Raw genomic sequence first — 111,621 nt, 5'->3', positions numbered from 1 at the left:
GTAGTCGCCGATCCTGCCGTCGGTCCAGCGGTACCTGCGACGGCTCGCCAGGCCCATCGGGCTGGCGTGGGTGGCCCCGAAGAACGGCTCGGCGGCCGGGGAGCGCCAGTCGAGCAGCAGCCGCCGACCGGCGCTGTCGGTGAGGCCGAGCCGTCCGACGTACACCGGATCGTCGTGCGCGTCGCCGACCATCCGCCCGAGGCAGAGGTCGAGGCCGAAGCGGCGCAGGGTACGCAGGCGGGCGGTGAGGCGGCGGATCTCGGTGTCCCGGTCCATCGCCTGCCGGCCCGCACCACCGGGCGCCCTGCGGGCGGCGTCGAGCTGAGCGGTCAGCTCGGCGACCGACTCCTCCAGGGCCCGCGCGACGGCGGCGAAGTGCTCCTCGTCGCGGGCGACCAGCCGGGGGTCGGCCTTCGCGGCGAGCCGGTCGGGGAGCGCGAACGCGGTGGTGGCCGGGGATGTGTGCAGGGGTGTGCTCAGGGGGGCCGGGGTGGGCTGGGAGGGCATGCGGGCGGCTCCGAGTGGGGGCACGACGCACGGAGTTCCGAGGTCGGCCGCCGATTGTGCGCCACCGAGGGGGCCTTGCCGCAAGGCCCCCCTTGCGCTATACGTTGAGAGTGGAAAGAGGTGGGTACACCCTCTTCCTCGTCCCTCCCTGTCTCCACCGGCCGCCCCGGGCCTCGTCCTGTCTCCACCGGCCGCCCCGGGCCTCGTCGTCGCCCGGCCGCCGCCCGCGGCCTTGAGCCTCAGCCCCGTTACGCGTCCTGTTCCCGGCCCTGTTCCTCGTCCGCGCCGCCGAGCCCGGCGAACATGTCCAGCAGCGACTGCGGGGCGTTCGGCGCGAAGATGGCCGCCAGCCCCTCGGCGGACTCCAGCGCCGTCCGCTCGGCACGCGGGAAGAGGAGCTCCTCGTACGCCGAGAGCGCCGCCTCCGTGTCCCCCGGGTGCGCGGCCAGGCAACGGCCGAGGTCCGCCCCGTCGATCAGCGCGAGGTTCGCGCCCTCCCCGGCGAACGGCGACATCAGGTGCGCCGCGTCCCCGAGAAGCGTGACGCCCGGAACCCGGGACCAGCGGTGGCCGACGGGCAGTTCGTGGATGTGCCGGGGCACCAGCGTCCCGTCCGCCTCGGCGATGAGCCCGCGCAGGCTGGGCGCCCAGTCCGCGAAGTGCTCCAGCACGGCCGCCTTCGCCGCCCCGGCGTCGGTGAAGTCGACCGTGCCCAGCCAGCTTTCGTCGGTGCGCAGCGCCACGTAGACGTGCAGGCTGCCGTCCGTCTCGCGGTGGCCCAGCAGCGCCTTCCCGTCACCGAGCCCGAAGAACATCCCGCCGCCGAGCAGCGTCGCGGCCTCGGGGTGCCGGTTGTCCGCGTCGAACAGGTCGACCTCCACGAAGGAGATCCCGGTGTACGCGGGCACCGCGTCGGACACCAGCGTCCGCACCCGCGACCAGGCGCCGTCGGCCCCGACGAGCAGATCGGTGGTGAACACCGACCCGTCGGCGAGCGTCACCTCGTACCGGCCGCCCCGGCTCCCGCCGCCGTCCGCCGCCCGGCACGCCACCACCTTGGAGTTCCAGCGGACGGCGCCCTCCGGAAGGGAGGTGAGCAGCAGGTCGCGCAGGTCGCCCCGATCGATCTCCGGGCGCTCGCCGGAGCCGTCGTCCTCTTCCTCCCGGTGTACGAAGCCGTTCTTGTCGAGCAGCCGCATCGCCTGACCGCCCGGGTGCACCTTGGCCAGGAACGCCTCGTGCAACCGCGCCTCGCGCAGCGCCGCCTGCCCGGTCTCCTCGTGGATGTCGAGCATCCCGCCCTGCTTACGGGCGTCCGGCGAGGCGTCCAGGTCGAAGACCGGGACGTCGATGCCGTGCACGTGCAGGACCCGGGCGAGCATCAGGCCGCCGAGGCCGCCGCCGACGACGGCCATGGGGTGGTGGGGGGTGGGGGTGGATGACGTGGATGAAGGGGTGGTCGTCATGGCGTGGCTCCTTCTCGGCGTACTTCGTACCGGCAGCGGCGCCGGGATTCGTCCGGCAACGGCGCCGGGACCGGACCAGACAGGTCAGACAGGTCAGATCCGGATCAGGTCAGGTCAGGTCGCGCGGAGTGGCCAGCGCGCCGTTGACGACCACCCGGAACATCCACCCGAGGCGCTGCGGCGGGGCCCCGGAGAACAGGTCGTCGCCGAGCGCGGCGATACGCGGATACGTGTCGGCGGACGCCGCGCGCAGCGCTCCGACCAGTGCGTCGTGCTCCTCCTCGGCGGAATCGGTCTCCGAGCGGGTGCCCTGCTCGGCAGCGGCGGCGGTCGCCAGCTGGAGCAGGACGTCCACGCCCCAGGCGGCCTGCCCCGGAGGCACCCCGCCCTCGTCCAGCAGGGCGAGGATCGCCTCCACCAGCGCCAGGTAGTTCGCCCCGGTGGGCCGCGCCACGAGCGCGGAACGCGCGAGGCTCGGGTGGTCGAAGAGCACCCCCGTGTACGACCCGAGCACCTGGACGAGTCGCTCCCGCCAGTCCCCCCGGGCCTCGGCCGGGCACTCCGGGGCCTTCGCGGGGCTCAGGTCGACCGCGCCGAGGTACTCCTCCAGGATCGCGGCGTGCAGCTCGGCCGTGTTCCCGAAGTAGACGTAGAGCGAGGCCGGCCCGGTGTCCAGCTCCGTCGCCAGCCGCCGCATGGTCACGCGCTGGAGCCCTTCGGCCCGCATGATCCGCACGGCGGCCTCGACGATGCCCGCATGACTGAGCGCGGGCTTGGCGGGCCGCTCACGGCGACTGCGGGGGGCGGGGGGTGGGGTGGCTGGTGTCATACGACGAGCGTAGCGAACATGTTCGTAGCGAACAAGTACGCCACGAACATGTTCGTCACTGCTGTCGATGACCGACCCGGCGCGATGCTCGGACAGACCACCCCCGCACGCGCGGGGAGCACACCGCGATCAGCGTGTCCGGGCTGCCCTGGTCGGGACCATCCCTGCACGCGCGGGGAGCACGGGGGCGCCCGCCGCGGTGAACCGGAGCGCTGGGGACCATCCCCGCACGCGCGGGGAGCACATGAGTCCGTACGCGCGGGTGATGGTGTTGACGGGACCGTCCCCGCACGCGCGGGGAGCACCTTCTCGGCCTGGCCGGTGAGCTGTGCGGCCTGGGACCATCCCCGCACGCGCGGGGAGCACGTCGTCGTCAGCAACGCCCCCCGCGAGTGCCCGGGACCATCCCCGCACGCGCGGGGAGCACCGCAGCGGGAAGACGATCGCGAGCCTGCTCGCGGGACCATCCCCGCACGCGCGGGGAGCACGGACGATCTGCTCGCCGGTCGACCGGAGTTCGGGGACCACCCCCGCACGCGCGGGGAGCACTTGATCATGTCGCCCAACACGCTGTCCCAGACGGGACCATCCCCGCACGCGCGGGGAGCACCGCGCCGCCGCCTGGTGTTGGCTGCCGGTCTGGGGACCATCCCCGCACGCGCGGGGAGCACATCTGCTCCCTGCGGAGCTTCATGAGCTGAACGGGACCATCCCCGCACGCGCGGGGAGCACGCAGCAATGCAGAGGCCCCGACACCCGGGGGGGGACCATCCCCGCACGCGCGGGGAGCACGTGATCCCGAAGTGGACGCAGGTGGCGGCACTGGGACCATCCCCGCACGCGCGGGGAGCACACGCTCGGCGAAGCCCTCGCCATCGTGGCCCAGGGACCATCCCCGCACGCGCGGGGAGCACCACTCGACGGTGGTTTCTGCGGCGGTGCGCTCGGGACCATCCCCGCACGCGCGGGGAGCACAACGGCGTGTGGCTCGAAGATTTCACGCACGAGGGACCATCCCCGCACGCGCGGGGAGCACTGCAGAATCTCCGCCCTGTAGCCACGACGGTGGGGACCATCCCCGCACGCGCGGGGAGCACATCGGCAATGCGGACGCGGTACAGGCCCAGATGGGACCATCCCCGCACGCGCGGGGAGCACGACCCGCCCCCGGCGGAGGACGCTCGCCCGTACGGACCATCCCCGCACGCGCGGGGAGCACAGGAACTCCTTGAACGGGGCGAGCGCCCCGTAGGGACCATCCCCGCACGCGCGGGGAGCACGCCGGCGTCCGGGCACCGGAAACACCGGCCCAGGGGACCATCCCCGCACGCGCGGGGAGCACCTTCGGCATGAGCAAGCTGATCGATGCCTCCCTGGACCATCCCCGCACGCGCGGGGAGCACACACAGACGGCCCGGCGGTCACCCGCCGGGCCGGGACCATCCCCGCACGCGCGGGGAGCACGGAAGGCGCGGTTGTTGCGAAGTACAGCCGTGGGGACCATCCCCGCACGCGCGGGGAGCACGACCGGCACGGAGATGGGCTACTACGAGCTCCCGGGACCATCCCCGCACGCGCGGGGAGCACGGCCACCCGCTTGGCCCCGGTCAGCGAATCGAGGGACCATCCCCGCACGCGCGGGGAGCACCCGGCCACCATGAGCGCCTGGTCCCGCAGCGCGGGACCATCCCCGCACGCGCGGGGAGCACCTCCTTGCCCGTACGCTCGCGGGTCACGATGAGGGACCATCCCCGCACGCGCGGGGAGCACCGCTGGCAGCATCTGGCAGCGCAAAGACGGCCGGGACCATCCCCGCACGCGCGGGGAGCACTACCGCCACGCCTGCTTCGTGAAGTTCAGCTTGGGACCATCCCCGCACGCGCGGGGAGCACCCAGACGGCAGGTGAGCGGTGACCACCGCACCGGGACCATCCCCGCACGCGCGGGGAGCACCCGTGCCGGCGGCGGCCAGACCGGAGAGCACCGGGACCATCCCCGCACGCGCGGGGAGCACGCAGTGGGTGGCGGCGTCCGCGGCTGCGCGGAGGGACCATCCCCGCACGCGCGGGGAGCACCCTTCCCGACCTGCGGGTTCATCTCGCCGAAGGGCCTGATTCGACCAACTTCACCGACTCGGACATTTCACCCACTCCCGCCGACACGTACCGCTCATCCACTCACCCCACCCGCCAAGTCAACAGCACCCGCCCCGCAGCCCGCCGGAAAACAGGGCCGCAGCCATCCAGCCCCCTCAACTTCCCATCCCCCTCCCTGCTGTCAGTCCCTCATGCTTGGCTCTCCCCATGGACGACGCACCCGGCACGGGCACCCAACCGCAACGCGGCGAACCGGACACCCCCACGCCCACCGCACACCCTCGCCAGGGCACACCGACTCCTCCCCCCGAGACCGAAATCGCCGCCCTCCTCTCCTCCCTGCGCGCCCAGCGTCGGCACGTGATCGGGATACTCGACGGGCTCGACGCCGACGCCCTGCGCAGGCCGGTCCTTCCCTCGGGGTGGAGTTGTCTGGGGCTGGTGCAGCATCTGGCGCTCGATGTCGAACGGTTCTGGTTCCGGGCCGTGTTTCTCGGCGACACCGACGTCATCCGGTCACTGGACGGCATCGAGGACGCCTGGCAGGTTCCGGCCGGCGCCTCGCCTTCCGACATCCTCGGCACGTATCTCCGCGAGACCGAACGCGCGGACTCCGTCATCGCCGCCGCTCCTTCCGCGGACGCGCCCCTCGCGTGGTGGCCGCGTCACCTCTTCGGAGAGCCGCATCTCCACACCCTGCGGGATCTCCTGCTGCACGTCATCACCGAGACCGCCTGTCATGCCGGACATCTCGACGCAGCCCGTGAACTCACCGACGGCAGGCGATGGTTGACCCTCACCTGACCGGTCCGTTGTCGTCCACTTCCGGCAAGCTCCTCCGCGCCTCGGACGGAATGCCACACTGACCGGATGATCGACGACCTTCCTGCCGGCCTCACTGCCCGGCACCTCGCCGAGGAAGACCATCTCCGCGTGCTCGCCGTACTGGACACGTGGTGGGGCGACCTCAAAGGAGATGCGGGGGCGACGGAACGGGCGCTGCTTCTTCCCCGGCTGTACTTCCAGCATTTCGCCACCACCAGTTTTCTGGTCGAACGCGACAGCGGAGAGGTAGCGGCCTTCCTGGTCGGCTTCATGTCGCCGACAGTGCCCGCTACCGCCTATGTGCACTTCGCCGGCGTCGACCCGGCAGTGCACGGCCAAGGGGTCGGGAGCACCCTCTACCGGGCCTTCTTCGCGCTCGCCCGGTCCCGTGGGCGCCACCACGTGCACTGCGTCACCAGCCCGGAGAACGTCGCGTCCCAGGCATTTCACACGCGGCTCGGTTTTACGGCCTCAGCCGTGAAGCCGGACTACGACGGCCCCGGTCTCGATCGGGTGACGTTCGCCATCGACCTCTCCGCAGGGCCAACGGTCACCCCCTGACAGGGCGCACAGCATTCGTCTTCACGACGCGGGGCTGCCTGATCGGTCCACCGGTCCCTCACCTCAAATCAGGACCCCGCGCAGGAGGTTACGGATCAACGCGTCCGCGAAAGCCACGTCGAGCGTCTCGTCGGGCAGCAGCAGCCGGTGGTAACAAGCGCCCCACAGCTGGTCCACGACGACCTGCGGGTCGACGTCGGCGTGGATCTGGCCGACGGCCTGCGCTCGGGCGAGCCGTTCGACCGCGAGGAGTCGGCGCGGGTGGGTGTAGCGCTCCGCGAGGGCGGCGGCCAGGGCGGCGTCGGACTGGGCGGCGCCCACGAGTTGGGCGATGACGTGCCCCGTACGCGGGTCGGTGAGCAGGCCGACGAAGGCGTGGAGCTGGGCGGTGAGATCGCGCTCGATGTCCCCGGTGTCCGCGAACGCGAGGGTGCTCTCGACCGCGCTGAAGTACGCCTCGAAGGCCAGGGCCCCGGGCGAGGGCCACCACTTGTAGAGCGTCATCTTGCTGGCGCCCGCGCGAGCCGCCACCTTCTCGAAGGTGATCCCGGGCAGCCCGGCCTCGAAGAGCATCGCACCGGCCGCCTCCAGTACCGCTTCACGCACCTCCGTCGCGGGGCGGCGGCCTCGGCCGCGCCTGACGGAATCCTTCGGCTCTTCGGCCAACGCCGCGCCCCTTCCCGCTCACCGTGCTCACCGTCGTGCACCAGAAGGCCCCGCGCGCCGCGTCGGCGGTGCACCTGCCCCCTGCTTGCAGTATATGGACAATCAGTCTACATTTTTTAATGGACAGGCAGTCCATAAATGAGCAGGCGAGCGGGAGGCTGATCCCCATGACCGACACCACCCAGCCCCGGACCGACAGCGGCAGCGGCAGCGGCAGCGGCAGCAACAGTGACGGCACCCCCGGCGCCCCCACCCGCGTGGCCGTCGTCACCGGCGCTTCCGGCGGCATCGGCCGGGCCGTCGCGGAGCGGCTGGCCGCCGACGGCATGGCCGTGGTCGTGCACTACGGACGGGACGAGGCGCGGGCCCAGGAGGTCGTGGCGGCCGTGGAGAAGCTGGGCGGGCAGGCCACCGCGATCAGCGGCGACGTGGCGGACGAGCACGCGATGGCCGCGCTCTTCGCGGCGGCCGAGCAGGCGTACGGCGGCGTGGACGTGGTGGTGAACACGGCCGGGATCATGCTCCTCGCCCCGGTCGCCGAATTCGACCTCGACGCCTTCGACCGTATGCACCGCACCAATGTGCGCGGCACGTTCGTGGTGTCCCAACTGGCCGCCCGTACGCTCCGCTCCGGCGGTGCGCTGATCAACTTCTCCACCTCCGTGACCCGGCTCCAGCAGCCCACGTACGCCGCCTACGCGGCCACCAAGGGTGCCGTCGAGGCGATGACGCTGGTCCTCGCCCGTGAGCTGCGCGGCCGGAACGTGACGGTGAACGCGGTCGCGCCCGGCCCGACCGCCACCCCGCTCTTCCTGGAGGGCAAGCCGCAGCAGGTGGTGGACACCATCGCGGGCCTCTCGCCGATGGAGCGCCTCGGCACCCCCGAGGACATCGCCGAGGCCGTCGCGTTCCTGGCCGGTCCGGGCCGCTGGATCAACGGCCAGGTGCTGTACGCCAACGGCGGCGTCGCCTGACGCCCAGAACCGCCGACGAGTTTGTCCCCATCGATCGAAGCAGAATCGACTCGGCGGGAACCTTCGGCCGGGTGCCGGACACGTACAGGGCATGGAACTGAACGACGCCGGCCCCGCCATACCCGCCGGAGGGGCATCCCCACCGGTCGGCGGCACGGCCCTACCGCTCGGAGGCCCTTCCGACCGGGAGCTCTGGGCGAGGGCCGTCGGCGGCGACCGGGAAGCCTTCGGCCGGATCTTCGACCGGCACGCGAAGACCGTCTACAACTACCTCTTCCGGCGCACGGCCGACTGGTCCGAGGCCGAGGACCTCACCTCGACCGTCTTCCTGCACGCCTGGCGACGGCGTACGGAGACGGTGCTCGACCGCGACTCGGCCCTGCCGTGGCTGCTGGGCATCGCCGACCGCCTGCTGTCGAACACCAGGCGGCGGCTGAGGCGGGCGGAGGCGTTGCTGCACCGGCTCGTCTCGCACGACGAGCCGGTGGGCGACCACGCGGAACGTATCGCCGTCCTGGTCGACGACGAGCGCCGCATGTCGGAGATCCACCGGGCGCTGGCCCGGTTGCCCCGCCACGAACGCGAGGTCGTCGAGCTCTGCGTCTGGTCGGGCCTGGATCAGCAGGCGGCCGCGACGGCGCTGGGGGTGGCCGTCGGGACCGTGAAGTCCCGGCTGCACCGGGCCCGGCGCAGGCTGGGGGCGCTCCTCGTCGACGGAGCCACGGTTCCGGCGTCGTCCAGTTCGAAGAATCCCGTCAACGCGAAGGAGTTCGCGCGGTGAACGACATGCCAGGTATTCCTGCGGCTCCTTCCGAACGTGATCTGCCGAACCACCGGCGGACCCGAGAGGAACTCCTGATGAAGATCGATTCTGAGGACAACCGCGCTTCGACGCGACGCCGGTGGGGGGTGCCGCTGGCGGTCGCCGCAGGCGTCGCCACGATGAGCGTCACGGCCGTGGTCGTCTTCGGCGGTACCGGGGAAGCCAAGCCCACGCTCGCCTCCCCCGGGTCGAGCGCCGGAAACCCGACGGGCCCGGCCGCCTCGCCGCGTACGAGCACGGCGCCCGGCACCTCGTCGGGCGGCACCTCGTCGGGCAGCGCCACATCGGGCGGGACCGCCTCGGGCGTAACCGCTTCGGGCACGTCGCCGGCCACCCCGGCGACGGCCACCGTCACCAGCGCCACCACGACCCCGATCGACGCCGGGACCGTGGCGAAGATCCTGGCCTCCTGCCTGGGGTCGGACGCATCGCAGTACGAAGCGGTGCTCGCGGTCCGCACCCCCCTCGCCACCGAGGACACGGACGGTGTGGTCGTCGCGGTCAACTCCGCCGACCAGTACGTGCAGTGCCAGTCGGACGGCGACAAGGGCATCAGCGTGGACTCCCCGCCCACGTTCATCAACAACCGCCTGTGGGGCACCGGCCGTCTGATCGAGTACTTCGACTCGTTCGGCCAGAGCGCCGGCAAGCAGTCCGGCGAGTACCGGTACACCGTGCTCGGCGCCGGCCACTATGCCGCCGACGTCGCCAAGGTCACCATCAGCTACGACGACGACCCGAAGGAGTACCCGGCGGCCATGGCGGGCGGCGCGTTCGTCTACGCGGCGGCGTTCTCCACCGGTACGTCCAAGCCCGACCGGCACTTCGCGGGCCCGGACGCCACCGTCCACGCGTACGACGCGTCCGGCAAGGAGATCTACGACCAGGCGAAGGACCCGCAGTTCTCCGACCAGCAGTAGGGCGGCTCACGGATCAGCAGCGGGGCGGCGTTCCCGACCGCCCTCAGCGCGGCCTCGTCGCCCCTCCCGCCACCCCTCCCCGCTGCCCCGGCCGCCCGCCGGGGCAGCGGTGTGCGCGGCCCCGTACCGAAAGAAGCGGGCCGCTGACCGGTTTGTATCCTCGGCAGGGTGCCGTCCGGCACCGAGCGGGACCCGCGAGAGGACACACCGTGACCACCGAGCTGAGCTCCGATGCCCTGGGCGCCCCCGGCGCCCCGAGCGACCTGAGCGCCCTTGTCGACCGCGCAAGGCAGGACTACGAGGAGCTGGCCGGTCGCGGCCTCTCCCTCGACCTGACCCGGGGGAAGCCGGCGCCGACGCAGCTCGATCTCTCCGAGGACCTGCTGAGCCTGCCGGGTGGCCGGTACACCGCCGCCGACGGTACCGACGTGCGCAACTACGGCGGCCTCCAGGGGCTGACCGAGCTGCGGGAGATCTTCGCCGAGCAGCTCCAGGTGCCGGTGGCACAGCTGCTCGCGGCCGGCAACTCCAGCCTGGAGCTGATGCACGACTCCCTGGTGCACGCGATGCTCAGCGTGCTGCCGGGCGCCGAGTCACGCTGGGTGGACCAGGGCCGGATCGCGTTCCTCTGTCCCGTACCCGGGTACGACCGGCACTTCGCCCTGTGCGAGCGGTTCGGCATCGACATGATCCCCGTGCCGATGACCGAGTCGGGCCCCGACATGGACGCGGTCGAGCGCCTCGTCGCGGAGAACCCGGCCGTCAAGGGCATCTGGTGCGTCCCGAAGTACAGCAACCCGGACGGCGCGGTCTACAGCGACGAGACGGTGGCCCGGCTGGCCGCGATGGAGACCGCGGCACCCGACTTCCGCATCTTCTGGGACAACGCCTACGCGGTGCACCACCTCACCGAGGAGCGGGTGGAGATCGCCGACCTGCTCGCCGCGTGCGACGCGGCCGGGAACGCGGACCGGGTGTTCGTGTTCGGCTCCACCTCCAAGATCACTCTGGCGGGCGCGGGCGTCGCGTTCTTCGGCTCGTCCCCGGCCAACGTGAAGTGGCTGCTCGCCAACAACTCGAAGCGCTCCATCGGCCCGGACAAGGTCAACCAGCTGCGGCACGCGATGTACCTGCGCGACGCGGACGGCGTGCGCGACCTGATGGACCGTCAGCGTCACGTGCTGCAGCCCAAGTTCGAGGCCGTCCAGCGCATCCTCGAAACCGAGCTGGGCGGTACGGGCCTCGCCTCCTGGACGAAGCCCAAGGGCGGCTACTTCGTGAACCTGGAGGTCGAGGAGGGCTGCGCGAAGGAGGTCGTACGGCGCGCCGGAGCGGCCGGTATCGTCCTCACCCCGGCCGGTGCCACCCACCCGTACGGCGACGACCCGAGCGACTCCGTCATCCGCATCGCGCCCAGCTACCCGACGCAGGAGGAGCTGGAAGAGGCCATCCTCGGCCTGACCGCGTGCGTGCGGGTCGTCGGTTACGAGAAGCGGCTCGCCGCGAAGTAACGCCGTACCGCAACACGGCAGCACGGCAACACGGCAACACGGCAGCACGGCAGTTACGTGGTACAGCAGTTGCGCGTACCGCAGCCCGGCCGTACGGCCTCCGGGGCGTACGGCCTCCGGGGCGTACGGGCCCCGGCGGGCCACCGGCGGGCCACCGGGGCCCTCTGCCGGACCGCCGGCGGGCCACCGGCGCGCCCCCACCCGAGCAGGCCCAGGGAGAAGGACCCCGCGCATGACCCGCGCCACGCACGTCAACGGCTCCAGGAAATGGCTGTTCCTCGTCGGTGCGATCGCCTCCGAGGTCGCGGCGACGCTCGCCCTGCGGGCCGCGCTCGACGCCCGACCGTGGTTCGTGCTGGTGGTCGCCGGTTACGTCGCCGCCTTCACGATGCTGGCGCTGGTGCTGCGCGAGGGCATGCCGATCGGTGTCGCGTACGGCATCTGGGGAGCCAGCGGCGTCGCCGTCACCGCCGTCCTGGCCGCGCTCCTCTTCGGGGACCCGCTGACCTGGCTGATGGGCCTCGGCGTGGTGGCGGTCGCCGGCGGGGTCATGACCGTGGAGCTCGGCGCGCAACGCGCCGCTGCCGCCCGGGAGCAGGCCGAAGCCGCCTCCGTCTCCCGCCCCGACGCCCCCGAGGAGACCACCCCGTGAGCTGGCTCTTCCTGATGGGCGCGATCCTCTGCGAGGTCAGCGGCACCCTCGCCCTGCGCGCCTCCGAGGGCTTCCGCAAGAAGGCGTGGCTGGCACCGGTCCTGTTCGCGTACGTCGTCTCCTTCGGCTGCCTCGCGCTGGCGCTCTCCCACGGCATGGCGATCGGCGTCGCGTACGGCATCTGGTCCGCCTGCGGGGTCGCCCTGACCGCCGTCCTCGCCCGCCGCCTCTTCGGCGAACCGCTCACCCGGCTGATGGGCCTGGGCATCGCCCTGATCGCCGTCGGCGTCCTGCTGATCGAAGCGGGCGCCCACCCGTAGAGGCTGCCCCGCTACTCCGCCCCCCCCCGCCCCGCCCCGCCCCGCCCAGAATGCGGCCGATCCCGTCCTCGAAGCGGTCCGGGAAGGCGTCCGGCGAGAGTGCGGCCAGCGCCTGCTCCTCCTGCGTGAGGCCGGGGGTGAAGTACGTCAAGGCGTAGAGCGTCCAGGCCGCCGCCTCGTCCGTCGCTCACCGCCCGCCCTCGCCCGTATCAATCCAGTTGACGCGAGAGCTCGCGGTGGCACGACCGCCGACGCTCGCCCTCCGGGGTGTACGTGAACGAGTCACGGAAGGTACCGGCACCACCGACGCGTACGGCGAGCACCACCGGCTCCGCGTGCTCGGCGGTCCAACCGCACAGCGAGTCGAGCCGATTGCCGTTCCAGAGGTGGAAGCAGACCATCGGGTCGGCCGGGTCCGCGCTGACGTAACCGAGGGTCTTCCCGAACCGGGGGCTCGACCCACCGAACCTCACCGACGGCGGCCCGAACTCCGCCGCCACGTCAGACCACCCACGGTCCTCCCGCCCCACCCACTCCGACGCCGTCGCCCGCAGCCGGGCGTACTCCCCCTCGTCCAGCACCCGCACCGCCCGGAGCCAGCCGGCCCGGTGCGCGAACTCCCCGTAGAGCGAAACCACCGCGTCCGCCGGGCCGTCACCGTGCAGATGCCGCGCGAAGGCCCCCTTCGCCCCGTTCGCCGACCAAGCGCCCGACACCTCCCAGGCCGTCTGCTGCTGATGCCACAACCCCGGGCGGCCCTCCACGTAAAGGAGGTCCTGACACATCACCCGAAGGATCATCTCGTCCCCCCACATCCCCGGTCGTCGCAGAACCGAGTTGAGCCGGTCGACGAAGTGGGCACGGATGTCCGGGGAGGGCACGAGGGCATCGGAAGAGATCACCCGGCCAGTGTTTCGTGTCAACGTTCGACGCGCATGCGTACGAAGAATTTCTTGGGAGATTGCCCAGCCCAAGAGGCCCGTTGGTCACCGGGGGAACATCCGGCCACTACGAGCAGCTACCGCGGGGCCCTCCAACTGCTCTGTCCCGGGAGCGAGCCGTCGGATGAGCTGTGCTGCGGTTGCGACTCCCACCGCTTGTTGGTGGGGCCGTCCCCGCACGCGCGGGGAGCACCGTGCCCGCTTGTTGGACCGTATCTAGGTATGGGGACCATCCCCGCACGCGCGGGGAGCACGCGGCGGGCCGTCGCCTCGGGATCGGCCAGGCGGGACCATCCCCGCACGCGCGGGGAGCACGCCCACTCGATGCTGAACGCAGTGGGCTCCGGGGGACCATCCCCGCACGCGCGGGGAGCACAAGTCCGGATCTCCTTCTCTACATCGCTATTCGGGACCATCCCCGCACGCGCGGGGAGCACCAGAGCGGTGGCCCGGCTGGTGACCGGATCGGGGGACCATCCCCGCACGCGCGGGGAGCACGCTACGGTCCGTGTCACCCCGGACCTCGGCCGGGGACCATCCCCGCACGCGCGGGGAGCACTGAGGGTGTCGCGCTCGGGGCCGACAAACACGGGGACCATCCCCGCACGCGCGGGGAGCACCTTGGTGGCTTTGCTGATCGCGTCATAGGCCGGGGACCATCCCCGCACGCGCGGGGAGCACCTCGGAATGTTCGTTCTTCCGCGCATCGTCTCGGGACCATCCCCGCACGCGCGGGGAGCACAGTGGTCGTCGCGGATGCTCGGCCCGCACCAAGGGACCATCCCCGCACGCGCGGGGAGCACGTCGACGAAATGGTGTGGGCCGCCCCGATCCCGGGACCATCCCCGCACGCGCGGGGAGCACGCCGAGCTGTACCAGGCGCAGGACGCCCTCGCGGGACCATCCCCGCACGCGCGGGGAGCACCCGATGGTGCGCTGGCAGGAGAGGTCGTCGTAGGGACCATCCCCGCACGCGCGGGGAGCACCTCGGCCAGCAGTAGCCGTACGGGTCGGTCCAGGGACCATCCCCGCACGCGCGGGGAGCACTCTTCCTGACCTGCGGGTTCTTCCGGAGAAAGTGGCCTCCTGAGCCAACTTCGCCGACTCGGACCTTTCCGACAAAACACCTGCCACTTCTATCGCCTTCTGCTCGAACCCAGTTCATCACGCCCGAAGACGCCCCGTCAGCCGACTCCGGGCCCTCGACTCCAGCACCGGCCCACGCGCCCGAACGTCACCCACGACAGCTTCCACCTCACCCACCCAGCCACCCGCGTACACCGAACCCACCCCCGCCCGCTTGCCCGTGAGCGCGCAGTTCCGTTCGTCTCGTGCACGGTCCTGGCTGAGCCCGCGTCCCCGCGACGCATCCCGGTACCTCCGAGCGAGGATGAACCACGGCAAAGCACGGCAGCATCACCCCGCACCACAGCCACGCACCACGTACACGTACGTACGTACGTACGTACGTACGGCACGCGCACTCCCCCACACCCACCACCCACACAACCGACGACAGGAGCAACGGCCATGGTGGAACGCACAGTCCCCCTGCTGCGGACGATGCGGGCACGGGACCCCGACGAGGAGCACCGGGCGTCGACTCCCCTGGAGCTGCTCTTCGACCTGACGTTCGTGGTCGCGGTCTCGCAGGCCGCCGCGCAGCTCCACCACGCGCTGGCCGAGGATCACGTGGGCTCGGGGCTCGCCGGGTACGCGGCGGTGTTCTTCGCCATCTGGTGGGCCTGGATGAACTTCACCTGGTTCGCCTCCGCGTACGACACCGACGACGTGCCGTACCGGCTGGTGACGCTGTTGCAGATGGCGGGCGTTCTGGTGCTCGCCGCCGGGGTGCCCGCCGCGTTCCAGGACGGGGACTTCACGGTCGTCGTCATCGGGTACGTCATCATGCGCAGCGCGATGATCGCGCAGTGGCTGCGGGCCGCCACGCAGCATCCGGAGGGCCGCCGTTGCGCCCTGCGGTACGCGTCGGGCATCGCCGTGGCGCAGCTCGGCTGGGTGGCCCGGCTCTGGGCGCCGGACGCGTGGCAGGCGGCTACCTTCGTAACGCTCGTGCTGGTCGAACTGGCCGTACCCGCGTGGGCCGAGTCCCGTGGCAACAACACCAGTTGGCACCCGGAGCACATCGCCGAGCGGTACGGCCTCTTCACCATCATCGTGCTCGGCGAGGTCATTCTCGCCTCGCTCGCGGCGGTCCAGTCCGCCGTCTCGGACCACGGCCTGTCCGCCGCCGTCCTGCTGATCGCGATCGGCGGGCTGCTGCTGGTCTTCGGCCTGTGGTGGATGTACTTCACCGGCGGTGAGATCGGCCTGCCCACCCTGCGTTCCGCCCTGACCTGGGGGTACGCCCATTACGGCGTCTTCGCCTCACTGGCCGCACTCGGCGCCGGGCTGGAGGCGGCCGTGGACGCCACCGAGCACCACGCGCACCTTCCCGAGCGCACCGCCTCGCTGGCCGTCGCCGTACCGGTGGCTATCGTTCTGGTCCTGCTCGGCGCCCTGCACCGGATGACCGGAACCGGGGGCGTGGAGCACACCGTGGTGGTGGCGACGGGCGCTCTCGTGGTCCTCGCGCTCGGTTTCGCCGGCCCCGCCCTGGGACTGGGCCTGGGTGGCGCGGTGTTCGGCATGGGCCTGGCCGTCGCCGCGACCGTCGCCTCCGACGCGGCGGTCCTACGACGACGAGCGGCAACCTCGTAGCGGGGGCCCTCGCCGAGCTGGGGCCGTGGCTTCAGGAGGACTGCGGGTGTTGCGGGGCCGGGTCGTGGTCGCGCGAGAGCAGCGGTGGCGGTGACGCGGGCTCCGTAACGGGGGACGCGGGGCGGCGGGAGAGGACTCCGGCGGTGGCACCGGCCAGGACCAGGGTGGCCCCCAGGATCTGCAGCCACGTCAGCCCGCTGCTCAGCAGCACCGCGCTGGCGACGATGCCCACCACGGGCTCCAGCATGCTGCCGATGGAGGCGCGCGTCGGACCGATCAGGGCCATCCCGAGGAAGAAGCAGAGAATCGCCACGACCGTGGAGACCAGGGCCAGGGCGAGCACCCAGAGCCAGCCCCGGAACGTGAAGTCGAACCTCAGTTCCCCCGTGGCCACCCCGTACAGCAGGAAGGAGCCCGCCGCGGCCGCCGAGACGCAGCCCGTCATCACCACGGGGTGCACGCTGCCGCTCACCCGGTCGCCGTACATGATGTAGGCGGTGTAGACCCCGGCCGCACCGAGCACCTGCAGAACGCCGACGGCGTTCAGCTCCGACCCGATGCGGCCCAGTACGAGTGACACCCCCGCGAAGGACGCCAGAATCGAGCCGACGATGGCCGGCGAGGGCTTGTCCCGGCCCACGGCGGCGGATACGACGGCCACCAGAGCCGGGTACACGTACAGCAACAGGGCGGCCAGCGCGGGCGAGATGTGCTTGACGGACGAGAAGTAGAGCGCCGACTGGGCCGTGTACATCACCCCGCCCAGCACGACCAGCCGCAGCAGGTCCGCCCGCTTCGGAAGGCCGCTGCCGCGCGCGTGGCGGACCACGTACGGGAGGAAGACCGCAGCCGCGAGGGCGAAACGGAGGAAGAGCAGCGTGACGACGGTCAGCCCGTCACGGTAGGCGAACGTGGCGAAGACGGTCATGAACCCGAAGCAGGACGCGGACAGCCCGATGAGCAAGTAGCCCTTCAACATCCGTGAGCTTCCTTCCTGAAGGGCGAGCGTCCGCCGGCAGGCCGCGTCGGGCAACGCCGTCGGCGACAAGGGCTCGTGGGGAGGGAGTGGGACGCACCAGATTCAACGATGTCCCGCACGACGGCCACAAGCGTCCCCGCACATGTGGCGGTATTCACCACCTCCCGCCCCGACGCGCGCCCCTCGCCGGCTCCCTCACTCCGCAGGTGGGACGCGGAAGGGGGACGTCAGGTACTCATCCGTAAGGGGCGCCGGTTCCCGCCACCCCCGACACGGGAACCTCGTCCCCCGGAACGGCCTGGCCTACGGGGAGGGGCGCTCCAGCTCCGCGAGCGCCCGCTCGAAGCAGTCGTACGCGTCCTCGTCGAAGAGGACGAAGCGCACCTCGGCGACCGGGACCCGGGCCTCCTCGCGGACCGTACGCAGGGCGATACGTGCGCCGTCGTCCATCGGCCAACCGTAGATGCCGGTCGAGACCGCCGGGAACACCACGGAGCGCGCGCCCAGTTCGGCGGCCACCCGGAGGGACTCGCGGTAGCAGGACACCAGCAGCTCGGAACGGTCCTCCTCCCGTGACCAGACCGGGCCCACGGTGTGGATCACGTGGTCCGCGTGCAACCGCCCGGCAGTCGTCGCCACCGCCTGCCCGGTCGGCAGCCCCTTGCCGTACCGGGAAGCGCGCAGGTCACGGCAGGCATCCAGAATCGCGGGGCCGCCCTTGCGGTGGATGGCCCCGTCCACCCCGCCACCGCCGAGCAGCGAGGAGTTGGCGGCGTTCACGAGGGCGTCGGCGTGCTGCTCGGTGATGTCGCCGTGTACGAGCTCGATGGTCGGCTGCGTCGTCATGGGGCCATCCTGGGGCGGCGGGCCGGAGCGGGCAACGCGGATGCGCGGTCACGAACGGCGGGCGGCAAGCCGGGGGCCATCCCCGCGCGCGGGGAGCACGATCGGCCGGAGCTTCCCGCACCTCGACGTGGTGGCGACCCTGCGCCGCGCCCTCACCCACAGCTGATGCAGCTGACGCAGCTGACGTAGGCCTCTCAGTCCCCCAACTCCCGCTGGAGGAGGACCGACCGGTGCGTCGGTACGTACCCGAGCGCGTCGTTCACCGCGCGCATCGGGGCGTTGCCGTCGGCCGTGTCGGTCACCAGGCCGGTGAGGGCGGGGTGAGCAGTCAGGGCGGTACGAATCGACTCGGCCTTCATCCAGCGGGCCAGGCCGCGTCCCCGGTGGGCGGGCAGGACGCCGGTTCCATAGTGCAGGCCCTCGCCCGTACCGCCGCCGGGGACGACCAGTTCGGTGAATCCGACGATCGTGCCGTCCGCCTCGCTGACGGCGGCGACCGTGTGCAGGAGTTCGCCGCGCTGTTCGACGGCGCGGGCGACGGCTCGTACCCGGTCCACGTCCCAGGTCTCCGTACCGTGGTCCATCTCGTCCATCGGCATGTCGTCCATCGCCCGGCGCGACCCGGCGAACGTCTCGGCCAGCTCGTCGGGGACGGTTCCGCTCCAGGAGGTCAGGCGGTACTCCGGGTGGGGCTCGGCGGCCAGGGCGGCGAGGGCGACCGGGTCGGCGTCGGCCGTCGCGAGACGGGCGAAGGTCAGGGTGAGGACCACCCGGAAGCCGCGGCCCGTCAGGAAGTCCACCGCCACGCCGCCGCCCTCCTGCCCCGCCTCGGCCCCGCCCGCCACCGCCACCTGGGCCGTCACCGTGCGTCGGCCCTCGGCCCGGGCGCCCGCGAGGGCCGCGTCGAGCAGGCGGGTTCCGATGCCGGTGCGGCGGACTGCCGGGTGCACGGCGAGGTCCAGTTCGGCGAGGTGGTCCCGGCCCGGTGCGGTGGAGAGCCGCAGGTACGCCGATCCCACCGGGTACCCGGGAGGATCGACGGCCGCCGGGCCGCCACCACCGCCCGGCACTTCCTCCGCGAGCCAGACGAGGCGGTACGAGGACGATCCGGAGGGCGATCCGATGGGCGGGCCAGACGACGATCCCGAGGACCGACCGTGGTCCGGCTCGGCGAGCGGTGTGATGCGCAGGGGCAAGGGAGCCTCCGTCGAGTACGTCCCCCGTGGCATGAGCGGGCCGGGGAAACGTACCCGGGCAAGCCGACACCCGCAACGGCATGACCGGCTTACCGCAGCAGGAATCCCGTCAGGTACCCCAGCGCGTTGGTCGCCCAGTGAAGCCCCATCGGCGGAAGCAGGCTGCCGCTGCGTCGGCGGAGCTCGCAGAAGAGGACTCCGGAGGCGGCGGTGAAGAGCACCGCGCCGATGTCGGCGACGACCGCCGCGATCACGGTTCCGGCGGAGGAGGTGCCGAAGATGCCGGCGAGCGCGGGTTTGTCGGTGGCCAGGTGCAGCGACGGGAGGATGTGCCACATCCCGAAGAGGGCGGAGGAGACGACGGTGGCGGTGACCGTGCCCCGGGCGCGTACGAGGAGCCCGTACAGCACGCCGCGGAACGCGACCTCCTCCAGCAGCACGGTGCCGACGGGGACCTGGATCAGCATGCGCCAGGCGACCTCGGCGCCGGAGAGGCCGCTGTTGCGCTGGTCCTCGAAGAGGTCGCGAGTAGCGGGGAGCAGCGCGCCGACCACGTAAACGAGTCCGACCAGACCGATGAGTACGGCGGCCCAGCGGGCGCCCCGCGCCCAGGTGCCCCACCCGAGGCCTGCCTCGGGCCAGGTGCCGCCGGACCACTTCCACACACCGAGCAGGACCGCGGTGACGGCCAGGGAGACGACCAGGCCCCAGCCGTGCAGGAAGACGTGGTTGACGAGGTTGGTGGCGACCAGGACGGCGATGGTCAGCGCGATCGCCCCGTTCACGGGAAGCCTCGGGGCAAGCCGCCGCCCCTCGGTCATGCCGCCTCCCGCGCCCTCGCCCACTCCCGCTCCCTGTTCCTCTCCGTACGCGTCCGTACGTGCGTCCACTCTCGGCGCCGCCCCCTGCCCGGGCAACTCGTGCACGAGCAGCAGGGGCAGCAGGGGCAGCAGGAGCAGCAGGAGCACCCCACCACCGCCGCCCATGGATAGCCACCGTCACAGGGTGTCGTCGACCGGTGGCCCAACGTTCCGCCTAGCGTGCCTCTGGAGCGGCCGGGTGACTGCGGCCGAAGCGACCCGGGAGGCCCCATGACCGACAGTGGCGGATCGACCGGACCGCACGATCCGACCGGATCAACAGGACCGACAGGACCGACAGGACCGACAGGGCCGACAGGGCCGACAGGGCCCACAGGATCGACCAGGTCGCCCCGCGCAGGAGACCGGCTCCGCCCGGCCGCGCGTCTCGTGCGGCGCCCGGTGGTGCGGCGGCGGCCGGGTTGGACGGGGGTCCTGGTGGCGGTGCTCTTCTACGCCGCCTCGTTCACGCCCTCGCTCATCCCCCGCTCGTGGCTGGTCCAGTCGTTGGCGGCCGGGGTCACCGCGGCGGCCGGTTACGGCGTGGGGGCGATCCTCGGGTGGTTCGCGCGGCGCTGCGGGGTGCGGCCGGGCGGGGCTACGCGCCGGTGGGCGTGGCTGATGCTCGTGTCTCTGGGGGGCGCGGCGGTCGTCGCGGTGACCGCACGGAGCGTGCACTGGCAGGGCGACGCGCGGCGGGCGGTCGACATGGAGCCGGGGGTGGTGTGGTGGCAGTGGGCGCTGGTGCCCTTCGTGGCGCTGTTGCTCTGCGGGCTGCTGGTGGCGCTGGCCCGGTCCGTACGGCTGGGTACGCGGACCCTGGCGCGTCCGCTGGAGCGGCTGGTGCCCCGGCCGTGGGCGCTGATGGTGGCGGCCGCGGTGGCGGTGGTCGTGGTGGTGGGGGTGGTCCAGGGTTTCCTGCTGCGCGGGCTGGTGGACCTGGTCGAGAGCAGCGCGTCTCTGACGAACGGCTCGACCAGCAAGGGCATCGCCCGCCCGCTGCTGCCGACGCTCTCGGGCAGTCCGTCGTCGCTGGAGAGCTGGTCCTCGCTGGGCAAGAACGGCCGGGACTTCGTCGGTCAGGCGTCCACCCGGGCGGAGGTCTCCGCGTTCACCGGCGCCCCGGCGACGGACCCGGTCCGGGTGTACGTCGGGCTGGAGTCCTCTCCGACCCTGCGGGGCCGCGCGGACCTCGCCGTACGGGAACTGGAGCGGACCGGCGCCTTTCGTCGGAAGGTGCTGGTGGTGTTCGGCACGACGGGGAGCGGCTGGGTCAACGAGAGCCTCGCCAAGCCGCTGGAGTACATGTACGGCGGGGACAGCGCGGAGGTGGCCCTCCAGTACTCGTATCTGCCGAGCTGGCTCTCGTTCCTCACCGAGAGCGAGGCCGCCGTGGCCGGTTCCGCGCTCTTCGACGCCGTGTACGACCACTGGTCGGCGCTGCCTCCGGACGGACGCCCCCGGCTGCTGGTGTCCGGCGAGTCCCTCGGTTCGTACGCCACCGAGGGGGCGTTCGACGGCGGGCTCGCGCGGATGACCGCCCGCAGCGACGGCGCTCTGCTGGTCGGGCCGACGCTGCGGAACCCGATGTGGGAGAAGCTCGGCACGGCCCGCGACCGGGGAAGTCCGCTCTGGCTGCCGGTCTACCGGGACGGGCGCACCGTGCGGTACGCCCGCCGCGAGCCCGATTTCGACCGGCCGGCCGGCGCCGCCTGGGACGCGCCCCGGATCGTGTACCTCCAGAACGGTTCCGACCCGGTGACGTGGTGGTCCCCCGATCTGCTGACGTCTCGGCCGCAGTGGCTCGTGGGGCCGAAGGCGCCGGACGTCTCGCCCGGGATGCGGTGGTACCCGCTCGTCACCTTCTGGCAGGTGACCTGCGATCTCGCGGTGTCCGACTCCGTCCCGGTGGGGTACGGGCACCGGTTCGGCACCCTCCCGGTCGCGGCCTGGGCCGCTGTGACCCGGCCGCCCGGGTGGACCGGGGACGACACCGCCCGCCTCGAAGAGACGCTGGAACGGAAACAGGAGGAGCAGGAGGAGCGGAAGGAGCAGGAGGAGCCGAAGGAGCAGGAGAAGCGGGGAGAAGGAGAACAAGGAGGGGTGAGGGCCGACGAGTCGATGCCCCCACCACCCACCGAAGCGTGACAGAACCGCAAGTCGGTGCGCACGATCACGCGCTGACGGACCGTCTACCCTGTTGCTTCCATGTAGTGCACAGGGGGTCGCATGCACAGCGAGGGAACGGCCGACGAGCCGGAAGGGGGCTTCGACGGCGATCCCGCAAACGCCCGTCCCGCAAACGCCCGTCCCGCAGACGCGCATCCCGCAGACCCGCACCCGGCGGACGGGCACCCCGCGGGCGCGCCCGAGCCTCTCGGGGACGCCACCGAACCGGAGCCCGAGCTCCGGCCGCACATGGTGATCGCCGACCGCTACGAGCTCCAACGCCAGTTGGGCCGGGGCGGGATGGGCGTCGTCTGGGAGGCGCTGGACCGACGCCTGGGGCGGCGGGTCGCGGTCAAGGGGCTGCTCTACCGGGGTGCCGTGGAGCCCGAGACGCAGGCGCAGTGGGTCGAGCGGGCGCGGCGCGAGGCGCAGGCCATCGCCCGGATCGGGCACCAGAACGTGGTGGCCGTGCACGACGTGATCGAGGCCGGTAACCAGGTTTGGATCGTGATGGAGCTGCTCAACGCCCGGTCCCTGGCGGACCTGTTGCGCGAGCAGCGCCGGCTTCCGGTGGCCCAGGCGGCCCGGATCGCCCTCCAGGTGCTGCGCGGACTGCGCGCGGTGCACGAGGCGGGGGTGCTGCACCGGGACGTCAAGCCGCACAACATCCTCTTCCGGCCCAACGGCCGCGCTCTGCTGATGGACTTCGGGATCGCCACGTTCGAGGGCGCCGTCCAGCTGACCAAGTCGCAGGAGATCATCGGCACGCCGAAGTACCTGGCGCCCGAGCTGGTCCACCGGGGCGGCGAGGCGCTGCCGAAGCCGGGCACCTCGGCGTCCGACCTGTGGTCGCTGGGGGTGACGCTCTTCGAGATGGTCGAGGGCCACGCCCCCTTCAACGGCCTCAGCTCGTACGAGGTCTTCATCGCCGTGTACGAGCAGCCGCTGCCCGCGATGGAGCACGCCGGCCCGCTCGCCCCCGTGATCCGGGCGCTGCTGCGGAAGGACCCGGAGGAACGGCCGTCCGCCCGGGAGACCGAGGCGATGCTGATGGCCGTCACCAGCGACCCCCCGGCGCTCGACCCGCCGACCCACCGCCAGAACCAGCCCCTCCGGCTCCCCCCGCACGACGACGACAGCGCCGGAGACTCCGAGGAGGGTGCCGGCCGGGCGCCGAAGCCCCGCCGTCGGCGCACCGTGCTGGGTGCGGCGGCGGTCGGCTGTGCGGCGCTGCTGGCCGGTGGCGGCTGGCTGACCTGGCAGCAGGAAGCCGCGCACGCGCCCACGTACAAGCAGGGGCACGCCGAGCTGAAGATCGGCGTCAAGGACGACCAGCCCGGACTGAGCCAGCGGCAGCCGGACGGTTCCTACGCCGGGTACGACATAGACCTCGCCTCCCGGATCGCGCGGCGTATGGGCTACGCGCCGAAGGACATCCGCTTCGTGCCGGTGAACAGCGAGAACCGGGCGTCGATGCTCTCCGCGGGACGTGTCGATCTGGTGATAGCGAGCTACAGCATCACCCCGGAACGCAAGCAGCAGGGGATCGTCTTCGCGGGGCCGTACTACACGGCGCTGCGCAGCTTCCTCGTACGCAAGGACAAGAAGCCGGCGTACACCGATGCCGCCGACCTGATCAACGACAAGGCCCAGGTCTGTACGGTGCGGGGCTCGACGTACGAGGGGTGGCTGGCGGAGGCCGGGTACAACCTCACGAAGCGGCAGAGTTCGTACCAGCTGTGCGTGGACTACCTGTTGGACGACAGGAGCGGGATCTCCGCCGTGTCCACCGACGACATCATCCTCGCCGGCTATGTCGGACAGGACCCGGACAAGCTCCAGCAGATCAGCAACGCGGGCGGCGCCGAGGGGTACGGCGTGGCGATGGTGCCGGGCGAGCCCGAGCTGAAGAAGGAGGTGTGCGAGGCGCTGCGGGAGATCGTGAACAGCCCTGAGTGGGAGGACCTGTACACCGATCACCTGGCGAAGCTGATGGCCAACGAGTCCGCGCCGAACCGGCCGAAGCTGACCGAGTGCGGGGACGCCTGAAGCACCCGCCGGCACTAGCGGAGTCCCCGCTCACCGCCCGCCCAGCCGCTCCCCGCACTCGGCGCAGAACTTCGGCGCCCGCCCCTCCGCGAGACGCCCGCACCCCGGGCAGACCCGGTCCAGCGCGCACGGGGCCTCGCCGCCTTCGGGCTCGCCGCCTTCGGGTTCCCGGGCGACGGTCCCGGGCGGTGCGGGCGCGACCGTCAGGCCGGGGCGGCGGCGGTGGACGGTGAGGTACGCCAGGCCCTCGGGTCCGGCCTGGACGGCCCGGCGGGAGGTGCGGGGCAGCCAGGTGACCGTGGTCGGCGTGAGCGGCAGCGCGGTGTCCCCGGTGACGATCACACCGCTGCCCGCGAGCACGACGAGGAGCACGTCGAGGGTGTTCTCCTGGTGCCCGCCGACCTCCGCGTCCGGCGGCAGCCGTACCAGATTGGCGTCCAGCTCCCGCCCCTGCTCGGCGAGTCGCCAGAGCGCGCCCCGGCCGTCCGGGCCCGCCTGGGCGAGGGCGTCGGCGAGTACGGCGAGGTTACGGGGCACGGCGGTCACGCATCCGAGCGTACGCGGAACGGGTCGCCCGGCTGCCCTCTCCCACTCCTAGGCTGCCCTTTCCCGTCACGACAAGGAGTCCCATGCACCGCGAACCCGGCGCGAGTTACCCGCCCGTCGAGCCGTACGACCAGGGCCTGCTCGACGTCGGCGACGGCAACCTCGTCCACTGGGAGGTCTGCGGCAACCCCGGCCCGGAGGGAAGCCCGCGCTGGACCGGTTCGCGGGCAAGCCCGAGTGACCGGCCAGGGCCTTCCTCGGGACCAGGCTGGATCGGGGAGCGGGGCGAGCCCGGAATGATCCGGCCGAAAGGCCACCGAGTCCCCTTGCTTCGAGCGCACTCGAAGGCGTTGGGTGGGGAGTCATGAAGTACACGCAGCTCGGACGCACGGGCCTCAAGGTCAGCCGCCTCGTTCTCGGGACGATGAACTTCGGCCCGCAGACCAACGAACCCGACAGTCACTCGCTCATGGACGCCGCGCTCGACGCGGGCGTCAACTTCTTCGACACCGCCAACGTCTACGGCTGGGGCGAGAACAAGGGCCGCACCGAGGAGATCCTCGGCACCTGGTTCGCCCAGGGCGGCGACCGCCGCGACAAGGTCGTCCTCGCCACCAAGGTCTACGGGAACATGGGCCCGGACGGCGAGGCGTGGCCCAATCACGACAAGCTCTCCGCGCTCAACATCCGCCGGGCCGTCGACGCCAGCCTCAAGCGGCTCCAGACGGACCACATCGACCTGTACCAGTTCCACCACGTCGACCGGTCCACCCCGGCCGAGGAGATCTGGCAGGCCATCGACGTACTGATCCAGCAGGGCAAGATCCTGTACGCGGGCTCGTCCAACTTCGCCGGCTACAAGATCGCCCAGGCGAACGAGACGGCCAAGCGCCTCGGCTCGTTCGGCCTGGTCAGTGAGCAGTGCCTGTACAACCTGATGGCCCGCGACGCCGAGATGGAGGTCATCCCGGCCGCCCAGGAGTACGGCCTCGGCGTCATCCCCTGGTCCCCCCTGCAGGGCGGGCTGCTGAGCGGCGCGCTGCGCAAGGAGCGCGAGGGCGGCGGCGCCCGGTCCACCACCGGCCGCTCCGCCGACGGCCTCGCGGACCCGAAGGTGCGCGCCCGGATCCAGGCGTACGAGGACCTGCTCGACAAGCACGGTCTTGAGCCCGGCGAGGTCGGCCTGGCGTGGCTGCTGACCCGCCCGGGTATCACCGGCCCGATCTCGGGCCCGCGTACCCGCGAGCAGCTCGACTCCGCGCTGCGCGCGGTGGAGCTGGAGCTGTCCGAGGAGGTGCTGGCCTCGCTGGAGGAGATCTTCCCCGGCCCGGGCCCGTCCCCGGAGAGCTTCGCCTGGTAGTCCGGCAGGCCCGGTGCGTCTCCCCGGCCGGCGGTCAGCCGTCGGGGAGACGGGGAGCCCGGCAGGCGCTCGCGGAAGGGCGCCCCGGTGTCGTCAGTTGCCCACGGCCGCCGCCACGGCGACGACGACGAACATCAGCACGAGAACGGTGGCCATGATGCGGTTTCTGGTCTTCGGATCCACCCGACGAGGTTAACCGCCCCACCGGCCTCCCCCGTCACCCGCCCCGGTCACCCGCCGGCCGACCCGCCCCGCTCACCGCCCCAGCGGCCAGGCCCGCACCACCTCGTACCGCGGCTGCTCCCCGGGCACCCCGGAGACCGGCAGACGGCTGCGGACCAGGCTCAGCGTGTCCGCCTCCCAGGCCGCCCCCTCGAACCCCTCCAGCGCGCTGGTGAACGGGTGCAGGTCCACGTCCGTGCGGCTGCGCGCGAGCGTGAGGTGGGGCGCGTAGCGGTGGTGCTCCTCCATCGGGACACCCGCCCGGCGGGCGGCGGCGTGGGCGCGTTCCGCGAGCAGCCGCAGCGCGTCCAGCCCGCCCGCCGCCCCGGCCCACAGCACCCGCCCGCCGAACCGGCCGCCGCCGTGCACCCGCAGCGGGAACGGCTCGCTCCGGTGGGCGGCGCGCTCCAGCCGCTCGTACAGCTCCGGCAGCAGCGCCTCGTCCACCTCCCCGTAGAAGGCGAGCGTGAAGTGCCACCCCTCCGTCCCGCTCCACCGCAGGCTCCCCGCCCCCGGCAGCGCGTGCAGCGGGGCGACGGTGGTCCGCAGTTCCTCGACGGCGGGAGGGGGCGGCAGGACGGCGGCGAAGAGGCGTTGGTGTCGGCTGCCGGTGGCGGCTCGCTGGCTGCTCATGCGGGCGAGTCTCGCAGTTGCCCGCGTACCCGGGAGGCCGTACGCGGCGTCGTACGGCGTGGCTGCCCCGACGCAGGAGGCTGCCGGGGAGGAGTGCCACGATGACCGTGCTGGGGACGGAGGTTTTCCCCCGCGGCTGGACGGCGGAACGACGACCCGCGGAGAACCGGGCGCGAACGCAGGGAACCAGGCGCGAAAAACCGTTCCGCCCTCCTTCCCCCGCGCGCGGGAAGGAGGGCGGAACGGTGTCAGCGATCGCTCGATCTACGCCGCCGTCGCCAGCTGTTCGCGCGGGACGAAGCGGACGTGAGGGCGCCCCGGGCGGAGGTCCACCTTCACCCTCAGGCCGCCGAGGCGGGCCAGGACGAAGCCGATGGCCAGGGCGGCGAGCAGCGATATGCCGCCGCCGAACGCGAAGCCCGTGCGGGGGCCGTACGTGTCGCTGATCCAGCCCACGATCGGGGCCCCGACGGGCGTACCGCCGGCGAAGACCATCATGTAGAGGCTCATCACCCGGCCGCGCATGGCCGGGTCGGCGGCCATCTGGACGCTGGTGTTGGCGCTGATGTTGGTCGTCATGCCGAGCATCCCGATCGGCACCAGCAGCACCGCGAAGATCCAGACGGCCGGCGAGAGCGAGGCGGCGACCTCCAGCAGCCCGAAGAGGGTGCCCGCCGCGACGACCATCCGCAGCCGCGAGGAGCGGCGTCGGGCGGCCAGCAGGGCTCCTATGAGGGAGCCGCAGGCCATCAGGATGTTGAAGAAGGAGTACATGCCGGCGCCGCCGTGGAAGATCTCGTCGGCGTAGGCGGTGAGCCAGATCGGGAAGTTGAATCCGAAGGTTCCGACGAAGCCGACCAGCGCGATGGGCCAGATCAGCTCCGGCCGCCCCTTCACGTACCGCAGCCCCTCGCGGAGCTGGCCCTTGGCGCGGGGGACGATCACCGTCTGGTGGAGCTCGCTCGTCCGCATCATCAGCAGGCCGACGAGGGGAGCGATGAAGGACAGGCCGTTGAACATGAAGGCCCAGCCGCTGCCGACCGTGGTGATCAGGACACCCGCGATGGCGGGGCCGATGAGGCGGGCGGACTGGAAGTTCGCGGAGTTCAGGCTGACGGCGTTGCGGAGCTGCTTCGGGCCGACCATCTCGGAGACGAAGGACTGGCGGGCCGGGTTGTCCACGACCGTGACCATGCCGAGCAGGAACGCGATCAGGTAGACGTGCCAGACCTGTACGAGGCCCGCGAGGGTCAGGGTGGCCAGGAGCACGCCGCAGAGGCCGAGCAGCGTCTGGCTGACGAGCAGGAGCTTGCGCTTCGGGAAGCGGTCGGCGACCACGCCGCCGTACAGGCCGAAGAGCAGCATCGGGAGGAACTGGAGGGCCGTGGTGATACCGACGGCCGCGGCGGACCCGGTGAGGCTGAGGACCAGCCAGTCCTGCGTGATGCGGGACATCCAGGTACCGGTGTTGGAGATCACGGCGCCCGTGGCGAACAGGCGGTAGTTGCGGATCTTCAGCGACGAGAAGGTCCCGCCGGTCGAGCTGTCGTGGGTGGCGGTCGGTGCGGGGGCGGAGTCTGCTCCGGATCCCGTACTCAAAAGGGTTCGCCTCCTCGGCGTGGGTGAATGCTGGCAGGTGACGGGAACGGTGGCGTCGGGCGCGGCGGCCGTGGTCCGGCCGGCCCGGGGTGTCACAGGTGGGCGAGCTTCTCGAGCACGGGTGCGGCGACCCTGAGCTTCTCCCACTCGTCCTCGTCCAGGCCCTCGGCGAGTCCGGCCAGCCAGGCGTTCCGCTTGGTGCGGCTCTCACTGAGCATGGCCTCGGCCTGCTCGGTCTGGCTGACCCTCTTCTGGCGACGGTCATCGGGGTGCGGTTCGAGACTGACCAGTCCCTTGGCCTCCAGCAGCGCGACGATGCGAGTCATCGAGGGAGGCTGGACGTGCTCCTTGCGGGCCAGCTCACCGGGGGTGGCCGAGCCGCAGCGGGCGAGGGTGCCGAGCACCGACATCTCGGTGGGGCTCAGCGACTCGTCGACGCGCTGGTGTTTCAGGCGTCGGCCGAGCAGCATCACGGCGGAGCGGAGGGAGCTCACGGCGGCGGCACTGTCGCCGTCGTGGATCAGGTCAGGCATGGTCCTTAGAGTAACTCATTACTTTAACTAAAGACCAATCGGTGGTACGCGCGAGAATCTCCTCACCCGAACGAGTGAGTCAGGCGCGGAAAGTCACACCAAAAGCGCGCCGGGGCGGCGACCCTGCTTGGCATGGGATCGACAGTGCTCAGCCTGCGGATCGACGGTGAGCTGCTCGACCGGCTCCGGCAGCACGCCGCAAAACGCGGAATGAGCGTCCAGGACTATGTGGTCCGGACGCTCATTCGCGACGACTTCGACGAACGCTTCAAGTCGGCGGTCGACGAGACGGAGAAGTTCTACGGGCCCCAGGGCCGGCAGGACCCGGTGGACCGGATCACGTGACCGGGCGCCCGGAGGAAGGGGGGCGGGGCCGGTGATCCGGTCGGCCGGGCGGGATCAGGTGAGGCCGAGGGCCGGCATCGCGTAGTAGAAGACGAAGACGGCCGACACCACGTACATGGCCACCGGCACCTCCCGGCCCCGGCCCGCCGCCAGCCGCATCGCGCTGAAGGCGATGAAGCCGATGCCGATGCCGTTGGTGATCGAGTAGGTGAACGGCATCATCACCATGGCGAGGAACGCCGGGATGGCGAGGGTGAAGTCGCTCCAGTCGACGCCCCGGACCGAGCTCGCGACGATCAGGAACCCGACCGCGACCAGCGCCGGGGTGGCGGCCTGCGAGGGGACCATGGTCGCCAGGGGGGTCAGGAACAGCGCCACCGTGAAGAGCAGGCCGCTGACCACGCTCGCGAGACCGGTACGCGCCCCTTCACCGACACCCGCGGTGGACTCCACGAAGCAGGTGGAGGCCGAGGAGGAGGTCGCGCCGCCCGCGGCGACGGCGATGCCGTCGACGAACAGCACCTTGTTGATGCCGGGGAAGTTGCCGTTCGCGTCGGTCAGCTTCGCCTCGTCGCCGACGCCGAGGATGGTGCCCATCGCGTCGAAGAAGCAGGACAGCAGCACGGTGAAGACGAACAGGATGCCGGTCAGCACGCCGACCTTGGAGAAGCCGCCGAAGAGGCTGAAGTCGCCGAGCAGCCCGAAGTCGGGCGAGGCGACCGGGTTGCCCGGCCACTCCGGGACGGTGAGGCCCCAGGCGCCGGCCGGCAGGTCCACGGCCGCGTTGATGATCAGCGCGAGGATCGTCATGGCGACGATCGAGATCAGGATGGCGCCCGGCACCTTGCGGACGATGAGCCCGAGGGTGAGCAGCACGCCCAGCACGAAGATGAGGACCGGCCAGCCGTGCAGGTGACCGCCGCTGCCGAGCTGGAGCGGGACGGTGGTCTGGGCGAGGTCGGGGATGCGCGAGACGAACCCGGAGTCCACCAGGCCGACGAGCAGGACGAAGAGTCCGATACCCATCGAGATGCCCTTGCGGAGCGAGGTGGGCACGGCGTTCATCACGCGCTCCCGGAGCCCGGTGGCGACGAGGAGCATCACGACGATGCCCGCGAGGACGACCATGCCCATCGCGTCCGCCCAGCTCATACGCGGGGCGAGCTGGAGGGCGACGACGGTGTTGACGCCGAGACCGGCGGCGAGCGCGATCGGCACGTTGCCGATGACACCCATCAGGAGCGTGGTGAACGCGGCGGTGAGCACGGTGGCGGTGACCAGCTGGCCGCCGTCGAGCTGGTGCCCGTACATGTCCTTGGCGCTGCCGAGGATGATCGGGTTGAGCACGATGATGTACGCCATCGCGAAGAACGTGGCGAATCCGCCGCGGATCTCACGGGCGACCGTGGAACCCCGCTCGGAGATCTTGAAAAAACGGTCGAGCCCGCCCTGGGGCGGGCTGGGGTCGACCTCTGCGGTGGCCGTGCCGGACATGTATGACCTCAGACGTACGTAGGAGCCATGAACAAGGTGGGGAAAGTAGGCCGTCTTTGGACTTTTACACGAACAAATCACGCCATTCCCGAACGGATTAAGTATGAATACATAAGGCGAAGATCGCTATCTCCGCGCGTAGACCCATGCGGCATCAGGGCCCGGCGCACTTATGTACCCGGCCCCTACAAGCGTCCGGCCTGCGTCACGGCACCCGACCGGGTGGCCCATAGACTGAGGCCATGGAGAAGTGGACACCGAAGCACGAGGCGCCCGAGCCCCTGGAGGGCCCCGTCGTCGCCACCATCACCGGCGGCACGATCCTCTGGTTCGTCCTCTTCCTCGTGCAGCTCCCCTTCTACGGCTGGTTCGACGACCACGGCCACCTCTGGTGGGTGTGGACCTGCCTCGCCGGGGCCGGACTCGGACTGATCGGCATCTGGTACGTACGCGGCCGGGACGCCGCCATCAAGCGCCACGCCGCCGCCCGCGAGGCCGACGCCGCCGCGGCGGCGCGCGACGCCGGTCCGGACGCGCCGGGCACCACCGGCTGACCGCTCCCCCTGCCGGACACGGCCCAGGGCCCCCTGTCCAGCCCCGTTCCACCGGGCTGGCCCGGCGTTCCGCCCGTACCGTCTGAACCATGACGCAGCGGGCCATCGACACCTCCGGGGGGCAGCCCCCCGATCGCTCCCCCTCCGACGAGGCCGCGCCCCCGCCGTACGACCCCCGGGGGCTCTCCACCGCCGAGGTGGCGGAGCGGGTCGCGCGCGGCGAGGTCAACGACGTGCCCGTCCGCTCCTCGCGCTCGGTCACCGAGATCGTCCGCGCCAACGTCTTCACCCGGTTCAACCTGATCATCGGCGTGCTCTGGGTGATCATGCTGGCGGTCGCGCCGATCCAGGACAGTCTCTTCGGCTTCGTGATCATCGCCAACACCGGCATCGGCATCGTCCAGGAGTGGCGGGCCAAGAAGACCCTGGACGGCCTCGCCGTCATCGGCGAGGCGAAACCCACCGTGCGGCGCGACGGGACCGCCGCCGCGATCTCCACCTCCGCGATCGTCCTCGGCGACCTGATCGAGCTGGGTCCGGGCGACAAGGTCGTGGTGGACGGCACGGTCGGCGAGGCCGACAACCTGGAGATCGACGAGTCCCTCCTCACCGGCGAGGCCGACCCCGTGCTCAAGCGCGCGGGCGACCCGGTGATGTCGGGCAGCTTCGTCGTCGCGGGCGGTGGCGCGTTCACCGCGACGAAGGTCGGGCGCGAGGCGTACGCGGCCCAGCTCGCGGAGGAGGCGTCCCGGTTCACCCTCGTCCAGTCCGAGCTGCGCAGCGGCATCTCCACGATCCTGAAGTACGTGACCTGGATGATGATCCCGACCGCGATCGGGCTCGTCGTCAGCCAGCTGGTCGTCAAGGAGAACGACTTCAAGGAGTCGGTGGCCCGGAGCGCCGGCGGCATCGTGCCGATGATCCCCGAGGGGCTGGTGCTGCTGACCTCGGTCGCCTTCGCGATCGGCGTCATCCGGCTCGGCCGCAAGCAGTGCCTCGTCCAGGAGCTGCCCGCCATCGAGGGGCTGGCCCGGGTCGACGTCGTCTGCCTCGACAAGACCGGCACCCTCACCGAGGGCGGCATGGACGTGACCGAGGTCCGGCCGCTGGGCTCCGCCGACGGGGCCTACGTGTCCCGGGTGCTCGGCGCCCTCGGCGGCTCGGACCCCCGGCCGAACGCCAGCCTCCAGGCGATCGTGGACGCCCACCCCGACCCGGGAGGCTGGCGGGTGACCGACACCCTGCCGTTCTCCTCGGCCCGCAAGTACAGCGGCGCCGCCTTCCGCGAGGACGGTTCCACCGACGACACCGACGGCGGGTCCGCCGGCTCCTCCGACTCCGCCTGGCTGCTGGGCGCGCCCGACGTGCTGCTCCCCGACGGCGCCCCCGAGCTGGCCTCGATCGAGGAGCTGAACCGGCAGGGGCTGCGGGTGCTGCTGCTCTCCCGGGCGCGGGGCGGCCTGGACGGGCCGGACGCCGCCGCCGGGTCCGTACCCACCGCGCTCGTCGTGCTGGAGCAGCGGCTGCGGCCGGACGCCGGTGACACGCTGCGCTACTTCGCGGACCAGCGGGTCGCCGCGAAGGTGATCTCCGGGGACAACGCCGTCTCGGTGGGAGCGGTGGCCGGGAAGCTCGGGCTGCCGGGCGCCGAGCACACGCTGGACGCCCGGCGGATGCCGGAGGACCGGGACGCGATGGCGACCGCGATGGAGGAGAACACGGTCTTCGGCCGGGTCACCCCGCAGCAGAAGCGGAACATGGTCGCGGCGCTCCAGTCGCGCGGCCACACGGTCGCGATGACCGGCGACGGCGTCAACGACGTGCTGGCTCTGAAGGACGCCGACATCGGGGTCTCGATGGGCTCGGGGTCGGAGGCGACCCGGGCGGTGGCGCAGATCGTGCTGCTGGACAACAGCTTCGCGACCCTGCCCTCGGTGGTCGCCGAGGGCCGCCGGGTGATCGGGAACATCACCCGGGTCGCCACCCTGTTCCTGACGAAGACGGTCTACTCGGTGCTGCTTGCGATCCTGGTGGTCTGCTTCCAGGTGGAGTACCCGTTCCTCCCCCGGCACCTGACGCTGCTCTCGACGCTGACGATCGGCGTCCCCGCGTTCTTCCTGGCGCTCGCGCCGAACAAGGAGCGGGCCCAGCCGTACTTCGTCCGCCGGGTGATGCGGTACGCGATCCCGTCCGGGGTCATCGCGGGGGCGGCGACCTTCCTCACGTACATGCTGGCGGGGAGCCATTACTCCGGGCCCGGGGCCCTCGACGCGGAGACCAGCGCGGCGACGCTGACGTTGTTCCTGGTGTCGATGTGGGTGCTCGCGATCATCGCCCGCCCGTACACCTGGTGGCGAATCCTGCTGGTGGCCTCGATGGGGGCGGCGTTCCTGATCGTCCTCGCGGTGCCGTGGCTCCAGCACTTCTTCGCGCTGAAGCTGGTGGGCACCACCATGCCGTGGGCGGCGGTGGCCGTCGCGGCGGCGGCCTCGGTGCTGCTGGAGTACGTCTGGCGCCTGGTGGGCCGCCGTTTCGGGGCGTGAGCCCCGCGACCGCGGGCCCACCAGGCACCGGGGGGGGGTCAGTCGAACCAGCGGTCCCGGGCCAGCTCCTCCGTACGGGACGGGTCCTCCAGGAGGGCCGCGACCTCGAATCGGCGGGGCCACTGGCCCGCCGCCCAGGCGAGTCCGGCCGCCACGCCTTCCAGGGTCGAGGCGTGCACGGTGCCGTCGGGGGTGCGGCGCCAGTCCAGTTCGACGCCGCCCGCGCGGAGTTCCTCGTGCTCGACGTAGGTCTCGGGGGTGCGGTCGCCGAGCAGGACGCGGACGGATTCGGGCACCTCGTGCTCCTCGCCCTCGGTCTCCACCTCCGCCTCGATCGTCTCGCCGAGCCGGCGGACCTGGAAGAGCTCCGCGAGTTCGGCGGCGCGTGCCGGGGCGACCGGCAGCAGCGCCAGCCCTTCGGCGAGCGGAGTCACGTCGGGGGCGTCGGCCACGACGGCGTCCGCCGCGTCGACCACCTCCACCTCGCCGTCCACGACGGCCCGCAACGCGTCCGGCAGAGTGACCTGTTCGGGGTCGAGGTCGGCCAGCGCGGTATAGAGCGCGTGCAGTTGTACGGCGGTCACCGGCCGGTCCTCGTCGGCGAGGCGGCCCAGCAGTTCGGCGGCCCCGCCCGGCTCGTCGAGGAGGGCGTCGACCGTGGTGCGCACCCCGAGGGCGCGGAGCACCTGCGCGTCGTCGAAGCCGGTGGCGTCCACCGCGTCGTAGAGGCCGGCCAGCAGCGGGTCGCCGCCCGCGGCGCGGACACCGGCCGGGCGGCGGCCGTCCAGCACCGGGTGGTCGCGCAGCCACCAGGCGGTGTACGGGCGCACCGAGCGGGTCGTACCGTCCGGGAGCAGCACCCGGACGGGCTGGGTCAGGGCGTCGCGGAGCGGCGGCCGGGAGAGCATGGCGAGCGCCTGCGGCCAGGCGTCGTCGGCGACGAGGTCGAGGTCGCGTACGGCGACGATCTCGGTGGCCACCGGCGGTACCGGGGTGTCGGGGAGCTGGTCGAGCAGGTCCTCGCACCAGACGTCGACGGCGTCCAGCAGCCCGGCGTCGTCGGGTTCGGCGAAGTCGCCGTCCCGGGGCTCCAGTTCGTCCGGGTCGAGCACCACGTCGGTGGTGCGCACGAGCGCGAAGCCGGCGAGGACCCCGCAGGCGGTGAGGGGTTGCTCGCCCCAGCGCTCGGCCAGTTCCTGGTCGCAGTGGGCGAGTTCGCCCTCGCGCATGATCTCGGCGAATTCGCTGCCGGGCAGCACGAGTTCACCGGCGGGCGCGGTCTCGCCGTCCTCGTCGAGCAGCGCGAGGGCGCCGAGCCAGGGTTCGTCGCCGGGGTTCAGTTCGGCTTCGCGTACGAGGGTGAGCACGGTCTCGACGAGCTCGTCGCCGTCCAGCGCGTCCTCGTCCCAGATCTCGCCCGCCTCCAGCGATCCCGCGACGGCCGCGCGCACCTGAGGGGTGGTGAGCACGGCACGCGGCGTGGCGGGCAGTGCGCCGAGCTTCTCGAGGAGCGGGTGTGCGGCGTCCGGGTGGGCGACCTTGAGGCCGAGCCGGGCGAGGCGGGCGAGCACCGGGCCGGTCAGCGCGTCGGGCAGCGGGAGCAGCACCTGGCGGGGGCCGATGGTGGTACGGGGCGGCTGCCCCTCGGGGGCGTCGGACGCCCCGGCCAGCGGGACGGGCAGCCCGGAGAGGCGGTCCGGGTCGACCCCGGCGAGGCTGTCGTAGAACCGCCGCCACCAGTGGGGCTCGCGCTCCAGACCGGCGAGCCGGTCGATCGCCTCGGTCAGCGGGACCCGGCCCACGCCCAGGGTGCGCAGTTCGGCGCGGCGCTCCAGCCCGGCGGGGAGCAGGCACGGCAGGACCTCGGCGAGCACCCGTACGGTCTCGGCCCCGGCGCCCTCCACGATCTCGGCCTCCACGGGTCGCAGCGCGGCGGAGTCCCGGTGGCGTACGGCGTCCGGGGCCTCCGGCTCCGCCCAGTCCTCGGCGGCCCAGCGCTCGGTGACCGCGGCGGCCGGGTCGGCGGGCGCGGCCGGGGCCAGGAACGCGACCCGGGGCAGCCGCTGGAGGATCGCACCGCGCAGCGCCCCGTCCAGCGCGCCCCGGCCGAGCGGTCCGGGCACCAGGTCGAGGGTGCCGGTGGAGACGGGGTGCCAGTCGGCGAGGAGTTCGGCGTAGGCGTCGGCGGCGCGTTCCACCAGGAAGTCGGTGAGCGGGCCGGGCGCGGGGTGCCGGCGGGTGGGGTCCAGCGGCAGCGAAGCGATGAGCAGGGCGGGCACGCCGAGCGGTTCGTCGGTGGGCGTCGGGGCGTGCACCACGGGGGCGGTGGCGGGGCGGCGGGGCGAGCCGTCCTCGTTCACCGGGACCGCCCAGGTGACCGACCAGTGCGGGCGCAGCCGCTCCTCGACCGGCCGGTCGGCAAGCAGCGCGGGCTCGACGGGCCCGTGGTGGAAGACGGTGCGCCAGCGGTTGACGCCGTGCGCCGAGTCCTCGACGTGGATGTACGGGCCGTGCGCGGATCGCCTCAACGTCCGTACACCGGACGGGGTTTCGATGACGATCTCGTCGAGTCCGGCCAGGGTGAGGAGGAGCGCGTCGTCGACGGAGCCGAGCAGCCGCTCCACCAGGTCTTCGGCTGTGCCGTCGCGCAACGGCAGCACCACCACGGTGTCGTACCCCTCGGGCGCGGCACCCTCGGCGGGCAGCGGGAGGCGCAGCAGCGGTACGTGGCCGTCCCGGCGGCGGAGTTCGTCGCCGAGTCCGGGGCTGCCGACGGCCGCGCCCTCCGCGAGGAGGCGGGCCTCGGCGAGGGACCAGCGGACTCCGCCGTGGCGGCCGAGGACGGCGGGCTCGTCGCTCACCGCGAGGACGGCGGCGAAGCCGACGCCGAAGCGGCCCACGGACGTCTCGTGGCCCTCGCGCTTGGCGGAGGCCCGCAGGGTGGAGAGGGATTCGACGCCGGTGGCGTCGAGCGGGGCGCCGGTGTTGGCGGCGGCCAGCACGGTGGGCGTGCCGTCCCCGCCGGGGTGCAGGGTGAGGCGGAGCCTGCCGGGCACCCCCGCGCGGGCGGCGGCGTCGGCCGCGTTCTGCGCGAGCTCCACGACGAGGCGGTCGCGGTACCCGCCGAGCGCGAGGTCCTCCTCGGCGTTGGCGTCCTCGCGGAACCGGGCGGGCCCGGCCCCCCAGGCGTCGAGCACGCCGCGCCGCAGCCGTGCCGTCCCGAACGGATCGGCCCCCTCGGTCGCCTTCATGCTCACGCTTCGACTCCGCTCTGTTCCGCTGCCCCGTCGGCCGTTGCCGCCCAGTGTGCGCCCGAACGTACCGCGCGCGGACGACAGCGCGGTCCACGGGAGCGGGAACGGCCGGTGCAGCGGGGCCGGAGCAGGCGGAACAGGCCGCAGCGAGGCGGAACGGGCCGGAGCAGGCGAACCAGGCCGCAGCGGGGCGGAACGGGCCGCAGCGGGGCGGAACGGGCCGCAGCGGGCGTGCGGCACCGCGTGGCGGTCCCGGTCCGGCCGGGGTCCGCCGCGCGGTGCCGTCGCGTCAGGAGTGGCCGAGATCGTCCGCGTGCGCGTCGGCCTCGTCGGGAACGGAGCCGCCGTCCCGCTCGGGGTGCAGCTGGTACGTGTCCACCCGCATGGTGTCGAGCGCGTGCGGGGCGGGCGTCGGCGGCTTCGGCATCACGGCCGCCTCGGAGTGGCCGCCGCAGCCGTACGCCAGCGAGACGACATGGCCGTCGGCGGGGCCGAACTCGTTGGCGCAGACACCGAAGGCCTGCCGCAGCGATCCGGTCAGCGGGACCAGGAACGCGCAGCTCACACAGGTCGCGGGGGCGGCCTGGGCCATCGGCGTCTTGGGGCCGAACTCCTCGTCCCAGCGGTCGGCCGCCGCGTGCAGGCCGTACCGGGACAGCACCCGCGCACGCCGCATGCCCAGCTCTTCGGCGACCGAGGCGATGGAGCCCCGGCCGATCGGAGACGGCCGCCGGCCCGTCAGCTCGGCGTCCTCGGTGTCCGCGAGAGCGGCCAGCTCGTCGGAGACCGCCGGCGGCTCCGTCTCGTCGACGGTCTCGCCGGTCCAGCCGGGCTCCAGGCGGAGGTCCTCGGCCTCGGTGGGCAGCAGGTCGCCGGGGCCCATGTCGCCGGGGCGCAGCCGCTCGCTCCAGGGCACCCACTCCGGGGCGAGCAGGGCGTCCGAGCCGGGCAGCAGCACCGTTTCGTCGAGCGTGACGTTCTTGGCGCGGGAGGCCCGGGCGACGGTCACCGCCCAGCGCCACCCCCGGTACCCGAACATCTCGCACTCGAAGTAGTGCGTGACGACCCGGTCCCCTTCGGCCACCACGGCCACGTGTTCGCCGACCTCGCCGGGTGCGGCGGCCTCCTCGGCCGCGGCGCGCGCGAGATCTACCGCCTCGGCACAGAGCCGGTCGGGGACAGGGGTACGGGCCGTACGGCTTCGCGTCGTCGTCGCAGCACTCACAGGTCTCGCTTCTCTCCTACGCAGTCTCACGAGCGCGCCGATGGCTCCATCGATGTCCGATTTCAGCCATGACGGCTGTGGGCGGAGCGGACCTGGGGACCGCGTCGACGTCCACACCCGTTGTTGCCTGCCTCGGGCGTGCTTCTCGTAACCCATTCTGCGGGATCGCGGAGAGGCGCGCGGCCAAGAACAACCGCCGGTGGCGCGTAACGCACGCTACCCTCTCCGTCGCCCCGCGCCCACCTGCCCGTCCCAAACGCGACCTTTCCGATGCGTGACGCGATGGATTCTCCGGGTCTCAGGGCCGGGAAATTCCCGGTTCCCGTCCGGCTCACCCGCCCCGGAAGACCGTTCCGTACCGCCGTCCGCGCCCCGGTCCGCGGACACCCCGTGCCGTCATCGGTTCGCCGGAGAAAGGTTGGGGCAGGATGACGAAGTGGCTTCCGTCCGGTCGCACGACGTCTCCGGCCCCCTCCGCAGGGCGGGCCGGTCGATGCGTCGCGCGCTGCACTCGGGCTTCTCCGGCACCGGCCGGTCCATCCGCAAGGTGACGCACGCCCACGGTGCCGGTGAGTCCGGGCTCGGCAAGCTGATCGAACTGCACGCCGTCAACGGCGCGGGCGATGTGATGATCACGGTGGCACTGGCCTCCACGGTGTTCTTCTCCGTCCCGACCGACGAGGCCCGGGGCCGCGTCGCGCTCTACCTGGCGATCACCATGGCGCCGTTCACCCTGCTCGCGCCGGTGATCGGTCCGCTGCTGGACCGGCTGCCGCACGGCCGCCGGGCGGCGATGGCGGGCGCGATGCTGGTCCGCGCGGTGCTCGCGATCGCCATGTCGAGCGCGGTCGCCACCGGCGGCCTGGAGCTGTATCCGGCGGCGCTGGGGGTGCTCGTCTGCTCGAAGGCGTACGGAGTGGTGCGCAGCGCTGTCGTACCGCGCCTGCTGCCGCCGCGGTTCTCGCTGGTGAAGGCGAATTCGCGGGTCACCCTGGCCGGGCTGCTGGCGACCGGGATCGCGGCCCCGATCGGCGCCGCGCTCCAGATGGCCGGTTCGGCGTGGCCACTCGTCGGCGCCTGTGTGATCTTCCTCGGCGGCACCGTCCTCGCCTTCACGCTGCCGCCCAAGGTGGACTCCGCGAAGGGCGAGCGCCGGGCCCGCCTCGCCGAGGAGCACCGCACGGCCGGTGGGGCCGGCGGGGCTGCCCCCGCCTCCCGCAACCGGGGCTCCGGGACCGGCTCGACCCTGCTCCGTGCCGGGCGTACGCGCATCGGACGCCGGGGAGCCGACGGGACACGCCGGCTCCGGGAGAAGCGGGAGAGGCGTGAGCGGCGGCCGGGGCTGCGGTCGGTGGGCGGTTCCGTGCTGCACGGCCTCCAGGCGAACGCGGCGCACCGCGCGCTCTCCGGCTTCCTCATCTTCTTCCTCGCGTTCCTGCTGCGGGACGAGCCGCTGTCGGGGCAGAGCGCCGCCGTCTCGCTCGGCATCGTCGGCGTCGCGGCGGGCGCGGGGAACGCCTGCGGTACGGCGGTGGGCTCGCTGCTCCGGGCGCGCGGCCCGGAGGTGATCGTCGCGACGGTGCTGGGGATCGCGCTGGGAGCGGCGGTGCTGGCCGCGCTGTTCTTCTCGACGGTGTTCGTCGCGGTGCTCGGTGCGGTCGCCGGCTTCACCCAGGCACTGTCGAAGCTGTCGCTGGACGCGATGATCCAGCGCGACGTGCCCGAGGAGGTGCGGACCTCCGCCTTCGCACGGTCGGAGACGATCCTTCAGATGGCGTGGGTGGTCGGCGGCGGCATCGGGATCGCGCTGCCGCTCAATGGAGTACTGGGCATGTCGGTCGCCGCCGGAATCCTCGCGCTGGGTGCCGCGACGTCCGTACGGGGTCTCCTGGCCTCCGCGCGGCGCGGCTCACCGCACCCCCGCGTGGCGTGAAGCGGAGCGACCGATAGCCTTCGGCCCATGACCGTTGCGTTCTTCTCAGGTAAGAGCCGTCGAATCGGCGTCGCTCTTGGTGCCGTGTCCGCGGGACTCCTCGTCCTGTCCGCCTGCGACAAGCCGACGCCGCTCGCCACCGTGACGGTCGGCACGACCTCGGTGTCGACCGAGGCCGCCTGCTACAACGACGGCGATCCCATCAAGGAATCGCTGATCCAGGGCTGCCTGAACAAGAAGGCCGACAAGTCGATCGACGTCGCGATGGACGACCGGGTCCGCTTCGGCGTCGACCCGGAGGTCGCGGACCACGGCTGGACGCTCTTCATCGAGGGCCAGCAGGCCGAGCAGGAGCCGTACAAGAAGACCTACCGGTCCATCACCGGCAGCGCCTTCTTCTCCAGCCAGACCGGCGAGACGAGCAACGAGACCCAGGTCAGCGTCGTCGAGACCGACGGTTCGAAGCTCGTCGGCATCTGGCACTTCAAGCTGAAGAAGACCGACTAGTCCGCGTTCCGGTCCCTGTTCCGCCCTCTCACCCCGGACGTCCTCTCGTGCGTGTGCTCGTCGTGACCGCTGTTCCCGCCGAACGGGACGCGGTCACACGTGCGTCCGGGGAGGTTCCGGAGGTGCGCCGGGCGCCCGGTGCCGAACTGCACCGCACCGGCCCGCTGGACGTGCTGGCGGGCGGGGTCGGCCCGGCCGCCTCCGCCGCGGCCACCGCGTTCGCCCTGGCCTCCGGCCCGTACGACCTCGTCGTGTCGGCCGGGATCGGCGGCGGGTTCGCGCCCGCCGCACCCGTCGGCTCCCTCGTCGTGGCGCGCGGCATCGTCGCCGCCGACCTGGGCGCCGAGACCCCCGAGGGTTTCGTCCCCGTCACCGGCCTCGGCTTCGGCCGGGTGCTCCACGTGCCGCCGCGCTCGTTGGTACGCGAGGTGGCCGCCGCCACCGGCGCGGCGGCCGGCACCGTGCTGACGGTGTCCACCGTGACCGGCAGCGCCGAGCGCGCCGCCGCCCTGACGGCCGCCCACCCCGGGGCCCTCGCCGAGGCGATGGAGGGGTTCGGGGTCGCCGAGGCGGCCACCGCGCTCGGGCTGCCGGTGCTGGAGATCCGGGCCGTGTCGAACCCGGTCGGCCCCCGCGACCGGGACGCCTGGCGCATCGGCGACGCCCTGGCCGCGCTCACCGGAGCCTTCGGGAAGCTCATCCCCGTACTGGAAGGTTGGACCCACCATGACCGCAACGACTGACGGCGCCGCCACCACCGGCACGGACGCCGCGCTGAAGATCTCCTTCTCCCCCTGCCCCAACGACACCTTCGTCTTCGAGGCGCTGGCGCACGGCCGGGTCCCCGGCGCCACCCCGCTCGACGTCACCTTCGCCGACATCGACATCACCAACGGCCTCGCCGAGCGCGGCGAGGGCGACGTGCTGAAGGTCAGTTACGCGGTGCTGCCGTGGGTTCTCGACGAGTACGCCCTGCTGCCGTGCGGCGGGGCGCTGGGGCGCGGCTGCGGCCCGCTCGTCCTCACCCGTGAACCGGGCACCGACCTGACCGGCGGGACGGTCGCCGTCCCGAGCGAGCGATCCACCGCCTACCTGCTCTTCCGCCTCTGGGCCGCGCAGACCCTGCCGGGCGGGGTCGGCGAGATCGTCGTCATGCCGTTCGACGAGATCATGCCCGCGGTACGCGACGGGAAGGTCGACGGCGGACTCGTCATCCACGAGGCGCGCTTCACGTACCAGAACTACGGGCTGCACAACCTCGCCGACATGGGGCAGCACTGGGAGTCCACCACCGGGCTGCCGATCCCGCTGGGCGCCATCATCGCCAAGCGCTCGCTGGGCGCGGAGAAGCTGCACGCGCTGGCCGACTCCATCCGCACCTCGGTCCGGATGGCCTGGGACGACCCGGAGGCCTCCCGCGGTTACGTCCTGGAGCACGCCCAGGAGATGGACCCGGCCGTCGCCGACCAGCACATCGGGCTGTACGTCAACGAGTTCACGGCCGACCTCGGCGAGGACGGGTACGCGGCGATCCGCGGCCTGCTGACCCGCGCGGCGGCGGAGGGGCTCGTACCGGCCCTCGCACCGGACGCGCTGGCCTTCCCCGAAGCCGCCTGAAGGGCCGGGCACGGGGCCAGCTGACGGCTCGTCGCCCGGACCGTGTCCGGGGTTGAGACGGTTTCCGGCCAGACGTACGACGACGGCGGTCCCGGGAAGGGGCCGCCGTCGTCGGCGTACCGGGTACGTGGCGTACCGGCTGTCGTCCGGCTACACGTCGAGCTGGTCGGCGACCGCGCGGAGCAGGCCGGCGATCTTCGTGCCGGACGCCTTGTCGGGGTAGCGGCCCCGCTCCAGCAGCGGCGTGATGTTCTCCAGGACCGTCGTCAGGTCCTGGACGATCGAGGCCAGCTCGTCCGGCTTGCGGCGCTGGGCCGCCGCGACGGACGGGGTCGGATCGAGGATCGCGACGGAAAGCGCCTGGTCACCGCGTTGTCCGGCGACCACACCGAACTCGACGCGCTGGCCGGGCTTGAGCCCGTCGACTCCGGCGGGCAGGACCGACGAGTGCACGAACACGTCCGCGCCGTCGTCACGGGAGAGGAAGCCGAAGCCCTTCTCGTTGTTGAACCACTTGACTTTGCCGGTGGGCACTTCGTCCTCGTCCTCGTCGCTTGTCGATGCGCGGGGAGCCGGTGAACGGCTCCGGATAGCAGGAGAGCGGGCCGCCAGGACCCGCCGATCTTCAGGCTAGTGGCCCCTGGGCCCGGGACAAGACGTCGCCGGGCCATTGTCTGTCAGCGGGAACTACCCTTGCCGGGTGAGCACTACTCCTTCAGGCGCGGGCGACCGACTGGTCCGGATCGGCGCCATCGTTTTCTTCGTCGGCGCACTGGCCACCCTGGTCACGGTGGCCCCGCTGTTCCTCGGCACCGACCCCTTCCCGTCGATCGCGTACGCGGTCTGCATGCTCATGGGGGTCGGTTTCCTGATCGCCGCCGCGGGCGTCGTCCGCTCGGTGTGGGCGAACTCGCCGAGGAGGGCGGTCAGCCGCTCGTAGGCCGCCCGCAGGGTGCCCGGAAGGGCGGCGAGCCGCCCGTGGAGCCGCTCTCCGCCCCGCAGGGGCCTGCCCGCTACGACGTGAGCGCGGCGCGCCCGGCCTCGTACCCCTGGAGCCAGTCCGGGAAGGCCGTGAGGTCGGCGAGGACCACGTTCGCGCCCGCCGCACGCAGCTCGTCGGCGTCGCACGGCCCCGTCGTGACGCCGACCGACACCGCCCCGGCGACCCGCGCCCCGCGTACGTCGCCGACGTGGTCGCCGACGTAGACCTGCGCGCCCTCCGCCAGCAGCGCCTTGCCCTTCCCCTCCGCCCAGAGGTTGCCGATCACCAGGTCGGGGGTGAGGCCGAGGTGGGTGAGGTGGAGCTCGGCGTTCGGCTGGTGCTTCGCGGTGACGACGATCGCCCGGCCGCCCAGCGCCTGCACCGCCTCGATCGCGGCCCGCGCCCCGGCCAGCGCCGTGGTGGGGGTGATCGCGTGGCGCGGGTAGCTCTCCCGGTAGTGGTCGGCGGTGGCGGCCACCCGGTCCGCCGGGAACCAGTTCGCCAGCTCGTCCTCGACGGGCGGCCCCAGCCGGCTGACGACCAGGTCGGCGTCGATGGGCACCCCTGTCTCCGCCGAGAGGGCCACATAGGCGGCCTTGATGCCGGGCCGGGAGTCGATGAGCGTCATGTCGAGGTCGAAGCCGACCGTCAGCGTGTGCGAAACCATGTGCGAAGCCATGCCGTCCATTGTGCCGATCCGCCGGGCCCGGCTGCCGGGGCGGGCCGGTCGCGGGACGCGGAGGTGCGGACAGGCGCCGCTCCTCAGTTCCGAGCCCGCCGTGCCCGCCACACCAGGTACAGCGCCGAGGCCACCGCCGCCGTGCGGAGCACCACCGGCCACAGACCGGTCAGTACGTCGCCCATGGCGCCCTCGGCGATCGGCTCGCCCCAGCGCCCGCGCACCCGGCCCCAGACCCACACCACCGCCCCCGCAGCGACCGTGCCGGGCAGCCCCAGGGCGACCCACTTCGCCTCGGCCCGGGAGAACGCGCGGGAGCTGTAGGCGAGCAGCCAGCCGCCCGCGAGAGCCAGCCAGGAGCCGATCACCGCACCGGCCACCAGCAGAGCGGCGGCGACGAGCAGCAGCGGATGGCCGATCCGGCGCCCGGCCGGGGCGGCCGTGGGCGCGGCGGGAGCGGGCGCCGGGGCGCGCCGGCGCATCCGCGGCAGCGGCAGGAGCCGCCGGGCGCGCACGGCCGGGGCGCCCTCCACCGCGCCCTCCGCGTCCCCGGGGTCGCCGGAGTCGCCGAGGTCGCCGGGCCGGGCGGCCCGCCGCGTACCGGCCGGGCCGCCCGCCCCGTCCGGATCGCCGTCCTTGCCGTCCTTGCCGTCCTCGCCGTCCTCGCCGTCCTGGCGGGGGCGGGGAGGGGGCTTCAGCAGGGCGGGGATCTCCACCCCGCCGACGAACCCCGGCACCTGCACCCCGTCGCCGAACTCGCCGAACGGTCCCGGCTCGACCCGCCACCAGTCGCGTTCGCCCACGGTCTCGCCGAGCCGGTCCAGGCCGATCACGTGCGGGGCGGAGGGGTCGGGCCAGTAGCCGGAGTCGCTCGTCTCCGCCGCCCAGTCCACTCCGGACGAGCCGGACGGCCCGGACGGCCCGGACGGCCGGTGCGACCCGTGCGACCCGTGTGACCCGTGCGACCCGTGCGACCCGTGCGACCCGTGCGACCCGTGCGACCCGTGCGACCCGTGCGACCCGGAAGGATCGTGCGGCCCGGACGGCCCGTGCGCCGCGTCCGGCCGGTGTGCGCCGTCCGTATCGCCTGCGTCTCCCGCGGCGTCCGTACCCCGCTCGCCGCCGCCCCGGTTCTTCCGGAACAGCGACGCGCCACGCCGGGGCCCCGGTACCGGACCTGCCGGAGTGTCACGGGGCCCGTGGGCCGTTTCCGGCGCGGCAGCGCTCGAACGCGGCGGCGGCAGCGGGGCGGAGGGCGGGGCGGTGGGCGGGGCGGAGGGCGGGGCGGGTTGTGCGCCGGGGGCCGACTCGGCGGCGGCGGCGACCAGTTCGCCAGGATCGCCGAGGCGCCCGATGATGCGCCGCACGGCGGCGGGCGAGTCCGCCCCGGCCTTCCCGCGCTGCTTCTCGATCTCGTCGCGCACCTGGCCGACGAGCCTCATCCGGGCTCCCGAGGACAGCTGTTGTCGCTGCGCCAGGTCCCCGACACGGCTCAAGAACTCGTAGACGAGCTGGTCGCTCTCGATCCCCACGTGACCCGTCCCCTCGGTTCCCTCCGGCTGACCTGCTCCGACCGTAGCGTTCCAGGGGCTACCGTGGGACGGATGGGGACGACCACACCACCGCGCACGCTCGCCGAAGCTCTGCGTGCCCGCGGCGACGAAGCGCTGGCCGGGCTGCTGCGCGCCCGTCCCGACCTGCTCACGCCGGTACCGGGCGACATCACCCAGCTCGCGACCCGGGCCGGCACCCGGGCCTCCGTGGTGCGCGCGCTGGAGCACCTGGACCGGTTCGCGCTGCAGACCGCCGAGGCCCTCGCGGTGGCCCCCGACCCGGCCCCGTACGAGACGCTGCTGCGGCTGCTGACCGGCGACGGGCAGGACGACGGCGCCCACCACGACGACGCCGGGGCAGCGATCACCGCGGCACTGCCGGGCGCCCTGGACACCCTGCGCGAACAGGCCCTGGTCTGGGGCGAGGACGAGCGGCTGCACCTGGTGCGCACCGCGCGGGAGCTCCTCGCGCCGTCCCCGCAGCACCCCTCCCCCACCGGGCTCGGGCCGACCGTCTCGGAGGCCACCGCCGGGATGTCGCCGGGCCGGCTCCAGGAGATCCTGACCGCCGCCGGGCTCCCCGCCACCTACGATCCGGTCTCCGCCGTGGCCGCGCTGACCGGTCTCTTCACCGACCGCACCCGCATGGCGGAACTCCTGGACTCCGCGCCCGTGGAGGCGCTGTCGGTGCTGGACCGGCTGGTGTGGGGCCCGCCGTACGGCGAGATCACGCCGAACCCGACCCCGCCGGTCCGCTGGCTGCGCGACCGGGGCCTGCTGCTCCCGGTGTCGGCGCGCACCGTCGTACTGCCCCGTGAAGCGGCCCTGCACCTGCGGGCCGGGCGCGCCCACCGCGTACCGGAACCGCTGCCCCCGGTCGTCGAGCCGGTCGCCGAACGCGATCCCCAGGCTGTGGACAGGGCGGCGGCCGGGCAGGCGTTCCTCGCGCTCTCCACCGTCGAGGACCTGCTGAAGCTCTGGAACGGCGGTGGCCCCGCCGTACTGCGTTCCGGCGGGCTGAGCGTGCGCGAGCTGAAGCGGGTCGCGAGCGCTCTCGACACCACGGAGCCGGTCGCCGCGTTCTGGGTCGAACTCGCCTACGCCACCGGGCTGCTCGCCGCCGACGGCGAGACCGACGAACGGTACGGCGCCACCCCCGCGTACGACGACTGGCTCGAACTCCCCGCCGCCCAGCGGTGGACGCGCCTCGCGCTCGCCTGGCTGGCGGCCACCCGCACCGCCGGACTCGTCGGCGGCCAGGACGCCAAGGGCCGCGCCCTCTCCGCGCTCGGCCCCGAACTGGACCGCTCCGCCGCCCCCGACGTACGCCGCCGGGTCCTCACCCTCTTCGCCGCGCTGCCGCCCGGCACCGCACCCGACCCCGCCACCCTGCTCACCCGGCTGCGCTGGGAGCGCCCGCTGCGCGGCGGATCGCGCGGCGACATCCACCCCCGGCCGGAGGGGACCGGTTCGAGCGCCCCCGGAGACACGTCGGACCTGCGGTCGCGTATCGCGCTGTGGACGGTCAACGAGGCCGAGCTCCTCGGCATCACCGGCCGCGGCGCGCTCTCCTCCCAGGCCCGCGCCCTGCTCCCGCGCACCCCGGAGGACTCCGCCCGCGCCGCGGCCCTGCTCGCCCCACTGCTGCCGGAGCCCCTCGACCACGTACTCCTCCAGGCCGACCTGACGGCCGTCGCCCCCGGGCCGCTGGAGCGCCCGCTCGCCGACGTCCTGCACGTCCTCGCCGACGTCGAGTCCAAGGGCGGCGCGACGGTCTACCGCTTCACCCCCGGCTCGGTGCGCCGGGCGCTGGACGCCGGGCAGAGCGCCTCCGACCTGCACGCCTTCCTCGCCGCGCACAGCCGCACCCCGGTGCCGCAGCCGCTGACCTACCTCATCGACGACGTGGCCCGGCGCCACGGCCACCTCCGGATCGGCGCCGCGTCCTCGTACGTACGCTGCGACGACGAAGCCGTACTCAACGAGATCCTGGCCGACAAGCGCGCGGCCGTCCTGCGGCTGCGCCGCCTCGCGCCGACCGTCCTCGCCTCCCAGACCGACCCCGCGTCCCTCCTCGAAGCGCTGCGCGACCTCGGCTACGCCCCCGCCGCCGAGTCCGCCGAGGGCGACGTCCTGATCACCCGCGCAGGCGCCCGCCGCACCCCGCCGCGTACCGCCCCCGTCCCCGTGCCCGAGGGCCCGCCGGTCCCGGACGACACGCTGCTCGGCGCGGCGGTACGGGCCATCCGGGCCGGCGACACGGCCGCCACGGTCGTCCGCAAGGAGCCCGCCGCCGAGGCAGGAGCCCCGTCCGGCACGCTCCCACGCACCACCCCGGCGGACACCCTCGCCACCGTCCAGGCCGCCGCGATGACGGGGTCCACGCTCTGGATCGGCTACGTCAACGCGGAGGGCGCGGCCAGCCAGCGCGTGATCGCTCCGGTGCGGGTGGAGGGCGGCTTCGTCACCGCGTACGACCACACCGCCGACGAGGTCCGCACGTATCCGCTGCACCGCATCACGGGAGTCGCGGAGCTGGCGGAGGAGTAGAGCCGCGACCTGCCGTGGCGGCCCGCATCGCGTACGCGGCGAACGCCCGCCACTGTAATAGTGGCTGTCGTACAGTGGGTCCATGAAGCCGACACGAGCCGGCACCACCGAGAACATCTCCGTGTCCATGCCCACAGAGCTGATCAGTGAGTTGCGATCCCGGACAGGCCGCCGTGGCCTGTCCGGCTACATCACCGAGGCCGTCAGGCATCAGCTCGCCATGGACGGACTCGCGGACATCGTGGCCTCGCACGAAGAGGAGCACGGTGCGCTCACGGAGCAGGAGGTCGAGGACGCCCGGCGGGAGCTCTTCGGGGAAGAGAGCGCACGGACCGCCGGCATGGACGCCGCGTGAAGGAACAGCCGGCCCGGTCCGTGGTGCTGGACTCGCAGGCACTCTCCCTTCTTCTCCGCAACGACCGCAGGATGGCGGCACGCGTCGAAGCCTCCCGGCAGGCCGGGGTGCCCGTCATCGTGTCCGCGCTGACCATCGTCGAAGCCGTCCAGGGCAAGACGGACATGGCCCGGCTGCACTGGCTCCTCTCCCGACTTCGGGTGGAGCCGGTCAGCCAGGAGGACTCCCTGACCGCGGTGGCACTGCTCCGGGACGCGGGCGGACTCCACGGCCACAAATACGCCATCGACGCCCTCGTCGCGGCACTCGCGCTCCGCTCCCCCAGCCCCGCGATCGTGCTGACCTCCGACCGCGACGACTGGTCGAAGCTCTGCGGTGAGCGCGTCCTCATCAGAGACGTGTGACGGCCAGCACAGCGACCTCGGTTCCGGTGAGTCCACGTGGGTGACGTAGGCGGCGGAGGATCGGGGCCCCTCGGGGTGGCCGGTTACCTCACCGCCCTGTTCCCAGGGGGCCGCTTCCGGCGTTGACTCGCCCGGAAGGACGCCGGACCGCACCGGCCCCGGCGTCCGGGCGCCCGCGCCGGACGACGGCGCGGGGCCCGCAGGGACGCTCGGGAAGGGACGCCTGATGAGTTCTGCGCATTCCGCACAGCCGGCCGACGCCATGACCCCGTTCGACGACACCTACGACCAGCCCGACCCGCGCGCGTTCTTCCGGGGGCTGGGTCCCTGGGGCTACCAGACACCGCACCACGCGCAGAGCGTCTTCCGCCGCCTGCTCACCGCCCTCGGCCCCGGGGACGGCGGAGCCGATCCGTCCGCCACCACGGTGCTGGACCTCTGCTGCTCGTACGGCATCAACGCGGCCCTGCTCAACCACCACCTCACCCTGAGCGACCTCTACACCCACTACACGTCCGGCCGGGCCACCGCGTCCACCACCGACGAGCTCGTCGCCTGGGACCAGGAGTTCTACGCCGCCCACCGGCGCCCCGACGCGGTCCGCGTCCTCGGCCTCGACGCCGCCCCCAGCGCCATCGCCTACGCCCGCGCCGTGGGCCTGCTCGACGACGGCTTCGCCGAGAACCTGGAGACCGCGCCCCCGAGCCCGGCCCTGCTGCGCGCCGCGCGGGACGTGCGCCTGATCACCGTCACCGGCGGCGTCAGCTTCCTCTCCCCCCGCACCTTCGGGCCGCTGCTCGGCGCGGCGGACGCCCCGGTGTGGGTGGCCGCGTTCGTCCTGCGTACCGGCAGCTACCGGCCGATCGCCGACTGCCTGGACGCGCACGGCCTGACCACGGAGAAGCACACCGCGCAGACGTACCCGCAACGCCGCTTCACCGGCGAGCAGGAACAGCGGTACGCCGTCGCAGCCACCCTCGCCGCGGGCGAGGACCCGCTCGGCAAGGAGACCGAGGGCTCCTTCCACACCGCGCTGTACGTGTCCCGCCCGGCGGCGGACGCGGAGGGGTGCCCGCTGGGGTCGTTGCTGCATCCGTGACGTGATCCGGGGCGGCCGGGCCGAGGCGTCGTCCGCACGGTGACGTCCGGACCGTGCGGACCGTGCCGTCCCTTCCGGGGCGTGTCCGCATCGAACCGGGGACGGTGTGGAGCGTTCCCCGCCACGGTCGCGGAAAGGCCCGGCGCCGGGAGTGGGTGGACGAGAAATGACCTGCGCAGACAGGGCGAGGGCGGAGTGTTCGACCGGTTCGCGGAGCACGGCGAGGAGCTGTGGGAACGGGGGACGGTCCGGGCCCCGGAACCCCGTACGCCTCCGCCACCGGCCCGGACCTGAGCACCACGGGGCGACGTCCCGCGCGTTCCCGCACCGCACGCCCCCCACCTCACACCCGCCACCACCCCCGCCGGGCGCGGGGATGCGGCACACTGGACGTTTGGCCGCATGGGCGGCCGTACCCCGGAGAAAGGGCCGCAGCGCGTGACCGGACCCCTCATCGTCCAGAGCGACAAGACACTTCTGCTGGAAGTCGACCACGAGCTGGCGGACGCGTGCCGCAGGGTGATCGCACCCTTCGCGGAGCTGGAGCGCGCACCCGAGCACATCCACACCTACCGCGTGACGCCGCTCGGGCTGTGGAACGCCCGCGCCGCCGGGCACGACGCCGAGCAGGTCGTCGACGCGCTCGTGGAGTACTCCCGCTACCCCGTGCCGCACGCACTGCTCGTCGACATCGCCGAGACGATGGCGCGGTACGGCCGTCTCACCCTGTCCAAGCACCCGGTGCACGGTCTCGTGCTGACCAGCACCGATCGGCCGGTCCTCGAAGAGGTGCTGAGGTCGAAGAAGATCACTCCGCTGGTCGGGGCGCGGCTCGACCCGGACACGGTCGCCGTGCACCCCTCGGAGCGCGGGCAGATCAAGCAGACGCTGCTGAAGCTCGGCTGGCCCGCCGAGGACCTCGCCGGGTACGTCGACGGCGAGGCCCATCCGATCGAGCTGGCGCAGGACGGCTGGTCGCTGCGGCCGTACCAGAAGCAGGCCGTCGAGGGGTTCTGGCACGGTGGTTCCGGAGTCGTCGTGCTCCCCTGTGGCGCCGGAAAGACGCTGGTCGGAGCCGGTGCAATGGCGGAGGCGAAGGCCACCACGCTGATTCTGGTCACCAACACCGTCTCGGCCCGCCAGTGGAAGCACGAGCTGATCAAGCGCACCTCGCTGACCGAGGAGGAGATCGGCGAGTACAGCGGCACGCGCAAGGAGATCCGCCCGGTCACCATCGCGACGTACCAGGTGCTCACCACGCGGCGTAAGGGCGTCTACCCGCACCTGGAGCTCTTCGACTCCCGCGACTGGGGCCTGGTGATCTACGACGAGGTGCACCTGCTGCCCGCGCCCGTCTTCAAGTTCACCGCCGACCTCCAGGCCCGCCGCCGGCTCGGCCTCACCGCCACGCTGGTCCGTGAGGACGGGCGTGAGTCGGACGTGTTCTCGCTCATCGGCCCCAAGCGGTTCGACGCCCCGTGGAAGGAGATCGAGGCGCAGGGCTACATCGCGCCCGCCGACTGCGTGGAGGTACGGGTCAACCTCACCGACCACGAGCGGCTCGCGTACGCCACGGCCGAGCCCGAGGAGAAGTACCGCTTCTGCGCGACCACCGTGACCAAGCGGAAGGTCACGGAGGCGCTGGTCCGCAAGCATGCGGGCGAGCAGACCCTCGTCATCGGGCAGTACATCGACCAGCTCGACGAGCTGGGCGAGCACCTGAACGCGCCCGTCATCAAGGGTGAGACGCCGAACTCGCAGCGCGAGAAGCTCTTCGAGGCGTTCCGGCAGGGCGAGATCAACGTCCTGGTCGTGTCGAAGGTCGCGAACTTCTCGATCGACCTGCCGGAGGCCACCGTCGCCATCCAGGTGTCGGGTACGTTCGGCTCCCGCCAGGAGGAGGCGCAGCGGCTCGGCCGGGTGCTGCGGCCGAAGGCGGACGGGCACGAGGCCCGCTTCTACTCGGTGGTCGCCCGCGACACCATCGACCAGGACTTCGCCGCGCACCGGCAGCGGTTCCTGGCCGAGCAGGGGTACGCGTACCGGATCGTGGACGCGGACGAGCTGCTGACGGAGAACACCGGGAACACCGAGAGCACTGAGAGCACCGAGAGCTGAGTGGGGATCGCGGGCGCCCGTGCCCTGGGGGTACGGGCGCCCGCGGCCTTCTTCAGGGCTGGGGGACGAAGAGCAGCATCACGCCCAGCGCGATCATGGCCGGCGGTACGTAGGCGAGCCCGGCGGCGGCCCAGCGCGCTGCGGACCAGCGTGCCGTGGACCAGGAGCGGCGCACCGCCAGGAGCCAGCAGAGGGCGAGCGCGGCCGGGGTCAGGGTGCGGCTGAGCGAGTAGCCGAGGGTCACCACGTCCAGCGGGGCCCGCACGGCGGGGTCACATCCCTCGTCACAGCCGGTGCCGGCGAGCAGGGCGACCCAGAGCAGGCCGACGACCACGGGTGCCAGCTGCGGGAGCAGGGCCGTGGCGGCGGCCGGAACGGACCAGCGGCCACCGGGGAGACGGCGCGGGGCGGGTCCTGCGGGGCGGCGGCCGGGGGGATGGTGACGGGGGCGACGGGAAGGCATGGGACCAGCCCATCGCGGAACCGGAGCCGATAACTCCGGGTTCGTACTCATCCGGGTCCCGTCCCGTACTCACCGGCGCCGTCCGTATGCAACAGGCCCGTCCCGTACTCGTCGGCCCCGACCGTACGCAACAGGCCCGTCCCGTACTCGCCGGCCCCGACCCGTCCTCAACAGGCCCTCCCGCACTCACCGGGCGCGGCGGATGCCGGAGCCGACGGCGTACTCCCCTCGGACGGCGATGTCGAAAGCGGTGGTGACGTACACGCGGACGGCGCGCAGGGCGTCGCCGAGGGGGTGGGACCGAGGGTGACCGGTGGCCGCGGTCGCGCCGTGCGCGGGGCCGGTCCTGCGGGGGTTCAGGATCGCGGTGCTCATGTCTTCCAGGGTGCTCCTGTCACCCGCTCCCGGGCCAGGAACCGTCTGCCCACGGGCACGCACACTCCGTTCACGGGCCGCAAGCCGCCCGTCCGGCCCGGGAGGAATCCGGCTCGCGCGGCCCGGGAGGAATCCGGTTCGCCCGGCCCGGGAAGAATCCGGTTCGCCCGGTCCCCGCAGCGTGGATACAATCGCCGGTCTGCCCCGCCCTCCCGCACCGTGGTACCGGCTCTCCGCACGCCGGCAGCCGGGGGAGTGCCGCCGACCGGACGGAAACCGGCCGACTGCCGTGCGCGCCACCGCGTGCGCGGCCGGTACGCGCGCCCTCGCGCGTATCCCCTCGTGATCGCCCACCGGGACCCGGCCGTGCGCCCTTTCGCGCCGTGCGGCCGTCGCCCTGCGTCGAACTGCCGGAGGCCATACCCGTGTCCGCGCCGCACACCGCAGAAAGTGACACCCCCACCGATCCACCCACCGATCCGCTCGCTCGCGAGCGGGGTCATCTCGCCTCGTCCCGGGCGGCCCTGCGCGTCATGCGCGAGGACGTCCAGGCCCTCGACATCCGCGACGTCACCGCCAACTGGGTGAACGCCGCCGTGCTTCAGGCGCAGATCGACGAGCGCATCAAGGCGCTCGCCGACCTCTCGCACACCCCGCTCTTCTTCGGCCGCCTCGACTTCCAGCACCCCGTCGGCGGCGAGCTGGCCGAGGGCGCGGAGGGCGAGCGGTTCTACATCGGCCGGCGCCACGTCCACGACGCGCACGGCGACCCGATGGTCATCGACTGGCGTGCGCCGGTCTCGCAGTCGTTCTACCAGGCCTCCCGACTCGATCCACAGGACGTGTGGCTCCGCCGCCGCTTCGGTTACACCGGCGGTGAGCTGACCGCGTACGAGGACGAGGACCTCACGGCCCCCGCCGACGCCGCCGGCTCCGGCACCGCCGGCAAACTGCTCCAGGCCGAGATCGAGCGGCCACGCGTCGGCCCGATGCGGGACATCGTCGCGACGATCCAGCCGGAGCAGGACGAGATCGTCCGCAGCGAGCTGGGCGGCACGATCTGCGTGCAGGGAGGCCCTGGTACCGGAAAGACGGCGGTGGGCCTGCACCGTGTCGCGTACCTGCTGTACGCGCACCGGGACCGGCTGGCGCGTACCGGCACGCTCGTCATCGGGCCGAACCGGTCGTTCCTCCACTACATCGAGCAGGTGCTGCCCGCCCTCGGCGAGATGGAGGTGCAGCAGGCGACCGTGGAGGACCTGGTCACCAAGGACGTCGAGGTGCGCGGCACCGACGAGGCGTCCGCGGCGCTGGTGAAGGGCGACGCGCGGATGGCCGAGGTACTGCGGCGGGCGATCCGCTCGCACGTCACCCCGCCCACCGAGGGGATCGTGGTGGTGCGTGGTTCGCGCCGCTGGCGGGTCCCGGCGTACGAGGTGGCGGAGCTGGTCGAGGAGCTGCTCGCCCGCGACATGCGGTACGGCGCGGCCCACGAGGCGCTGCCGCAGCGCATCGCGCACCGGGTGCTGGTGCGGATGGAGGAGGCCGGGGAGGCACCGGACGACCGGGTGCAGAACGCGGTGGCCCGTACGCCCGCCGTGAAGGCGGCGGTGAAGGCGGTCTGGCCCGCCGTCGATCCGGCGAAGCTGGTGCTGCGGCTGCTCTCCGATCCGGAGTTCCTGGCCGCGCACGCGGAGGGGCTGCTCACCGAGGACGAGCAGAAGGCGGTGGTGTGGACGAAACCGGCCCGCAGCGTGAAGTCGGCGAAGTGGTCGACGGCGGACGCGGTGCTGATCGACGAGGCCCGGGATCTGGTGGAGCGCACGCACTCGCTGGGCCATGTGGTGCTCGACGAGGCGCAGGACCTCTCCCCGATGCAGTACCGGGCGGTGGGCCGCCGCTGCTCGACGGGTTCGGCGACCGTACTGGGCGACCTCGCGCAGGGCACGACGCCCTGGTCGACGCGGAGCTGGGCGGACGCGCTCGGGCATCTGGGCAAGCGGGAGGCGCACGTGGAGGAGCTGACGGCGGGCTTCCGTGTGCCGCGCGAGGTGATCGCGTACGCCTCCCGGCTGCTGCCCGCGATCGCTCCCGGCCTCGCGGCCGTCGAGTCGGTGCGTGAGTCGCCCGGTTCGCTGGCGGTCCGTGCGGTGGACGGTGCCGAGGAGCTGGTCGCGGCGGCGGTCAGCGCGTGCGAGGAGGCGCTGGAGCAGGAGGGGTCGATCGGCCTGATCGCCGCCGACGCCCGCGTCCCCGCGCTGGCCGAGGCGCTGGCGGCGGCCGGGCACACCGTGCTGTCGCCCGGCGAGGAGACGAGCGCCGCGTCGCGGCTGACGCTGGTCCCCGCCTCGCTCGCGAAGGGCCTGGAGTACGACTACGTGGTGCTGGACGAGCCGGCGGCCGTGGTCGACGGCGAGCCCGACGAGCGCACCGGGCTGCGCCGGCTGTACGTGGCGCTGACCCGTGCGGTGTCCGGCCTGACGGTCGTGCACGCGGCCCCGCTGCCCCAGGCGCTGGCCGCCTGAGAGGCGGTGGGCGGTGTCCGCGCCGGGTCGGCCCCCGCGTGGAGGGCGGTGTCCACGCCGGGTCGCCCCCGCGTGGAGGGCGGTGTCCACGCCGGGTTCGCTCCGGCGGACACCGCCCACCGGGTGTTACGCGTCGATGGCCTCGCGCCAGGTGCGTACCGCGGCCTCGTCCACCGGGCCGGTCCAGCCGTCCGGGCGGGCGGCGCCGCCGATGTGGAACGCGTCGAGTCCGGCGGCCCGCAGGCTCGGCAGGTGTTCGAGGCGGAGGCCGCCGCCGACCAGGATCTTCGGCTCGTACCCGGGTTCGCGGGAGCGGGCGGCCTCGTCGACCAGGGTCGGCACGCCGTCGTCGACCCCGGTCGCGGCGCCCGCCGTCAGGTAGGTGTCGAGTCCGGGCAGGTCGGCGAGCTGTTTGCGCAGCGAGCCCCGGTCGGCGGCCCGGTCGATCGCGCGGTGGAACGTCCAGGGGCAGCCGTCGAGTTCGGCGACGAGCCGTTCGACGGTGACCAGGTCGGCGTGGCCGTCCGGGTCCAGGAAGCCGAAGACGAACTGATCGGCGCCGGCCTCCCGCAGCTCGCCCAGCCGCCCGAGGAGGCGGTCGACGTCCCCGACGGCGAACCCGTCCTCCTGCCGGAGCATCACGCGCAGCGGGATGTCGACGGCCGCCCGGATGGCGGCGAAGGTCTCCCGGGGCGGGGTGAGGCCGTCGGCGGCCATGTCGGTGACCAGTTCGAGTCGGTCAGCCCCACCGGCCTGGGCCGCGACCGCGTCCTCGGCGTCGAGCGCGATCACCTCCAGGAGTGCGCGCTTGCTCATGTGTCCCCACTTCTCGGGATGACGCCCCTCGGACCGGACCGGCTCGGATCGGATCGGATCGGATGGGACCGGATCGGAGGGGACCGTCAAGAGGTCTAGGCCAATATCCGGGCCAGCCTACGGTCGATCGCGCGGCGGCGCAGCCCTCCGGGGACCTTGCGGGTGACCCTGACCTCGGCAAAGCCCTTGGGTGTGTCACATCCGTACGAACCGCAGCGGGGTCCCCGGGACCGCCTGGGCCGCCGCCGCGAGGGCATGGGCCGGGACGACCCCGACGACCGGGTAGCCGCCAGTCGTCGGGTGGTCGTGCAGGAACACCACCGGACGGCCGTCCGGCGGGACCTGGACCGCGCCGAGCACCATGCCCTCACTGGGAAGTTCGCCGCCGACGGCCCGTTCCAGCGCGGGGCCCTCGGTGCGCAGCCCGACGCGGTTGCTCGCGGCGGAGACGCGGTACGTGGCCGTGGTCAGGGTCCGCAGGGCGTCCTCGGTGAACCAGGCGCGCCGGGGCCCCGGGTGGAGCGGCAGGACGAGCCCGCCGGGCGCGGCGGGGGCCGCCGGCCAGGGTGCGGCACCCGGGAGCGCCGGGGCGGCGGCGGGCGGTTCGCCGAGCGGCAGCGTATCCCCGTCGCCGAGCGGGGGCGGGCCGAGCCCGGAGAGCAGGTCGGCCGAGCGGCTGCCCAGCACCACGTCCGGCTCCAGGCCGCCCGCGAAGGCCAGGTAACTCCGCAGGCCGCTGAGGGCGGGGCCCGCCTCCAGCACCGAGCCCGCCGCCACCCGGACGGGGGTACCCCAGGCCGCGGGGCGGCCGTCGACCGTCACCCGGCAGGCGGCGCCGCCGACCACCGCGACCACGGTCCGGTCGGGGCGGACCGCGCAGCCGGTGACCGTGGTCTCCAGTACGGCGGCGGTGGCGTGGTTGCCCACCAGCCGGTTGGCGAGCCGGTGCGCGGGCGCGTCCAGCGCCCCGGCCCGGGGGACGCCGAGGTGCGCCCAGCCGGTACGCCCGGCGTCCTGGACGGTGGTCAGCGCGCCGGCGCGCACCACCCGCAGCAACCCGCTCATGCCCGCTCGCCTCGGCTTTCGGGTTCCGCCGGCACGAAGCGCACCCGTGCCCCCGGGACCAGCAGGGCTGCCGGGTCGCGGGCCGGGTCCCAGAGCCGGGCCGGGTCCGGCATCCGGCCGATCAGCTGCCAGCCGCCGGGCGAGACACGCGGGTAGACGCCGGTGTACGGCCCGGCCAGCGCGAGCGCCCCCGCCGGGACCCGGGTGCGCGGGGTCGCGCGCCGGGGTACGTGCAGGCGCTCGGGCAGTCCGGTGAGGTACCCGAACCCGGGGGCGAACCCGCAGAACGCGACGCGGAACGCCGTAGCGGAGTGCACGGTGGCCACTTCCCCGGGCGGTACGCCCCAGAGTGCGGCGACCTCGTCGAGATCCGGGCCGTCGTAGACCACCGGGATCTCCACGGCGGGGCCGTCCGCGCGGCGCAGCGGCTCCACGGTCCACCCGGCCAGCTCGTGCGCGAGGCGGGTCACCTCCCCGGACGAACCGCCGATCCCGTCGAGCAGGACCGTACGCGCACCGGGCACGACCTCGCGGACCGGCGGCAGTTCGCCCCGGTCACGACGGCGCAGCACCTCGGCGTGGAAGGCCTCGGCGGCCTCCCCGGTGTCCAGTTCGACCAGGAGCCCGTCCCGCCCGGCCGGCAGCACCCGCGCACGCCCGGCCCCCGGCTCGGTGCCGCCCGCGCTCCCCGCGCCGCCCACACTCCCCGCGCCGCCCGCGCTTCCCGTGCCGTTCACGCTTCCCGTGCCGCCCACGCTTCCCGTGCCGCCCACGCTTCTCGTACCGCCCGCGCTTCCCGTACCGCCCGCGCTTCCCGTGCCGTTCACGCTTCCCGTGCCGCCCACGCTTCCCGTGCCGCCCGCGCTTCCCGTGCCGCTCACGCGAACGCCCGTACGTCGACGTCCGCTTCTTCGAGCGCGGCGCGCACCCGCCGGGCGAGCGCCGCCGCGCCGGGGGTGTCGCCGTGCAGGCAGAGGGAGCGGGCGGCGACGGGGACGGTACCGCCGTCGGCGGCGACGACCGTGCGGTCCACCGTCATCCGGACCGCGCGACGTACGACCTCGTCGGGGTCCTCCACCACCGCGCCCGCCTCGCCGCGCGGCACCAGGGTGCCCTGCGGGGTGTACGCGCGGTCCGCGAACGCCTCCTCCACGGCCACCAGTCGGGCCTCACGGGCGTGGGCGAGCAGCCGGGAGCCGGGCAGGCCGAGGACGGGGAGGCTGCCGCCGGCCAGCAGCACCCCCTCGATCACGGCGTGCGCCTGCGCGTCGTCGTGGACCGCGCGGTTGTAGAGCGCGCCGTGCGGTTTGACGTACGCGACGCGGGAGCCCGCCGCCTCGGCGAAGACCCGCAACGCGCCGATCTGGTAGGCGATTTCGGCGGTCAGCTCGGCCGCCGGGACGTCCATCGAGCGGCGCCCGAAGCCCGCCAGGTCCCGGTAGGAGACCTGCGCCCCGATCGTCACGCCCCGGGCCGCCGCGCCCTCGCAGACGCGGCGCATCACCGCCGGGTCGCCCGCGTGGAAGCCGCAGGCCACGTTGGCGCTGGTGACGCAGGAGAGCAGCGCGTCGTCGTCGGTGAGCGTCCAACGGCCGAAGCCTTCGCCGAGATCGGCGTTGAGGTCCATGGTGGTGGTCACGTGGAGCACGCTAGCGCGCCCCGCCGCCCCCGTACCGGGTCGGACGAACGCCCTCAGGACTCTCGTCGATCGCCGTCGTCCGCCGTCGTCCGTCGGCGTCCGCCGTCATCCGCCGTCATCCGCCGTCGGCGAGGAGTTCGGTCACCAGGCGGTCGAGGTCGAGGTGACGCCCCTCCTCGCCCGGGGGCACCACCCGGGCGGTCCGTTCCAGGAACGCGGTGACCGCCGGGGCGGCGATGTCCATCACGGCGGAGCCCGCCGGTGAGCGGACGACGATCCGCACCACGTCGCCCGGGCACCCCCGGCGGGGGCTGACCAGGATGCTTCCGGTACCTGCCGGGCGGATCGTTCCCTCCGACAGCAGGCCGCGCGCGAAGACCCAGTCGACGGTGCTGGTCGGCATGGTCCCGAGCGCGAGGCTCACGGCATAGGGGTCGGACCTCTCGTAGCGCAGTTCGGCGGGCAACGACACCGGGGGTTCGTCCGCGACGTGGACGTGGGCGACCACCTCGTGCGCGACCGAGGCCCCGGCGGTGCTGAAAGACGGGTGAGTCATGTCGGGTCCGTTCGTCGGGTTCGTCCTTCCGCTGTCTGACAGCGCTCCTGGCGAGACGTTAGGGCGACGACCGGCCGGCAGTTGCCGGGAAGCGAACGAGGTGTGGTCCGCGAGAGCACGGTGACGGGTTCGCCGGGCCACCCGCCGCCCGCGCCGCGTACGGCACCGGAAGGCAACTGACGGTGCGCCAGGAGAACAGCCGGGCGTGTCCCTCCCTCCTAGGTTGCGGAGGGGACGTACGCCCGGTGCGTCCGGACGCCGGCGGACACCGGCCTCCGAGATCAGAGGAAGAACCAACGATGACGACACCCGTGAAACGCAAGCGCGCCCGCCTCCTCGGCGTGGTGGCCCTGGCCGTTCTCGCCGCCACCGCCGCGGGCCCGGCCGCCGCTTCCGGCTCTCCCGCCCCCCGGGCGCGCTTCGTGGCGCATCTGGACATGGCGGACGGCCAGCGGCCGGAGAACATCACCCTGGAGCCCGACGGCAGCGCCGACGTCACCTTCGCCTTCAGCCGCCAGATCGCCCGCATCGCCCCCGACGGCCGGGTGCGTGTCCTCGCCACCCTGCCGGCACCCCCGGCGGGCGCCACGACTCCCGCACTGACGCAGCCGTTCCTCGGCGGCGTCGTCCGCGCGGACGACGGGACGCTGTACTTCCTCTACGCGACCGGCAGCAGCGACCTGACCGGCCTGTGGCGCCTGCGCCCCGGCGGCACGGCGCGGCGCATCGCCGCGCTCCCGGCCGACAGCCTGCCCAACGGACTGGCCCTCGACGACCGCGGCGGCTTCCTGTACGCCGCCGATTCCGTCCTGGGCACGGTGTGGCGGGTGCACGCGGCCGGCGGTACGCCCACCCGTTGGGCGAAGGCCGCCGAGCTGGACGCCTCCGGGTTCCTGGGGGCGAACGGCATCAAGATCCACAACGGCGCGGCCTGGGTGACCAACCTGGACCGGGGCACCGTCCTGCGCATCCCGATCACCCGGCGGGGCACGGCCGGAGCGGTCGAGACCCGGGCCACCGGACTGGTGAACATCGACGACATCGCGTTCACCGGCCACGGCGACACCCTGCTGGCCGCGGTCAACGCGGACAACACGGTCGCCCTGGTGCGGCGGAACGGCACGCACACCACCGTGCTGACCGGCGCCGACGGTCTGCAGAACCCCACCTCGCTGGCGGTACGGGGCACCACGGCGTACGTCGCGAGCGGCGCGTACACCACCAACGAGGACCCGAACCTCCTCGCCGTCCGCCTTCCGGCCGCCGGGTAGGTACCGGCCAATCCCCGGCCCCGCGCCCGCCCGCACACGGGACGCGCGAAGTCCGCCCGGCACCGAGGGGTTCCGGTGCCGGGCGGACGGGGCGGCCGGACGGAGTGGCCGGACCCGGGCCCGACGGACCCGGGTCCGTCGGGCCTACAGGCCGTCGGTGAAGAGGAGGTGGTTGGGGGTACCCGGGCTGACGCCCGTCAGGACGTTCCGGGTGGACACCTCGTCGATCCACGTGGCGACTTCGGCGGGGGCGGCGTCGGGGTGGGCCTGCTTGTAGAGGACGGCGAGGCCGGTGACGTGGGGCGCCGCCATGGACGTGCCGTTCAGGGAGACCGATCCGCCGCCGAGCCGGGCCGAGACGATGTCCTGGCCCGGGGCGTAGAGCTCGACGCAGTCGCCCCAGTTGGAGAAGGAGGCCTGCACGTCGGAGCGGTTGGAGGCCGCGACGGTCAGTGCCCCGTCGGCGGAGGCGGGCGAGACGTCGCAGGCGTCCTTGGCGTCGTTGCCGGCCGCGAGGACGGGCAGGACCCCCGAGGCGGCGAGGGCGGTCGTGGCGCGGTTGACCGTCTGCGACATGCCGCCGCCCAGGGAGCCGTTGAGGACGGCGGGCTGCACGGCGTTCCGGGCGACCCAGTCCAGGGCCGCGATCAGCCCCGAGTTGGAGCCGGAACCGTCGCAACCCAGGACCCGGACGCTGACCAGGTTCGCCTCGCGGGCGACACCGTACGTACTGCCCGCGACGGTTCCCGCGACGTGCGTGCCGTGGCCGTGGCAGTCCGCGCCGCGGCGGCCGTCGCTCACCGCGTCGAAGCCGAAGGAGGCACGGCTGCCACCGGCTCCGCCGAACTCGGAGTGCTCGTAGTCGATGCCGGAGTCGAGGATGTAGGCGGTGACCCCGGCGCCGTTGCCGCCGGTGGTGAAGTCGCCGTCGAGCGGGAGGTTCCGCTGGTCGATGCGGTCCAGTCCCCAGGTGGAGGCCGGTACGAGGCCGGCGGCGGCACCCTGGGTGTTCGCGGCCCGGGAGGCGGGGACGGGGCTGTAGGCGGGGACCGCTTCCGACACGGGGACGGAGTTCTTCGCGTCCTCCTCCACCGACGTCACGCCGGGCGTGTCGCGGAGGGTGGTCAGCTGGGCCGGGGTGAGGGGGACGGCGAAGCCGTTGAGCGCCTTGCTGTACGTGAAGGTGGGCGCCAGGCCCAGCGACTTCACGGTCCTGGCCGCGTCCACGAGCGGGTCGAGGGTGACGATGTACCGGCCGGGGATCGGGTCCCCCGCGCGGATCAGCGGCGCGGGTTCCGGGTTCGGCGGAGTGGGGGCGGAAGCCGCACTGGTGGCGAGGGGGCCCGCGAGGGCCAGGGCGAATGCGGACGCGAGTACGAGCGCGTGGCGAGTGTGCACGGGCCGAGACGATCATGTGAGAAGTCCCCGGCCAACGACCCGTCCCGGAGGTTTGCCGCACATCGGAAGCGTTTGCGCAATGCGCTCCCCCGTTCGGGCCCCCGGCCGGAGCCCTCACGGCACAGCTCACCCGACGGGAATGGTCGGAAACGGCCTAGAGTTCCCGCATGTCCGACGACACCGCGCACACGCCCGATCTCCGCATCCGCTGGCGGGAGGCCCTGGTGGCCGCCCGGGGCGGCGCGGCCGGCCCCGATCCGCTTCCGTACGCCGAGAACCTGCTGGAGCGGTGGGCCGAGCCGCAGCGGAAGTACCACACCACCGCCCATCTGACGGCGGTCCTGGACGGGATCGGCGTTCTCGCCGCGCACGCCGGTGAGCCGGAGCTCGTCCGGCTGGCCGCCTGGTTCCACGACGCGGTCTACCGGCCCGACCGCTCCGAGAACGAGGAGCGCAGCGCCGCCCTCGCCGAGCGGGCGCTGCCCGAGGCGGGGGTTTCGGCCGGGGCGACCGCCGAGGTGGCGCGGCTGGTCCGGCTCACCGTGACGCACGACCCGGCGGAGGGCGACCGCAACGGCGAGGTGCTGTGCGACGCCGATCTGGCGATCCTCGCGTCGGGCCCCCAGGCGTACGCGCACTACACCGCCCAGGTCCGCGAGGAGTACGGCTTCGTGCCGGACGACCTCTTCCGGGAGGGCCGCGCCGGGGTGCTGCGGCAACTGCTGGGGCTGCCGAGGCTGTTCCGTACGCCGTACGGGGCCGAGCACTGGGAGGCGCGGGCGCGGCGGAACCTGACGACGGAACTGGAGCTGCTGGAGGCCACGCTGCCGTGACGGTCCTGCCGACGACGACCGCGGCCCCGTACGGACGTTCCGTACGGGGCCGCGGTCACGAGCGGGTGGGGACGTCAGCGGGTCACTCGGCGGCTGCTGCCGGGGCCGCGACCGCCGTGCCGGTCCCGGCCGTCGCTTCCGCCGCCTCGGTCTTCTTCGCGTCGGTGCCGGTGAAGCCGCGCAGCGGCACCTGGCGGACGAACAGGGCGATGACGATGCCGGCGGCCGCGGCGCCCGCGCCCCAGGCGAAGGCGGTGTCGACGCCGTCACTGACCGCCTGGGCGAAGGCGTGCTGGACGGCTTCGGGCAGGGCGCGCAGCGCCTGGGGGGTCATGCCGGAGACCGAGGAACCGGCGTCGGCGGCACCCGCCGCCGAGCCGGCGGCCGAGGTGAAGGAGTCGGTCAGCGTGCTGGCGTACAGGGTGCCGAGCAGGGAGACACCGAGCGAACCACCCATGTTGCGGAGGAAGGTGGCCGCGCCGGTGGCGGCGCCGATGTCGCGCAGCGGGGCGCTGTTCTGGGCGATGAGCATGGTGGTCTGCATCAGGCAGCCCATGCCGAGGCCGAGCACCACCATGAAGAGCCCGGTGGTGAAGCGGGTGGTGTCGGGTCCCATGGTGGCGAAGAGGGCGAGGCCGACCGCCATCAGGGCGGTACCCGCGATGGGCAGGATGCGGTAGCGCCCGGTCTTGCTGATGTAGGTACCGCCGGCGAGGGAAAGCACCATCGCGGCGAGCATCATCGGCATGAGCAGCAGGCCGCTGTTGGTGGCGGAGGAGCCCTGGACGTACTGCTGGAACTGCGGCAGCAGGGTGATCCCGCCGAACATGGCGAAGCCGACGATGAAGCTGAGCGCACCGGCGAGGGAGAAGTTGCGGTCGGCGAAGACCGACAGCGGCATGATCGGTTCCGCGGCGCGTCGCTCGACGAGGACGAACGCGGCGAAGACGACCACGGTGACGGCGGCGAGGCCGAGGATCATGGCCGAGTCCCAGTCGTACTCGCTGCCGCCCCAGCTCGTGATCAGGACCAGGGTGGTGATCCAGACGCTGAGCAGCGCGGCACCGGTCCAGTCGATACGGACACGGGCGGCGGTCCTGCGCGGAAGCTTGGCGAGGACGAACCAGCAGACGAACAGGGCGACGACGCCGAGCGGCAGGTTGACGTAGAAGGCCCAGCGCCAGTTGAGGTTGTCGGTGATGAAGCCACCGGCGAGCGGGCCGCCGATCATGGCGACGGGCATGACCGCCATCATCACGCCCTGGTACTTGCTGCGGTCGCGGGGCGGCACGATCTCGGCCAGCACCGCCATCACACCGACCATGAGCCCACCGGCGCCGAGGCCCTGGAGGGCGCGGAAGCCGATCAGCTCGCCCATGTTCTGGGAGAGGCCGCAGAGCGCGGAGCCGATCAGGAAGATCGCGATGGAGGTGATGAAGGTGATGCGCCGCCCGAGCAGGTCGCCGAGCTTGCCCCAGATCGGGGTGGCGACGGTGGAAGCGAGAATGTAGCCGGTGGTCACCCACGCGAGGTGCTTGAGGCCGCCGAGGTCCCCGACGATCGTGGGCAGCGCGGGCGCCACGATCATGTTGTCGAGCATCGCGAGAAGCATCGCGATGACCAGGCCGCTCATCGTGACCATGATCTCGCGATGGGTGAAGCGTGGCGGTTCCGGGGTCGCCCCGGCTGCGGCCGGGGCGGGGGAGGTCTGCGTCACGGCGCAATGCCTTTCGGTCAGGAAGGGGGTCGCTCGACGGACCCGAACTCTGGCGGCAGAAGCCCTGTCCGGGGACGACAGCGGTGTCATCGGCTCGGCGGCAGGGCCAACTGATCCCGGAATCCACTTACCGGGCGGTCAGTAGATTACTTGCCGTACGGTAAGTTGGCAAAGGGGGGCGGGGGTACCACGATCGACGCAGGGCGCTCCCGTGCGGAGACGAGACGCTCGGGGCGAAAGGAACGCACAGCCATGACAGCCGCAGGACGCCGACGGGGCATCGACACGCGGACCGAGATCCGCGAGGTGGCCCTGGAACTCTTCACCGAGCAGGGGTACGACGCGACCTCGCTGCGGGAGATCGCCGAGCGGCTGGGCATCACGAAAGCGGCCCTCTACTACCACTTCAAGAGCAAGGAGGACATCGTCCTCTCGCTCTTCACCACCTACCTGGAGGCGGTCGACGCCCTGGTGGAGTGGGCCAAGGAGCAGCCGCCCGGCCCGGATCTCGCCACCCGGATCGTGGACCGGATGGTCGATGTCTTCATCGCCGAGGGCATGCCCGCCATCCGGTTCGCCACCGCCAACCACCGCGTGATCCACGAGCTGCGCCCCGACAAGGGCGGCGCCCTGGAGAAGTTCGCCGAGCTGAGCGAGGTCATGGGCGGCCCCGACGCCACGGTGGAGGAGAAGCTGCGTCTGCGGTCCGCCCTGCTCAGCGTGAACCTCGCCCTGCTCGCCTCACGGGGGCTGGAGGTCTCGGACGCCGAGATCGCCCGGGTGGCCCGTGACATCGCCCACCGGCTCGTCCCGTCGCCGGGCGCGGCGGACGAGGCGGACGAGGCGGACGAGGCGGAAGCCCCCGGCGCCGCGTAGACGGGCAAGCCCCGGGCGCCGCGTGGCCGGGGAAGCCCGGGACGCGGTGGCCCTCCCGCCCGACCGCCCCCGGCCGGAAACTCACCCGCCCCGGCTGCGCCGGGCAGGTGAACCCTGGGACGCCGGTGGGTGGTGGGGGCGTGATGGGGCGTGGTGGGGGGGGTGGTGGGCTCCGCCTGGCGGCCCGCGCCGGGGCGCACCGGACCACCCTCCCCGGGATCGCCGTCGTTCTTCCTCAGGAACTCTCCGCGTCCGCGGCGGGCCCCCCGGCCCGGAGCGCGCCCAGGAACGCGCCGAATCCGTGCGGGGCGCGGGGTGTGAGCCGGCCCGAGGTCTCGACGGCGCAGGCGTTCGTCCGCAGCACCCGGGCGCCCCGGTCACCGAGCGCGCGGGCCAACGCGCGGTCCTCGCCGTGCGGGACCCGGGGGAAGCCCCCCGCGTCCAGATAGACGTCCGCCGCCACGCCGAAGTTGGCGCCGTGCACGTGCGGGTGTTCCCACTCGGGGCCGGTACCCGCCGGCCGTTGCGCGAAGTAGTACGTGCGGTGCAGGTCCCGTACGACCGCCTCCTCCAGGGAGCGGGCCGGGGCGAGGCGGACCGTGCCCAGCACGCAGTCCCAGCCGTCGCGGGCGCAGGTCAGCTGGTGGGCGATCCAGTCGGCGGGGACCCGGCTGTCGGCGTCGGTCGTCGCGATCCAGGTGTGCGCGGCGGGGGTGGCCGCCCTTCGCAGCCCGTGCGCGACGGCGTCCGCCCGGGCCGCTCCGGCCGACCGGTGGGCGGTCGTCACCACGTCCGCGCCCGCCCGCCGGGCCACCGCCGCGGTCGGGTCGGCACAGGCGTCGGCGGCGACCACCAGGGTCAGCGGGGGCATGTCCGGCAGCCGGCCGCGCGCGTACCGTTCGGCCGCGCGGACGGCACTCAGCGCGGCGGGCAGGGTGTCGGCCTCGTCGTGCGCCGGCACGGCGACGACGAGCCCGTCGACACGCCGCCTCACACCAGCCCCTCGGCGCGGGCCGGGGAGGGCGGCGTCGAGCCGTCCGCCAGGGGGCGGTGGTGGATGCTCAGGACGAAGTCGGGGTCGTGGAACTCCGGCCCTGCCACCAGTCCCGGTACCTCCCGCAGCAGCGGCGCGAGTTGTGTTCCGGTCAGCCGGTGCTCGGGGACGGGGTGGTCCCAGTGCACGGTCACCAGGGTACCGCCGGGCTCCAGACTGCCGGCCGCACGCGCCAGGATCTCGGCCAGCGCGGGCGCGTCGAAGTAGTAGAGCAGTTCCGAGAGCACGATCAGGTCGAAGGTGCCCTCCGGCCACTCCTGGGGGACGGTGAGGGCACGCACCTCCACCTGGGGCAGGTCGCGGTTGCGCGCGGCGGCCTCGGCGACGGCGGCGGGGACCCGGTCGGTGGCCAGGACCGTGTCGCACCGCTCGGCGAGCAGCCGGGTCAGGACGCCCACCGAGCAGCCCGGTTCGAAGGCCCTGCGGTAGCGGCGGCGGGGCAGGGCGGCGAGGGTCAGCGCGTACTTGCGCCGTTCGTACCAGCGGCCGGCGAGGTCCCAGGGGTCCGCCGTACCGGAGTACATCCGGGCGAAGTACGAGGCCGGGGTGGAGGCGCCCGCCTCCTGGACCGGCCCGGATCGGTCGGGACTCACAGCAGGATCACCTCGAAGGCGCGGTGGTGGTGGAGCAGTTCGGCCGGCGGCAGGATGACGGTGGGGTCGTCGGGGTCGTCCGCGAGGGGGGCGATCTGGGTACGGAACCGGCTGACGGCCGCCGCCTTGCGGGTCTGTTCGGCGGCGGTCAGCGAGAGCCGCCGGACCGCGTCCCAGGGCACCCGGGGGTCACCGGGCTCGGCCCAGTGCCAGGTCCACACCGGGTAGAACCAGAGCGCGGTACCGGTGACCCGGGCCGCCGTGCGCGCGGCCCGGCCCGCCGCCTCGTGGTCGGCGTGCAGGTCGCCGGTCCACGGTGCCAGGCAGAGCTGGGCTCCGGAGGTCCGCAGCACGTCCGCGAGACGCGCGGCCACCTCGTTCTCGTACGCGTCCACCCGGGTGTCCGGCACTCCGAGGCGGGTACGTCGGTGGCGGTCGACGCCCAGGTCGTCGAGTGCGGCGGCGAGTTCGGCGGCGCGGAGCCGGGCGAGGGCGTCCGGCGGCACGCGGCGGCTGCCCGGGTGGGAGGCCTCCCCGTCGGTGACGGTGACGACGTGGACCTCGGTGCCCGCGGCGGTGAGCCGGGCCAGGGTGCCGCCGACGCCCAGCACCTCGTCGTCGGGGTGGGCGGCGACCACGACCACGGGCCCGTCGATCCGGGGGGCGTCCGCCACCGCCCGCCAGCCGTCCCAGCGCGCCCACTCGGCCTCGGGGGTGCCTTCCGCCCGGAGTGCGGCGGCGGCCCGCTCGCGCCCGGTCGGCCCCGCCACCGGGCGGGGCGGCGTTCCGGGCGCGGGCGGCACCGCGGGACCCGGCGGTGTCGCGGGGACGGGCCCCGGGCCGGTCCCGGTGGTGCTCATCGGGGGGTGTCCTCGGGCGGGGCCACCAGGGAGGTGCCCAGGGCCGCGAGGTCGCGGTCCCCGTGGTGCTGGCGGAGGTAGACGGTGAGGTCGGCGACGCGGCGGGCGTGCCGGGCGTCGTGGCAGAGCGGCCCGGCCCCGAGCGCGCGGCCGACGTGCTCCAGCACCAGGGTGCCGACCCGCTCCACGGCCGCCCGGGCGCGCATGGCCCGCAGCGCGGCGTCGCCGCCGCGGTCCGCGGGGTCGGCGTCGATCTCGGCGGCGGCGATCCGCAGCACGCACTCCGCTCCGTGCAGGGCGACGTCCACCGCGCCCAGGTGGGCGGCGGCGATCTGGTCGGGGGCGCGGCGGACCGCGGAGGCGAACAGGGTGTCGGCCACCCCGCGTGCGCCGCCCAGCCAGCAGGCGGCCACTCCGATGCCCCCGTGGGCGAACCCCGGACGGCCGACATAGGCGTCGACGCCGCCCAGCGGCATCGCGGGCACCCCGGTGAACCGCACGTCCGGGGTGTCGCTGCCCGCCATGCCGACCGCCTGCCAGGTGCCGGGCACCGGGGCGTACCCGGGTACGGCGGTGGCCACGGCGAACAGCCGGCGCCCCTCCTCGGTGTCGGCGGTGACCAGCGCGTGTGTACAGCTGTGCGCTCCGGAGCAGTACGGCTTCACTCCGTCCAGCTGCCAGAGGCCGTCCGCCCCGGGCCGGGCCGTCAGCCGGGCACCGGGGGGCTGAGCCGCCCAGACGCCCCAGCGCTCACCGGGGGCTGGGGCCGGGGCACCCAGCTCGGCGAGGATGGCCACCGCGTCGGCGTGGCCCTCGGCGAGCCGGGCCAGCGCCAGGTCCTCGCGGCCCAGCCCGTGCAACGCCTGGAATCTCTCCCAGGTGCGGCCGGACCCGGGCAGCGGCACGTCCGCCGCGCTGTCGCGGACCCAGGCCGCGAACCGGTCGGCCGCAGCGCGGCGCAACGCGACCCCGTCCGGGGTCACGGGCATCTCGGACACGGGTTCCTGATCCGTGGTGACGGTCGTGCGCACACGTACTCCTTCGGTCGTGGACCTGCACGTCTCCCTCCCATGCCAGCACCTGCGCGGGGACCGCGCCCGGCGAGCATGCGCGTGGCCCGGCCGGATCGGCCGGGCCACGCGTCGCGGCGCACCTGAGGGGAAGGGGGTGCGGCGCGGAGGGCACTCACTGCGGGACACCGGGGCACCCGGCGCCCCCGGTCGGGACGCTCAGTGCTTGAAGGTGTCCTTCGTCTTCTCCTTGGCCTGGCGGGCGTCGCCCTTGACCTGGTCGGCCCGGCCCTCGGCGGTGAGGCGTTCATTGCCCACGGTCCGGCCGGCGGCCTCCTTGGCCTTGCCCTTGGTCTGCTCCACCTTGGCCTGGGCCTTCTCATCTGCAGCCATGATCACTCCCACCTTCGCTGTGCTCGACTTCCAGGAACACTGGTCCGTGTGACCGCCATGCGCCGTCCCAAACCCCGGCTCAAGACGCATCCCGTGTCTCATGAGCACATCGCGGCACACTCCCAGCGTCCGGCGTGAACGCCGCGACAACAAACGGGGATCATTCACCGCGACCGGGAATGTGCGGGCTTCCGGGCCCGTTGGCCACAGTCATGCCTGAAACCGACACCGGTCGACTCCGTATGCCCTTGGCCGTATACATCCTGGGCCTCTCGGTCTTCGCCCTCGGGACCAGCGAGTTCATGCTCTCCGGTCTGCTCCCTCCGATCGCCGACGACATGGACGTATCGATTCCGCAGGCCGGCATGCTCATATCCGCCTTCGCGATCGGCATGGTCGTGGGCGCCCCGCTGCTCGCCGTGGCCACCCTCCGGCTGCCGCGCCGGACCACGCTCATCGCGCTGATCTCCGTCTTCGGGGTCAGCCAGGTCGCGGGGGCGCTCGCGCCGACGTACGAGATCCTCTTCGTCTCCCGGGTGGTCGCCGCGCTCGCCTGCGCCGGGTTCTGGGCGGTGGGCGCGGCCGTCGCCATCGCGATGGTGCCGCGGAACGCCCGGGCCCGGGCGATGGCGGTGATGATCGGCGGACTGTCGATCGCCAACGTGCTGGGCGTGCCGCTCGGCGCGTTCCTCGGCGAGAGCCTGGGCTGGCGGTCGGCGTTCTGGGCGGTGGGCGCGGCGTCGGCCGTGGCACTCGTCGGCGTCGTCCTGAAGATCCCCCGCATCCCGGTGCCGGAGCAGCGCCCGCAGCTGCGGCAGGAGCTCTCCATCTACCGCGACCGCCAGGTGTGGCTCGCGATCGTGGTCACCGCGCTGGCGGCGGGCGGGGTGTTCTGCGCGTTCAGCTACCTCGCCCCGCTGCTGACCGATGTCGCCGGGCTGGATTCGGGGTGGGTGCCGTGGGTGCTGGCGCTCTTCGGGGCCGGTGCGCTGGCCGGTACGACGATCGGTGGCCGCGTCGCGGACGCACACCTCTTCGGCGTGCTGCTCAGCGGCATCGCGGCCTCCACGGTCTTCCTGGTGGCGCTCGCGCTCTTCGCGTCCAGCCCGGTCGCCGTGGTGCTCCTCGCCTTCCTGCTGGGCTTCTCGGCGTTCTACACGGCCCCCGCGCTCAACGCCCGGATGTTCAACGTGGCCGGTGCGGCGCCGACGCTCGCCGGAGCGACGACGACCTCCGCGTTCAACCTCGGCAACACCGCGGGACCGTGGCTCGGCGGTGCGGTGATCGACGCCGACCTCGGCTACTCCTCCCCCGCGTGGGCGGGCGCCGCGATGCTGGTCGTCGGCCTGGCGGCAGTGGGCTTCGCCCTGCGGGTCCAGCGGGGCGAAGCCTCCCGGTCCCGGCTGGTCACGGGGGCAGTACCCGTCGAAGCGGGAGGCGCGGCGGACGCGGCGGTCGTACGCCCCCGGGTCCCGCTCGCGGACGAGCGGGCGGAGGCTCCCAGCGCCTGACGTCGACGGCGCCACCGGCGAGTAGCCGGCCGGGGCGTGTCAGCCCGCGGCCGTACGACCCGGCGCGGGGCGGTGCTTCGGGCGGCGCAGGCCGGCCTCGGTGAGGCGGCGGACCAGCTCCTTGGAGCCGATCTCCCGCGCCCCGGCGCGTACCGCGTCCGGGTAGCTCGACTGCGGGACGTCGTAGTGGTCGCGCTCGAACGCGCGCGGCGGGCAGCCGATCGCGGCGGCGAAGGCGTGCAGTTCGTCGAAGGACTCGTCGCTGACCAGGTGCGACCAGAGGCGGCCGTGGCCCGGCCAGGTCGGGGGGTCTATGTAGACGGTCACCGCCGCAGCACTCCGGCGAGCGCCCCGACCGGTGCCACCGACACGGTCGCGCGGGTGCAGACCCAGTGCGGGTCGGCGCCGAGCTCGGGTTCGACGTCGAGCGCGTGCGGGCCGCCCTCGTCGCAGACCGGGCAGAGCGGCCACCGCCCGTACCGTTCGAGCAGGGCGTCCTGCACGTCCTGGGCGACGAGTCCGACGAGGAATTCGAGGCCGTCCGGCCACTGCTCCACCCACCACCGCCGCTGGGTCACCGCGTCCTCCACGAGGGACACGATGTCGGCGTCCGCGACGTCGCCGGCCGCCAGGTCGGCCACGACGAGGGCTCGGGCGGTGTGCAGTGCCTGCTCCAGGGGGTTCAGCTCCATGGCTCCATTGTCACCCCGCGCGCCCGGCCACTCCCCCGCCGCCCGCACCTGCGGCCGCGACTCCGCGCGCGGGCCGGAGGGCGGCGGGGAGGGCAGTCGTGACAGCCGTCGGATCACGGCCGGCCCGCAGCCGGATCACGGCCGGGGACACCGGGGCCGTCACTCGTCCGTGTGTGGTGCGTGCCGATCCGTTTCTCCTCCCGGCGACCGGGAGAGGATCGCCGCATCGCCGACACGATCATGTGTCCGGCGCCCACAGGAAAGGCATGGCATGGCTCAGGGGACTGTGAAGTGGTTCAACTCGGAGAAGGGGTTCGGGTTCATCGCGCCGGACGACGGCACTCCGGACGTCTTCGTGCACTTCTCCGCGATCGACTCCACCGGTTACCGGTCGCTGGAGGAGAACCAGCGGGTGGAGTTCTCGACCTCGCAGGGCCCCAAGGGCCCGCAGGCCGAGCAGGTCCGCCCCCTCTGACGCGCGAGCCGTCCACGACCGGCCCGCACGCCCGCCCGGGCGTGCGGGCCGCTTCGTATGCCCGCCGTCCCGCCCTCTCATGCCCTCCGTGCGCGGGTTCGCGCAGCCCCGAAGTTCCCCCGGAAAACCCAGGTTTGGTCCCGGCGAACCGGTAAAGACGAAACCTCACAAGGGCTTTACACACCGGGGCTTCCCACGGCGGGGGCTCGCATGACGAGGTAGGAGACGCATCATGGGCATCATCGCTTGGATTCTCATCGGGTTGCTCGCCGGCCTCATCGCCAAGGCGCTCATGCCGGGCAAGGACCCGGGCGGCATCATCATCACGATGCTCATCGGTATCGCGGGCGGCCTCCTCGGCGGCTGGCTCGGCAAGGTCCTCTTCGGCGTCGACTCGATCGACGGCTTCTTCGACCTTTCCACCTGGATCGCCGCGATCGCCGGTTCGGTGATCCTGCTGGCCCTCTACCGACTGGTCACCGGCAACCGTCACTCGCACCGCCACGCCTGATCCGGCGGCCTCCGGGCCACGGATCGCGTACATACCGACGACCGCTCCCCCTCCGCCCGGAGGGGGAGCCGTCGTCGTGTTCCGGCCACTTCGCGGGGGCGCGTCCACAGGTCGCGCCAAGCGGGATCAATGGGGGGTTGACGGGCGAGTGTGATGAAAATACCTTTCAGGAGTGACCAGTGAACTGAAGGAAAGTTTCAGCGGCGACGCCCCACCCGCCCCGGCGGCCCTCGCCGCCAAGGTCCGTACGCTCGCCCCTTCCATGACCCGTTCCATGCAGCGCGTCGCCGAGGCGGTCGCCGGGGATCCCGCCGGGTGCGCCGCGCTCACCGTCACGGGTCTCGCCGAGCGGACGGGTACGAGCGAGGCCACCGTGGTCCGCACCGCGCGGCTCCTCGGCTACCCGGGCTACCGCGACCTGCGCCTCGCCCTCGCCGGGCTCGCCGCCCACCAGCAGTCGGGACGGGCCCCCGCGGTCACCGCGGACATAGCCGTGGACGACCCGATCGCCGACGTCGTCGCCAAGCTCGCCCAGGACGAGCAGCAGACCCTCGCCGACACCGCCGCCGGACTCGACACCGGGCAGCTCTCCGCCGTCGTGACCGCCGCTGCCACCGCCCGCCGGATCGACATCTACGGCGCGGGCGCCTCCTCCCTCGTCGGCCAGGACCTGGCGCAGAAGCTGCTCCGGATCGGCCTCATCGCCCACGCCCACACCGACCCGCACCTCGCGGTCACCAACGCGGTGCAGCTGCGCCCCGGGGATCTCGCCATCGCCATCACCCACTCCGGTTCGACCAGCGACGTCATCGAGCCGCTGCGGGCCGCCTTCGACCGGGGCGCCACCACCGTCGCCATCACCGGCCGCCCCGGTGGCGCCGTCACCCAGTACGCCGACCACGTGCTGACCACCGCCACCTCCCGCGAGAGCGAGCTGCGCCCGGCCGCCATGTCCAGCCGGACGAGCCAGCTCCTCGTCGTGGACTGCCTCTTCATAGGCATCGCCCAACGCACCTACGAGACGGCGGCGCCCGCACTCTCCGCGTCGTACGAGGCCCTCGCGCACCGCCACACGCACCGCCGCCACTGACCGGCCGCGCGCCCGGTACGCGAACCCCGCACGGAACCGCGCGAGCACCCGCACCCGTTCACCCGCACCCCGTCCGCCGTACACCTGCGAAGGCACGCACCCCGCACTCCGCACGAGCACCACGAGAAAGCAGAGCCACGCCTCATGTCCTCCTCCGCGACCGGCCGCGACGGCCTCCTCGCCCAGCTCGCCACCCTCACCACCGAGCAGTTCCGCCCCGAGCTGGCCGAGATCGACCGGCTGCCCACCCTGGAGATCGCGCGGGTCATGAACGGCGAGGACCGGACCGTGCCCGACGCCGTCGCCGGACAGCTGGAGCGGATCGCCGCCGCGATCGACGCGATCGCGGAGCGCATGGCGCGCGGCGGCCGGCTGATCTACATGGGCGCGGGCACCGCCGGGCGCCTCGGGGTACTGGATGCCAGCGAGTGCCCGCCCACCTTCAACACCGACCCGTCCCGGGTCGTCGGGCTGATCGCGGGCGGCCCGTCCGCGATGGTGACGGCGGTCGAGGGCGCGGAGGACAGCCGGGAGCTGGCCGCCGCCGACCTGGACGGGCTCGGCCTCACCGCCGACGACACCGTCGTCGGGATCTCGGCCTCGGGCCGCACCCCGTACGCGATCGGCGCGGTCGAACACGCCCGGTCCCGGGGCGCGCTCACCGTGGGGCTCTCCTGCAACGAGGGCTCGGCGCTCGCCGCCGCCGCCGAACACGGCGTGGAGGTCGTCACCGGCCCCGAGCTGCTGACCGGCTCGACCCGGCTGAAGGCGGGCACGGCACAGAAGCTGGTCCTCAACATGATCTCGACCATCACGATGATCCGGCTGGGCAAGACCTACGGAAACCTGATGGTCGACGTGCGGGCGTCCAACGAGAAGCTGCACGCCCGTTCGCGCCGGATCGTCGCCCTGGCGACCGGCGCCTCCGACCAGGAGATCGAGGCCGCCCTCGCCGCCACCGGCGGTGAGGTGAAGCCCGCGATCCTCACCATCCTCGGCGAGGTCGACGGCCCCACCGCCGTCCGGCTGCTGACCGCCTCGGACGGCCATCTGCGCGCCGCGCTCGCGGCCGTCCCCTCCCCCTGACCCCCGGTCCGGCCCCCTGCCCCACCCGGGGGCCGGGCCCCGGGGCGCGACCCCCCACCCCCCGCACAGCAAGGCACCACGCACCATGGCAACAGATGACAAGCACCGCGCCACCGCCGCCGCGATTCTTCCGCTCGTCGGTGGCGCCTCCAACGTCCGTACCGTCGCCCACTGCATGACCCGGCTCCGGCTGGGCCTGCTCGACCCGTCCCTCGTGGACGACGAGGCGCTGAAGGCGCTGCCCGCCGTGCTGGGCGTGGTCGAGGACGACACGTACCAGATCGTCCTCGGCCCGGGCAGCGTCGCCCGGGTCACCCCGGAGTTCGAAGCCCTGGTCGAGGCGGCCCGTGCCACGGCCCCGGCGCCCACCCCGGCGCCCCCCGCCACCGCCACGACCGCCACGACCGCCACGACCGCCACGACCGCCGATGAACTCGCCGCCCAGGGCGCCGAGTTGCGGGCGGCGCGCAAGGCGAGAAACGCCACCCCGTTCAAACTCTTCCTGCGCAGGATCGCGAACATCTTCGTCCCGCTGATCCCGGCCCTCATCGGCTGCGGCATCATCGCGGGGCTCAACGGCCTGCTGGTCAACCTGGGTTGGCTCCCCGGCGTGACGCCCGCGCTGGCGGCGATCGCGTCCGGGTTCATGGCGCTGATCGCGGTGTTCGTCGGCTACAACACGGCGAAGGAGTTCGGCGGTACACCGATCCTCGGCGGCGCGGTCGCCGCGATCATCGTGTTTCCCGGGGTCGCCGACATCGAGGCGTTCGGGCAGAAACTCTCGCCCGGCCAGGGCGGTGTGCTCGGCGCACTCGGCGCCGCGGTGCTCGGGGTGTACGTGGAGAAGTGGTGCCGCCGCTGGGTGCCCGAGGCGCTGGACGTCCTGGTCACGCCGACCCTCACGGTGCTGATCTCGGGGCTGGTCACGATCTTCGGCCTGATGTACGTGGCCGGCGAGGTCTCCTCCGCCATCGGTACGGCCGCCGACTGGCTGCTCTCGCACGGCGGGGCGGGCGCGGGACTCCTGCTCGGCGGGTTCTTCCTGCCGCTGGTGATGCTCGGCCTGCACCAGGCGCTGATCCCGATCCACACCACCCTGATCGAGCAGCAGGGGTACACCGTGCTGCTGCCGATCCTCGCCATGGCGGGTGCCGGGCAGGTCGGTGCGGCGGTCGCCGTGTACGTACGCCTCCCCCGCAACGAGTCGATCCGCCGCACCATCAGGTCGGCCCTCCCCGCCGGTCTGCTGGGCGTCGGCGAGCCGCTGATCTACGGCGTCTCGCTGCCATTGGGCCGCCCGTTCGTGACGGCGTGCGTCGGCGGCGCGTTCGGCGGCGCCTTCGTCGGCCTCTTCAACCAGCTCGGCAGCTCGGTCGGCTCGACCGCGATCGGCCCGTCCGGCTGGGCCCTCTTCCCGCTCCTCGACGGGAACCACGGCCTCGGCGGCACACTCGCGATCTACGCCGGCGGGCTGCTCGTCGGGTACGTCGCCGGCTTCGCCGCCACGTACCTCTTCGGCTTCAGCAAGGAGCTGCTGGCCGAGTTCAACGTGGAGCAGGCGGTGGCGGGCGCCGGTGCGACCACGGTGGTGGCCGCATCGGGGGGCGGTGCGGGCGATTCCGGTACGGGACCGAAGGACCCCGGACCGACCGACCCCGGACCGACCGACCCCGGGCCGACCGACCCCGGCCAGCGTCCGGCACCGGCGAAGGTCTGAGACCCGCACCACCTGTACGCGCCACGGGCCGCCCCTCTGCGCGAAGGGCGGCCCGTGCACGTCTTCCGCCCCTCACTCCATCGTGAAGCCTGCGGCCTCGGTGTCCAGCACCGTGGTGCCGTCCTTCGCGGTGGCCAGCACGGCCACGTGCCAGGCTCCGCGCGGCGAGTCCTTCGCGTCCTCGGCGGTGACGGTCACCTCGTAGGTGCACCGGACGGTGTCCGCGTCCGTGCCGGAGGGCTCGCAGACCGCCGGCTCCGCGGAGGCCATCTCCTTCTCGGTCAGCCCCTGCTCGGCGAAGGTCGAGTCCCCCGGCCAGGCCAGCACCTTCACGCTCCTGACGCCCTCGGACGCCGTGACGTCCGTGGTGAAGGTCAGCGAACCGCCGCGGTCGCCGCTCGGCGCCTCGTAACGCGCGGTGCTGTGCGCCAGGGCCAGGGGCCGCGCCTCGTCGGCGTACGCGAGGGCGAACGCCCCGGCGCCCCCGAGGGCGACGACACCGGCGGCCACGGACAGGGCGATACGTCGGGACATGGGAGATCTCCATCATCGTCTCAGCGGGACCGGCGCCTCGACCGCGCGCCGTTGCACCGATCCTCGCCCCCGGCGGGCCGCCGGCCCTGAGCCCACGCACTCACTCCGGGCTGAGTAGCACCTCGGCGGTACGAGGGTCGTACGAGCTTCATATCTGGCCGGGGAGTTCTCCGGTTCGCCGTGCGGGTGTGTGAAGGCGGTGTTCGCGGGCACGCGAACCGGTGAGCGCATCCCACCGGCTGTACGGATCGCGGAACGCATCGAGGTACGCATCGCCGGGCGGGAGCGCGACCGAAGGACCGCCGAGGAAGGAGCGACCCATGAGCACCGACCCGTGGGGTTACCACCCTGCCAGCGGCCACCTCTCCGGAATCGACCTGACCGGATTCGCGGTCGAAGCAGTCGACGGGCACGTCGGCAAGGTCGACAGCCACTCCGACGAGGTGGGCTCCGCCCACCTTCTGGTGGACACCGGCGTATGGATCTTCGGGCGGGAGATCCTGCTGCCCGCAGGCGCGGTCTCCCGGATCGACACGGAGGAACGTGAGGTCCACGTGGACCTCACCAAGGAACAGATCAAGGACTCCCCGGAGTTCGAACGGCAGACGCACGCGGGCGACCCGGCCTACTACACGGACCTGGCCGTCTACTACGGGATGCACCGGCTGATCTGACGCTTCGCGTCCGTGACGTCGTCTGCCGTACGCACCACTGAACACCTGGAACAGAGCACGTCGCACAGAGCGGGGCGGGCCCGAAGAGGGTTCGCCCCGCGACGCGTGCCCGGACACCGGTTCCTACCCGGCCGCCGGGTCCCTCAACGGGGCAACTGCCGCTGCCGGTTGATCTCCGTCACCCGGGCGCGGAGCACCACGCCGGGGGGCGCCGGCTGCACCGCGTCGAGCGGGCAGTCCCACTCCGGACCGCCGCCCGGCGGACGCAACCGGACATCCGGGCCCACCCGGCCCACCACCCGCCCGACCTCGCCCGTCCGGGCGTCGACCGCGAACGATCCCCGCTCCGGCACACACGGCTCAAGCCTTTCGACCGACATGTTCCACACCCTCCTTCACCTGCCCGTTCTCCCCGTCGATCTCCCTCTTCATGCGTTCGGCCGCAGGCGGGAGCCGGTGGAACGGCGTCGGCGACTCCGGAAAGGCCATGTCGAAGGTTCCGGGGCGCGGACGCTCGCCCCTCGCGCCGTGCCCCACGGCCCCGGGGCGCGGGTCTATCGTGAACACATGGCCACTCCCGAACTCATCCGTATCGTCTCCCGCGACTCACCCATGGCCCTGGCCCAAGTGGAACGCGTACGGGCCGAACTGGCGGCGCTGCACCCCGGTATCGCCACCGAGGTCGTCCCCGTGAAGACGACCGGGGACAAGTGGCTGGGGGACCTCTCGCAGGTGGACGGGAAGGGTGCGTTCACCAAGGAGGTCGACGCGGCGCTGCTCGCCGGGGAGGCCGATCTCGCGGTGCACTGCGTGAAGGACGTGCCCGCGGACCGGCCGTTGCCGGCCGGGACGGTGTTCGCGGCGTTCCTGAAGCGCGACGACGTACGGGACGCCCTCGTGCACCCCGGTGACCTCGCGCTCGACGAGCTGCCGGAGGGGACCCGTATCGGGACCTCGTCCGTACGCCGGATCGCGCAGTTGTCGGCCTCCCACCCGCACCTGGAGTGCGTACCGTTCCGGGGCAACGCCAACCGGCGGCTGGAGAAGCTGGCGGCCGGCGAGGCGGACGCGCTGCTGCTCGCCGCGTCCGGGCTCGCGCGCATCGGGCGTTCCGACGCCGTCTCCGAGGTGCTCTCCACGGAGGCGATGTGCCCGCCGATCGGGGCCGGGGTGCTCGCACTCCAGTGCCGTGAGGGCGACAGCGCCACCATCGACGCGGTCAGCGACCTCAACCACTCCGACACGTATCGGGAGATGACCGCCGAGCGGATGTTCCTGCACGTGCTCCAGGGACACTGCAACAGCCCGATCGCCGGTTACGCCACGGTCGGGGGCAACGGCGAACTCTCCTTGCGCGCCTGCGTGTTCACCCCGGACGGCAAGACGGTCCTGAACGCCCACGAGTGGGCCGGCCCGCTCGACCCCGCCACCCTCGGCACCTCCGTCGCGGTCACCCTGCTGCGCCAGGGCGCCCGCGAGCTGATCGACTCCATCGAGCACTGACACCGGCCCGGGGCGAACGGCGGCGAGGACGGCATGGAACTGGGCGGGGAACAGGTCCTGCTGCGGCCGACGACCGACGGCGACACCGGGACACTCCACCGGGTCGTACGCGAACCGGAGGTCGCGGCCTGGTGGTCACCGCCCCCGGACAGCTACCGGGACAAGCTGGCCATCGTCTTCGAGGGCGAGGTCGTCGGCGCCATCCAGTTCAGCGAGGAGAACGACCCGCAGTTCCGCCGTGCCGGCATCGACGTCTTCCTGACGACGAGGCTGCGCGGAAGAGGGCTCGGTACCGACGCGGTGCGCACACTGGCCCGGTGGCTGGTGAGCGAACGCGGACACCACCGGCTGACCATCGACCCCGCGGCGGCCAACACCTCGGCGATCCGCTGCTACGGCAAGGTCGGGTTCAAGCCGGTGGGCATCATGCGGGCGTACTGGCACAACGAGCGGACGGGCGCCTGGGAGGACGGCCTGCTGATGGACCTGCTCGCCGACGAACTGACCTGAGCGTCCCCCGCAGGGCCACGTCATCCGGTTGCCGGTGCAGGCCTCCTGCGCCGACGAGACCTTGGTGGTGGGTGCTCCTCAAGCGCTCCGGCTCGCGGAGAAGCCGGTCGACGCCGTCGGCCTGCCCCCCGAGACCCCCGCGACGAGCGACAACCTCGATCCGACCTCGTGGTTCGGCGAGGAGGGAGCGGAGGGGCGGTCCGCCGCCCGGCCGGGACCGTGGAGCGAGGACCTCGACACGGCGTTCCACGTCGCCCTGTACCTGCGCGCGGCACAGCACTCCGTGCGGCGGGGATGCCCCATCGTCCTCACCTGACGGCCCCAGCTGGCTCCGCCATCGAACCGCCCACCGAACCGACCGTCGAGACATGACACATACGAGTGAATTTCCGGGGTGCGATCGACGCCTCGTCCCGCCCCGAGCAGTGGGCCGCCACCACGCGTTCGACGCTCTCCGCAGCCCCTTCCGACCCCGCCGTCTCCCGCCACCCCACCCGTGCGGGACGACGGGCCTCTTCCGGGAGGTGCGATTCCGGTTCACGGTACGGAATCAGGTTCTACCGGGCTTCACACGGCATTTCGCTGTCGGCGAGAGGCGACGTCCGGCGGGTGGGGCGTCCGTACCTTCGGAGCGCTGAACCGAAGTGTCCGGAGTGTGCGGAAGACAGGGGAGCGCCATGGGAACGCTGGAAGGCAGAACCGCCGTCGTGACGGGCGGTTCCCGGGGGATCGGCCGGGGCATCGTGGAGCGGCTCGCGCGTGAGGGCGCCGAGGTCGTGTTCAACTACGCGCAGAACACCGAGGCGGCCGAGGCGGTCGTCCGCGCCGTCGAGGAAGCGGGCGGCCGGGCACGGGCGTTGAAGCTGGACCTGGCGGCGTCCGGGGCGGCCGAGAAGCTGATGGAGGCCGCCGAGGAGCAGTCGTCCGGTGGCGTGGGCATCCTGGTGAACAACGCGGCTCTGACCTTCACGCCGGCCCCGCTCGCCGCGACCGAGGAGGAGGTCTTCGACCAGGCGTTCGCGGTGAACACGAAGGCCGCGTTCCTCACCCTGCGGTACGCGGCCCGGCACATGCCGGACGGCGGCCGGATCATCAACATCTCGACGCTCAACACCCTGCGAACCGCACCCGGCATCGTGCCGTACCTGGTCAGCAAGGGCGCGCTGGAGCAGCTCACCGCGGGAGCGGCGGCCGAGCTGGGCGCGCGCGGGATCACCGTCAACACCATCTCCCCCGGCGCCACCGACACCGATCTGCTGCGGGGCACCAACCCGGCCGAGGCGCTGGCCACGATCCCGGCCATGACGCCGCTCGGGCGCCTCGGAACGCCCGCCGACATCGCGGCCGTGGTCGCCTTCCTCGCCGGGGACGAGGGCCGCTGGATCACCGGCCAGAACATCCGGGCCACCGGCGGACTGGGCTGACCGCCCCAGGGCAGGCCCGGAGCACGGCGACGGGTCCGGCGGACCGGCGCCTTCGGGTACGCGGGCGTACCGGGCGGCTCCGCTCCGCCGGGCCCTCAGCGCGCGCCGTACGCGCGGATGAAGGCACGGACCCCGTCGACCATGGTCTGCCGAACGCGCTGCGGGTCGGGGTGGGCGGGGACCGGCTGGCGGTCGTAGGCCAGCAGCACGGTGAGGGCGAAGAAGTGGTCGGCGGCCAGGCCCGGATCGTCCGCGTCCAGGAGTCCGGCGGCGGCGAAGTGGGCGAGGCGTTCCGTGAACGCCCTCGCCACGGCCTCCGTGGCGATGTCGTCCTCGGTGGCCGGTGTCCGCAGGCGCTCCTGGGCGACGAGGGCGAACCCGGCGGCGTAGTCGGCGGAGCCGACGATCGTCGTGCCGAGCTCGATCGCCAACGCGGTGAGTGTCTCCTCAAGTTGGGGCACGGTCGCGATCCGTGCACCCTCCGGGAGGTGCTCGTCGAGCGCCCGGCCCACGGTCACCAGCAGCGACTGGGAGACGTCGGAGAGGATGGCGAGGAAGAGGCTCCGCTTGTCCCCGAAGTAGTCGTAGACGGTGCGCTTGGAGACTCCGGCACGGGCCGCTATGGCGTCCATGCTGACGCGGTCCACGCCTTGGTGCACGAAGAGGTCCCGCGCGGCGGCGAGGATCGCCCGCCGCTTCTCCAGGGATCCCTCCCGCACCGTTTTCACCGTGCCGCCGGCCGTGGCCGCGGGCGTGCCCGTGGGGCCCGCCGGGCCGACCGTGCCCGGCGCGCTCGCCGCTCTCGTACCGCCTGCGCTCATCCTTGCCTCCCCGAACAGGCTACACCGGGCGGTGTAGCCGTCACTACACTGCACGGTGTAGTGTCCCCGCATGACTGCGACCCCGGTGGCCTCCACGGCCACGCCCGAGGTGACCGATCGGCGACTGACCCTCATCGGCCTGGTGCTGGCACTCGGTACGTTCACCACGCTCCTCGACACCACGATCGTCACCATCGCCCTCGACCACCTGCACACGGTCTTCCACGCCACGGTGGCCCAGACCCAGTGGGTGTCGACGGGCTACCTGCTGGCGTTCGTCTCGGTGATCCCGGTCAGCGGCTGGCTCTCCGAACGGTTCGGCGCGCGCGACGCGTGGATGTTCGCCATCGGCGCCTTCCTCGCCGGTTCGCTGCTCTGCGGTCTCGCGGACTCCCTGCCCGAACTCGTCGCGTTCCGGGTGGTCCAGGGGATCGGCGGCGGCATGGTCATGCCGATCACGCTCTCGCTCATCACCCGGGCGGCCGGCCCGGAGCGGATCGACCGCGCCACGGCGGCGGTCGCGCTCCCCGGCCTGCTCGGGCCGCTCCTCGGTTCGGCGCTCGGCGGCGCCGTCGTGCAGTCGCTGAGCTGGCACTGGCTGTTCTTCCTGAACGTGCCGGTCTGCCTCGCCGCCCTCGTCCTCGGCCCGGTCCTGCTGCCCGCCACCGCCGGACGACGGGGCCACCGGCTCGACGTGCCCGGGTTCCTGCTGCTCACGCCCGGGGTCGTCGCCGTCGCGTACGGCATCAGCCGGACGTCGGGGGCCGACGGTTTCGCGGACGCCTCCGCCTGGCTGCCGCTCGCCGCCGGTGCCGCGTTGCTCGCCGTCTTCGCGGTGCACTCGCTGCGGGCCCGCCGCCCTGCTCTCGTCGACGTGCGGATGTTCGCCCGGCGCAGCTTCGGCCTGGGGAGTGCCATCACCTTCGCGAGCGGGTTCACCACCTACGCGCTGTCGTTCCTGCTCCCGCTCTTCTACCAGCAGGTCCGTGGGGCGACGGTGCTCCATACCGGTCTGCTGCTCGTCACGCAGGGGCTCGGCACGATGTTCTTCGTGGTGGCCCTGCGTACCGTCGCCGCCCGGCTCGACGGACGCCTGGTCGTCGCCGCCGGGGTGGGGCTGGCGATGCTCGGTACGGTGCCGTTCGCCCTCGCGGACACCCACGGCGGTACGCCGCTGCTGCTGGCCGGGCAGTTCGCTCAGGGACTCGGCTTCGCCGCGACCACGTTCCCGGTGATGACGCTCGCCTTCTCGAACCTGAGCCACGACGAAGCCCCGCGCGGCAGTGCCGCGTTCAGTGTCGTACAGCGCGTCGGGGCGCCCTTCGGCGTGGCGGTGGTCGCCGTCGTCCTGCAGACCCGCCTCGGGGGCGCGACCACCGCGTCGGAGAGGCTCGCCGCGTTCTCGGGCGCGTTCTGGTGGACCTTCGGGCTGAGCACGGTCCCGCTCCTCCTCGCCTTCCTCCTCCCGTCGAAACGGGGGGCGGGGGCGGAGGCCGCAGCGCAGGAGGTCAGGCCGGCCTGACGAGCCGGCCGCTCACGACGGCCGGAAGAGACGTGGGCATCTCGTCGGTGACCCAGGCGAATTCCAGGGCCGCGAGCGTGCCTCCCCGGTCCGTCCACACGAGGATCTCGCCGACGAAGGCGCCGGACGGATCGTGGACGTGAGCATCCACGGGCACGATCTCCTCCCGCATCCCCGCGTGCGCGCACGGTTCCCGGACCCGCAGGTCGACGCTCACGGAGTCGGGTGCCCAGAGGGCGACCACCTCGGCGCCGTCCAGCTGACTCCGCAGGTGCGACGCGCCCGCGAACTCCGCCGACAGGACGTGTTCGAGCACGGCTCGCTCGTCGGCGTTCAGCGGGCGCGGGTCGATGGGAAGCGGGGCCATGCCCCCATTCTGAGAGGCGGGCGCAACCAGCGAAGACCAGCCCCGCCCCCGCCCCTGCCCCGGCGTCGCCCGGGGCCCACCGGCAGCGGCCTGCTCGCTCACGGGTCGCTCACGGATCGCTCATGGGCGGGCCTCGTCGCGGCGGTTCGCGCCCGCAGGGGGGTGCCCACCGCACCGGTCGCCCTTCCCGTTCCAGTGATCAATGCCGCTCCGGCAGGTTGGTGAACGTGTGTCTGGTGGTAGGTGACGGATGACGACGTCCGGTCGGGAGACGTACCCGTCGAACAGGCCCTACTGTGCAGGTCACGCACACCGCACGGGACTCGTCCCGCGCGCACGCGTCGCCAGTCGGTGCCCTCGGCCCTCCCCGCTCCGGTCAAGCCAACGGTCAGCCCCGCCCGTTCTCCCGAGAAGAGACCACCATGCCCCAAGCGCCCGCCCTCATAGGCAAACTCGCGGAATCCGCCATGGGCCGCCGTGCGCGCGTACTCGATGTCCAGCAGCCCGCCCCCGGCTTCCTCGAACTCACGCTGAGCGCGGAGTCGCCGCCCGGCGGCTGGCATCCCGGGCACGAGATCCAGTTCCGGGTCACCCCCACCCTGAGCCGCCGCTACACGGTACGGACCGTGGGTGAGCCCGGCACCGGAACCGGCGACACCCGAGGCACCGACGGCACCCGAGACACCGGCCGTGGGGCGGCCGGGGCCGAGCGCATTCGCATCCTCGTCGACACCGAGTCCCAGGGCCCCGGCGCCACTTGGGTGGGCCGACTGCGCTCCGGTACCGAGACCGTGATGCTGGCCGGCCGGCACCGCCCCCTCCGCGAGACCGGGGGCCGACGCCTCTACCTCGGTGACGGCTCCGCACTCGGCACCCTCGACGCCTACGCGCGGGCGGACGAGCAGTCCCTCGTGGCCATCGAGGTACCGCCGCCCGCAGTCGGGGCCCTGGCCGCCCGCTGGCCCCGGTACCACTTCCTGCCCGTCACCAAGGCTCCTGGCGACGCGCTCTTCGCCTGGCTCGAACGCGCCGCGGGCGAGGGTGAGTTCTCCCGGCTCGACGGTGCGATGCTGCTGGGACACGCACAGTCCATCCAGCGCCAGCGGGCCGCCCTGGTCGACAGCCGGATACTGCCGCGCCGCGCCGTCACCACCAAGCCGTACTGGGCCACCGGCAAGGCAGGTCTCTGAGCCCCGCTCCACCTGCTCCCCACGATCCGGATCCCGACGCCCGAGACCCGGGCTCCCCAGAGCCGCACCACCGAGACCCGGGCCGCGCCGCTCGCGCACCGCAGGCAGGCCGACCGCTCGGGCAGACCGGCCGACACCGGCAGACAGGCCGACATCCCGGCCGACTGCCCTGACCGTGTCCGCCTGCGCGGGGAGCGCCAACCGGCAGCAGCAGGTCGAGTCACAGCATGACCACGACGCTGCGTGAGCCAACCCCCATCGGGTGATCCGGGGGCTTTCCTTTCAACCACGCGCGCAGACGGTGCCTTTCACGCCGCAGGCGCACGCCATGCGCGCCCGCGCACCCTCTTCACCGTCGAGTGCGCTCGCCCCTTCGGGGCCGTACCCCGCACCCCGTACCCCCTGCCCCGCACCCCGCGCCCCGCACCGAGCACCCGGAGCTCAAGCGTCGGGATCCGAGCGCTCTTAACAAGGAATGGCTGGAGGGGACTGTTTTCCCACCCACCCACCCTGGCCGTGAGAAGCCGCTCGCGGAGCGCCATCCACAGCCACCCACAGCCACCCGCAGCCGCCCGCCGAAAGCCGGTCACGGGGAGCCCCACACGGGGAGCCGTTCACACGGGGCCGCTCGCAGGAGCCCCTCGCAGGGGCCCCTCGCGGACAGCGCGCCCGCCCGGACCGACGGGCCGAACACCCCGCCCCGGGGCGGCAATCGCCCAGGTCCAGACCCCGCACGCGTCACCCCCGCGCACGCACCTAATCCCCCGGGGTGACAATTGGTGATCGGCTTGCGACACACTGTGTCGGCGATCTAGCGTTCGCCTCAACCAGACCTCACAAGTCGACCCCTGCCGGTGCGCAATACCGGGCAGGGGCCTGACCAGCAAGATCGAAAGAGGCGATCCAGATGGCTGCCGCCCAGCTTAGTGCCGCACCCGTGGCCCCGCACGGCCCCTTGCCCCGCACCGCGCACCCGATGTCCAACCCCGGGTACGGCAAGCGTTCCGCCCCGAACCAAAAGCCGCCTTCCGCACGCGATTTCGCACACCTGGAGCCCCGAGAAGCCGCGATCGCCACGTACATCGACCAGCTGCCGGACGGCTCCGACATCTCGGTGAAGACCCTCGCCAAGCTCCTCCCCTACGGACAGTGCGCGATGGGGACCGCGCTCAGGAGGCTCCAGGCCGCCGGGCACCTGCACCGCGACGAGATCGTCGTCGCCAACGAGACCTCGCTGCTCTGGGTGACCCGTACGCACTTCTCCCGTACCGCCCGCGACGCCGACTGGTGGAACACCTTCCTCCGGGGCGACGTACCGGCGGAGCCCCGACGGTCGACGCGCTCGCGGGCGTTCATCCTGCTGGCGGCGCTCGGCGAGGTCAACCGGTCGCTGGCGCTCCCCGAGGCCGCCTGCGCGATGCTGGAACCGCAGGTCACCGAGTGGTTCGAGCGGGGCGCCGACGAGGCCGACCTGCTCCACGCGCTCACCAGCGGGCTGCCGTCCCCCGTCCACCACGCGCCCTCCTTCGTCCGGCGCCGGCTGATCGACAAGCTTCCGCCGGTCCGGATCGCCGCGCCGCCGCCCCCGCCCGCACCGTCCGCCCGACGCGCCGCCGAATGCCGCGAGTGCAAGGCCCCCGGCCCCGAGGGCGCCCTGCTCGGCGGTCTCTGCCGACCCTGCCGGGGCGACCTCGCACCCCTGGAAGGCCCGCCGGGTACGGTCCCCCACGACGACGTGCGCAGCCGCATGTCCCAGGTCCGCGCGGCCCTGATCCCCCGCCAGGACCGTCCCCGGGGCCGCGCCGGTGTGACCGTCCGCCGGCGGGGTGGCCAGAACCGCGCCACCCCGCCGGCCGGGACGAGCTGAGGGGCCACCCGCCGCCGCGAACCACCCGGACGGGCAACGTCAGCGACCACCACGCGCGTTGAGCCGGGCGGCCTGGCGCGTCAGGTGGTCGCGCTCGGCGAGGTCGGGGGCCCTGTGCGCCGCCTCGGCGTACAGCCGTGCCGCCTTCGCGAGGTCGCCGTCGCGCTCGTGGAGGTAGGCCGCCACGGCGGTGTGACGGGGCAGCGAGTCGTCCAGCGCCGCGAGTGCCGCCAGCCCCGCGCGCGGGCCGTCGGCCTCACCGACGGCGACCGCACGGTTCAGCCGGACGACCGGGCTGTCGGTCAGGCGCGCCAACTCGTCGTACCACTCGACGATCTGGGGCCAGTCCGTCTCCTCCGCGGTGGGCGCGTCGGCGTGCAGAGCCGCGACGGCGGCCTGGGCCTGGTACTCGCCCAACCGGTCGCGGGACAGGGCCGCCTGGAGAATTCCCACCCCCTCGGCGATCGCCCCGGTGTCCCACCGCCCCCGGTCCTGCTCGGCGAGCGGCACCAGGCTGCCGTCCGACGCGGTGCGCGCGGCGCGCCGGGCATGGTGGAGCAGCATCAGCGCGAGCAGCCCGGACACCTCGGGGTGGTCGATACGGGCCGCGAGCTGCCGGGTGAGCCGGACGGCCTCGGCGGCGAGGTCGACGTCGCCGGAGTAGCCCTCGTTGAAGACCAGGTAGAGGACGCGCAGCACGGTACCGACGTCGCCGGGCCGGTCGAACCGCACGCCGGAGACGGTGCGCTTCGCCCGGCTGATGCGCTGCGCCATGGTCGCTTCCGGCACCAGGTAGGCGCGGGCGATCTGCCGGGTGGTGAGGCCCCCGACGGCACGCAGGGTCAGCGCGACCGCCGACGCCGGGGTCAGCGAGGGATGGGCGCAGAGGAAGTAGAGCTGGAGCGTGTCGTCCACCGCGGGCGCGGGCCCCGGCAGGGGCTCCTCCTCCACCCGGACCTCGCGGTGGCGGCGGGCGGTCTCCGCCCGGGTCGCGTCGAGGAACCTGCGCCAGGCGGCCGTGACCAGCCAGCCCCTCGTATCGCGAGGAGGGTCGGCCGGCCAGACGCGTACCGCCTGGAGCAGCGCTTCCTGCACGGCGTCCTCGGCCGCCGCGAAGTCGGCTCCGCGGCGGACGAGGACGGCGAGCACGCCGGGCGTGAGACTCCGGAGCAGAGCCTCGTCCAACGCCTCGCCCGCCGCCTCGCCCATCGGCGAGGTCACTCCGTGATGGTGGGGTGGTGCGAGCCCATGAAGGGGCGCAGCTCCAGCCACTCGTGGATCGGTGCGCCACCCGCGCCGGGGGCGGCCGAGAGCTCCCCGGCCAGCTCGACGGCGCGCTCGTAGCTGTCGACGTCGATCACCATCCACCCCGCGATGAGGTCCTTGGTCTCGGCGAACGGGCCGTCGGTGACCGGCGGGCGCCCCTCACCGTCGTAACGGACCCAACTTCCCTCGGGTGCGAGCGCCTGGCTGTCGACGTACTCGCCGGTCTTCTCCAGCCGGGCCGCGAAATCGTTCATGTACTGGATGTGGGCCGAGATCTCCTCCGGGGTCCACTTGTCCATCGGCACGTCGTTGGCCGGTGCCGGGGCGCCGCGGTAGTGCTTGAGCAGCAGGTACTTGGCCATGGTCTCTCTCCTCGCTGCGGCGACCGTGTTCGTCCTCGGCCGCGTTCGTCGCTTTCACTACGGGGACGGAGCCGGTCACCGGTTCTCGACATCGCCGGGCAGGAAACTTTCCCCGACCTCGCCCGGGCCTCTCCCGCGACCCCTCCCAGCGTGGTGCCCGGTCCTTCCCGTGTCCAACGAACGCCACGGACAACGGGTACGACGCCCGGCCGTTCCGGTCAGGCGGAGCCGACCGGCCCACCCGCGCCGGCACGGCCGCCCGCCGCGTAGTCGCGCAGCTCCAGCGCCGCGTTGATGCCGCGCCCCTCCTCGCCGGAGGCGAGCGTCGGCTCGGCCAGGGCCCTGTTGCGCGCCGCGAGGGCCTCGGCCGTACGCGGCGCGAGGACGGCGAGGCCGCTGTGCGCGAGCGCCTGGTTGGCCTCCACGAACTCCCGCAGCCCGCTCTCGTACGCGGCGAACGCGGCCCTGTGGTCCTCCCGCGCGGCCAGTTCACCGGCGAGGACGTACGCACCGATCAACGCGATGCTCGACCCCTGCCCGGAGAAGAAGGACGGGGCGTACGCGGCGTCGCCGACGAGCGCGACCCGCCCCGTGGACCAGGACGGCAGGTGGATCTGCCCGGCCACGTCGAAGAAGAGGTCGTCCGCCCCGCGCATCGCGGCGACCATGCGCGGGACCTCCCAGCCCTCGTCGGCGAAGACGGAGGCGACGAGCTCGCGCTGGGCGGCCGGGTCGCGGAACGCCGCCGTCGGCACGGTCCCCGGCACCAGGTCCGAGGCGAACACCAGGAAGCCGTGCAGGTCCTCGGTCTCCTCGACGGCGTACAGGACCGCGCCCCTGCCCGGGGTGTTGCGGATGACACCCTCGTGGCTGAGGCCGAAGTCGTTGGGCAGGGTGAAACCGGCGAAGCTCTGGCCGAGGGAGCGGTGGTAGCGCTCCTCGGGCCCCATCACCAGCCCCCGGGTGTGCGAGTGGATGCCGTCCGCCCCCACGACCAGGTCGAACGTACGTCGGGCCCCGCCCCGGAACACCACGTCCACGCCCCCGTCGGGCCCGTCGCCCCGGTCGTCCAGCGTCGCGATCGAGTCGCCGAAGAGGAACTCGACGTCGTCGCGGACGAGGCCGTACAGGAGGTCGGCCAGATCGCCCCGGCGCACCTCCACGTCCCGGCCGTCCACCCCGCCCGTCATGGTCTCCGGCCGGAGCGCGGCCCGTACCGAACCGTCCGGGTCCAGGAACGACACCTGCCGGCTGTCCACGTGCGCGTCCCGCAGCCGGGGCAGCAGCCCCATCCGCTCCACGACCTGCAGGGCGGTGCCCCGGATGTCGATGGGGTAGCCGCCGCCGCGTACCGCGTCCGCCTTCTCGACCACTGTGACCGCGAAGCCGTACCGGTGGAGCCAGTAGGCCAGCGCGGGGCCCGCGATGCTGGCGCCGGAGATCAGGACGCCGCGTCCGCGGGGCGCGGGGGTGCCGGTACCGGCGGCCGTACCGCGACCGGATTCCGTACCGTAGGTGCTGGTCATGAGGAGTCCCCTCTCGACAGGTACGCGGGCGGTCACCATCTACGTACCTTAGGTATCTTCCTTGCGGGCGCGAAAAGCCCGTGAAGTGATGCTGCGGACCCAACCATATACCTAACTTAGGTATTCAAAGGAGTGGCATGAGCGCCCAGGAGCCGCACGCGGCAGACCTCGACGACCCCGAAAGCGGTTCCGACGCGGCGTTCGATCTCGTGGCCGAGATGCTGCCGCGCATGGCTCAGCTCAGCAACACGCTCAACAAGGGGCGACTGCCCGAGCACGCCATGGAGACCGCCGGACTCGCCCTGGAGCGGCCGTCGATGTCCGTCCTGGTCACCCTGCACATGGCCGGGGCCCCGCTGCGCATCGGCGAGATCGCGGCGCGCATGCAGGTGGTCGGGCCGCACGTCACACGCCAGGTCAACGGGCTGGAGAAGCGCGGCCTGGTCCGCCGCGTCACCGACCCCGACGACCAGCGCGCCCGGCTCATCGAGCCGACCCCGGAAGGCGCGGCGGGCGCCGAACGCTACATGCGGACCATTCTCGGCTGGTTCGGCGGAGCGCTCGCCGACTGGTCCGACCGGGACCGGCGGGAGCTGGGGCGGCTGCTGGGGCGGCTCGTGGACGACTTCACCCGCCACCTGTCGGCGCTGGACGCGGAGTAGACGGCGCGGCGGGTCGTCCCTCGCACACCCCGCCAGGAAGTACGGGACATCCTTCGGAGCACCCGGAGAAACACTTCGGCCCCCAGGACGAATCCTGGGGGCCGAAATCACAGCTGGACGCTGCGGGGGTGGAACCACCGATCCCTGAAGGGGATCAGAAGTCCATGTCACCGCCCGGCATGCCACCCGGGGCGGCCGCGCCGGCCTTCTCGGGCTTGTCGGCGATGACGGCCTCGGTGGTGAGGAAGAGCGCGGCGATGGAGGCGGCGTTCTGCAGAGCGGAGCGCGTGACCTTCGCCGGGTCGAGAATGCCCTCGGCGATCATGTCGACGTACTCGCCGGTCGCGGCGTTGAGGCCGTGACCGATCGGCAGGTTGCGGACCTTCTCCACGACGACGCCACCCTCGAGACCACCGTTGACGGCGATCTGCTTGAGCGGGGCCTCGAGCGCGAGCTTGACGGCGTTGGCGCCGGTGGCCTCGTCGCCCGTCAGGTCGAGCTTGTCGAAGACGGCGGACGCCTGGAGCAGAGCCACGCCACCACCGGCGACGATGCCCTCCTCGACGGCGGCCTTGGCGTTGCGCACCGCGTCCTCGATGCGGTGCTTGCGCTCCTTGAGCTCGACCTCGGTGGCGGCACCGGCCTTGATGACGGCCACGCCGCCGGCCAGCTTCGCCAGACGCTCCTGGAGCTTCTCGCGGTCGTAGTCCGAGTCGGAGTTCTCGATCTCGGCACGGATCTGGTTGACGCGACCCTGGACCTGGTCGCTCTCACCGGCGCCGTCGACGATCGTCGTCTCGTCCTTGGTGATGACGACCTTGCGCGCGGAGCCCAGCAGGTCGAGACCCGCGTTCTCCAGCTTGAGGCCGACCTCCTCGGAGATGACGGTGCCACCGGTGAGGATGGCGATGTCACCGAGCATGGCCTTGCGGCGGTCACCGAAGCCCGGGGCCTTGACGGCGACGGACTTGAAGGTGCCACGGATCTTGTTGACGACCAGGGTCGACAGGGCCTCGCCCTCGACGTCCTCGGCGATGATCAGCAGCGGCTTGCCCGACTGCATGACCTTCTCCAGCAGCGGAAGGAGGTCCTTCACGTTGGAGATCTTCGAGTTGACGATGAGGATGTACGGGTCGTCGAAGGACGTCTCCATACGCTCCATGTCGGTCGCGAAGTACGCCGAGATGTAGCCCTTGTCGAAGCGCATACCCTCGGTGAGTTCCAGCTCCAGACCGAAGGTCTGGGACTCCTCGACGGTGATGACGCCTTCCTTGCCGACCTTGTCCATCGCCTCGGCGATCTTGGCGCCGATCTCGGTGTCGGCGGCGGAGATGGAGGCGGTCGAAGCGATCTGCTCCTTGGTCTCCACGTCCTTGGCCTGCTCCAGCAGAGCGGCGGAGACGGCCTCGACGGCCTTCTCGATGCCCCGCTTGAGGGCCATCGGGTTGGCACCGGCGGCGACGTTGCGCAGACCCTCGCGGACGAGCGCCTGGGCGAGGACGGTGGCGGTGGTCGTACCGTCGCCGGCGACGTCGTCCGTCTTCTTGGCGACCTCCTTGACCAGCTCCGCACCGATCTTCTCGTACGGGTCCTCGAGCTCGATCTCCTTGGCGATGGAAACACCATCGTTGGTGATCGTGGGCGCGCCCCACTTCTTCTCGAGGACGACGTTACGGCCCTTGGGGCCGAGGGTGACCTTGACGGCGTCGGCGAGCTGGTTCATCCCGCGCTCGAGACCGCGCCGTGCCTCCTCGTCGAACGCGATGATCTTGGCCATGTGAAGTGGTCCTCCCGGACAGGGGTGGATTGCTCCGGACCGAGAGGCGCCCGCGACGGACGGCCTGCGTGCCCGGCGGTTCCTTGCCCCGCCGCGCCTGCGGGCCTCACCGGCCCGGTCCAAGTTTCTGTCACTCTCACCTGGAGAGTGCTAACGCCAATGATTAGCACTCGACCCCTGCGAGTGCAAGCGTCCTCCACGTCCTGGGGACAAGCTCCGGCCACGCCGCGGGCGGCCCGCAGCCGCTCTCCGGACAGCCTCCGGGCCCCAAGAGGCCCTTCCCCGCCCGCGAAACACGAACGCACGCAGGGCCCGCACCCCTGACGGGGGACGGGCCCTGCGTGCGTGAGAAGTGTCGTTGCCGACCGCGTCCGATCTCAGCCCACGGCGAGCTTGACCATGTCCGCCTGCGGCCCCTTCTGGCCCTGCGAGATCTCGAATTCAACTCGCTGACCCTCTTCGAGGGTGCGGTATCCGTCCATCTGGATCGCGCTGTAGTGGACGAAAACATCCGCACCACCGTCGACCGCGATGAAGCCGTACCCCTTCTCCGCGTTGAACCACTTGACGGTGCCCTGAGCCATGCCTAACTCCCCTATTTCTGGCCCCTGCACAGGACCGCACTTCGCGGACCCGGGTCAGAACTCACCCTCCGACAGGAGAGGGTGCGTGCGCCGGAACGCGTCGACCGCGGCCGAATGTATCTGCCCAACTGCCCTCTGCAACAGGTCAATCGGACGAGAATTCTGGTCGCGGCGGAACGCCCGAACATGAAGATTTGTTAAGAATTTTGGGCAAGTCGGGCCAGACAAAGGCCATTTAAGGCACAGAGGGCTTCCGGACTTTGGCTGCATCTTGTCGCGCGGCGGCGCGATCTCACGCACGCCCGGCACGGGCGGCGGAGGGGGCTTCCCCAACTGTACCCCGCTCAACCCTACGGAATTGCCCCCTCCGCGTCGTACGCGAAGGGGGCAACGGTGCGCTGTGGAACGGCGGTCGCGGCCCTGCCGCAGGGCGGGGCGGGACCGGGCGCCGGAGTCAGCAGCCGCCGGCGACGGCGGGGATGATCGAGACGCCGGCGCCGTCCGGCGTGGCCGCCTGGAGGCCGCCCTCGAAGCGGACGTCGTCGTCGTTGACGTACACGTTGACGAAGCGGCGCAGCTTGCCCTGGTCGTCCAGGACGCGCGCGGCGATGCCCGGGTGGTCCTTCTCCAGGGACTCGATGACCTCGGAGAGGACGGTGCCCTCGGCCGAGACCTCGGCCTGGCCACCGGTGTACGTGCGCAGGATGGTGGGGATGCGGACCTTGACGCTCATGGGGATTGCCTTCCTCGGTTCTCGGGTGGTCAGTGGGCTGCGAGACCCGCGTCGCGGAACGCGTCCAGGCTCGGGCGGATGGTCGCCGTCAGGCCGGTCGTCGGGGAGACGGCGTCCAGGGTCTTCAGGCCGTCGCCGGTGTTCAGGACGACGGTGGTCAGGGTCGGGTCGAGCAGGCCGGCCTCGATCAGCTTCTGCGTCACGCCGACGGTCACCCCGCCCGCGGTCTCCGCGAAGATGCCCTCGGTGCGGGCGAGCAGCTTGATCGCGTCGACGACCTGCTCGTCGTCGACGTCCTCCACCGCGCCGCCGGTGCGGCGGGCGATGTCCAGGACGTACGGGCCGTCGGCCGGGTTGCCGATCGCGAGCGACTTGGCGATCGTGTTCGGCTTCTGCGGGCGGACCACGTCGTGGCCGGCCTTGAAGGCGGTGGAGACCGGGGAACAGCCCTCGGCCTGGGCGCCGAAGATCTTGTACGGCTTGTCCTCGACGAGACCGAGCTTGATCAGCTCCTGGAGCCCCTTGTCGATCTTGGTGAGCTGGGAGCCGGACGCGATCGGGATGACCAGCTGGTCCGGGAGCTGCCAGCCGAGCTGCTCGCAGATCTCGTACGCGAGGGTCTTCGAGCCCTCGCCGTAGTACGGGCGGAGGTTGACGTTGACGAAGCCCCAGCCCTCGCCCAGCGGGTCGCCGATGAGCTCGGAGCAGAACCGGTTCACGTCGTCGTAGTTGCCGTCGATGCCGACGAGTTCGCCGCCGTACACCGCGGCCATGACGACCTTGCCCTCTTCCAGGTCGTGCGGGATGAACACGCAGGAGCGGAAGCCGGCCCGCGCGGCGGCGGCACCGACCGCGCCGGCGAGGTTGCCGGTGGAGGAGCAGGAGAGGGTGGTGAAACCGAAGGCGCGGGCGGCCTCGACGGCGATCGCGACGACACGGTCCTTGAAGGAGTGCGTCGGGTTGCCGGAGTCGTCCTTGACGTACAGGGCGCCGGTGACGCCCAGCTCGCGGGCGAGGTTGTCGGCCTTGACCAGCTTGGTGAAGCCGGGGTTGATGTTGGGCTTGTCGGCGACGTCGGCGGGCACCGGCAGCAGCGGCGCGTAGCGCCAGATGTTGTTCGGGCCGGCCTCGATGCGCTTCTTCAGCTCCTCGGGGGAGCCGCCCGGCAGGTCGTACGCCACTTCGAGTGGCCCGAAACAGGACGCACAGGCGAAAATGGGACCGAGTTCGAAGCGTTCGCCGCACTCGCGACAGGAAAGCGCGGTGGCGGGACCGAGGTCCACGGACGTGCCGGAATTCGCTGCAATGGTCTGAACAGCCATGATGGCGGAGGCCCTTTCTCCTCATCTTCCTCGCGACGCATTTCGCCGCAAGACGGAATTGGCACCTTCCCCACCGTGGCCTCGCGGCCGGCGGGAGGGTTGCCGGGACTTCAACGGGCCGTTCCCTCAGTCCCTCTGGATGAGCGCTATGGCACTGGACCGTGCGATCCAGGCGTTTGTCCGCCCTCCGACCCCGAGATGCGAAGGCGGTGAGCGTTGTTCAAGACTGTAACCGAAGCACCCGACGGTTGAGGTAGTCGTCCGAACCGCGAGATGGATCACACGCAGGGAGTATCGCCCGTGCTGGATGAGGTCGACAGCTGGCTGAACCGCCGTTCCTGGGCAGTCTCCGACCGTCCGCTGGACCGCCTCCTGGCGGCCAGGAGGCGGTACCCGCGGGGCTCCTCCGTGAGCGTCGTCCTGCCCGCGCTGAACGAGGAGGCGACGGTCGGCGACATCGTCCGGACCATCCGCCACGAGCTCATGGAGCAGGTCCCGCTCGTCGACGAACTCGTGGTGATCGACTCCGGTTCCACCGACGCCACCTCCGCCGTCGCCCGCGCGGCCGGAGCCCGGGTGGTGCACCGCGACGCGATCCTCCCCCGGATACCCGCCGTCCCCGGCAAGGGCGAGGTGCTCTGGCGGTCGCTCTTCGTGACCAGCGGCGAGATCGTCTGCTTCGTCGACGCCGACCTCAAGGACTTCTCCGCCGATTTCGTCTCCGGCATCATCGGCCCGCTGCTCACCGACCCGGGCATCCAGTTCGTCAAGGCGATGTACGACCGGCCGCTGGAGACGGCGGACGGCCACGCGCCGGCCGGTGCGCCCGCGCAGGGCGGCCGTGTCACCGAACTGGTCGCACGCCCGCTGCTCAATCTGCACTGGCCGGAACTGGCCGGCTTCGTCCAGCCGCTGGGCGGCGAGTACGCGGTCCGGCGCCCGCTCCTGGAACAGCTCGCGTTCCCGGTCGGCTACGGCGTGGAGCTGGGGCTCCTGGTGGACGCGCTGCACACCGTGGGGCTCGACGCCCTGGCCCAGGTCGACGTCGGGGTCCGCCGCCACCGCCACCAGGACGGGCAGGCGCTGGGACGGATGGCCGCCGCGATCTACCGGACCGCGCAGCTGCGGCTCTCCGTGGGACATCTGGTGCGCCCGGTGCTGACCCAGTTCGAACGCAACGAGGACGGTTTCCGGCCACACACCTACGCGGTGGACACCGAGGAACGGCCGCCGGTCCGGGAGATCCCCGAGTACACCGCGAGACGCGCCGCCTGACCCGGCCCGGGTTCTCCCGCCCGGCTGCACGGCACGAGGTGCCGCCCCACCCGGCGCGGCCCCGCGTCGAGCACACCGCGAGACGCACCCCCCGACCCGGACCGGCCTCGAACACGTTTGGGGGGTTACGTATCGGGCTAGGTTCCGCTACATGGTCTCCGAGCACGCCGCCCAGGTCCTCGTCGCGTCCAATCGCGGCCCCGTGTCGTACACGCTGAACGACGACGGTTCCCTCGACTCACGCCGCGGCGGAGGCGGGCTCGTCTCCGGGCTGAGCGCCGTCGACGACAAGGTGTGGGTCTGCGCCGCACTCGGCGACGGCGACCGCGAGGCGGTCCGGCGCGGGGTCGGCGAAGAGGGCGTCCGGATGCTGGACATCGACGCCGCCGTGCACGCCGACGCGTACAACGGCATCGCCAACTCCGTGCTCTGGTTCGTCCACCACCTGCTCTACCAGACCCCCGTCGAGCCGGTCTTCGACGACGAGTTCCGGCGCCAGTGGGCCGCGTACGAGACGTACAACCGGGCCTTCGCCGAGGCGCTGGCCGAGGAGGCGGGCGAGGGCGCCGCCGTGCTGGTGCAGGACTACCACCTCGCGCTGGTCCCCGGGATGCTCCGCGAGCTCCGCGCCGACCTGCGCATCGGCCACTTCTCGCACACCCCGTGGGCGCCGGTGGACTACTTCCGGCTGCTCCCCGACGACATCGGCGAACAGCTGCTGCGCGGCATCCTGGGCGCCGACCGGGCGGCTTTTCTCACCCGCCGCTGGGCCGACGCGTTCATCGGCTGCTGCACCGAGATCCTCGGCGGCACCAGCGGGACCCGCATCGGCGTGCACGGGCTCGGCGCGGACGGCGACTTCCTGCTCGCCCGCTCGCACGAGCCGGACGTGGACGAGCGGATGGCCGCGCTGCGCGAGCAGGTCGGCGGCGACGGCAGCCGGAAGACGATCGTCCGGGTCGACCGGACCGAGCTGTCCAAGAACATCGTGCGCGGGCTGCACGCCTACCGCACCCTCCTCGACAACCACCCCGAGTGGCGCGAACGCGTCGTGCACATCGCCTTCGCCTACCCCTCCCGCCAGGATCTGGCGGTCTACCGCGCATACACCTCCGCCGTCCAGGAGCTGGCCGACGAGATCAACAAGACGTACGGCACCGACACCTGGACCCCGGTCGTCCTGCACGTGAAGGACGACTTCGCCCGCTCGCTGGCCGCCTACCGGCTCGCCGACGTGGCGCTGGTCAACCCCATCCGGGACGGCATGAACCTGGTCGCCAAGGAGGTCCCGGTCGTCTCGGACCACGGGGTCGCCCTGGTGCTCTCCCGCGAGGCCGGGGCGTACGAGGAGCTGGGCGCCGACGCGCTGGTGGTGAACCCGTACGACGTGAGCGCCACGGCCGAGGCCCTGCACGAGGCGCTGACGATGGACGACACGGAACGCGCCGCGCGGTCGGAGCGCCTCGCGGAGGCCGCGACGGCGCTGCCGCCGCAGGCGTGGTTCCTCCAGCAGCTGGAGGCGCTGCGGGAGGGGTGAGACGCCCCTGGCCCGGGGCGGCTGCCGGTCTCAGACGTTTTCGGCCACAGCCGCCAGCAGCGCCGCGACCTGTGCCGGACCCGGCACGATCAGGTCGGCGCGGGAGGCCAGCTCGGGCACCTCGGTGCCCCCGCTGCACACCAGCAGGCCCGGCACCCGGTCCGGACCGCCCGAACGCAGTTTCTCCACGGCCGCGAAGGCCGCGACGTCGCCGAGGTCGTCGCCCGCGTAGAGCAGCGACCCGGCCCCCACCTCGGCCGCGTACTCGGTGAGCGCGACGCCCTTGTCGACCCCCGGCGGGCGCAGCTCCAGGACCTGGCGGCCCGGCTCGACGATCAGCCCGTGGAGCGCGGCGAGCCGGCCGAGGGGCTCGCGCAGCAGCTCGAAGGCGGCCTGCGGGTCGGTGGCGCGGCGGGTGTGGACGGCGACGGCCTGCCCCTTCTCCTCCACCCAGGCACCCTTCAGTACCTCGGGCCCGTCGAGCAGGGCGGGCAGCTCCGCGCGGACGGCGGCGAGACCGGGGTGCGGCGGCGGGGCGGCCACCTCGCCGGAGGCGGCGTCCCAGCGCTCGGCGCCGTAGTGGCCGAGCACCACCAGGTGCTCCAGGCCGGGGACCCCCGCGAATCCGCCGTGCGCGACCGCGACGGCGGCGGGGCGGCCGGTGATCACGACCACGGACGCGATCTTCGGCGCGAGCGCGGCGAGCGCGGGCAGCACGTCGGCGTGGGCCCGGGCCTGCTCGGGATCGGGCACGATGTCGGCCAGAGTGCCGTCGAAGTCGAGCGCCACCACCGCCCGGTCCGGACGGGCCAGCAGCGCGGCGAGCCCTTCGCGGCCCGCGTCGGTGGTCGGAGTCGGTACGTGGTCCAGGTGGCTGCCCATGGTCCGACCCTAGCGGGGGACGTGCGGGCCTGCCGAGGCCGCACCCCGCATCCCCGCACGCCCGGACGGGTGCCCGGCCCCGCCCCGTAGGCTCGGAGGGAGGGTGCGTGGGACAGCAGCAAGGAGCACGAGCATGGACGACCCCATCCAGCAGGTCGAGTACGAGCAGATGCTGCTCAGCCGCCACATCTTCCTGCGCACCGCCAACGGGCGGCGCAAGGACGACGTGCTGGAGCGGAGCGCCTACGTCCTGCTCAGCCGCATCCGCGTACAGGGGCCCATGTCCATCAAGGAGCTGAGCGACGCCTTCGGGCTCGACTCGTCCACCCTCAACCGGCAGACCGCCGCCGCGATGCAGGCCGGTCTGGTGGAGCGCATCCCGGACCCGTCGGGGGGCATGGCCCGCAAGTTCCGGATCACGCCGGAAGGCGCGCAGCGGCTCGACGTGGAGCGCGACAAGAACGCGAGCGGACTCGGGCTCGTGCTGGAGAAGTGGTCCGTGGAGGACGTGGAGACGTTCGCCGCCTACCTCAAGCGGTTCAACACCGACATCGAGCGGCTCTCGGGACGGCCCTGGCCCCGTCCGTAGGACGTGCGCGGGCGCGGGGCGCCGGCACTGTCCCCGGTACGGGTCGCTCGTGCGGGTGAGGCGGGAGCCCGGGCGCCCGCCCTCAGCGCCGGTTCCGTTTGGCTTCCCTGACGCGGCGCAGGCGGTTGACCGTGACGGGGTCCGCCTCCAGGGCGCGGCGGTCCTCGATGAGGGCGTTCACCAGCTGGTAGTACCGGACCGGCGAGAGGCCCAGCTCCTCGCGGATGGCGCGTTCCTTCGCGCCGGGGCCCGCCCAGGAACGCCGCTCCAGAGCCAGCAGCGCGCGGTCGCGGTCGGAGAGCGCGCCGGTGTTCGCGCTCTCTTCGCTACGGGCGCTCCCGTCGTCGCCGGTGGCATCGCCGCCGGTGGCCTCGGGTTCGGGGGTGCCGGAGATTCCGTTTCCGTGCTCGGGGGCGGTCATGCCGACCAACCTAACGCGCACCCCGGACAGTGCCACCGGAGCGGCCCCACCACGCGCGGACTTTTGTATGCACACGATACAAAGCGGAATAGTGGACTAGACCTTTTGAGTTCAGCGGGCGAAACTGTCCCCCGTGAGACATGTCATCGCCCTCGATGTGGGCGGCACGGGAATGAAGGCCGCGCTGGTCGGAGCCGACGGCACCCTCCTGCACGAGGAGCGACGGGCCACCGGGCGGGAGCGCGGCCCGGAAGCGGTGGTCGAGACCATCCTCGGGTTCGCCGCGGAGCTGCGCGCTCACGGCGAGGAGCACTTCGGGGAGGCCGCGGTGGCGGCCGGGGTGGCCGTTCCGGGCATCGTCGACACCGACCGGGGGATCGCGGTCTACGCCGCCAACCTCGGCTGGCGCGACCTGCCCCTGCGCGACCTGCTCGGCGAACGGCTCGGCTCCATCCCCGTCGCGCTCGGCCACGACGTCCGTACCGGAGGGCTCGCCGAGGGCCGCGGCGGGGCCGGACGCGGCGCCGACCGCTTCCTCTTCGTCGCCCTCGGCACCGGCATAGCCGGGGCCATCGGGATCGACGGGGTCGTCGAGGCCGGCGCGCACGGCAGCGCGGGGGAGATCGGTCACGTCGTGGTCCGGCCGGACGGCCCGGAGTGCGGCTGCGGGCAGCGCGGCTGCCTGGAGACGCTCGCCTCCGCCGCGGCCGTCAGCCGTGCCTGGGCCGCCGCCTGCGGCGACCCCGCCCAGGACGCGGCGGACTGCGCGCGGGCCGTCGACGCGGGCGACCCCAACGCCCTGCGCGTCTGGGCCGACGCCGTCGACGCACTGGCCGCCGGGCTGGTCACCGCGATCACCCTGCTGGACCCGCGCACGCTCATCATCGGTGGCGGTCTCGCCGAGGCGGGGGAAACCTTGTTCACACCACTGCGTGCGGCCGTCGAGGGACGCATCACGTTCCAGACACTGCCCCACATCGTTGCGGCGGCCCTCGGGGACACCGCCGGATGCCTGGGCGCGGGGATGCTCGCCTGGGACCTACTCGCCACGGAGGTATCCGTCTGATGGCCGGACGCGCAGACAGCACGGTTCTCACCGGTGCCCGGGTCGTACGGCCCGGCGGCATCGAGGAGAACGGCCGGTTGGCCGTCGAGGGCGCACGGATCGCCGACGCGGCCCCCGAGGACGCCCGGACCCTCGACCTGACCGGGCACTGGGTCGTCCCCGGTTTCGTGGACATGCACAACCACGGCGGCGGGGGCGCGTCCTTCACCGCCGGTTCGGTGGACCAGGTGCTGACGGGCGTACGGACGCACCGCGAGCACGGCACCACCACGGTCGTCGCCTCCACCGTGACCGACAGCCTGGACTTCCTCGGCCGCTGGGCCGGGGCCCTCTCCGAGCTGGCCGAACAGGGCGAGATCGCGGGCATCCACTTCGAGGGCCCCTTCATCTCTCCCTGCCGCAAGGGCGCGCACAGCGAGTCCCTGCTCCGCGCCCCCGACCCGGCCTCCGTCGGAGCCCTGCTGAAGGCCGCGCGCGGCACGGCGAAGATGATGACGCTCGCCACCGAACTGCCCGGCGGGCTCGACTCGGTACGGCTCCTCGCCGAACAGGGCGTCATCGCGGCGATCGGCCACACCGACGCCACCTACGAGCAGACCGTCGAGGCCATCGACGCGGGCGCCACCGTCGCCACCCACCTCTACAACGCGATGCCCGCGCTCGGCCACCGCACCCCGGGCCCGATCGCGGCGCTGCTGGAGGACGAGCGGATCACCGTCGAGCTGATCAACGACGGCACCCATCTGCACCCGGCGGCGCTGGAGATGGCCTACCACCACGCGGGCGCCGCCCGGGTCGCGCTGATCACCGACGCCATGGACGCGGCCGGCTTCGGCGACGGCCAGTACCAGCTCGGCCCGCTCGCGGTCGAGGTCAAGGACGGCGTCGCCCGGCTGGTGGAGGGCGGTTCGATCGCCGGGTCCACGCTCACCCTGGACACCGCGTTCCGGCGGGCCGTGACCATCGACCGCATCCCGGTCGAGGACGTCGTCCGGTCGATCTCCGTCAACCCCGCCCGGCTGCTGGGCCTGTACGACCGGATCGGCTCGCTGGAGACCGGCAAGGACGCCGACCTGGTGGTGCTGGACGAGGCGTTCGCCCTCACGGGCGTCATGCGCAGGGGCGAGTGGATCGTCGAGCCCAAGGGGGCCTGAACGGGGGGACCGGCACGGGAGCTTCTGCGCGGGGGCTTGCACGGGGGCTCGCACGGGGGTTCGCAGGGGGAGTTCGCACAGGGAGCCGGAAACCCTCTCATCCCACTCGTATGACCGGAAATCGCCACGCGCGAAAGGGCGTTGCCGCCACCGGTCCCGTGGGTCACGCTGTCCACATGTTGATCAGGGAAGCCACCGCGGAGGACTGGCCTGCCATCTGGCCCTTCTTCCAGACGATCGTCGCCGCCGGCGAGACCTTCACCTACCCCGTCGACCTCGACCAGGACCAGGGCCGTGACTGGTGGTTGCCGGCGCTCCCGAGCCGCACGGTCGTCGCCGTGGACGACTCGGGAGCCGTCCTGGGCACCGCGAAGATGAACCGCAACCACCAGGGCAACGGCTCGCACGTCGCGAGCGCCAGCTACATGGTCGACCCGGCGCACTCAGGGCGGGGCGTGGGGCGGGCGCTGTGCGCGTACACCGTGGACTGGGCGCGTGAACAGGGGTACCGCGCCATGCAGTTCAACGCGGTGGTGGAGACGAACGTCCACGCGGTGAAGCTCTACGAGTCACTGGGGTTCGAGGTCATAGGCACCCTGCCGGAGGGATTCAGGCACCCGGAGGACGGGTACGTCGGGCTGCACATCATGCATCTGCGGCTCTGAGCGGGGCGGGACGATCCCGACCGCCCGCGCGGCTCCCTCGGCGGCTCCCTCGGCGGCTCCCTCGGCGGCTCCTTCGGCGGCTCCTTGGCGTACGAGGCGTACGAGGGGGTGGACGACCGCTGCTCGCCCTCCGGACACCCTCTGGGCCCGTTGCCGTCTCTTTGGCATGATCACGGGAATGACGACGCTCCCTCGGCACGGCACGCCCTGCCTCCGGAACGCCGCATTCCAGTACGCGGGACCGGCAAGCGGCCCGGCGAACGAGAGAGAAGGACCGGGGGGCGAGTCCAGGTGATCCTGACCGTCACGCTGAACACCGCACTCGACGTGACCTACACCGTCGCGGATCTCGTCCCGCACGGCAGCCACCGGGTGAGCGACGTGATCGAACGGCCCGGCGGCAAGGGCGTCAACGTCGCCCGGGTGCTCGCCGAGCTCGGACACCGCACGGTCGTCACGGGGTTCGCCGGCGGCCGCACCGGAGCGCTGGTACGCGAACTGCTCGCCCCGCTGGGCCCCGAGGACGCGCTCGTCCCCGTCGCCGGCGACACCCGCCGCACCGTGACCGTCGTCGAACGCTCCAGCGGACGCGCGACCCGGCTCGACGAGCCCGGCCCCGAGGTCGGACCCGCCGAGTGGGCCGCCCTGCTGCACACGTACGAGGAGCTGCTCGGCGGTGCCACGGCCGTGGCACTCTGCGGCAGCCTGCCACCGGGCATACACGTCGGCGCCTACGCGGAACTCGTCCGCCGCGCACGCGCCGCCGGGATACCGGTGCTGCTGGACACCGGAGGGGAACCGCTGCGCCGGGGGATGGCCGCCCGGCCCGACCTCGCGAAGCCGAACGCCGACGAGCTCGCCCGCCTCACCGGCTCCCGGGAGCCCCTGCGCGCCGCCCGCGACGCCCGCCGCCGCGGTGCCCGCTCGGTGGTCGCCTCGCTCGGCGCGGAGGGCCTGGTCGCCGCCACCGAGGAAGGGACCTGGCGTGCCGTGCCGCCGTCCGTCGTACGGGGAAACCCGACGGGAGCGGGCGACTCGGCGGTGGCCGGGCTGCTGTCCGGGTTCGCCGAGGGGCTGGCCTGGCCGGAGCGGCTGGCCCGCGCGGTGGCGCTGTCCGCCGCGACCGTACTGGCCCCGGCGGCCGGGGAGTTCGACGCGGACGCCTATGCGGAGCTGTTGCCACGCGTAGGCGTGGAACCGCTCACGTCGGCGCTCTGACCCACCGGCGCCGCGGTCCCGGCGCGGTCCCTACTGCTGCTGTCCGGCCTTCAGCGAGAGCTGGTCCAGGTTGGCGTCGCACTGGTCGCCGACCTCGCAGGAGAGCTTCAGGGTGTTGGAACCCTTCGTGAGGTTGACGTAGGCGTAGGTGTTCGTCCAGCCCTTCGCCGCGTCGCCCTCCGCCGCCTGTGCGTAGTTCTTCATGTTGATGGAGCGGGGCGCCTCGGCGTTGACCGTCAGGGTCGTCTTGGCGTCCTTGCCGGGCACGCCGTAGGTCACGTACAGGGTGTACGGACCGGCCTTCGGCACGTCGACCGTCCAGGTGGCCGAACGGCCGACCTCGTTGAGGCTGATGTATTTACCGCTGGCGCTCTTCGCACCGGGGACGGTGTTGTCCAGGGTGGCCGTGCCACCGAGGGTGAGCGCCGCCGCGTCCTGCTTCGGCAGCTCGACCGGCTCGTCCGAGGTGGTGGGCTCCGGGGACGCCGACGTGCCGGGGTCGCCGGTGGGCGCCACCGAGGACGAGGCCTGGTTCTTCTTGTTGTCCTTGTCGTCGCTGTCGCCCGTGGTCAGAGCGACGCCGATACCGATCAGCACGACCGCGACCACCACGATGGCACCGGCGAGGATGGCCTTCGTGTTGGGTCCGCCACGGCCGCCGTTGCCACCGTTGGCGCCCCGCCCCGCCCCGCCGCCGTGCCCGACCGAGCCGGACGCCGTCACGGCGCCGGCACCGCCGGGGTAGGTCTCGGGGGCCGCGTACTGCGCGGTGGGCCGGCCGTACTGCTGCTGGCCGTGCTGCTGCTGGCCGTAGGGCTGCTGGGGCTGGCCGTACTGCTGCGGGGGCTGCTGGCCGTACGCCTGCTGCGGCGGGACCTGCCCGTACTGGCGCTCACCGACGGCCCGCACCTGGTTGTAGGAGGTCCGGGGGACACCGCGCTGAGCCGCCGGCCCCGGGTAGCCGTAGCCGCCACCGCCGGGCGGCTGGGCGCCCGCCGCCTGCCCGTCCTCGTACAGGTAGCCGAACGGATCGTCGTCCTCGGGCTTGCTCTCGCCGTTGTTCCCGGCCGTCATCCCTGGGTCACTCCTCACCATGTCGCCAGCCGTCGCCGACCGGGCGAGCCTACCTCGTACGGAGCATCCGCCGAATGTGCGAAGGTCTCCGCCCCCCTGCTCGCACCCCGTACGGGGCCAGGCACCGGACCGCCGGGTGAACGTCACCCGGCCCTGCGGTGAACCTTCGCCCTGGACCGCTTCTCCACGTACATCCGCTGGTCCGCCGAGGCCAGGACCTCTTCCACGCTCATCCCGCACTCCGCCCAGCCGATGCCGAAGCTCGCGCCGACCCGGACCGCCCTGCCGTCCACCCGGATGGGCGGGATGATCGCGTTCCGCAGGCGTACCGCCAGGTCGGCGGCGTCCGCCGCACCGAGTCCGTCCGCGAGCACGACGAATTCGTCACCCCCGAGACGGGCGACGGTGTCCCCGTCCCGCACACAGGTGCTGAGGCGGCGGGCCACCTCGATCAGCACCGCGTCGCCCGTGGTGTGGCCGAAACGGTCGTTGATCGACTTGAAGCCGTCGAGGTCGCAGAAGAGGACCGCGAGCCCCTTCGCGCCGTCGTCGCGCTCCGGGTCCGGCGCCGCCGTGTGGACATGGTGGTCGTAGGGGAGGCCCGCGAGCCCCGGATCGAGGTCGTACCCGTGGCCGCGGGCCTCCACGTCCCCGTACGCGGCGTCCAGCGCCTCGATCGGCGTGGCCGCGGTGGCGTGCGGGCGCTCGCAGAGCCGCTCACTGAGGCGGGACCGGAGCTCCGCGCTGTTGGGGAGCCCGGTGAGGGCGTCGTGCGAGGCGCGGTGCGCGAGGTTCAGCTCGTGCCGCTTGCGCTCCTCTATGTCCTCCACGTGCGTGAGGAGGAAGCGCGGCCCGTCCGTGGTGTCCGCCACCACCGAGTTGCGGAGCGAGACCCAGAGGTACGTACCGTCGCGCCGGCCGAGCCGCAGCTCGGCGCGCCCGCCCTCGGCGGACGTACGGAGCAGGGTGCCGATGTCCTCGGGGTGGACCAGATCGGCGAAGGAGTGGCGGCGCAGCACCGAGGCCGGGCGTCCGAGCAGTCGGCAGAGCGCGTCGTTGGTACGGAGCAGCCGCCCGTGCTGCTCGCCGCCCACCTCCGCGATGGCCATGCCGCTGGGGGCGTACTCGAAGGCCTGGCGGAAGGACTCCTCGCTGGCCCGCAGCGCCTGCTGCTCGCGTTCGAGACGGACCAGCGCGCGCTGCATGTTGGCGCGGAGCCGGGCGTTGCCTATCGCTATCGCGGCCTGTGAGGCGTACATCTGGAGCGCTTCGCGGCCCCAGGCGCCGGGGCGGCGGCCGTTGCCCGGGCGGTCCACGGAGAGCACTCCGAGGAGGTCCCGGCGGTCGCCGCGGCCCCGGCCGGTGCCGTTGGTGTTGGCGTACATCGGGGCGTAGAGGCGGTCCAGCGGGTGCCACTCGTCCGCGAAGCGGGGCTCGGGGCCTTCGGTGTGCCACTGCGGCACGTCGTCGTCGAGGAGGATCCAGCCCTCGGTGTGCGGAATGAACCGCAGGTCCTCCCAGGCCTCCCCCATGGACAGCCGGCGCTCCCAGGCGTCGCGGGAACCCGTACGACCGGTGATCAGCGCCTCCGCTGCGTTGTTGCCCGCGAAGGCGGCCACGACGAGCTCACCGTCCGCCTGGACGAGATTCACACAGCCCAGCTCGTAGCCGAGACCGGTGACGAGTCCGTCCGCCACGGTCTGCAGTGTGTCGGCAAGGCTGCGCGCCGAATTGAGATCAGCGACGGCCTGGTGCAGCTGCCGCATGGTCGCAAGACGGACGTAGGGCTCCGACTCGGCCTCCATTGCTCGCTCTCCCCGAGACCTCGACAGCAACTCCAGATGTCATATCGACGTACTTATCGCAGTGTCCTCGCCACTGAATCACAGTGAGCTGTGCGGCCGGTACACAGGGTCAACAAATATCGCTCTCTGTGAGCCATGTCACAACAGAACGTGAGAGCGCGTCAGGCTGTTCCCCATGGTGTCCCATCCACTCCGGCGCACCACCGGCGCACTCGCGCAGGGACAGGCGTGCACCGCCGTGGGGCCCGTGTTCGCCGCCCCGACGCACGACCGACGCGCGCCCCCTGCTCGCGAGGCGCGCACGCGGGCTCCGGACACGGCGCCACCGGTGGCGCCGATCCACACGCCATGCGCCTTCCTGGCCGGAGACCTAGGTCTCGACTGGTCCCCTGGCCCGATGCGGGTCCCCGTCGGGCGCGGTTAGCGTGCGAGTGTGCCGCAGACGAAGACCCTCACCCCGAGCCCCGACGCCGTCCCCCATGCTGAGGGGGTGAGCAACGACGAGTTCCGGGCCGCTCTCGCGCGGCTGGCCGCAGGCGTGGTGCTGGTCACCGCCGAGGAGCCGACCGACGACGAGGACGAGCGCGGCGAAGAGGCCGGGATGACCGCGACGGCGTTCCTGTCCGTCTCCCTCGACCCGCCGCTGGTCCTTGTGAGCCTGCGCAACGACTCCCGCATGGACGACCTGCTGGCCGAACAGCCGCTCTGGGCGGTCTCCGTCCTCGCGGCGGAGCAGCGGCAGATCGCGTCCCGGTTCTCGATGAAGGGCCGGATCAGCGACCGGCTGCTCTTCGCGGACGTCCCGCACGTGCGCGGCGAGGTCTCCGGGGCACCACTGGTGAACGGGGCGCTGGCCACCCTGGAATGCCGGACCGAGCAGCGGGTCCTGGCGGGCGACCACACCCTGGTGATCGGACGGGTGCTCACCGCGCACGTGCCGGCGGGGGCGGACGGCGGCGAGCCGCTGCTCTACTTCAAGGGGAACTACCGGACGCTGGGCCGAGGGGCCGGAGGGTCCGGGCGCCTTTGAGGGACCGGGGCCGCCCGGAGGCCGGGGCCACGCCGGGGACCGGGACCGCCCAGGGGCCGGGGAGCCCGGCCGAAGTCACCAGTCGCGGCCGGAGCGGCCCCGCTTGGTGTCGCCCCGCTGCTTCTTCTCCCGCAGCCGGCGTTCGTTGATGCCGCGCGGGATCTTGCGCTTCCGGCGGGGGGCGGGCGGCGGCGCCGTCGCCTCCGCGAGCAGCGCCGCGAGCCGCACGGCGGCCGTCTCGCGGTTGCGCCACTGGGAACGGTGCTCGGAGGCACGTACGGACACGACCCCGTCGGTCAGCCGGCCGGCCAGCCGCTCCAGCGCGCGCTCCTTCCAGACCTCGGGCAGCGCCTCGGTGGCGGCGAGGTCGAAGCGCAGCTCCACCTGGGTGTCGCTGGTGTTGACGTGCTGTCCCCCGGGCCCGGAGGACCGCGAGAAACGCCACATGAGCTCGGCCTCCGGCAGGGAGACCGCACCGCGGATGACATAGGGCCCGGACATGACACCCAGTCTCCCCGGCGTCCGGGCGGTCCGTCACCTTCTTTTGACGGGACCGGACCGCCGAGGGCCTGCGGAGCCCCCGCGCGATACCGAGGGGACGTACCGGGACGAAAGTTCGGCAAAGAAAGTAAAGGGACCTGGAACCTCGTGGCCTCCTCCTCGCGTTATGACGGGTGACGGTAGCTTTCGTGATGGCACGAAGCCCGCACATGACGAGGAAAGGGACTTCCCATGGCAGTAAGCCTGTCCAAGGGCGGCAACGTCTCGCTCACCAAGGAGGCACCGGGCCTGACCGCCGTCACGGTCGGCCTCGGCTGGGACGTCCGCACCACCACCGGCACCGACTTCGACCTCGACGCCTCGGCGATCGCGGTGAACCCGACGGGCAAGGTCGTCTCCGACGGCCACTTCGTCTTCTTCAACAACAAGTCGACGCCGGACCAGACCATCGTCCACACCGGTGACAACGTCACGGGCCAGGGCGAGGGCGACGACGAGCAGATCAACGTCAACCTGGCGGGCCTGCCGGCCGACGTGGACAAGATCGTCTTCCCGGTCTCCATCTACGACGCCGAGTCCCGCAGCCAGAACTTCGGCCAGGTGCGGAACGCCTTCATCCGCATCATCAACCAGGCCGGCGGCACCGAGATCGCCCGTTACGACCTCAGCGAGGACGCCGCCACCGAGACCGCCATGGTCTTCGGCGAGCTCTACCGCAACGGCGCCGAGTGGAAGTTCCGCGCGGTCGGCCAGGGTTACGCCTCGGGTCTGCGCGGCATCGCGCAGGACTTCGGCGTCAACCTCTGACGCGACCCGCGCCCACCCGCGCAGCAGTCACACCTCACTCAGGGCCTCCCCCGCGCACGCGGCGGAGGCCCTGAGTGGTTCGGGCCGGTGCCCGAGGGGGTCCGGAGCCGTCGCCTCGGCGTGATCAGGGCAGGTCGGGCTCCGCCGGGTCGGCCGGGCGCCCGTCGCCGTACAGCCAGACCGACCAGAGCCGCGACAGGTCCAGGCCCGTCGCCTTCTCCGCGTACGCCGTGAAGTCGGCCGTCGACGCGTTGCCGTGCCGGTGGGTTCTGGTCCAGCCCCTGAGCAGCGCGAAGAACTTCTCGTCGTCGTCCACCGCGAGCCGCAGCCGGTGCACGACCATCGCGCCGCGTCCGTACACCGGAGGCTGCGAGACGCCGGCGGCGGTCGGCGGCTCGGCGGGCGGGAAGGCCCAGTTCGCGTCGTCGGCGTACGCCGCCTCGAAGCTCTCCCGGGCCGGGGTGTCCTCGTGGTCCTCGCTCCAGAGCCACTCCGCGTACGTCGCGAGCCCCTCGTTGAGCCACATGTCCCGCCAGGTGGCCGGGGTGACGGAGTCGCCGAACCACTGGTGCGCCATCTCGTGGACGAGGAGCCCGGTGGTCGGCGGGCCGGGATAGTACGGCCGGTTCTGCGTCTCCAGGGCGTACTCGGAGTCCTCCGCCCGGTCCACGACGGCGCCCGCCGAACGGAACGGGTACGGCCCGAACCGCTCCGCCTCCCACGCCAGGATCCGCGGAATCCGGGCGAGTCCGGGCTCCGCCTCCGCCGCCACCTCGGGGTCCACCGCCGTGAAGACCGTGAGGCCGTCGTCGGTACGGGACTCCTTCGTGGCGAAACGGCCGATCGCGACGGTCGCGAGGTAACTCGCCATGGGTTCGGTGGTGCGCCAGGTGTACGTGGTGAGGGTGGGGTCGCCGGTGGCGCCCTCGGTGGTGCGGCGGGAGGCGAGTTCGCCGTTGGAGACGGCCGTCAGCCCCTCGGGGACGGTGACCGCGACGGTGTAGGTGGCCTTGTCGCTCGGGTGGTGGTTGCCGGGGAACCAGGCCGGCCCGCCCGCCGGTTCGCCGAGGGCGACGGCCCCGTCCGCCGTCCGCAGCCAGCCCTCGTGGGTGCCGTCCGCGTCCGTCAGGGTGCGGGGCGCGCCGGAGTAGCGCACGACGGTCTCGAAAGTACGGCCCTCGCGGAGGTGGTCGGCCACCTCCGTGTCGGGGCGCAGGACCAGCTCGCCGCCGGCCCGGTTCACGGAAGCGGGCCGCCCTTCGACGGTCGCCCCGGTGACGTCGAGCCCGACCAGGTCGAGGTGGAAGGCGCTCAGGTCCTGGGTGGCGCGGGCGGTGATCGTCGCCGTACCCGTCAGGTGCTCGGCCTTCCGGTCGACGGCGAGGCGGAGGTCGTAGTGGGTGACGTCGTAGCCGCCGTTGCCGAGCTTCGGGAAGTACGGATCGCGCACCCCGGCCGCGCCCGGCGTCCCGGCCACCCCGGCCCCCGCGTTCGTACAGGCCGAGGCGGTACAGCCGAGGACGGCGCAGGCGAGCAGCAGCGCACCGGCCCGGGCCGGGCGTCGGCGCACGGGGGTACGGCGAGGACCGGCGGGACCGCTCCGGCGAGCGGGGACGGGCGGATGCACGGCGCGATCCTATGTACCGGGTACGCGGCGCGCCCGCTCCCGCGCGAGGGGAGCGGGCGCGGGACGGGAACGGGAGCGGGCGCGGTGATCAACGGGTGAGGGCGGCGACTCCCGCGCGGGCGAACTTCTCGTCGAGGTCGCCGCTCGGGGCTCCGGCGACACCGACCGCCGCGACGGGAGCGCCCTTGACCTGGACCGGGGCGCCGCCCGCGAGGAAGAGGGTGCCGGGGATGTCCTTCAGCGTCGGGGCCTGGTCCAGGCGCTTCACCAGCTCGGAGGTGGGGGCGTTCCAGGAGACCGCCGTGTACGCCTTCTTCTCGGCGGACTCGGGGGACTGCGGCCCGGCGCCGTCGCCGCGCAGGCTGACGATCGTGTTGCCGTCCCGGTCGACGACCGCGACGGAGACGCGCTGGTTCTCCTTCCCCGCGGCGTCGAGCACGGCCTGCGCGGCCTTCGTGGCTGCGGCGACGGTGAGGTGGTTCGTCTGCTGGAGGTTCCGGTTCGCGGCGTCGGCCGAGACGGCGACGGGGGCGGACGAGGGGGCCGACGCGCTGGCGGAGACCGCGCCGAACGTGCCGGCGCCCAGGGCGGCGACGGCCACCGCACCGGTCAGGACCCGGGCCCGCAGCGAGAACCTGCGGGCGGCGGAGGCGGGGGACGAGGGGGCGGCGGGGGGAGTGACGTTCATGACGGGTTCCTCCGGGTTCGGTGCGGCGCCCGGCCGGTCGGCGGTGGCGCTCCGGTATCGATGCTCCGGCCGGAACACGGCCCGTACCGTCGTCGT

Annotated in this window: 106 protein-coding genes, 1 pseudogene, 2 CRISPR repeat arrays and 1 riboswitch (1 of these 110 cut by a window edge); of the genes and pseudogenes, 54 read left to right on the top strand and 53 right to left on the bottom strand. The window is 72.9% G+C overall.

Going from position 1 to position 111,621, the window contains the following annotated elements; translation table 11 throughout:
* From helR to ACFZAX_RS06525, 3 genes are all read right to left on the bottom strand, one after another.
* Positions 1-507, bottom strand: the 5' end (the start) of a protein-coding gene (gene helR / locus ACFZAX_RS06535; protein ID WP_390959692.1) for an RNA polymerase recycling motor ATPase HelR. 1,692 nt of this gene lie to the left of the window's left edge; 507 of the gene's 2,199 nt are visible here — the first part of the coding sequence; the start codon lies at positions 505-507; its stop codon lies beyond the left edge, outside the window.
* 248 nt (positions 508-755) lie between these two features.
* A complete protein-coding gene (locus ACFZAX_RS06530) occupies positions 756-1,973 on the bottom strand; it encodes an FAD-dependent monooxygenase (RefSeq protein ID WP_390959690.1) in 1,218 nt (405 codons plus the stop codon).
* Between the two features lie 109 nt (positions 1,974-2,082).
* Complete coding sequence (locus tag ACFZAX_RS06525) at positions 2,083-2,802, bottom strand: TetR/AcrR family transcriptional regulator C-terminal domain-containing protein (protein WP_390959688.1); 720 nt, start codon at positions 2,800-2,802, stop codon at positions 2,083-2,085.
* A gap of 93 nt (positions 2,803-2,895) precedes the next feature.
* A CRISPR array of direct repeats spans positions 2,896-4,877; the repeat unit is 29 nt; unit sequence GGGACCATCCCCGCACGCGCGGGGAGCAC.
* Between the two features lie 228 nt (positions 4,878-5,105).
* On the opposite strand from ACFZAX_RS06525, the gene ACFZAX_RS06520 reads away from it, so the two are divergent.
* Entirely contained in the window at positions 5,106-5,702 is a 597-nt protein-coding gene (locus tag ACFZAX_RS06520; protein WP_390959686.1) for a DUF664 domain-containing protein, read from the top strand.
* A 66-nt stretch (positions 5,703-5,768) separates the two neighbouring features.
* Positions 5,769-6,284: a GNAT family N-acetyltransferase gene (locus ACFZAX_RS06515; protein ID WP_390959685.1), complete on the top strand. Its 516-nt coding sequence runs from the start codon at positions 5,769-5,771 to the stop codon at positions 6,282-6,284.
* A 63-nt stretch (positions 6,285-6,347) separates the two neighbouring features.
* On the opposite strand, the gene ACFZAX_RS06510 is transcribed toward ACFZAX_RS06515, so the two are convergent.
* A complete protein-coding gene (locus ACFZAX_RS06510) occupies positions 6,348-6,890 on the bottom strand; it encodes a TetR/AcrR family transcriptional regulator C-terminal ligand-binding domain-containing protein (RefSeq protein ID WP_390959683.1) in 543 nt (180 codons plus the stop codon).
* A gap of 227 nt (positions 6,891-7,117) precedes the next feature.
* Between ACFZAX_RS06510 and ACFZAX_RS06505 the strand changes: the two genes are divergently transcribed.
* From ACFZAX_RS06505 to ACFZAX_RS06480, 6 genes are all read left to right on the top strand, one after another.
* Positions 7,118-7,924: an SDR family oxidoreductase gene (locus ACFZAX_RS06505; protein ID WP_390959681.1), complete on the top strand. Its 807-nt coding sequence runs from the start codon at positions 7,118-7,120 to the stop codon at positions 7,922-7,924.
* Between the two features lie 91 nt (positions 7,925-8,015).
* On the top strand, positions 8,016-8,705 hold the full coding sequence (locus ACFZAX_RS06500) for a sigma-70 family RNA polymerase sigma factor (protein ID WP_390959679.1): 690 nt from the start codon (positions 8,016-8,018) through the stop codon (positions 8,703-8,705).
* 77 nt (positions 8,706-8,782) lie between these two features.
* Positions 8,783-9,667: a hypothetical protein gene (locus tag ACFZAX_RS06495; protein ID WP_390959677.1), complete on the top strand. Its 885-nt coding sequence runs from the start codon at positions 8,783-8,785 to the stop codon at positions 9,665-9,667.
* A 209-nt stretch (positions 9,668-9,876) separates the two neighbouring features.
* Positions 9,877-11,178, top strand: coding sequence for an aminotransferase class I/II-fold pyridoxal phosphate-dependent enzyme (locus tag ACFZAX_RS06490; RefSeq protein ID WP_390959675.1), 1,302 nt, complete (start codon positions 9,877-9,879; stop codon positions 11,176-11,178).
* Positions 11,179-11,410: 232 nt separating this feature from the next.
* Positions 11,411-11,830, top strand: a complete 420-nt coding sequence (locus tag ACFZAX_RS06485; RefSeq protein ID WP_390959673.1) for an SMR family transporter — start codon at positions 11,411-11,413, stop codon at positions 11,828-11,830.
* Entirely contained in the window at positions 11,827-12,150 is a 324-nt protein-coding gene (locus tag ACFZAX_RS06480) for an SMR family transporter (RefSeq protein ID WP_390959672.1), read from the top strand. Before ACFZAX_RS06485 ends, ACFZAX_RS06480 begins: the two co-directional genes overlap by 4 nt.
* Before the next feature lie 209 nt (positions 12,151-12,359).
* Here ACFZAX_RS06480 and ACFZAX_RS06475 read toward each other — a convergent pair whose 3' ends face one another.
* A complete protein-coding gene (locus ACFZAX_RS06475) occupies positions 12,360-13,052 on the bottom strand; it encodes a hypothetical protein (protein WP_390959670.1) in 693 nt (230 codons plus the stop codon).
* A 203-nt stretch (positions 13,053-13,255) separates the two neighbouring features.
* A CRISPR array of direct repeats spans positions 13,256-14,138; the repeat unit is 29 nt; unit sequence GGGACCATCCCCGCACGCGCGGGGAGCAC.
* Between the two features lie 483 nt (positions 14,139-14,621).
* Here ACFZAX_RS06475 and ACFZAX_RS06470 point away from each other — a divergent pair.
* Positions 14,622-15,812 (top strand): low temperature requirement protein A, encoded by a 1,191-nt coding sequence (locus ACFZAX_RS06470; RefSeq protein WP_390959668.1) that lies wholly within the window; start codon positions 14,622-14,624, stop codon positions 15,810-15,812.
* 31 nt (positions 15,813-15,843) lie between these two features.
* Here ACFZAX_RS06470 and ACFZAX_RS06465 read toward each other — a convergent pair whose 3' ends face one another.
* The 4 genes from ACFZAX_RS06465 to ACFZAX_RS06450 all read right to left on the bottom strand — a co-directional run bounded on the left by ACFZAX_RS06465 (position 15,844) and on the right by ACFZAX_RS06450 (position 19,819).
* Entirely contained in the window at positions 15,844-16,791 is a 948-nt protein-coding gene (locus tag ACFZAX_RS06465; protein WP_390959666.1) for an EamA family transporter, read from the bottom strand.
* A 303-nt stretch (positions 16,792-17,094) separates the two neighbouring features.
* Positions 17,095-17,637: an O-acetyl-ADP-ribose deacetylase gene (locus ACFZAX_RS06460; protein WP_390959665.1), complete on the bottom strand. Its 543-nt coding sequence runs from the start codon at positions 17,635-17,637 to the stop codon at positions 17,095-17,097.
* A gap of 194 nt (positions 17,638-17,831) precedes the next feature.
* On the bottom strand, positions 17,832-18,833 hold the full coding sequence (locus ACFZAX_RS06455; protein WP_390959664.1) for a GNAT family N-acetyltransferase: 1,002 nt from the start codon (positions 18,831-18,833) through the stop codon (positions 17,832-17,834).
* Between the two features lie 89 nt (positions 18,834-18,922).
* Positions 18,923-19,819 (bottom strand): type II CAAX prenyl endopeptidase Rce1 family protein, encoded by an 897-nt coding sequence (locus ACFZAX_RS06450; protein WP_390959663.1) that lies wholly within the window; start codon positions 19,817-19,819, stop codon positions 18,923-18,925.
* Between the two features lie 312 nt (positions 19,820-20,131).
* On the opposite strand from ACFZAX_RS06450, the gene ACFZAX_RS06445 reads away from it, so the two are divergent.
* Positions 20,132-21,841, top strand: coding sequence for an alpha/beta-hydrolase family protein (locus tag ACFZAX_RS06445; RefSeq protein ID WP_390959661.1), 1,710 nt, complete (start codon positions 20,132-20,134; stop codon positions 21,839-21,841).
* An 81-nt stretch (positions 21,842-21,922) separates the two neighbouring features.
* Positions 21,923-23,911: a protein kinase gene (locus ACFZAX_RS06440; RefSeq protein WP_390959659.1), complete on the top strand. Its 1,989-nt coding sequence runs from the start codon at positions 21,923-21,925 to the stop codon at positions 23,909-23,911.
* Between the two features lie 30 nt (positions 23,912-23,941).
* Here ACFZAX_RS06440 and ACFZAX_RS06435 read toward each other — a convergent pair whose 3' ends face one another.
* Positions 23,942-24,457: a cupin domain-containing protein gene (locus ACFZAX_RS06435; protein ID WP_390959657.1), complete on the bottom strand. Its 516-nt coding sequence runs from the start codon at positions 24,455-24,457 to the stop codon at positions 23,942-23,944.
* A gap of 83 nt (positions 24,458-24,540) precedes the next feature.
* Here ACFZAX_RS06435 and ACFZAX_RS06430 point away from each other — a divergent pair.
* Positions 24,541-24,648: pseudogene (locus ACFZAX_RS06430) on the top strand (prolyl aminopeptidase); the annotation flags it as partial.
* Positions 24,649-24,821: 173 nt separating this feature from the next.
* Positions 24,822-25,817, top strand: coding sequence for an aldo/keto reductase (locus tag ACFZAX_RS06425; protein ID WP_390959655.1), 996 nt, complete (start codon positions 24,822-24,824; stop codon positions 25,815-25,817).
* A gap of 255 nt (positions 25,818-26,072) precedes the next feature.
* Here ACFZAX_RS06425 and thpR read toward each other — a convergent pair whose 3' ends face one another.
* The 3 genes from thpR to ACFZAX_RS06410 form a co-directional block, all read right to left on the bottom strand.
* Complete coding sequence (gene thpR, locus ACFZAX_RS06420; protein WP_390959653.1) at positions 26,073-26,672, bottom strand: RNA 2',3'-cyclic phosphodiesterase; 600 nt, start codon at positions 26,670-26,672, stop codon at positions 26,073-26,075.
* 264 nt (positions 26,673-26,936) lie between these two features.
* Complete coding sequence (locus ACFZAX_RS06415; RefSeq protein WP_390959652.1) at positions 26,937-28,271, bottom strand: MFS transporter; 1,335 nt, start codon at positions 28,269-28,271, stop codon at positions 26,937-26,939.
* Between the two features lie 92 nt (positions 28,272-28,363).
* A complete protein-coding gene (locus ACFZAX_RS06410) occupies positions 28,364-28,804 on the bottom strand; it encodes a MarR family winged helix-turn-helix transcriptional regulator (protein ID WP_266705725.1) in 441 nt (146 codons plus the stop codon).
* 132 nt (positions 28,805-28,936) lie between these two features.
* Here ACFZAX_RS06410 and ACFZAX_RS06405 point away from each other — a divergent pair, with 132 nt between their 5' ends.
* Positions 28,937-29,149: a ribbon-helix-helix protein, CopG family gene (locus ACFZAX_RS06405; protein WP_327176406.1), complete on the top strand. Its 213-nt coding sequence runs from the start codon at positions 28,937-28,939 to the stop codon at positions 29,147-29,149.
* Between the two features lie 54 nt (positions 29,150-29,203).
* On the opposite strand, the gene ACFZAX_RS06400 is transcribed toward ACFZAX_RS06405, so the two are convergent.
* On the bottom strand, positions 29,204-30,643 hold the full coding sequence (locus ACFZAX_RS06400) for a solute carrier family 23 protein (protein WP_390959650.1): 1,440 nt from the start codon (positions 30,641-30,643) through the stop codon (positions 29,204-29,206).
* A gap of 242 nt (positions 30,644-30,885) precedes the next feature.
* Here ACFZAX_RS06400 and ACFZAX_RS06395 point away from each other — a divergent pair, with 242 nt between their 5' ends.
* Together ACFZAX_RS06395 and ACFZAX_RS06390 are read left to right on the top strand one after the other, a co-directional pair.
* A complete protein-coding gene (locus ACFZAX_RS06395; protein ID WP_390959648.1) occupies positions 30,886-31,197 on the top strand; it encodes a DUF2530 domain-containing protein in 312 nt (103 codons plus the stop codon).
* An 89-nt stretch (positions 31,198-31,286) separates the two neighbouring features.
* The gene (locus ACFZAX_RS06390) at positions 31,287-33,740 is read left to right on the top strand and encodes an HAD-IC family P-type ATPase (RefSeq protein ID WP_390959646.1); all 2,454 of its coding nucleotides are present in this window, start codon (positions 31,287-31,289) and stop codon (positions 33,738-33,740) included.
* A 38-nt stretch (positions 33,741-33,778) separates the two neighbouring features.
* On the opposite strand, the gene ACFZAX_RS06385 is transcribed toward ACFZAX_RS06390, so the two are convergent.
* On the bottom strand, positions 33,779-36,991 hold the full coding sequence (locus tag ACFZAX_RS06385) for a sacsin N-terminal ATP-binding-like domain-containing protein (protein ID WP_390960071.1): 3,213 nt from the start codon (positions 36,989-36,991) through the stop codon (positions 33,779-33,781).
* 292 nt (positions 36,992-37,283) lie between these two features.
* Positions 37,284-38,219 carry a DUF3027 domain-containing protein gene (locus tag ACFZAX_RS06380; protein WP_390959644.1) on the bottom strand — a complete coding sequence of 312 codons (936 nt, stop codon included), beginning with the start codon at positions 38,217-38,219 and terminating at the stop codon, positions 37,284-37,286.
* A 436-nt stretch (positions 38,220-38,655) separates the two neighbouring features.
* On the opposite strand from ACFZAX_RS06380, the gene ACFZAX_RS06375 reads away from it, so the two are divergent.
* The 4 genes from ACFZAX_RS06375 to ACFZAX_RS06360 are packed head-to-tail and all read left to right on the top strand — an operon-like array spanning position 38,656 to position 42,276.
* Positions 38,656-40,152, top strand: a complete 1,497-nt coding sequence (locus ACFZAX_RS06375) for an MFS transporter (protein WP_390959642.1) — start codon at positions 38,656-38,658, stop codon at positions 40,150-40,152.
* A gap of 27 nt (positions 40,153-40,179) precedes the next feature.
* Positions 40,180-40,659, top strand: coding sequence for a DUF2771 domain-containing protein (locus tag ACFZAX_RS06370; protein WP_390959641.1), 480 nt, complete (start codon positions 40,180-40,182; stop codon positions 40,657-40,659).
* A 47-nt stretch (positions 40,660-40,706) separates the two neighbouring features.
* Positions 40,707-41,402, top strand: a complete 696-nt coding sequence (locus tag ACFZAX_RS06365) for a futalosine hydrolase (protein ID WP_390959640.1) — start codon at positions 40,707-40,709, stop codon at positions 41,400-41,402.
* Entirely contained in the window at positions 41,386-42,276 is an 891-nt protein-coding gene (locus tag ACFZAX_RS06360; protein ID WP_390959638.1) for an MqnA/MqnD/SBP family protein, read from the top strand. The genes ACFZAX_RS06365 and ACFZAX_RS06360 overlap by 17 nt, the downstream gene beginning before the upstream one ends.
* Before the next feature lie 150 nt (positions 42,277-42,426).
* Here the strand turns inward: ACFZAX_RS06360 and ACFZAX_RS06355 are convergent, their stop codons facing one another.
* On the bottom strand, positions 42,427-42,810 hold the full coding sequence (locus ACFZAX_RS06355) for a cold shock domain-containing protein (protein WP_390959636.1): 384 nt from the start codon (positions 42,808-42,810) through the stop codon (positions 42,427-42,429).
* 166 nt (positions 42,811-42,976) lie between these two features.
* Between ACFZAX_RS06355 and ACFZAX_RS06350 the strand changes: the two genes are divergently transcribed.
* The gene (locus ACFZAX_RS06350; protein WP_390959634.1) at positions 42,977-43,216 is read left to right on the top strand and encodes a hypothetical protein; all 240 of its coding nucleotides are present in this window, start codon (positions 42,977-42,979) and stop codon (positions 43,214-43,216) included.
* Positions 43,217-43,289: 73 nt separating this feature from the next.
* Here the strand turns inward: ACFZAX_RS06350 and ACFZAX_RS06345 are convergent, their stop codons facing one another.
* Together ACFZAX_RS06345 and ACFZAX_RS06340 are read right to left on the bottom strand one after the other, a co-directional pair.
* Positions 43,290-43,946 (bottom strand): HAD hydrolase-like protein, encoded by a 657-nt coding sequence (locus ACFZAX_RS06345; protein WP_390959632.1) that lies wholly within the window; start codon positions 43,944-43,946, stop codon positions 43,290-43,292.
* Positions 43,947-44,020: 74 nt separating this feature from the next.
* Complete coding sequence (locus ACFZAX_RS06340) at positions 44,021-45,469, bottom strand: hypothetical protein (RefSeq protein ID WP_390959630.1); 1,449 nt, start codon at positions 45,467-45,469, stop codon at positions 44,021-44,023.
* Positions 45,470-45,541: 72 nt separating this feature from the next.
* Between ACFZAX_RS06340 and ACFZAX_RS06335 the strand changes: the two genes are divergently transcribed.
* The 5 genes from ACFZAX_RS06335 to ACFZAX_RS06315 all read left to right on the top strand — a co-directional run bounded on the left by ACFZAX_RS06335 (position 45,542) and on the right by ACFZAX_RS06315 (position 52,016).
* Positions 45,542-48,040 carry a helicase-associated domain-containing protein gene (locus tag ACFZAX_RS06335; protein ID WP_390959628.1) on the top strand — a complete coding sequence of 833 codons (2,499 nt, stop codon included), beginning with the start codon at positions 45,542-45,544 and terminating at the stop codon, positions 48,038-48,040.
* Between the two features lie 82 nt (positions 48,041-48,122).
* Positions 48,123-48,395, top strand: a complete 273-nt coding sequence (locus ACFZAX_RS06330; protein WP_390959627.1) for a hypothetical protein — start codon at positions 48,123-48,125, stop codon at positions 48,393-48,395.
* A complete protein-coding gene (locus tag ACFZAX_RS06325; RefSeq protein WP_390959625.1) occupies positions 48,392-48,799 on the top strand; it encodes a PIN domain-containing protein in 408 nt (135 codons plus the stop codon). The genes ACFZAX_RS06330 and ACFZAX_RS06325 overlap by 4 nt, the downstream gene beginning before the upstream one ends.
* A gap of 226 nt (positions 48,800-49,025) precedes the next feature.
* Positions 49,026-49,898, top strand: a complete 873-nt coding sequence (locus ACFZAX_RS06320) for a hypothetical protein (protein WP_390959623.1) — start codon at positions 49,026-49,028, stop codon at positions 49,896-49,898.
* Positions 49,899-50,336: 438 nt separating this feature from the next.
* Positions 50,337-52,016 (top strand): DNA repair helicase XPB, encoded by a 1,680-nt coding sequence (locus ACFZAX_RS06315; protein ID WP_390959621.1) that lies wholly within the window; start codon positions 50,337-50,339, stop codon positions 52,014-52,016.
* A 52-nt stretch (positions 52,017-52,068) separates the two neighbouring features.
* Here the strand turns inward: ACFZAX_RS06315 and ACFZAX_RS06310 are convergent, their stop codons facing one another.
* Together ACFZAX_RS06310 and ACFZAX_RS06305 are read right to left on the bottom strand one after the other, a co-directional pair.
* Positions 52,069-52,479 carry a hypothetical protein gene (locus ACFZAX_RS06310; RefSeq protein WP_390959619.1) on the bottom strand — a complete coding sequence of 137 codons (411 nt, stop codon included), beginning with the start codon at positions 52,477-52,479 and terminating at the stop codon, positions 52,069-52,071.
* A gap of 186 nt (positions 52,480-52,665) precedes the next feature.
* A complete protein-coding gene (locus tag ACFZAX_RS06305; protein WP_390959618.1) occupies positions 52,666-52,854 on the bottom strand; it encodes a hypothetical protein in 189 nt (62 codons plus the stop codon).
* 425 nt (positions 52,855-53,279) lie between these two features.
* On the opposite strand from ACFZAX_RS06305, the gene ACFZAX_RS06300 reads away from it, so the two are divergent.
* A complete protein-coding gene (locus tag ACFZAX_RS06300; RefSeq protein WP_390959616.1) occupies positions 53,280-55,379 on the top strand; it encodes a UvrD-helicase domain-containing protein in 2,100 nt (699 codons plus the stop codon).
* A gap of 126 nt (positions 55,380-55,505) precedes the next feature.
* Here ACFZAX_RS06300 and ACFZAX_RS06295 read toward each other — a convergent pair whose 3' ends face one another.
* From ACFZAX_RS06295 to ACFZAX_RS06275, 5 genes are all read right to left on the bottom strand, one after another.
* Complete coding sequence (locus ACFZAX_RS06295; RefSeq protein ID WP_390959614.1) at positions 55,506-56,195, bottom strand: copper homeostasis protein CutC; 690 nt, start codon at positions 56,193-56,195, stop codon at positions 55,506-55,508.
* A 195-nt stretch (positions 56,196-56,390) separates the two neighbouring features.
* The gene (locus tag ACFZAX_RS06290) at positions 56,391-57,260 is read right to left on the bottom strand and encodes a 5-oxoprolinase/urea amidolyase family protein (protein ID WP_390959612.1); all 870 of its coding nucleotides are present in this window, start codon (positions 57,258-57,260) and stop codon (positions 56,391-56,393) included.
* Positions 57,257-57,961 carry a carboxyltransferase domain-containing protein gene (locus ACFZAX_RS06285; protein WP_390960070.1) on the bottom strand — a complete coding sequence of 235 codons (705 nt, stop codon included), beginning with the start codon at positions 57,959-57,961 and terminating at the stop codon, positions 57,257-57,259. Before ACFZAX_RS06285 ends, ACFZAX_RS06290 begins: the two co-directional genes overlap by 4 nt.
* 176 nt (positions 57,962-58,137) lie before the next feature.
* Entirely contained in the window at positions 58,138-58,887 is a 750-nt protein-coding gene (locus ACFZAX_RS06280) for a 5-oxoprolinase subunit PxpA (RefSeq protein ID WP_390960069.1), read from the bottom strand.
* A gap of 127 nt (positions 58,888-59,014) precedes the next feature.
* Positions 59,015-59,455 (bottom strand): SsgA family sporulation/cell division regulator, encoded by a 441-nt coding sequence (locus ACFZAX_RS06275; protein WP_390959611.1) that lies wholly within the window; start codon positions 59,453-59,455, stop codon positions 59,015-59,017.
* 299 nt (positions 59,456-59,754) lie between these two features.
* Here ACFZAX_RS06275 and ACFZAX_RS06270 point away from each other — a divergent pair, with 299 nt between their 5' ends.
* On the top strand, positions 59,755-60,726 hold the full coding sequence (locus ACFZAX_RS06270) for a hypothetical protein (protein ID WP_390959609.1): 972 nt from the start codon (positions 59,755-59,757) through the stop codon (positions 60,724-60,726).
* A gap of 144 nt (positions 60,727-60,870) precedes the next feature.
* Here ACFZAX_RS06270 and ACFZAX_RS06265 read toward each other — a convergent pair whose 3' ends face one another.
* Positions 60,871-62,124, bottom strand: a complete 1,254-nt coding sequence (locus ACFZAX_RS06265) for a S8 family serine peptidase (protein ID WP_390959608.1) — start codon at positions 62,122-62,124, stop codon at positions 60,871-60,873.
* 167 nt (positions 62,125-62,291) lie between these two features.
* On the opposite strand from ACFZAX_RS06265, the gene ACFZAX_RS06260 reads away from it, so the two are divergent.
* Positions 62,292-62,957 (top strand): hypothetical protein, encoded by a 666-nt coding sequence (locus ACFZAX_RS06260; protein ID WP_390959607.1) that lies wholly within the window; start codon positions 62,292-62,294, stop codon positions 62,955-62,957.
* Positions 62,958-63,039: 82 nt separating this feature from the next.
* Here ACFZAX_RS06260 and ACFZAX_RS06255 read toward each other — a convergent pair whose 3' ends face one another.
* Complete coding sequence (locus ACFZAX_RS06255) at positions 63,040-64,674, bottom strand: DHA2 family efflux MFS transporter permease subunit (RefSeq protein WP_390959606.1); 1,635 nt, start codon at positions 64,672-64,674, stop codon at positions 63,040-63,042.
* A gap of 252 nt (positions 64,675-64,926) precedes the next feature.
* On the opposite strand from ACFZAX_RS06255, the gene ACFZAX_RS06250 reads away from it, so the two are divergent.
* Complete coding sequence (locus ACFZAX_RS06250) at positions 64,927-65,550, top strand: TetR family transcriptional regulator (protein ID WP_390959604.1); 624 nt, start codon at positions 64,927-64,929, stop codon at positions 65,548-65,550.
* A 235-nt stretch (positions 65,551-65,785) separates the two neighbouring features.
* Here ACFZAX_RS06250 and ACFZAX_RS06245 read toward each other — a convergent pair whose 3' ends face one another.
* The 5 genes from ACFZAX_RS06245 to ACFZAX_RS06225 all read right to left on the bottom strand — a co-directional run bounded on the left by ACFZAX_RS06245 (position 65,786) and on the right by ACFZAX_RS06225 (position 69,460).
* The gene (locus ACFZAX_RS06245) at positions 65,786-66,544 is read right to left on the bottom strand and encodes a glycosyltransferase (protein ID WP_390959603.1); all 759 of its coding nucleotides are present in this window, start codon (positions 66,542-66,544) and stop codon (positions 65,786-65,788) included.
* Complete coding sequence (locus tag ACFZAX_RS06240) at positions 66,541-67,128, bottom strand: methyltransferase domain-containing protein (RefSeq protein WP_390960068.1); 588 nt, start codon at positions 67,126-67,128, stop codon at positions 66,541-66,543. The genes ACFZAX_RS06245 and ACFZAX_RS06240 overlap by 4 nt, the downstream gene beginning before the upstream one ends.
* A 65-nt stretch (positions 67,129-67,193) precedes the next feature.
* Positions 67,194-68,057, bottom strand: coding sequence for a PIG-L family deacetylase (locus ACFZAX_RS06235; protein WP_390959601.1), 864 nt, complete (start codon positions 68,055-68,057; stop codon positions 67,194-67,196).
* Positions 68,054-69,046: an acyl-CoA dehydrogenase gene (locus tag ACFZAX_RS06230; RefSeq protein WP_390960067.1), complete on the bottom strand. Its 993-nt coding sequence runs from the start codon at positions 69,044-69,046 to the stop codon at positions 68,054-68,056. Before ACFZAX_RS06230 ends, ACFZAX_RS06235 begins: the two co-directional genes overlap by 4 nt.
* Before the next feature lie 240 nt (positions 69,047-69,286).
* Positions 69,287-69,460 carry a CsbD family protein gene (locus tag ACFZAX_RS06225; RefSeq protein WP_390959599.1) on the bottom strand — a complete coding sequence of 58 codons (174 nt, stop codon included), beginning with the start codon at positions 69,458-69,460 and terminating at the stop codon, positions 69,287-69,289.
* 242 nt (positions 69,461-69,702) lie between these two features.
* On the opposite strand from ACFZAX_RS06225, the gene ACFZAX_RS06220 reads away from it, so the two are divergent.
* Positions 69,703-70,971 carry a Cmx/CmrA family chloramphenicol efflux MFS transporter gene (locus tag ACFZAX_RS06220; protein ID WP_390959597.1) on the top strand — a complete coding sequence of 423 codons (1,269 nt, stop codon included), beginning with the start codon at positions 69,703-69,705 and terminating at the stop codon, positions 70,969-70,971.
* A 39-nt stretch (positions 70,972-71,010) separates the two neighbouring features.
* Here the strand turns inward: ACFZAX_RS06220 and ACFZAX_RS06215 are convergent, their stop codons facing one another.
* Both ACFZAX_RS06215 and ACFZAX_RS06210 read right to left on the bottom strand, forming a co-directional pair.
* Entirely contained in the window at positions 71,011-71,298 is a 288-nt protein-coding gene (locus tag ACFZAX_RS06215) for a DUF4031 domain-containing protein (RefSeq protein WP_390959595.1), read from the bottom strand.
* Positions 71,295-71,663, bottom strand: a complete 369-nt coding sequence (locus ACFZAX_RS06210) for a hypothetical protein (RefSeq protein ID WP_327176439.1) — start codon at positions 71,661-71,663, stop codon at positions 71,295-71,297. Before ACFZAX_RS06210 ends, ACFZAX_RS06215 begins: the two co-directional genes overlap by 4 nt.
* Before the next feature lie 271 nt (positions 71,664-71,934).
* On the opposite strand from ACFZAX_RS06210, the gene ACFZAX_RS06205 reads away from it, so the two are divergent.
* From ACFZAX_RS06205 to ACFZAX_RS06185, 5 genes are all read left to right on the top strand, one after another.
* Entirely contained in the window at positions 71,935-72,138 is a 204-nt protein-coding gene (locus tag ACFZAX_RS06205) for a cold shock domain-containing protein (protein ID WP_390959593.1), read from the top strand.
* 232 nt (positions 72,139-72,370) lie between these two features.
* Positions 72,371-72,649 (top strand): GlsB/YeaQ/YmgE family stress response membrane protein, encoded by a 279-nt coding sequence (locus ACFZAX_RS06200; protein WP_390959591.1) that lies wholly within the window; start codon positions 72,371-72,373, stop codon positions 72,647-72,649.
* Positions 72,650-72,821: 172 nt separating this feature from the next.
* Entirely contained in the window at positions 72,822-73,739 is a 918-nt protein-coding gene (locus ACFZAX_RS06195) for an SIS domain-containing protein (protein ID WP_390959589.1), read from the top strand.
* 144 nt (positions 73,740-73,883) lie between these two features.
* A complete protein-coding gene (gene murQ / locus ACFZAX_RS06190; protein WP_390959587.1) occupies positions 73,884-74,825 on the top strand; it encodes an N-acetylmuramic acid 6-phosphate etherase in 942 nt (313 codons plus the stop codon).
* A gap of 85 nt (positions 74,826-74,910) precedes the next feature.
* The gene (locus ACFZAX_RS06185; RefSeq protein WP_390959585.1) at positions 74,911-76,542 is read left to right on the top strand and encodes a PTS transporter subunit EIIC; all 1,632 of its coding nucleotides are present in this window, start codon (positions 74,911-74,913) and stop codon (positions 76,540-76,542) included.
* 72 nt (positions 76,543-76,614) lie between these two features.
* On the opposite strand, the gene ACFZAX_RS06180 is transcribed toward ACFZAX_RS06185, so the two are convergent.
* A complete protein-coding gene (locus ACFZAX_RS06180) occupies positions 76,615-77,076 on the bottom strand; it encodes a DUF5707 domain-containing protein (RefSeq protein WP_390959583.1) in 462 nt (153 codons plus the stop codon).
* A gap of 320 nt (positions 77,077-77,396) precedes the next feature.
* Here ACFZAX_RS06180 and ACFZAX_RS06175 point away from each other — a divergent pair, with 320 nt between their 5' ends.
* Positions 77,397-77,750: a PRC-barrel domain containing protein gene (locus ACFZAX_RS06175; RefSeq protein WP_390959581.1), complete on the top strand. Its 354-nt coding sequence runs from the start codon at positions 77,397-77,399 to the stop codon at positions 77,748-77,750.
* Between the two features lie 143 nt (positions 77,751-77,893).
* On the opposite strand, the gene ACFZAX_RS06170 is transcribed toward ACFZAX_RS06175, so the two are convergent.
* Positions 77,894-78,130 (bottom strand): hypothetical protein, encoded by a 237-nt coding sequence (locus ACFZAX_RS06170; RefSeq protein WP_390959579.1) that lies wholly within the window; start codon positions 78,128-78,130, stop codon positions 77,894-77,896.
* 187 nt (positions 78,131-78,317) lie between these two features.
* On the opposite strand from ACFZAX_RS06170, the gene hemC reads away from it, so the two are divergent.
* The 4 genes from hemC (at position 78,318) to ACFZAX_RS06150 (ending at position 81,187) form a co-directional block, all read left to right on the top strand.
* Positions 78,318-79,253, top strand: coding sequence for a hydroxymethylbilane synthase (gene hemC / locus ACFZAX_RS06165; RefSeq protein ID WP_390959577.1), 936 nt, complete (start codon positions 78,318-78,320; stop codon positions 79,251-79,253).
* Positions 79,254-79,286: 33 nt separating this feature from the next.
* A complete protein-coding gene (aac(6'), locus tag ACFZAX_RS06160; protein ID WP_390959575.1) occupies positions 79,287-79,763 on the top strand; it encodes an aminoglycoside 6'-N-acetyltransferase in 477 nt (158 codons plus the stop codon).
* Between the two features lie 67 nt (positions 79,764-79,830).
* A complete protein-coding gene (locus ACFZAX_RS06155; protein ID WP_390959573.1) occupies positions 79,831-80,079 on the top strand; it encodes a hypothetical protein in 249 nt (82 codons plus the stop codon).
* Positions 80,080-80,440: 361 nt separating this feature from the next.
* Positions 80,441-81,187, top strand: coding sequence for an SDR family oxidoreductase (locus tag ACFZAX_RS06150; protein ID WP_390959571.1), 747 nt, complete (start codon positions 80,441-80,443; stop codon positions 81,185-81,187).
* Positions 81,188-81,282: 95 nt separating this feature from the next.
* Here the strand turns inward: ACFZAX_RS06150 and ACFZAX_RS06145 are convergent, their stop codons facing one another.
* The gene (locus ACFZAX_RS06145; protein ID WP_390959569.1) at positions 81,283-82,008 is read right to left on the bottom strand and encodes a TetR family transcriptional regulator; all 726 of its coding nucleotides are present in this window, start codon (positions 82,006-82,008) and stop codon (positions 81,283-81,285) included.
* A gap of 70 nt (positions 82,009-82,078) precedes the next feature.
* Between ACFZAX_RS06145 and ACFZAX_RS06140 the strand changes: the two genes are divergently transcribed.
* Positions 82,079-83,530: a DHA2 family efflux MFS transporter permease subunit gene (locus ACFZAX_RS06140; protein ID WP_390959567.1), complete on the top strand. Its 1,452-nt coding sequence runs from the start codon at positions 82,079-82,081 to the stop codon at positions 83,528-83,530.
* On the opposite strand, the gene ACFZAX_RS06135 is transcribed toward ACFZAX_RS06140, so the two are convergent.
* Entirely contained in the window at positions 83,517-83,897 is a 381-nt protein-coding gene (locus tag ACFZAX_RS06135) for a hypothetical protein (RefSeq protein WP_390959565.1), read from the bottom strand. The two genes, ACFZAX_RS06140 and ACFZAX_RS06135, sit on opposite strands and share 14 nt — an antisense overlap.
* A 422-nt stretch (positions 83,898-84,319) precedes the next feature.
* Here ACFZAX_RS06135 and ACFZAX_RS06130 point away from each other — a divergent pair, with 422 nt between their 5' ends.
* Positions 84,320-85,087: a hypothetical protein gene (locus ACFZAX_RS06130; RefSeq protein WP_390959563.1), complete on the top strand. Its 768-nt coding sequence runs from the start codon at positions 84,320-84,322 to the stop codon at positions 85,085-85,087.
* A 907-nt stretch (positions 85,088-85,994) separates the two neighbouring features.
* Positions 85,995-86,954 carry a hypothetical protein gene (locus tag ACFZAX_RS06125; RefSeq protein WP_390959561.1) on the top strand — a complete coding sequence of 320 codons (960 nt, stop codon included), beginning with the start codon at positions 85,995-85,997 and terminating at the stop codon, positions 86,952-86,954.
* Between the two features lie 39 nt (positions 86,955-86,993).
* Here the strand turns inward: ACFZAX_RS06125 and ACFZAX_RS06120 are convergent, their stop codons facing one another.
* From ACFZAX_RS06120 to ACFZAX_RS06110, 3 genes are all read right to left on the bottom strand, one after another.
* Complete coding sequence (locus ACFZAX_RS06120) at positions 86,994-88,139, bottom strand: DUF6596 domain-containing protein (protein WP_390960066.1); 1,146 nt, start codon at positions 88,137-88,139, stop codon at positions 86,994-86,996.
* Positions 88,140-88,171: 32 nt separating this feature from the next.
* Positions 88,172-88,582, bottom strand: coding sequence for a YciI family protein (locus ACFZAX_RS06115; RefSeq protein ID WP_390959559.1), 411 nt, complete (start codon positions 88,580-88,582; stop codon positions 88,172-88,174).
* 218 nt (positions 88,583-88,800) lie between these two features.
* The gene (locus tag ACFZAX_RS06110; protein WP_390959557.1) at positions 88,801-90,108 is read right to left on the bottom strand and encodes an FAD-dependent monooxygenase; all 1,308 of its coding nucleotides are present in this window, start codon (positions 90,106-90,108) and stop codon (positions 88,801-88,803) included.
* Positions 90,109-90,245: 137 nt separating this feature from the next.
* Between ACFZAX_RS06110 and ACFZAX_RS06105 the strand changes: the two genes are divergently transcribed.
* Positions 90,246-90,770 (top strand): MarR family transcriptional regulator, encoded by a 525-nt coding sequence (locus ACFZAX_RS06105; RefSeq protein WP_390959555.1) that lies wholly within the window; start codon positions 90,246-90,248, stop codon positions 90,768-90,770.
* 154 nt (positions 90,771-90,924) lie between these two features.
* Here the strand turns inward: ACFZAX_RS06105 and groL are convergent, their stop codons facing one another.
* The 4 genes from groL to thrC form a co-directional block, all read right to left on the bottom strand.
* A complete protein-coding gene (gene groL, locus ACFZAX_RS06100; RefSeq protein WP_266705879.1) occupies positions 90,925-92,547 on the bottom strand; it encodes a chaperonin GroEL in 1,623 nt (540 codons plus the stop codon).
* Between the two features lie 377 nt (positions 92,548-92,924).
* Positions 92,925-93,131, bottom strand: coding sequence for a cold-shock protein (locus tag ACFZAX_RS06095; RefSeq protein ID WP_003967346.1), 207 nt, complete (start codon positions 93,129-93,131; stop codon positions 92,925-92,927).
* Positions 93,132-93,585: 454 nt separating this feature from the next.
* Positions 93,586-93,864, bottom strand: a complete 279-nt coding sequence (locus ACFZAX_RS06090) for a MoaD/ThiS family protein (protein ID WP_266705881.1) — start codon at positions 93,862-93,864, stop codon at positions 93,586-93,588.
* A 29-nt stretch (positions 93,865-93,893) separates the two neighbouring features.
* Entirely contained in the window at positions 93,894-95,186 is a 1,293-nt protein-coding gene (thrC, locus tag ACFZAX_RS06085; RefSeq protein ID WP_390959553.1) for a threonine synthase, read from the bottom strand.
* Between the two features lie 18 nt (positions 95,187-95,204).
* Positions 95,205-95,332, bottom strand: a riboswitch (SAM riboswitch).
* A 154-nt stretch (positions 95,333-95,486) separates the two neighbouring features.
* Here thrC and ACFZAX_RS06080 point away from each other — a divergent pair.
* On the top strand, positions 95,487-96,461 hold the full coding sequence (locus tag ACFZAX_RS06080) for a glucosyl-3-phosphoglycerate synthase (RefSeq protein ID WP_390959551.1): 975 nt from the start codon (positions 95,487-95,489) through the stop codon (positions 96,459-96,461).
* A gap of 151 nt (positions 96,462-96,612) precedes the next feature.
* The gene (locus ACFZAX_RS06075) at positions 96,613-97,998 is read left to right on the top strand and encodes a trehalose-6-phosphate synthase (protein WP_390959549.1); all 1,386 of its coding nucleotides are present in this window, start codon (positions 96,613-96,615) and stop codon (positions 97,996-97,998) included.
* A gap of 30 nt (positions 97,999-98,028) precedes the next feature.
* Here the strand turns inward: ACFZAX_RS06075 and otsB are convergent, their stop codons facing one another.
* Entirely contained in the window at positions 98,029-98,880 is an 852-nt protein-coding gene (gene otsB, locus ACFZAX_RS06070) for a trehalose-phosphatase (protein ID WP_390959547.1), read from the bottom strand.
* A 133-nt stretch (positions 98,881-99,013) separates the two neighbouring features.
* Between otsB and ACFZAX_RS06065 the strand changes: the two genes are divergently transcribed.
* Positions 99,014-99,469: a MarR family transcriptional regulator gene (locus tag ACFZAX_RS06065; protein WP_390959546.1), complete on the top strand. Its 456-nt coding sequence runs from the start codon at positions 99,014-99,016 to the stop codon at positions 99,467-99,469.
* 82 nt (positions 99,470-99,551) lie between these two features.
* Here ACFZAX_RS06065 and ACFZAX_RS06060 read toward each other — a convergent pair whose 3' ends face one another.
* Complete coding sequence (locus tag ACFZAX_RS06060; protein WP_390959545.1) at positions 99,552-99,890, bottom strand: DUF3263 domain-containing protein; 339 nt, start codon at positions 99,888-99,890, stop codon at positions 99,552-99,554.
* A 172-nt stretch (positions 99,891-100,062) separates the two neighbouring features.
* On the opposite strand from ACFZAX_RS06060, the gene ACFZAX_RS06055 reads away from it, so the two are divergent.
* From ACFZAX_RS06055 to ACFZAX_RS06040, 4 genes are all read left to right on the top strand, one after another.
* On the top strand, positions 100,063-100,956 hold the full coding sequence (locus ACFZAX_RS06055) for an ROK family protein (protein WP_390960065.1): 894 nt from the start codon (positions 100,063-100,065) through the stop codon (positions 100,954-100,956).
* Entirely contained in the window at positions 100,956-102,110 is a 1,155-nt protein-coding gene (gene nagA, locus ACFZAX_RS06050; protein ID WP_390959543.1) for an N-acetylglucosamine-6-phosphate deacetylase, read from the top strand. Before ACFZAX_RS06055 ends, nagA begins: the two co-directional genes overlap by 1 nt.
* Positions 102,111-102,286: 176 nt before the next feature.
* Positions 102,287-102,775, top strand: a complete 489-nt coding sequence (locus ACFZAX_RS06045; RefSeq protein ID WP_390959541.1) for a GNAT family N-acetyltransferase — start codon at positions 102,287-102,289, stop codon at positions 102,773-102,775.
* A 291-nt stretch (positions 102,776-103,066) separates the two neighbouring features.
* On the top strand, positions 103,067-103,993 hold the full coding sequence (locus tag ACFZAX_RS06040) for a hexose kinase (RefSeq protein WP_390959539.1): 927 nt from the start codon (positions 103,067-103,069) through the stop codon (positions 103,991-103,993).
* Between the two features lie 30 nt (positions 103,994-104,023).
* On the opposite strand, the gene ACFZAX_RS06035 is transcribed toward ACFZAX_RS06040, so the two are convergent.
* Both ACFZAX_RS06035 and cdgB read right to left on the bottom strand, forming a co-directional pair.
* Entirely contained in the window at positions 104,024-105,067 is a 1,044-nt protein-coding gene (locus ACFZAX_RS06035; RefSeq protein WP_390959537.1) for a carbohydrate-binding protein, read from the bottom strand.
* A gap of 143 nt (positions 105,068-105,210) precedes the next feature.
* On the bottom strand, positions 105,211-106,872 hold the full coding sequence (cdgB, locus tag ACFZAX_RS06030) for a diguanylate cyclase CdgB (protein WP_390959535.1): 1,662 nt from the start codon (positions 106,870-106,872) through the stop codon (positions 105,211-105,213).
* Positions 106,873-107,362: 490 nt separating this feature from the next.
* Here cdgB and ACFZAX_RS06025 point away from each other — a divergent pair, with 490 nt between their 5' ends.
* Positions 107,363-107,902, top strand: coding sequence for a flavin reductase (locus ACFZAX_RS06025; protein WP_390960064.1), 540 nt, complete (start codon positions 107,363-107,365; stop codon positions 107,900-107,902).
* A 75-nt stretch (positions 107,903-107,977) separates the two neighbouring features.
* Here the strand turns inward: ACFZAX_RS06025 and arfB are convergent, their stop codons facing one another.
* On the bottom strand, positions 107,978-108,403 hold the full coding sequence (arfB, locus tag ACFZAX_RS06020; protein WP_390959533.1) for an alternative ribosome rescue aminoacyl-tRNA hydrolase ArfB: 426 nt from the start codon (positions 108,401-108,403) through the stop codon (positions 107,978-107,980).
* Between the two features lie 231 nt (positions 108,404-108,634).
* Here arfB and ACFZAX_RS06015 point away from each other — a divergent pair, with 231 nt between their 5' ends.
* Positions 108,635-109,210, top strand: coding sequence for a TerD family protein (locus tag ACFZAX_RS06015; RefSeq protein WP_327176477.1), 576 nt, complete (start codon positions 108,635-108,637; stop codon positions 109,208-109,210).
* Positions 109,211-109,334: 124 nt separating this feature from the next.
* Here the strand turns inward: ACFZAX_RS06015 and ACFZAX_RS06010 are convergent, their stop codons facing one another.
* Both ACFZAX_RS06010 and ACFZAX_RS06005 read right to left on the bottom strand, forming a co-directional pair.
* Positions 109,335-110,780: a M1 family aminopeptidase gene (locus ACFZAX_RS06010; protein WP_390959530.1), complete on the bottom strand. Its 1,446-nt coding sequence runs from the start codon at positions 110,778-110,780 to the stop codon at positions 109,335-109,337.
* 145 nt (positions 110,781-110,925) lie between these two features.
* Positions 110,926-111,525 (bottom strand): heme-binding protein, encoded by a 600-nt coding sequence (locus ACFZAX_RS06005; protein WP_390959528.1) that lies wholly within the window; start codon positions 111,523-111,525, stop codon positions 110,926-110,928.
* Positions 111,526-111,621: the final 96 nt, after the last annotated feature.

Source organism: Streptomyces sp. NPDC008125, from assembly GCF_042957125.1.
GTDB lineage: Bacteria > Actinomycetota > Actinomycetes > Streptomycetales > Streptomycetaceae > Streptomyces.
Note: the sequence above shows the minus strand (reverse complement) of the source record. Positions and strands in the feature narration are given on the sequence as shown.

What these genes read in the sequence shown, in the direction of transcription:
- ACFZAX_RS06530 (WP_390959690.1), bottom strand. Translation starts at nt 1,973, where the DNA reads ATGACGACCACCCCTTCATCCACGTCATCCACCCCCACCCCCCACCAC.
- ACFZAX_RS06525 (WP_390959688.1), bottom strand. Translation starts at nt 2,802, where the DNA reads ATGACACCAGCCACCCCACCCCCCGCCCCCCGCAGTCGCCGTGAGCGG.
- ACFZAX_RS06520 (WP_390959686.1), top strand. Translation starts at nt 5,106, where the DNA reads ATGGACGACGCACCCGGCACGGGCACCCAACCGCAACGCGGCGAACCG.
- ACFZAX_RS06515 (WP_390959685.1), top strand. Translation starts at nt 5,769, where the DNA reads ATGATCGACGACCTTCCTGCCGGCCTCACTGCCCGGCACCTCGCCGAG.
- ACFZAX_RS06505 (WP_390959681.1), top strand. Translation starts at nt 7,118, where the DNA reads ATGACCGACACCACCCAGCCCCGGACCGACAGCGGCAGCGGCAGCGGC.
- ACFZAX_RS06500 (WP_390959679.1), top strand. Translation starts at nt 8,016, where the DNA reads ATGGAACTGAACGACGCCGGCCCCGCCATACCCGCCGGAGGGGCATCC.
- ACFZAX_RS06495 (WP_390959677.1), top strand. Translation starts at nt 8,783, where the DNA reads ATGAAGATCGATTCTGAGGACAACCGCGCTTCGACGCGACGCCGGTGG.
- ACFZAX_RS06485 (WP_390959673.1), top strand. Translation starts at nt 11,411, where the DNA reads ATGACCCGCGCCACGCACGTCAACGGCTCCAGGAAATGGCTGTTCCTC.
- ACFZAX_RS06470 (WP_390959668.1), top strand. Translation starts at nt 14,622, where the DNA reads ATGGTGGAACGCACAGTCCCCCTGCTGCGGACGATGCGGGCACGGGAC.
- ACFZAX_RS06465 (WP_390959666.1), bottom strand. Translation starts at nt 16,791, where the DNA reads ATGTTGAAGGGCTACTTGCTCATCGGGCTGTCCGCGTCCTGCTTCGGG.
- ACFZAX_RS06460 (WP_390959665.1), bottom strand. Translation starts at nt 17,637, where the DNA reads ATGACGACGCAGCCGACCATCGAGCTCGTACACGGCGACATCACCGAG.
- ACFZAX_RS06450 (WP_390959663.1), bottom strand. Translation starts at nt 19,819, where the DNA reads ATGGGCGGCGGTGGTGGGGTGCTCCTGCTGCTCCTGCTGCCCCTGCTG.
- ACFZAX_RS06440 (WP_390959659.1), top strand. Translation starts at nt 21,923, where the DNA reads ATGCACAGCGAGGGAACGGCCGACGAGCCGGAAGGGGGCTTCGACGGC.
- ACFZAX_RS06425 (WP_390959655.1), top strand. Translation starts at nt 24,822, where the DNA reads ATGAAGTACACGCAGCTCGGACGCACGGGCCTCAAGGTCAGCCGCCTC.
- thpR (WP_390959653.1), bottom strand. Translation starts at nt 26,672, where the DNA reads ATGAGCAGCCAGCGAGCCGCCACCGGCAGCCGACACCAACGCCTCTTC.
- ACFZAX_RS06410 (WP_266705725.1), bottom strand. Translation starts at nt 28,804, where the DNA reads ATGCCTGACCTGATCCACGACGGCGACAGTGCCGCCGCCGTGAGCTCC.
- ACFZAX_RS06405 (WP_327176406.1), top strand. Translation starts at nt 28,937, where the DNA reads ATGGGATCGACAGTGCTCAGCCTGCGGATCGACGGTGAGCTGCTCGAC.
- ACFZAX_RS06400 (WP_390959650.1), bottom strand. Translation starts at nt 30,643, where the DNA reads ATGTCCGGCACGGCCACCGCAGAGGTCGACCCCAGCCCGCCCCAGGGC.
- ACFZAX_RS06395 (WP_390959648.1), top strand. Translation starts at nt 30,886, where the DNA reads ATGGAGAAGTGGACACCGAAGCACGAGGCGCCCGAGCCCCTGGAGGGC.
- ACFZAX_RS06390 (WP_390959646.1), top strand. Translation starts at nt 31,287, where the DNA reads ATGACGCAGCGGGCCATCGACACCTCCGGGGGGCAGCCCCCCGATCGC.
- ACFZAX_RS06385 (WP_390960071.1), bottom strand. Translation starts at nt 36,991, where the DNA reads ATGAAGGCGACCGAGGGGGCCGATCCGTTCGGGACGGCACGGCTGCGG.
- ACFZAX_RS06370 (WP_390959641.1), top strand. Translation starts at nt 40,180, where the DNA reads ATGACCGTTGCGTTCTTCTCAGGTAAGAGCCGTCGAATCGGCGTCGCT.
- ACFZAX_RS06360 (WP_390959638.1), top strand. Translation starts at nt 41,386, where the DNA reads ATGACCGCAACGACTGACGGCGCCGCCACCACCGGCACGGACGCCGCG.
- ACFZAX_RS06345 (WP_390959632.1), bottom strand. Translation starts at nt 43,946, where the DNA reads ATGGACGGCATGGCTTCGCACATGGTTTCGCACACGCTGACGGTCGGC.
- ACFZAX_RS06335 (WP_390959628.1), top strand. Translation starts at nt 45,542, where the DNA reads ATGGGGACGACCACACCACCGCGCACGCTCGCCGAAGCTCTGCGTGCC.
- ACFZAX_RS06330 (WP_390959627.1), top strand. Translation starts at nt 48,123, where the DNA reads ATGAAGCCGACACGAGCCGGCACCACCGAGAACATCTCCGTGTCCATG.
- ACFZAX_RS06320 (WP_390959623.1), top strand. Translation starts at nt 49,026, where the DNA reads ATGAGTTCTGCGCATTCCGCACAGCCGGCCGACGCCATGACCCCGTTC.
- ACFZAX_RS06310 (WP_390959619.1), bottom strand. Translation starts at nt 52,479, where the DNA reads ATGCCTTCCCGTCGCCCCCGTCACCATCCCCCCGGCCGCCGCCCCGCA.
- ACFZAX_RS06305 (WP_390959618.1), bottom strand. Translation starts at nt 52,854, where the DNA reads ATGAGCACCGCGATCCTGAACCCCCGCAGGACCGGCCCCGCGCACGGC.
- ACFZAX_RS06295 (WP_390959614.1), bottom strand. Translation starts at nt 56,195, where the DNA reads ATGAGCAAGCGCGCACTCCTGGAGGTGATCGCGCTCGACGCCGAGGAC.
- ACFZAX_RS06290 (WP_390959612.1), bottom strand. Translation starts at nt 57,260, where the DNA reads ATGAGCGGGTTGCTGCGGGTGGTGCGCGCCGGCGCGCTGACCACCGTC.
- ACFZAX_RS06280 (WP_390960069.1), bottom strand. Translation starts at nt 58,887, where the DNA reads ATGGACCTCAACGCCGATCTCGGCGAAGGCTTCGGCCGTTGGACGCTC.
- ACFZAX_RS06275 (WP_390959611.1), bottom strand. Translation starts at nt 59,455, where the DNA reads ATGACTCACCCGTCTTTCAGCACCGCCGGGGCCTCGGTCGCGCACGAG.
- ACFZAX_RS06270 (WP_390959609.1), top strand. Translation starts at nt 59,755, where the DNA reads ATGACGACACCCGTGAAACGCAAGCGCGCCCGCCTCCTCGGCGTGGTG.
- ACFZAX_RS06260 (WP_390959607.1), top strand. Translation starts at nt 62,292, where the DNA reads ATGTCCGACGACACCGCGCACACGCCCGATCTCCGCATCCGCTGGCGG.
- ACFZAX_RS06250 (WP_390959604.1), top strand. Translation starts at nt 64,927, where the DNA reads ATGACAGCCGCAGGACGCCGACGGGGCATCGACACGCGGACCGAGATC.
- ACFZAX_RS06240 (WP_390960068.1), bottom strand. Translation starts at nt 67,128, where the DNA reads ATGTACTCCGGTACGGCGGACCCCTGGGACCTCGCCGGCCGCTGGTAC.
- ACFZAX_RS06235 (WP_390959601.1), bottom strand. Translation starts at nt 68,057, where the DNA reads ATGAGCACCACCGGGACCGGCCCGGGGCCCGTCCCCGCGACACCGCCG.
- ACFZAX_RS06230 (WP_390960067.1), bottom strand. Translation starts at nt 69,046, where the DNA reads ATGCCCGTGACCCCGGACGGGGTCGCGTTGCGCCGCGCTGCGGCCGAC.
- ACFZAX_RS06225 (WP_390959599.1), bottom strand. Translation starts at nt 69,460, where the DNA reads ATGGCTGCAGATGAGAAGGCCCAGGCCAAGGTGGAGCAGACCAAGGGC.
- ACFZAX_RS06220 (WP_390959597.1), top strand. Translation starts at nt 69,703, where the DNA reads ATGCCCTTGGCCGTATACATCCTGGGCCTCTCGGTCTTCGCCCTCGGG.
- ACFZAX_RS06210 (WP_327176439.1), bottom strand. Translation starts at nt 71,663, where the DNA reads ATGGAGCTGAACCCCCTGGAGCAGGCACTGCACACCGCCCGAGCCCTC.
- ACFZAX_RS06205 (WP_390959593.1), top strand. Translation starts at nt 71,935, where the DNA reads ATGGCTCAGGGGACTGTGAAGTGGTTCAACTCGGAGAAGGGGTTCGGG.
- ACFZAX_RS06200 (WP_390959591.1), top strand. Translation starts at nt 72,371, where the DNA reads ATGGGCATCATCGCTTGGATTCTCATCGGGTTGCTCGCCGGCCTCATC.
- murQ (WP_390959587.1), top strand. Translation starts at nt 73,884, where the DNA reads ATGTCCTCCTCCGCGACCGGCCGCGACGGCCTCCTCGCCCAGCTCGCC.
- ACFZAX_RS06185 (WP_390959585.1), top strand. Translation starts at nt 74,911, where the DNA reads ATGGCAACAGATGACAAGCACCGCGCCACCGCCGCCGCGATTCTTCCG.
- ACFZAX_RS06180 (WP_390959583.1), bottom strand. Translation starts at nt 77,076, where the DNA reads ATGTCCCGACGTATCGCCCTGTCCGTGGCCGCCGGTGTCGTCGCCCTC.
- ACFZAX_RS06175 (WP_390959581.1), top strand. Translation starts at nt 77,397, where the DNA reads ATGAGCACCGACCCGTGGGGTTACCACCCTGCCAGCGGCCACCTCTCC.
- ACFZAX_RS06170 (WP_390959579.1), bottom strand. Translation starts at nt 78,130, where the DNA reads ATGTCGGTCGAAAGGCTTGAGCCGTGTGTGCCGGAGCGGGGATCGTTC.
- hemC (WP_390959577.1), top strand. Translation starts at nt 78,318, where the DNA reads ATGGCCACTCCCGAACTCATCCGTATCGTCTCCCGCGACTCACCCATG.
- ACFZAX_RS06150 (WP_390959571.1), top strand. Translation starts at nt 80,441, where the DNA reads ATGGGAACGCTGGAAGGCAGAACCGCCGTCGTGACGGGCGGTTCCCGG.
- ACFZAX_RS06145 (WP_390959569.1), bottom strand. Translation starts at nt 82,008, where the DNA reads ATGAGCGCAGGCGGTACGAGAGCGGCGAGCGCGCCGGGCACGGTCGGC.
- ACFZAX_RS06140 (WP_390959567.1), top strand. Translation starts at nt 82,079, where the DNA reads ATGACTGCGACCCCGGTGGCCTCCACGGCCACGCCCGAGGTGACCGAT.
- ACFZAX_RS06135 (WP_390959565.1), bottom strand. Translation starts at nt 83,897, where the DNA reads ATGGCCCCGCTTCCCATCGACCCGCGCCCGCTGAACGCCGACGAGCGA.
- ACFZAX_RS06130 (WP_390959563.1), top strand. Translation starts at nt 84,320, where the DNA reads ATGCCCCAAGCGCCCGCCCTCATAGGCAAACTCGCGGAATCCGCCATG.
- ACFZAX_RS06125 (WP_390959561.1), top strand. Translation starts at nt 85,995, where the DNA reads ATGGCTGCCGCCCAGCTTAGTGCCGCACCCGTGGCCCCGCACGGCCCC.
- ACFZAX_RS06115 (WP_390959559.1), bottom strand. Translation starts at nt 88,582, where the DNA reads ATGGCCAAGTACCTGCTGCTCAAGCACTACCGCGGCGCCCCGGCACCG.
- ACFZAX_RS06110 (WP_390959557.1), bottom strand. Translation starts at nt 90,108, where the DNA reads ATGACCAGCACCTACGGTACGGAATCCGGTCGCGGTACGGCCGCCGGT.
- ACFZAX_RS06105 (WP_390959555.1), top strand. Translation starts at nt 90,246, where the DNA reads ATGAGCGCCCAGGAGCCGCACGCGGCAGACCTCGACGACCCCGAAAGC.
- groL (WP_266705879.1), bottom strand. Translation starts at nt 92,547, where the DNA reads ATGGCCAAGATCATCGCGTTCGACGAGGAGGCACGGCGCGGTCTCGAG.
- ACFZAX_RS06095 (WP_003967346.1), bottom strand. Translation starts at nt 93,131, where the DNA reads ATGGCTCAGGGCACCGTCAAGTGGTTCAACGCGGAGAAGGGGTACGGC.
- ACFZAX_RS06090 (WP_266705881.1), bottom strand. Translation starts at nt 93,864, where the DNA reads ATGAGCGTCAAGGTCCGCATCCCCACCATCCTGCGCACGTACACCGGT.
- thrC (WP_390959553.1), bottom strand. Translation starts at nt 95,186, where the DNA reads ATGGCTGTTCAGACCATTGCAGCGAATTCCGGCACGTCCGTGGACCTC.
- ACFZAX_RS06075 (WP_390959549.1), top strand. Translation starts at nt 96,613, where the DNA reads ATGGTCTCCGAGCACGCCGCCCAGGTCCTCGTCGCGTCCAATCGCGGC.
- otsB (WP_390959547.1), bottom strand. Translation starts at nt 98,880, where the DNA reads ATGGGCAGCCACCTGGACCACGTACCGACTCCGACCACCGACGCGGGC.
- ACFZAX_RS06065 (WP_390959546.1), top strand. Translation starts at nt 99,014, where the DNA reads ATGGACGACCCCATCCAGCAGGTCGAGTACGAGCAGATGCTGCTCAGC.
- ACFZAX_RS06060 (WP_390959545.1), bottom strand. Translation starts at nt 99,890, where the DNA reads ATGACCGCCCCCGAGCACGGAAACGGAATCTCCGGCACCCCCGAACCC.
- ACFZAX_RS06055 (WP_390960065.1), top strand. Translation starts at nt 100,063, where the DNA reads ATGAAGGCCGCGCTGGTCGGAGCCGACGGCACCCTCCTGCACGAGGAG.
- nagA (WP_390959543.1), top strand. Translation starts at nt 100,956, where the DNA reads ATGGCCGGACGCGCAGACAGCACGGTTCTCACCGGTGCCCGGGTCGTA.
- ACFZAX_RS06045 (WP_390959541.1), top strand. Translation starts at nt 102,287, where the DNA reads ATGTTGATCAGGGAAGCCACCGCGGAGGACTGGCCTGCCATCTGGCCC.
- ACFZAX_RS06035 (WP_390959537.1), bottom strand. Translation starts at nt 105,067, where the DNA reads ATGACGGCCGGGAACAACGGCGAGAGCAAGCCCGAGGACGACGATCCG.
- cdgB (WP_390959535.1), bottom strand. Translation starts at nt 106,872, where the DNA reads ATGGAGGCCGAGTCGGAGCCCTACGTCCGTCTTGCGACCATGCGGCAG.
- arfB (WP_390959533.1), bottom strand. Translation starts at nt 108,403, where the DNA reads ATGTCCGGGCCCTATGTCATCCGCGGTGCGGTCTCCCTGCCGGAGGCC.
- ACFZAX_RS06015 (WP_327176477.1), top strand. Translation starts at nt 108,635, where the DNA reads ATGGCAGTAAGCCTGTCCAAGGGCGGCAACGTCTCGCTCACCAAGGAG.
- ACFZAX_RS06005 (WP_390959528.1), bottom strand. Translation starts at nt 111,525, where the DNA reads ATGAACGTCACTCCCCCCGCCGCCCCCTCGTCCCCCGCCTCCGCCGCC.